The following is a 115343-nucleotide window of genomic DNA, read 5'->3' as shown; positions in this document are numbered from 1 at the left end:
CGCGAGTGCGTCGCGCAGCGGGTGCGCCCGGAACACGTACACGCCGGGGTTGATCTCCGTGACGGCTGCCTCCTCGGCCGTGGCGTCCTTCTCCTCGACGATGCGCTCGACCATGCCGTCGGCGCCGCGGAGGACGCGGCCGTACCCGCGCGGATCCGGCAGCTCGGCGCCGAGGAGTGTGGCGTCGGCCCCGCGGGCACGGTGCTCATCGAGCATGCTGCGGAACGTGGCGACCTCGATGAGTGGCACATCGCCCGAGAGGATCAGCACGTCGCCGTCGAAGTCAGCCGGCAGCGCCTCGAGACCGACCTGCGCGGCGCGCCCGGTTCCCGGGATGTCATCCTGATCGACCGGGAGCGCACCCGGGTAGTCGGCAAGAGCCTCGACGATCCGGTCGCGGTCGTGGCGCACGACGACGCGCACGAGTTCGGCGCCGAGAGACTCTGCGCTGCGCAGCACATGGCCGAGCAGGGGGCGACCTCCGAGACGGTGCAGAACCTTCGGGGTCGAAGATTTCATTCGCGTACCCTGTCCCGCCGCCAGGACCACGATCGCCAGACTCTGCTCTGTCACGCTCCGCCACCAGGATTCGAACCTAGACCTCACAGCTCCAAAGGCTGTCGTGCTGCCATTACACCATGGCGGACCCGCGACCCGGGGGCCGCTCATTCCATCTTGTCACGATGATCGGGGTGCCGCGTTCAGAGCCTCGCCGTGAACGAAACGTTCGAGCCGGGACGCCATCGCATCCGCATCCCAGGTGTGCCAGGCGCCGGCCAGCTCTTCATCCGCACCATTCGGCGCCGCCTCGGCGATCGCGGCCGCGGTCTCCGCCATCCCCGGGAAGGTCTCGGTGCCGATCAGGGCGAGCACCGGATCCGTCACGTCGCGCAGCGTCGCCGACAACCCGGCGCGCTCGATCTGCGCCAGCGCCATCCCGTCGGGAATCCAGCTGAGCACGAGGCGCGGATACGCCGGCGACTGCCGCAGCTCATCCAACCACTCCGGCGGCATGCCGACCATATACGCCGCGACGGCCTCCGGCAGCCGGTCCGCAGCCACGTGCGCGGCGACGGCGTCCCACCAGGCCGGTGCTCCCCCGTCGAACTGACCGATCGGCGCCTCCCACAGCACCAGGCCCGCGCACGAAGGGATACGGGAGGCAGCGAGCATCGCGATCGCGCATCCGGACGAGTGACCGGTGAGCACAACCGGGCCGCCCAACTCCTGCGCCAGGGTCTCGATGGCAAACAACTCCCGCTCGAGATCGATCGGGCCGTCCGCCTCGGAGTCGCCGCGTCCGATCCTGTCGTGCACGCTCGCCTGGATACCGCGCTCGCCGAGCAGGTGCGCCGTGCGGGTCGTCGTCGGATCGTCGGCCCGGGTGGGGCCCGCACCACTGACGAAGAGGACACCCCGCGCGCCGGCGGGTCCGTATCGATCGAACGCGACATGGTCGCCCGCGGGCGTCGTCACAAAGCTCATGATGCCGCCTCGATGCTCACGCGGACGTCGTCCCCCACCTGCTTGCCGAGCCGCCTGCGTGTGGCGGCCTTGACCGGCCCCATGTGTCCGCCCCGGCCGGTCGGCATGAGCGTGATCGCGACGGGCACGTCGTCGATCTCGCCCACGACCTTCACGGTCCGTCCGGTACCGAACCAGGCGACCGAGTCCGGCACGTCGAACACCGTCCAGGACCCGACATCGGGTGCGTTCCGGAGCGTCACCTCGAAGGTGAGCCGCTTGTCATCTCCGGTCATCTCATCCTCATTCCTCGCCGATCGTGTCCACACACTTCGAGATTCGAGACTGACGAGTCTCGCAGAAAGAGATTAGACCGACGAGTATGATTTCTGCAAGCACACCGAGACGACGAGGAGAGCGGCGGAATGCTCCGACCGAGTTCGCGCGCGAAACGTGAGGCCATCCTGCTCGCCGCGGAGAGGCAGTTCCTTGCCGACGGCTACGACGCGGTCACAATGGATTCGATCGCGACCGAGTCCGGCGTCGCCAAGCAGACCCTCTACCGGCACTTCGGCAGTAAGCGCGCCCTGTTCCTGGCGCTCGTGACGACCCAGACGACAGCCGCCGGCGGGCGCGCACACGGTGAGCACCCGCAGATCGATGCAGACACCGACGTGCGCGCCACGTTGACGACGCGACTGGAGGCCCAGCTGGCCATCGTCCTCGCGCCGGAGCTCCTCAGCCTGCGGCGTCTCGTCATCGGCGAGCAGGGACGGTCCCCGGAACTGGCCGCCGCCCTCTACGAGCACGGACCGCGCCACGCGATGCGCGTCCTCGCGGACATGCTTCGCGAATTCGACGCCCACGGCCTGCTGGCCGTCCCCGATCCGGAATCGGCGGCGACGCAGTTGAACTGGCTCGTCATGGGAGAGCCGGTGAACGCCGCGATGCTGCTCGGCGACGACGCCGTCCCCTCCCCCGCGGAGCAGCGACATCACGTCGCTCGCGCCCTGGATCTCTTCCTCGCCGGCTTCGCCGCGACCGAACGCCCGACGAACGCGCGATAATCGTCAGATGCCGCATGAACAGGACGAGGTCGATCGAATCGTCGGCGCGTGGAGCGCGGAGCGCCCCGACCTCGACTTCTCCCCCATGGCGGTGCTCTCCCGCGTCGACCGGCTCTCGCACCACCTCGACCGAGCGCGACGTGAGGCCTTTCGGCGCACCGACATCGAACTCTGGGAGTGGGACGTGCTCTCGGCGCTGCGCCGCGCCGGCGAGCCGTACCGCCTGAGCCCGAAGCAACTGCTGCAGCAGACGCTCGTGTCGAGCGGCACGATGACCAACCGCATCGATCGGCTGCGTGAGCGCGGTCTCGTCAAGCGGTCGGCGGATCCGTCGGACCGGCGCGGCGCGCTCGTCACGCTGACGGACGAGGGCCGCACGCGCGTCGACGCGGCGATCACGCGCTTGATCGACGCCGAGGCCGACATGCTCTCGGGAATGTCCGCGGGCGACCAGAGCAAGCTCGGCACGCTCCTGCGCCACCTCCTCGTCTCCTTCGACTGATGCGGGGGCGTAGCCTGGAGGGGATATGGCACATCTCCTCGGGGCCGAGGCCCTGCACCTCGAGTATCCCACCCGCATCGTCTTCGACTCGGTGACCCTCGGCATCGATGAGGGCGATCGCATCGGCATCGTCGGACGGAACGGCGACGGCAAGTCGAGCCTGCTCGGGATGCTCTCCGGATCCATCGAGCCGCAGTCCGGCCGCGTCACGCGGCGTGGCGGCGTGCGGTTCGGCGTGCTCGCCCAGCGCGACGATCTGGATCCGTCGGCCACCGCCCTGCACGCCATCGTCGGCGACCGCGACGAGCACGAGTGGGCGGGTGATGCGCGGATCCGCGACGTCATGACCGGGCTCGCGAGCGACATCCCGTGGGAGGCGCGCATCGATGCACTGTCCGGTGGGCAGCGCCGCCGCGTCGCCCTGGCTGCGCTGCTGATCGAGGACTGGGATCTCATCGCGCTTGACGAGCCGACGAACCACCTCGACGTCGAGGGAATCGCGTGGCTTGCCGGACACCTCCGGACGCGGTGGGGCGCGAATGCCGGCGCGCTCGTCGTCATCACCCACGATCGCTGGTTCCTCGACGAGGTCTGCACGAAGACGTGGGAGGTGCACGACCGCGAGGTCGAACCGTTCGAGGGCGGCTATGCGGCGTACGTACTGCAGCGAGTCGAGCGCGACCGGATCCTGGCGGCGACCGAGGCGAAGCGGCAGAACATGATGCGCAAGGAGCTCGCGTGGCTCCGGCGCGGCGCCCCGGCCCGCACCGCGAAGCCGAAGTTCCGCATCGACGCCGCCAACGCCCTCATCGCCGATGTTCCGCCCGCGCGCGATCCGATCCAGTTGCAGCGGATGGCGGTCGCGCGACTCGGCAAGGACGTCGTCGACCTCCTCGACGTCGGCGTCTCGTTCGGCGACCGCGAGATCCTGAAGAAGATCACCTGGCGGATCGGGCCCGGCGAGCGCACCGGGATCCTCGGCGCGAACGGATCCGGGAAGTCGACGCTCCTGAACCTGATCACCGGAGCGCTCGAACCGACGACGGGGCGTGTCAAGCGCGGCAAGACGGTGCGGCTGGGCCTGCTCGATCAGCAGTTCTCGCAGCTCGCGGAGATCCGCTCCGACCGCGTGCGCGAGGTGCTCGCTCGCGAGAAGACGACCTTCGCGATCGACGGGAAGGACCACACTCCCGCGCAGCTGCTCGAGCGGCTCGGCTTCGCGCGCGAGCACCTCTCCGCGCGCGTCGACGACCTGTCCGGCGGCCAGAAGCGGCGCCTCCAGCTGCTCATGCTGCTGCTGAGCGAACCCAACGTGATTGCGCTCGACGAGCCCACCAACGACGTCGACAGCGACATGCTCGCCGCGATGGAGGACCTGCTCGACTCCTGGCCGGGCACCCTCCTCGTCGTCTCCCACGACCGCTATCTGCTCGAGCGCGTCACCGATCAGCAGTACGCGATCCTCGACGGAACGCTGCGCCACGTCCCCGGAGGGGTCGACGAGTATCTGCAACTGCGCGCGGCGCAGGATGCGCGCCCGTCGAAGGCGCAGTCCGCACCCGAGAAGCAGGGTCTCGGTGGATCCGAGAAGCGCGCCGCCGAGAAGGAGCTCTCCTCGATCGAGCGCCGGCTCGAGAAGGTCGCCGCGTCGGTGGCGCGAGTGCACGACAAGATGGCGGCGCACGACCAGGGGGACATCGACGGCCTCCGGCAGCTCAACGACGATCTGCGCGCGCTCACGGACGAGAACGACTCCCTCGAGGAGCGCTGGTTGGAACTCGGCGAGCAACTCGACTGACCTCGCTTCGCCGAGCGTCTCGAAATTCGGCGAGCATCTCGAGAAATCGCGCAGATTGCGGAGATCCCGGCGATTTTCCCGCCGCTCGGCGAACCCGCTATCCCTGCGTCGCGGCCCACTCGGCCACGCGCCGCGCGCTCTCTGCTTCCGACAGGTCCTCGACCCTGGTCATGACCGACCACCGCACGCCGAACGGATCCCGGATCGACGCGTACCTGTCGCCCGATACGAACGTCGCGACCGGCTCCCGTACCGTCGCCCCGGCATCCACGGCGCGTCGCACGACGTCATCGACGTCCGCGCAGTACAGGGCGATCGAGTAGCACGCGGCATCGCCCTCCGGCGCCGGGATAAGCCCGAACTCGGGGTTGGGCTCGCCCAACTGCAGCTTGCCGGTTCCGAAGTCGAGTTCTGCGTGGACGACGACGTCGCCGAACCGCGTCACGTCGACGACGCGGGCACCGAACACCGAATGGTAGAAGTCGACGGCCTCCCCGGCGCCTGGGACAGCGAGAAACGGTGTCACGCTCGTGGATCCGTGCGGCCGTCCGGCGGTCGTGTGTTCGCCGGTTATGCCGCGCACTGCTGCGCTGTTCTGTGTCATAGATTGACCGTAGGCTCCGCGCGGCGGCAGCCACTTGAAGATTCACGACAGATGCGGATCCGGTGATGGTCGACGTCGACGATGAGCGCGGCATCCTCTTCCCTCGTCGGCTGCCGACCTTCCATCGCGTGCCCGCGCCGTCTTCACTCGCGGCGGTCGTGCGGTGGTTCTGGATCCCGCGGTGGCGTCTCGCTCCCGGCGAAAGCTCGCGCCAGGAGATCCTGCCGTACCCCGCGTCAAACCTGGTCGTGCAGGGCGAGGGCGCCACACTGTCGGGGCCGACGACGCGCGCCTCGCAACGGGATCTCACGGGACACGGCTGGGCGGTCGGCATGCTGCTTCGGCCCGCTGGCGTCGCCGCCCTCCACGCGGATCCGCAGAGCCTTCGAGACGTCGAGGTGCCGTTCGACGCGCCCGACCTGGTCCGCGACGTCTCGACGGCCATGGCCGGCGAGGAACCGGACGCTGCGCGACACGACGCCGTCGCCGTCTGCGGGACGTGGCTCGCGGGCCGTGTGGGTCGTCCCGACCCGAATGCAATGCTCGCGAACGCGATGGAGGAGAAGATCGAGGCGGATCCGGACATCGTCCGCGTCGACGACCTCGCGCAGGCTCTCCACGTGTCGTCTCGCACCGTGCAGCGACTCGCACGCCGATACGTCGGGTTGCCGCCTCTCGCCGTCATCCGTCGTTATCGCCTCCAGGAATCGGCTCAGCGGCTGCGCGAGGATCCTTCGCTCACGGTCGCGCAGACCGCGGCCGACCTCGGATACGCCGACCATGCGCACTTGACGAGAGACTTTCGCCGTGTGCTCGGCATGACGCCGCACGCGTATCGACACGCGCAGCGCTGAGGCGCGAGCAGACAGTTTCCGTCGACAGGAGCGTTCCGCTCGCGCATGTGCCGCAGCACCATCCCGCACCGAGTCAGAGATTGCGCTTGAGGCCCTCGTGGCTCGTGCTGTACCCCACCGTGCGGTAGAAGCGCAGCGCGTCGGCGCGGGTCCTGTCCGTCGTCAGCTGGGCCAGCGTGGCGCCGCGCTCTCGACCGTACTCGTGCGCCCATTCGATCATCGCCGTGCCCAGGCCGGAACCACGCGCGGAAGCCGCGATGCGGACCGCTTCGATCTGAAGCCGACAGGCCCCGCCTCGCGACAGTCCCGGAATCAGCGTCAACTGCATCGTGCCGACCAGTCCCCCACCCACCGCCTCGATCACGGCGAGGAACTGATTCGGATCACGGGCGATGTCCGCGAACGCAGCCTCGTATCGCGGCCAATCGGTCGACTCCCGGGTGGCGCCGAGCCGGTCGTCCCGCAGCAGTTCCACGATCCCGCGGATGTCCGCACGGCTCGCGCGACGAAGGACGTAGGAGGAATCGCCGAGAACGAAGCGCGAAGGAATCATGTCCTCAGTCTCTCCTCTGGCACGATGCCGGCAGCGCATCGGCAGGCTCGAAGCGAGACGGATCCGACTCTCGAAAGCGAAGCCGGGATCCGGGCGGCAGCTGAGCGATGACGGGCAGGTCGCTGGCGAGAACGACGGCGATGACCGGGTACCCGCCCGTGACGGGGTGGTCAGCGCCGAACACGACGGGCTCGCCGGACGGCGGCACCTGGATCCCGCCGGCGACCATCCCCTCACTCGGCAGGTCCGCGTCGCGCACCGCCAACGGGGCGGATCCGTCGGCGGGCGCGAGCCTCACGCCGACGCGATCCGACTGCGGACCGACGATCCACGTCGTTGAGAGGAGACGTCGGCGCTCGGCCGCGTCGAAGCGGTCCTCCCGGGGCCCGAAGCGGACGCGGACCTCGATGCTCGCGGGCGCGGGAGTCTCGGCGGGAACGGGCGCGGAGACGGCCGCGACGGCGGCGGATCCCGCCGGAACGAGGTCGCCCGCGGCCAGCGGTTCGGGACCGATTCCGCTCAGCCGGTCCGTGCTGCGACTGCCCAGGACGCTCGGCACGTCGACGCCGCCGCGGACGGCGAGGTAGGTGCGCAGCCCCGTCGCCGGGTGTCCGAGTGACAGGGTCTCGCCGTCACGGAGCAGCCGGGCTCGCCCAGGGGCTACGGGTTCCTCGTCGCCGTCGCGCGTGAGGACCGCGCCGGTGTCCGCCCCGGTGAGCGCCACGACCTGATGGCCCTCCGCCCGCACGTGGAGCCCGCCGAGCAACACCTCCACGACCGCCGCGGAGCGCGCGTTGCCGACGACCCGGTTCGCCAGGCGCGCCGACCGCGGATCCGCGGCGCCCGACTGCGTCACCCCGATGCCGGCGCGGCCCGGCCGGCCGAGGTCCTCGACGAGAGCGAGGAGGCCGGGCTGGAGGACCCGCAGGCCGCCGCGGGGCGCGGGCGGATCGGCGCTGCGCGGCGCGGCGGGCGCCGGTGCGGCGCGCGCCGCGGCCACCTCGCGCACGGCGCGGAAACGCACGACGTCCCCCGGCTGGATCAGAGCGGGCTGGTCGCGCTGCGGATCCCACAGCGGAGCGTCGGAGCGGCCGAGGAGGCGCCACCCGCCCGGAGAGCGACGCGGATAGACCGCCGAGAACCCGCCGGCGAGCGCCACCGACCCGGCAGGAACCGCCGGACGCGCCGCCTCGCGCCGTGGCACGTCGAGGCGCGGATCATCGCCCGTCAGGTACGCGAAGCCGGGGGCGAAGCCGCCGAACGCCGCGATCCACGGGACATCCGCGTGCGCCGAGATCACGGCGTCACGCGAGAGACCGATGAGCGTCGCGACCTCGTCGAGGTCCTCCCCGTCGTAGACGACGTCGATCCCGATCTCTGTGCCCGCTTCGACGGCCACCGGCGACAGCTCGACGTCACGGATGCGCGTCGCGGCCCGGCGCGCGCGGGCGGCCGTCTCGAAGGTGAGCAGCACCGTCCGCGCGGCGGGCACCTGATCCCGCTGTCCGACGGGATCCGCCCGCAGCCGAGCGTCGAACGCCATCACCTCCTCGAGCGTCGAGAGCTCGACGAGGAACGCCCTCTCTCCCGCCCAGCGCACCGCCTCGATCACGCGAAGCTCCGAAGCGAGACCCCCGCCTCGGTCAGGGCTCCGCGGACTGCGGCCGCGATCGCCACCGCTCCCGGCGTGTCACTGTGCAGACAGATGGTCTCCGCCTCGACGCGGACCTCGGCTCCATCAATCGCCGTGAGCACGCCGTCTCGCGCGAATCTCGTCATGCGCTGGGCGACAAGATCGGCGTCGTGCAGCACCGCTCCCGCTGTGCCGCGCGGGACGAGGTAACCCTCCGGCGTGTACGCGCGGTCGGCGAACGCCTCGCCGACGACGCGGAGGCCGGCTCCCTCGGCGATCGTCGCCGCGACGCTGCCGGGCAGCAGCACGAGCGGCAGCGACGGATCCACCGACCGGATCGCATCGACGAGGGCGCGCGCGTGGGCTTCGTGCGTCACAATCGCGTTGTAGAGGGCGCCGTGCGGTTTGACGTAGCGGACGTCGCCGCCCGCGCGGCGGGCGAGCCCCTGGAGCGCTCCGAGCTGGTAGACGACGTCGTCGGCGAGCTCCGTCTCGGAACAGTCGAGGAAACGCCGGCCGAAGCCCGCGAGGTCGCGGTATCCGACGTGCGCCCCGATGGTCACACTCGCGTCGACCGCATCACGGCATGTCCGGGCGATGCCCGTGGGGTCGCCCGCGTGGAATCCGCACGCGACGTTCGCGCTCGTGACGTGCGTGAACATCGCGCGGTCGTCTCCCATGGGCCACGATCCGAACGATTCGCCGACGTCGCTGTTGAGGTCCATCACACGATCCGCGCTCCGTGAACCGGCCCCGAGACATTCAACGCCTCATGGCCCGCGCTCTCGAGCGCCTGCTGCAACGCGCGCGCCTCGGCCTTCGACTCGGCCAGGAAGGCGAGCGTCGGCCCGGACCCCGAGACGAGACTCGCGAGCGCCCCTGCGGCCTCGCCGCGTTCGAGGACCTCGCCCAGGTCGGGACGCAGGCGCAGCGCGGCGGCCTGGAGGTCGTTGTGGATCACGTCCGCGAGCATGCGCGGATCCCCCGCGCGCAGCGCGTGCAGGACGCTCGCCGGTACCGACGGCGTCTCGTGCACGGCGGGGATCTTTCCGGCATGCTCCTCGCGCAGGCGATCGATCTCGTCGTAGGTCGCCGGCGTCGACATCCCGATCTGGTTCGTGACGATGACCCATTCGAACCGGCCCCGTGCGAGGGCCGGGTTCAGCACGTCGCCGCGGCCCGTGCCGATCGCTGTGCCGCCCATCAGCGCAAACGGTACATCGGCGCCGAGCTGCGCGGCGAGATCGTGCAGTTCGCGCGAAGACAGGCCCGTGCCCCACAGGGCGTCGCAGGCGACGAGCGCGGCCGCCGCGTCGGCGGATCCGCCTCCCATGCCCCCCGCGACGGGGACCTCCTTGCGGATGTCGAGGTGCACCCCTCCGCTGTACCCGGACGCTCGTTGCAGCAGCCGAGCGGCACGCAGCGCGAGATTCGACTCGTCGACGGGGACGCCGATGAGGTCGACGGTACCGGTGAGCGCGAGCGAGAACTCGTCGGAGTGGGTCGCGACCACGTCCTCGAATAGGTTGATCGCCTGATACGCGGTGGCGAGATCGTGGTAGCCATCGTCCTTGCGCGGCCCGATCTCGAGGTAGACGTTGATCTTCCCGGGCGCGCGGACGCGCACTCCCGGGAACTCCTCGACCAGCGTCACGACATCAGCCTCGGTCCGCGGCCCACACGTTCGCGCTGTCGAGCGCCGAGGAGACCTCGTCGATAATCTCGAGCTCTTCGGCGGCGAATGCCGCGCCATCGAGGGCGCGGAGGTTCTCGTCGAGCTGCGCCGTGGTGCTCGCGCCGATGAGAGCGGAGGCCACCACGTCGTTCCGCAGCACCCACTGCAGGGCGAGCTGCGCGAGCGTCTGGCCACGCTCCGAGGCGACGGCGTCGAGCCGCCGCAGCTGCGCGCGTGCCTCGGGCGTCACGCGACGCCCGCCGAGCGAGGAGCGCTGCTGCGAGCGATCGGCGTCGCCCTCACCGAGATACTTGTTCGTCAACAGCCCCTGCGCGAGCGGCACGAACGCGATCGCGCCGAGCTCTTCCTGAGCGAGAGCGTCGGTCAGGCCGTCTTCGATCCCGCGCTCGAGGATCGAGTACGCGGGCTGGTGGATCACCAGGGGTGTGCCGAGCGAGCGAGCGACAGCCTTCGCCTCGATCGTCTGCGACGCCGAGTACGAGGAGATGCCCGCGTAGAGCGCCTTGCCCTGCCGCACGAGGGTGTCGAGCGCCCCGATCGTCTCCTCGATCGGGGTGACGGGGTCGGGGCGATGAGAGTAGAAGACGTCGACGTAGTCGAGGTTCATGCTCTGCAGCGAACGCTCCGCGCTCGCCAGGAGGTACTTCCGCGAGCCCCAGTCTCCGTATGGCCCCCGCCACATATCGAAGCCGGCCTTCGACGAGATGATGAGCTCATCGCGATAGGGAGCGAGATCCTCGCGGTAGATACGGCCGAAGTTCTTCTCGGCGGATCCGTACGGCGGGCCGTAATTGTTCGCGAGGTCGAAGTGCGTGATCCCCTTGTCGAACGCGTAGCGCAGCAGCTCACGTTGACGATCGAGCGCGACATTGTCTCCGAAGTTCCACCACAACCCGAGCGAGAGGGCGGGCAAGAAGAGTCCGGATGAGCCGACCTGCCGGAACGCGAACGACGCGTAACGGTCGTCCGCCGCGACGTAGGGACGGTGGAGGTCCGGGACGTCGCGACGGTGGAAGTGCGGGGAATCGGTCACCACTTCAGGTTACCGGCGAGCGTCGGCCGCGCGCGCGATCCGTCGGAAGGCATGGACGTCGAGCGCCTCGCCGCGCGCGGTCGGGTCGACGTCAGCCGCTTCCAGCACGGCGCTCGCGGCCGCGGATCCGCCGAACCGGGCCGACAGCGCCTGCCGCAGCATCTTGCGGCGCTGCTGGAAGGCGAGATCGATGATCTGGAAGGTCTGGAGGCGCTCTTCTTCGCTCCCCAGCGGCTCTGGGCTCCGCTCGAAGCCGACAAGCACGCTGTCGACGTTCGGGACCGGCCAGAAGACTCGGCGCGAAACCGTACCCACGAGCGCCCAGGAGCCGTACCACGCCGCTTTCGCGCTCGGGGCGCCGTAGATCTTTCCGCCGGGGGCGGCCGCGAGGCGCTCGCCGACCTCGGACTGCACCATGACGACGCCGCGCCGCAGTGTCGGGAACGTGGCCATGAAGTGCAGCAGCACCGGGACGGAGACGTTGTACGGCAGGTTCGCCACGAGGACGCCGGGTTCGCCGGGCAGGTCCGCGATCGTCATCGCGTCGTGCTCCACCACCGTCAGCAGTTCGTCCGGGACGCCCTGCTCCGCCGCCGTCTGCGCGAGGCGGGACGCGAGGCGGGAGTCGATCTCGACCGCCGTGACGCGCGCGCCCGTCTCCAAGATCGCCAGCGTGAGAGACCCCAGGCCGGGCCCGACCTCGACCACCCGGTCCTCGTCCGTCACCTGCGCCTTGCGCACGATCCCGCGGACGGTGTTGGCGTCCACGACGAAGTTCTGACCGAGCCGCTTCGTCGGCGTGACGTCGAGCTCGGCCGCGAGCCGGCGGATGTCGGCTGCGCCGAGCAGCCGGATCGTCATCGCCAGTCTCCGTAGACCGCGACCGTGTTGGCGGCGACCTGGGCGCAGAGCTCATCGAGGTCGGTGCCGAGATGCTCGGCGATGAATCGCATCGTCAGCGGCACGAGATACGGGGCGTTGGGGCGACCCCGGTACGGCATGGGAGTGAGGAACGGAGCGTCGGTCTCGACGAGGATCTTCTCCCGCGGCGTGACGTCGAGCGCGTCCCGGAGATTCTGCGCGTTCCGGAAGGTCACGTTGCCGGCGAAGGAGATCCAGCAGCCGGCCTCGACCGCCTCGCGCGCGACCGCAGCGTCGCCCGAGAAGCAGTGGAAGACCGTGCGATCCGGCGCACCGACGCGATGCAGGGTGTCGAGCACCTCGCGGTGTGCATCGCGATCGTGGATCTGCATCGCGATGCCGTGCTTCTTCGCGAGCTCGATGTGCGCCTCGAACGACGCGTACTGCGCCGGCCACCCCTCCTCGCCGGTGCGGAAGAAGTCGAGACCGGTCTCGCCGATGGCACGCACACGCGGGTGCGCCGCGAGCTCGTCGATCTCGGCGATCGCTTGCTCGAGCGCGCCGTCGGCAGCGTACACGGGCGCGTCGTTCGGGTGGATCGCGACCGACGCGAGCACGCGCGGATCCTGTTCGGCCGCCCGCACCGCCCATCGTGACGACGCGAGATCCCCCGAGGACTGCACGACACCCGCGACGCCTACGCGCTCGGCACGGGTGAGCTGCTCCGTCAGCGAAAGCGGGTCGTCGCCGTCGTCGATGTCGAGGTGGCAGTGATTGTCGTAGACCGGCACGGCCAGCGGCTCGGGCGGCTCAGGATGCGAGAGGTCCTTCCGGCCCTTCCTAGAGCGCTCCTGGACGTAGGTCTCGGCCATCCGGCGTCACTCGTCCTCGACGCGCGGGAACAGCGGGGCGAGCTTCGCCACCGCGGATCCCGGCGCGAGCTGCCCCCACCGGCCCGCCTCGCGGATCGGCTGATCGGCGAGCGCCCCAGCGGCGCCGAGCGCGGACCACAGCTTCTCGGTCGAGGACGGCATAATCGGGGCGAGCAGCACGGCGAGCGCGCGCAGACCCTCGAGGCACGTGTACAGCACCGTCGCGAGGCGCGGGCGCAGATTCTCGTCCTTCGCGAGCACCCACGGCTCGGTCGTGGTGATGTAGCCGTTGAGCGCGTCGACGATCTGCCAGATCTCGTCGATCGCCTGGTCGATGCGGAACCGCTCGATGGCGTGGTCGGCCTTCTCCGCGGCCTGAGTGACAAGGCGCTGCACGGCGAGGTCAGCCTCAAGGTATTCGGCCGGCTCCGGCACGACGCCATCGAAGTACTTGGTCGTCATCGCGACGGAGCGCGAGGCGAGGTTGCCGAAGCCGTTCGCGAGCTCGGCGTGGTAGCGCGCGAGCATGTCCTCCCACGAGAAGGATCCGTCCTGGCCGAAAGCGATCGCGGAGAGGAAGTAGTAGCGGAACGCGTCGCTGCCGAACGTGTCGACGAGCGTCTGCGGCGCGATGCCGGTCGCCTTGGACTTCGACATCTTCTCGCCGCCCACGAGCAGCCATCCGTGCGCGAAGACTCCCCGGGGCACGTCGAGCCCGGCGGCCATCAGCATCGCCGGCCAGATGACAGCGTGGAAGCGCAGGATGTCCTTGCCCACGACGTGGTACCCGGGCCAGCGGCGCGCGAACTCGTCGTCGTCAGCGGAGTACCCGACGCCTGTGACGTAATTCAGTAGCGCGTCGATCCAGACATACAGCACGTGGGAGTCGTCCCACGGGATCGGGATCCCCCAGTCGAAGGCGCTGCGGGAGACCGACAGGTCCTTCAGCCCCTGCTGCACGAACGCGACGACCTCGTTGCGCGCCGACTCCGGCTGCACGAAGTCGAGCTGGGTGCGGTACAGCTCGAGCAGCGGCTCGGCGAACTCACTGAGCTTGAAGAAGTAGTTCTTCTCGTGGAGGAGCTCGAGGGGCTTGGAGTGGATCGCGCAGACCTGGAGTCCCTCGAAGGCGCCCGTGCCCTCGACGATCTCATTGTCGGGCTTGAACTCCTCGCAGCCGACGCAGTACAGCGCCTCGTACTCGCCCGCGTAGATGTAGCCGCGATCGTAGATGGACTGCCAAAACTTCTGCGCGCGCGTGCCGTGCCGTTCCTGCGTCGTGCGGATGAAGTCGTCGTTGGCGACGTCGAGCGTCTCGAGCAGCGGCAGCCACGCTTCGGAGACGAGCCGGTCGACCCACTCCTGCGGGCTGACGCCGTTCGCTGCGGCCGCGCGCATCATCTTCTGGCCGTGCTCGTCGGTTCCGGTCAGCATCCACGTGTCGTCACCGGCCTGACGGTGCCACCGGGCGAGCGCGTCAACCGCCACCGTCGTGTACCCGTGGCCGATGTGCGGCACATCGCTCGGGTAGTAGATGGGTGTGGTGATGTAAAAGGAACCGCCAGAAGTCACGCGCTCCAGTCTATTGGTGCACGACCGGAAGTTTCATGCGCGCGCTTCCGAGCCGTCCGCGGAGGCCGTTTCGTCACATTCGGCCGAGGAAGTCGGCCATGATGGGGCCCGCTGTGTCGGATCCGGAAGGCCCGTCGGCCACGAATACCGCGACGGCGAGGTCGCCCTGCACCGCGATCATCCACGCGTGCGTGCTGAGGTCGCCGTCGGCGTCGGGCTCGCCGAACTCGGCGGTACCGGTCTTGGCCGCCACGGCCGGTTCGAGCGCCTTCAGCTCCGACGCGGATCCGTCCACCACGACCGACCGCATCAGCGCTCGGAGGGTGGCCGCCTCATCATGCGTGAGCGGGTCGGCGCTCGAGGGCGACGTCTCCTCGGGCGCGCCGGATTCGGTCGGTGCGGGAGACGCGGCCGAACCGGCCTCCTCCGGCTCGGCGAGCACGGTCGGCGTCACCGTCTGACCGGCGGCGACGGAGGCGGCGACGGTCGCCATCGCGAGCGGGCTGGTGAGGACGGTGCCCTGTCCGATGAGGCTCGCCGCATGGGCGGTCGCGCCATCGGTCTCGGGGACGTCGCCGAGGAAGGCCGGGATCCCGAGGTCGGCCTCGGCCCCGAGCCCGAGCGAGGCGGCCGCGTCCCGCACCGCGGCCTGGTCGAGATCGGCGTACTGCGCGATCATCGCCGTATTGCACGAGTGGGCGATCGCGTCGCGCAGCGTGATGTCGCCCGTCTTGTCCGCCGGGTAGTCCGGGAAGTTATGGAACTCGAAGCCGTCGACCGTGAGGGTCTCGGAGCAGCTCACGGTGTCGTCGGGCGTCAGCCCCTGTCGCAGCAGCGCGAGGGCGGTCACGATCTTGAAGGTGGATCCCGGAGCGTACTGCCCGACCGTCGCGGCGGCGTGGACCTCGGTCTCCGGCCCGTTCGCGGCGGCGAGGACCTCGCCCGTCGAAGGGCGGATCGCGACGAGCGACGAGCCGCCGGGCACGTCCGCGAGCACGGCGTCGGCGCGCTGCTGGGTCTTCACGTCGAGCGTCGTGGCGAGCGGCTCCGCTTCGACCGCGTCCCATTCGACGAGCGTGCGGCGCTCGGCATCGTCGCCCTCGCCGCTCGCTGCACTGACGGTCACGGCGGGAATGCCGCGGAGCGCCTCATCATGTGCCGCCTGCAGACCGGACAGCCCGACGACGTCGCCTGCGCGGAGAGCGCCCTCGGATTCCTCGATCATCTCGGCGGTCGCCTCGCCGACGGTGCCGAGGATGTCTCGTGCGAACTCCCGTGTCGGTGCGAGGAACATCGTGTCGTCGACCGCGTTAGCGCCGGGGATGTCGCTGTAGTCGGCGGGCACCCGCTCCTTCGCGTCGTCGGGCCGCAGCACGATGGCTTCGACGAACGCCTGGTCTCCCGTCTGGGCCGCGCGTGACGCGAGCTCGTCGGGGTCGACGCCGAGCGCCCGCGCGATGCGGCGGGCGCTGCGCTCGGTCTGGCCCGGGTCGATCCAGCTCTTGTCGAGGCCGTAGCGGATGACGGGCCGCTCCGTGACGATCGCCTCGCCGCCGGCGCCAGCGATGTCGGCGCGCGCCGGGTACTCCCGCGTGAGCTCGATCACCTCGCCCTCCTCGAGGCCATCGGCGATGAGCTGCGGCGTCACGTCGACAGACCATTCCTCCTCGCTCAGCCCGAGCGTGACGGGCAGTTCGTAGCTCCACTCGTTGCCGTCGATGTCCCACGTCACCGCGAGGTCGACGGTCGCGGCGTCCCCGTCCCGCACAGGCTCCTCCGCCATCGCCTCCACCGGATACTCGGCCAGCGCCTCCGCCGCCTCGTCGAACCCGCGGACCTCGTGGTCCTCGATCGATGCCACGAGGTTCTCGATGGCCTGATCGAGCCCGTCATCGCCCGTGCACGCGGTCAGGCCGAGGAGCGGAACGAGGAGAGAGCAGGCGACGAGACGAGAGGTACGGCGCGAGGAGGTCGGTGTCACGCGTTCCAGTCTGCCTGAGTGACCGCCCGCACGATCAGCCCCGTGCCGAGAGTGATCACGCCGTCCGATTCGCCCGCGATGATCCTCCCGACCATCCCGACCATCTCCTCGCTCATCCGCCTCACGGCTGATGCATCGTCGTCAGCCGCGGCCGGCGCTGGCCCGGAGCCGTCGTGCTTCCGCGAGCTCCGCGGCGTCCTGCTCAGCCCGCTTCTCGATCATCTTCGTGTCGCGCGGCGGCAGCTGGATGTGCTGCTCGGCCGGCATGCCTGCCTGGAGCTGACGACCGCGCTCCAGCTCCGCGTCGAACTCCGCGCCGAACAGCAGCGCCATGTTCGCAATCCAGACCCACAGCAGGAAGATGATCACGCCGGCGAGCGAGCCGTAGGTGCGCTCGTAGTTCGAGAAGTTGGCGACGTAGAGACCGAAGCCGGCCGACGCGACCGCCAGCACGATGATCGCGACCAGGGCGCCCGCGCTGACCCAGCGGAACTTCGGCTGCTTCGCGTTGGGCGTGGCGAAGTACAGCAGTGCCACGATCAGCACCACGACGAAGGCCAGCACGGGCCACTTCGCGATCCCCCACACCATCAGCGCGACGTCTCCCACGCCGACTGCTGCACCGACAGCGGCGGCCACCGGGCCCGATACGATCAGCAGCACGAGAGCGACGACCACGAGCAGGACCGCGGCAAGCGTCACCGCGAGCTGCACGGGCCGAAGTTTCCAGAACGGGCGCCCCTCGTCGATCTCCCACACGCGGTTCATCGCGCTGCTGAACGCGCGGACGTAGCCTGACGCCGTCCAGAGGGCGAGAACGAGACCGGTCACGAGCGCGAGTCCGGCCGCCTGCGAGTTCGCCAGCTCCTCGATCGGTCCGCGGAGCGTGTCCGCGGCTCCGCCGGGAGCGACGTCGTCGACAATGCCGAGCACCGCGTCCGCGGCCTGCCCGTCCTGACCGATCACGCCGAGCAGAGAGAACACGGCGATGAGGCCCGGGAACAGCGCGAGCACCGTGTAATAGGTCAGGCCCGCCGCGAGGTTCGTGCACTCGTCGTCGCCGAACTCGCGAACGGTCTTCTTCAGGACGTACTTCCACGACGGCTTCGTGATCTCGCCGAGCGAATCGGGTTTGCCGGCGGTGTCGGGGTGGGGAGTGCGCGCCTGCTCTCGTATCGAGGCGCGCGTGCGTTCCGCCGGGTGACCGGGATCGGCTGTCGATGCCGCCATCTCGTCACGGTTCTGCGTCATGGCTGCCCCTCCGGTTCGTCGAATGGTGACGTGGGACGTCCATCTAAACCGAGCATTCGTGGGCCGGCACCTGCCTTGACCGCGCTGACGCGGGCGTGCTAACGCGATCGGGCCGCATCAGTGCGCGAGCGGCAGGCGCGAGGCGATGTCCTGGAGGGTGACGTTCGCGGGCAGCAGCGCGCCGTAGAGGCGCTCAAACACGGGCAGCAGCTCGGCGTAGACGCCCGCGTCCTCCGTGACCGGACGGGTGACATCCGCGACCGGCACGAGATCGGCCGCGACCTCGATCGAGTCGATCATGCCGAGCGCCTCCATCCCGAGCAGCGCGGCACCGAAGCCGGATCCCTCCGAGCTCTCGGGGAATCCAATCGGTGCGTCGAACGCGCTCGCGAGCGTCTGGCGCCAGATGCGGTGCTTCATGACGCCGCCGGTCGCGCGGATCTCGTCGAGGGCGAGGTCGGCGTGCTGCATCGACTGCCGCACGAGCGCCAGCTGCAGCGCGACGCCCTCGACCGCCGCGCGCACGAGGTGGGCCCGACGGTGCGAACGCGTGAGCCCGACGTAGGCGCCGCGGGCGACGCCGCCCCAGCGCGGGGCGCGCTCGCCGAGCAGGTACGGCAGCATGAGCAGTCCGCCGCTTCCCGCGGGCACGGTCATCGCCTCGTCGAGCAGCTGCGCGGTCGACAGGCCCGCGTCGCCCGACGCGAGCTCGCCGCGCACCCAGTCGAGCACCACGCCGCCGTTGTTGATCGCGCCGCCGATGACCCAGCGGTCCTCGGTCAGCGCGTAGCAGAACACGCCGCCCATCGGATCGACGCTCGGGCGGTCGACCGCGACGCGCAGAGCTCCGCTCGTGCCGACCGAGCAGGCGGCGACGCCGGGGCGGACGGCACCGACCCCGAGGTTCGCGAGCGGACCGTCTCCCGCGCCGACGACAATAGGAGTGTCGGGCCGGAGCCCGGTCGCGGCAATGGCCTCATCTCCGAGCCCGTCGATCACGTGGGTCGTGGGAACGAGGTCCGGCAGCTGATCGGCCGAGATCCCCGCGATGTCGAGCGCCTCGTCATCCCACGCCAGGCGGTGGATGTCCATGAGGCCGGACGCGGAGGCGAGCGAGTGATCGGTGACAAGACGGCCGGTCATGCGCCACAGGATCCAGTCCTTGCTGCCCGCCCACGTCGCCACGCGGGCGAACAGCTCCGGCTCGTGGGCGCGGAACCAGGCGAGCTTCGTCAGCGGCGACATCGGGTGCACGGGCGTCCCGGTCCGGCGATGCAGGGCGAGGCCGGACCCGCTGTCCCGGAGACGAGCGGCCACCTCGGCGGCACGAGTGTCCGCCCAGGTGATGACCGAGGTGAGGGGCGATCCGTCCGACGCGAGCGCGAGCACGGAGTGCATCGCGGTCGAGAAGCTCAGCCCGGCGACGCGATCCGCGCCGACGCGCTCGGTCACCTCGCGGATCCCGCGATAGACGGCGTCGAGGATGAGGTGCGGATCCTGCTCGGCGTAGTCCGGCTCGGGCTCGTCGAGGGGGTAGCCGTGCGAGGCGTCGGCGACGGCCGCGCCGTCCGAGCGATAGGCGACGACCTTGGTCGCTGTGGTGCCCATGTCGATCCCGATGAGCACGTCCGGCGACGTCATCCGGTCCCCTTCTGGTCGGTGAGCGATACAACCACCTTGCCGGACCGGGCGCCGTCGCGTGCGAGGTCGAACGCAGAGCTGACCTCGGCGACGTCGATCACGTGGGTCACGACGCCCGCGATCTCCTCTCCCGCGGCCAACACCTCGATGGCGCGGTCGATCTCGTCGCGGAACCGGAAGGCGCCGCGCAGATCCACCTCCTTCGAGATCAGCGGCGCCAGTCCGATGGCGCGCGCCTCGTTCGGGACCATCCCGACCTGCACGATCACGCCGCGCCGGCGTGCGGCCGTCGTCGCCGTGGAGATCGCGACGGCGGCACCCGAGCACTCGAATACGACGTCGAACGCCTCGGCGGGGACGTCGTCGACGCCGACCCGCAGCACGGCATCGGCGCCGAGCGCCCGCGCGCGCTCCAGCGGCTCGGCGAGCACGTCGCTCACCGTGATGTGCGCGGCGCCCTCGGCGCGCGCGGCCACGATCGCAAGGAGTCCGATCGGTCCGGCGCCGGAGACAAGCACCCGCCGCCCCTCGACGCCGTCCGAGCGGGATACGGCGTGCAGTGCGACAGCGAGGGGTTCGGCGAGCACGGCACGCGCGAGCGGGAGGCCATCGGGCAGCACGCGGATCATGCGGGATTCGACGACGAGGAACTCCGCCATCGCGCCCTGCGTGTGCGGCCACGTGGCCGCACTGCCGAGATACGAGCCACCGGGCCGCAGGTGCGGTTCCTGCGCGATCTCCGGCGTCACGCTCCCGAAGCGCGCGGGATGCACCGTAACGGGCGTGCCGGGCTCGAGGCGGCCGGACGGGTCCGCGTCGACCACAGCGGCGAGCTCGTGGCCCGGGATGAGCGGCTCGCGCACCGCGTGCTCGCCATTGGCGCCGTCGAAGAAGTAATGCAGATCGCTGCCGCAGATCCCGACGTGGGTGACGCGGATCCGCACCTCGTCGTCGCCCGGGACCGGCATCGCCGTCTCGCGCACGGCGATCCGGTCCTTGGCGTCGATGAACACCGCCCTCATACGACGGCCGTCATTCCGCCATCGACCACGAGGTTGTGGCCCGAGACGAAGCTCGAGGCGTCCGAGGCGAGGAACAGGAGCGCGCCGCGCAGCTCGTCGACGCGCCCCCAGCGTCCGGCCGGCGTGCGCTGGGTGAGCCAGGCGTCGAAGGACGGATCCTCGACGAGCGCACGATTCATGTCGGTTGCGAAATAGCCGGGAGACAGAGCGTTGACCTGCACGTTGTGACGTGCGAGATCGGCCGCCATCCCCTGCGTGAGGGCGGCGATGCCACCCTTCGACGCGGAGTACGGCGCGATCGTCTGACGCGCAAGCTTCGACTGGACCGACGCGATGTTGATGACCTTGCCGCTGCCCCGTTCGACCATGCCGGGCGTGATCGCCCGCGCGACGTAGAAGGCGCTCGAGAGATTGCTCGCGATGACGGCGTCCCAGTCGTCGGCGTCGAACTCGTGGATCGGCGCGCGCCGCTGCAGTCCGGCGTTGTTGACGAGGATGTCCGGGACGCCGTGCTCGGCGACGAGAGCGCCGACGACCTCACGGACCTCCGCGGAGCGCGTCACGTCGAAGCGGACGGCGCTCGGCCGCTCCCCCGCCATACGCTCGATCGCGTCCGCCGTCTCGGCGAGCGCCGTCTCGTCGCGGCCGTGCAGGATCACCCGCGCACCGGCCTCGGCCAGCGCGATCGCGAGGCTGCGGCCGAGACCGCGCGAGGACCCGGTCACGAGCGCGAGGCGCCCCGTCACATCGAACAGGTCGATCGTCATCGCCAGCCCTCCTCCTTAGAAGATCGCGTACACGACGAGAACGAGCGCGAAACCGACGACCGATTCGATCGCCTGCTGCACGGTCCACGTCTTGAGGGTCGTCTTCACGTCCATGTTCATCAGACGTCCGACCAGCCAGAAGCCGGAGTCGTTCACGTGGCCGGCGAACACGCTGCCCGCCGCGGTGGCGAGCGTGATCGCGGCGATGTCGATGGCGCCGAAGCCGCCGGCGGCGACCGCCGGAGCCATCAGCCCCGCGCTCGTGACGAGAGCGACCGTCGCCGAACCCTGCGCGAGGCGCAGCACGACCGCGATGATATACGCCGCGACGATGACGGGCAGGCCGAGGTCGCCGAGGCTGTCGGCCAGTGCGTCGCCGATGCCCGAGGCCCGCAGGACGCCGCCGAACATGCCGCCGGCGCCGGTGATGAGGATGACGGAGGCGACGGGGCCGAACGTGCCCTCGACGAGCTTCTCGAGCGCCGATCCCTTCTCGCCGCGGAACTTGCCGAGCACGAGCAGAGCGATCACGACCGAGATCAGCAACGCGACAGGGGCGGTCCCGATGAGGGAGAGCACCTGGACCCAGGTCGCCTCGGGGTCCACCGTGCCGACGGAGCCGAGCGCGTCGAGCCCAGTGTTGAGGAAGATCAGGACGATCGGGATGAGGAGGATCGCGATCACGGTCCCCGCCGACGGCGGGTTCGCGGGCTGGTCGTCGTCAGAGGTGCCGAAGAGCGCGGGAACCGCCATCGGGATGCGCTTGTTCACGAAGCGACCCCAGAGCAGACCCGAGAGGTACCACGTCGGGAACGCGATGATCATGCCGACGAGCAGCACGAGGCCGAGGTTCGCGCCGTATGCCTCGGTCGCGGTGACGGGACCGGGGTGCGGTGGCAGGAACACGTGCATGACGGAGAACGCGGCCGCCCCCGAAATGCCGTACAGCAGCAGGTTCTTACCGCCGATGCGGCGGGCGACGGCGAAGATGATCGGCAGCATCACGATGAGACCGGCGTCGAAGAAGATCGGGAAGCCGAGGAGCAGCGAGGTGATGCCGAGTGCCATCGCGGCGCGTTGCTCGCCGAAGACGGCCACCATCTTGTCGGCGACGACCTTCGCACCGCCCGAGGACTCGATGAGTTTTCCGAGGATCGCGCCGAGCCCGATCAGCAGCGCGACCGATCCGAGGGTGCCGCCGAAATCGGCGACGAGCTGATCGACGATGGCGCCGATCGGGAGCCCGGTGGCGATCGCCGTGAGCAGCGAGACCACGATCAGTGTCAGAAACGCGTGCAGTCGGACCGTGATCACCAGGAAGAGGATGAGGGCGATCGCGACAGCCGCGATCGCCAGGAGCGGACCGGCTCCGAGAGTCTGTGTCCATTCTTCGGTCATGGGATTCTCCATCGAATGCGATGCGGCGGGGCGACGTCGTTGGCGGCCACCTCGAAAGGTAGTACTTATTAACGAGATAACATAGCACCATTGGAGCGGGCGCGACACCCGCGGCGGGAAGGAGCACCCGATGGCGGGCGGCATGCACTCAGACGTGACCTCAGATCTCGGCGAGCGCATCGCCGCGGGCGAGATCGCGCCCGGCGCCGTGCTCACTCTCGCGCAGCTCGAGGCCGACTACGACGCGTCCCGCACCGTCGTGCGTGAGGCCGTGCGCGTGCTCGAGAGCATCGGTCTCGTGGCCAGCAGGCGCCGTGTCGGCATCACCGTGCAGCCACGTGAGGCCTGGGACGCCTACTCACCGCGCCTGATCGCGTGGAACCTGTCCGGTCCCTTCCGCCAGCAACAGCTCGAGGCGCTCATGGAGGTGCGCGTCGCGGTCGAACCGACCGCCGCGATGCTCGCGGCCCGGCGCGCGACCCCAGCGCAGCGCGCGGAGCTTCGGCGCCTCGCCGCACGGCTGCGCGCGCTCGGCGACGAGGCCGGCGGCGCCTCCGATGAGTTCCTCGAGGCCGACGTCGCGTTCCACGACCTGCTGCTGCAGGCGTCAGGCAACCCCCAGCTCGTCGCGCTGCGCGGGCCGATCCGCGAGGTGCTCACGGGGCGTTCACGCCTCGGGATGACACCCGCGACGCCCGCCGCCGGGACGCTCGAAGAGCACGAACAGGTCGCCGCGGCCGTGATGGCGGGCGACGGTGCGGCCGCCGAGCGCCATTCACGGACGCATATGCGCGTCGTCTGGGCGGAGATCCTCGCCGACGGCTCGCTCTCCTGACATCCACAAGTCTCCGACAAGTCCGCAATTCTCCGACAAGTCCGCTGCGAACAGCGCCGGACTTGTCGGAGACTTGTGGACTCAGCGAGCGGCGAGAGCGGCGTCGTACAGCTCGCGCGCCGACAGGTCCGACCTCGCGGCGACCTGACGCGTCGCGTCCTTCAGCCGCGCCCCGTCCGTGACGAGCCCGCGCACCCGCTCGAGCGCCTCCTCGCGCGTCAGCACCACCGGATCCGCTCCCCCGACGACGAGCACGACCTCGCCGCGCACACCGCCCGCTGCCCAGCTGGCGAGCTCGTCGAGCGTGCCGCGCACAACCTGCTCGTGCAGCTTCGTCAGCTCTCGAGCCACCGCCGCGCGCCGGTCGGCGCCGAAGGCCGTCGCCATGTCGCGCAGCGTCTGCTCCGTGCGCGTCGGCGCCTCGAAGAACACCAGGGTGCGCGGATCCTCGCGCACGGCTGCGAACACGCGCGCTCGATCCCCCGCCTTGCGCGGCACGAACCCCTCGAACGCGAACCGGTCGGTCGGCAGTCCCGAGATCGCCAGCGCCGTCACGACGGCACTGGGACCCGGGATCGCGGTCACCTCCACGCCGGCCGCCGCGGCCGCCGCGACGAGCCCGTAGCCCGGATCACTCACCGTCGGCATCCCGGCGTCGCTGAGCACGACGAGATCCTCCTCGCGCGCCAGCTCCACGAGTTCGGACGCGACGCGCTTCTCGTTGTGGTCATGGAGGGGCACGAGCCGCGGCCGATTCTCGATCGCCAGTGCACGGAGGAGCTTCTGCGTGGTCCGCGTATCCTCCGCGGCGATGGTGCGCGCCTCGCTCAGCACCTCGACGAGGCGGCGGGACGCGTCGCCGAGATTGCCGATCGGGGTGGCCGCCAGGATGATCATGCTTCTCACCCTAGGCTTGTCGCGTGACCGACCGTACGCCCGGAACACGCGCCGTCCGCGTGGCGAGCTGGGCCGTGCCCGTGGGCGTCACGGCGCTCGCGGCGCTGACGCGCTTCACGGGGCTCGGCGGGCCGGACGAGCTGATCTTCGACGAGACCTACTACGTCAAGGACGCGTGGACGCTCTGGCAGCTCGGCTACGAGGGCACGTGGGGCGGCGATCAGAACGCCGCGTTCGAAGCCGGCGAGCGAACGGGGTTCTCCGAGGAGGGCTCCTTCGTCGCCCACCCGCCGCTCGGCAAGTGGATCATCGGCCTCGGCATGGCGCTCGCGGGCTCTGACCCGTTCGGGTGGCGCGCGGCGACAGCCGCCGTCGGCACGCTCCTCGTCGCTCTCGTCTACATCGTCGCGCGACGCATGACGGGATCCGTCGCCCTCGCGGGCGTCGCGGGCACCCTGATGGCGATCGACCCGCTCGCGGTGTCGATGAGTCGCGTCGCGCTCCTCGACACCCAGCTGTCGTTCCTCGTCCTGCTCGCGTTCTGGTTCTCGCTGCTCGATCGGCGCCGGACCGTCGCCGCGATTCATGCCGGCACCGCTCGCGACCCGGTCGCGGGCCCCGTGATCTGGCGCCGCCCGTGGATCATCGCGGCGGGCCTGACTCTCGGCCTCGCCTCCGCGGTGAAGTGGTCAGGGCTCTACGCGCTCGCGGTGCTCGGCATCACCATCGTCATCGCCGACGCGATCGACCGACGCCGCGCGGGCGTCGACCGCTGGGCCGAGTCCGCGATCGGCCGCCAGGGCCCGGCGTCGTTCCTCCTGCTCGTCCCCCCGGCGCTCGTGACCTACCTCGTCAGCTGGACAGGCTGGCTCGTCACCTCCGGCGGCTACGACCGCCAGTCGGCCGCGAACCCGTTCGTCGCGCTGTGGAACTACCACGAGGGCGTGTTCGCGTACCACCGGAGCGTCACGAGCGGGCACACGTACGCCAGCCCGGCGCTCGAGTGGATCCCAATGCTCAATCCGACCCTGATGTACCGCGAGGCCGGCGAGGGCGGATCCGTCGGGCTGATGGCCGCGCTGCCCAACCCGCTGCTGTGGTGGGTCGGCATGATCGCGCTCGCGGCGCTCGCGGTGCGCATCGTACTGGCCGCGCTCGGGCGAGCGCGGGTAACGGGATCCGAGTGCCTCGTGGGCGCGGGAATCCTCGCGACATACGCGCCGTGGCTGCTGCTGCCCGGACGGACGATGTTCACGTTCTACGCGGTCACCGCGCTGCCGTTCGTGATTCTCGCGGTCGTACTTACCGCGCAGCGCATCGCGCGCACGCCCGCACCCACCCTGCTCGCGGACCCGTCGCTCGACGAAGTTCGCGCCGAGCAGGAGCGCGTGCGGGGCATCGGCGCCGTGCGCCGCACGGCCGTGCGCGTGACGATCTGCCTCATCGCGGCCGTCGGAATCTTCTTCCTGCCGTTCGGAACGGGCTGGCTGGAGCCGGACGCCCTCTACCGGGCGCACCTCTGGTTGCCGAGCTGGTTCCTGTAACGCGCCCGCCCGCTCAGTTCAGCTCGAGGGGGTGCGCACCGACGCGCCCGGATCCGTCACCCGGGTCGGTCGCCGAGATCGCGGCGACCTGGTCATCGTCGAGCTGGAAGTCGAAGACGTCGAAGTTCTGCTCGATGCGCTCGCGGTGAACCGACTTCGGGAACACGATGAAGCCGCGCTCCAGGTGCCAGCGGATCACGACCTGCGCGGGCGTCTTCTCGTGCGCCTCGGCGGCCGCGATCACCGCGGGGTTGTCGAACAGCGGGTACTTGCCCTGGCCGAGCGGGCCCCACGACTCGATCGCCATTCCGTTCGCTGCGGCCCACTCGGTCACGTCGGACTGCTGATGGGCGGGGTGCAGCTCGATCTGGTCGACGGCGGGCACGACACCCGTGTCCTTCACGATGCGATCGAGGTGCTCGGGGAGGTGGTTGGAGACGCCGATAGACGTCGACAGCCCCGCGTCGCGGATCTCGATGAGCTTCTGCCACGCGTGAGAGTAGGTGTCCTTCTCCGGCGCCGGCCAGTGCGTCAGATACAGGTCGACGTGGTCGAGGCGCAGCTTGTCGAGGCTCGCGCGGATGGCGTCGTGCGGTTTCTCATCTGCCTGGTGGTCATTCCACAGCTTGGTGGTGATGAAGAGGTCCTCGCGCGGAATGCCGCTCTTGGTGATCGCGGCGCCGACGCCCTCCTCGTTCTTGTAGATCGCGGCGGTGTCGATGTGTCGGTACCCGACTTCGAGCGCCTCCGAGACGGCCTTCTCCGCCTCCTGCGGCGGGACGAGAAACACCCCGAAGCCGAGCTGCGGGATCCCGTGACCGGAGTTGAGCTTCACAGTGGGAACAGTCATGGCCCCATCGTAGGGGCGCGGCCACCCGCGCCGCAGCGGCCGCTTAGACTGAAACGTCATGTCCGCGTCTGCCCCCGTGATCTCCTACCCCGACGACCTGCCGGTCAGTCGCGCGCGCGGTGAGATCGCTGAGGCGATCCGCGCGCACCAGGTCATCATCGTCGCGGGGGCGACCGGATCCGGCAAGACGACGCAACTGCCGAAGATCGCCCTCGAGCTGGGACGAACGGCGATCGCACACACGCAGCCGCGGCGCCTGGCGGCGCGCACGATCGCCGAACGCGTGGCCCAGGAGATGCAGGTCGAGCTCGGCTCGACGGTGGGCTACAAGGTGCGGTTCACCGATCAGGTGTCGAAAGCCACGCAGATCGCGCTCATGACGGATGGGATCCTGCTGAACGAGATCCACCGCGATCGGCTGCTCACCCGCTACGACACGATCATCATCGACGAAGCGCACGAGCGCTCGCTCAACGTCGACTTCCTCCTCGGCTACCTGAAGCGGATCCTCCCGGAGCGGCCGGACCTGAAGATCATCATCACGTCGGCGACGATCGATCCCGCCTCGTTCGCGGCTCATTTCGCGGACGCAGGCGGCCGCCCTGCGCCGGTGATCGAGGTCTCCGGCCGCACCTTCCCCGTGGAGATCCGGTACCGCCCGTTCGCGAGCGACGACACAGGTACGGCAGGTTCCGCCGATTCGGATCGCGCCGCAGGCGAATCGGTCGTCGCCGCCGTAGACGGCCCTCGCCCTGCCGAGGAGGCGGTCGACGAGCGGATCTATCGCGCCGACGATGAGGTCTCGGCGATCGTCGAGGCGCTGCGGGAGCTGGACCGCGAGCCGGCGGGCGACGTGCTCGTCTTCCTCCCCGGGGAGGCGGAGATCCGCGATGCCGCAGACGCCGTACGCGGGGCGTTTCAGAACCCGGCGGCGCCGACCGAGGTGCTGCCGCTGTACGGACGGCTGAGCGCCGCAGAGCAGCACCGCGTCTTCGAACCGAGTCGCATCAACGGCCTCCGGCGCCGCGTGGTCCTCGCCACCAACGTCGCGGAGACCTCGCTCACTGTTCCCGGCATCAAGTACGTCATCGACGCGGGCACCGCACGGATCTCGCGTTACGCCACCCGTGCGAAGGTACAGCGCCTGCCGATCGAACCGGTCTCCCAGGCGTCCGCGCAGCAGCGGTCCGGCCGCGCGGGACGCACGAGCGACGGCATCGCGATCCGGCTGTACGCGCACGACGACTTCACGCGCCGCCCGGAGTTCACGGATCCCGAGGTCCTGCGCACCTCGCTGGCGTCGGTCGTGCTGCAGATGCTCGCCCTCGGCTTCGGCCGCATCGACGAGTTCCCCTTCCTCACCCCGCCGGACTCGCGCGGCGTGAAGGCGGCATTCGACCTGCTCACCGAGCTCGGCGCCGTGTCGACATCGCGCGGCGAGGCGCGCCTGACGAAGATCGGCCGCCAGATCGCGCGTCTGCCGATCGACCCCCGCTTCGCGCGCATGCTCGTGGAGGCGAGCCGTTCCGGTGTCACCGACGACGTCCTCGCGATCGTCTCCGGCCTGTCGATCCAGGACGTCCGCGAACGTCCCGAGGAGCAGCGCGAGAAGGCCGACCAGTCGCACGCGCGATTCACGGATCCGTCGAGCGACTTCCTCAGCCTGCTGAACCTCTGGAACTACCTGCGCGCGCAGCAGCGCGAGCTCGGATCGAGCGCGTTCCGGCGTCGAGTGCGCTCCGAGTTCCTCAACTATGTGCGCGTGCGCGAGTGGTTCGATGTGCACCGCCAGTTGCGCTCGCTCACGCGGGACCTCGGCGCGCGGAAGCGCGACGACGCGAGCGGCCAGAGCGCGCGCGAGACGCCCGCGCCGGTGCGGCAGCGCGCAGGCGCGGAGCCCGAGGGACATCCGCGCGGCGACGCGATCCATCGGGCGCTGTTGGCGGGCCTGCTCAGTCAGATCGGGGTGCTCGACGAGCGCGATGCGCGCCGACAGAAGGGGTCCCGCCGTCCCGGGCCGGGGAGCTACCGTGGCGCGCGGAACGTCTCGTTCCAGATCTTTCCCGGCTCCGGACTGAAGAAGGCCAGGCCGCAGGCCGTCATGGCGGCCGAGCTCGTGGAGACGTCGCGCCTGTTCGCCCGGACCGTCGCGGCGATCGACGTCGCGTGGGCGGAGAGTCTGGCGGGCGATCTCGCCAAACGCCAGATCTCTGAGCCGCACTGGTCGAAGGACGCCGGCGCCGCCGTCGCCCACGAGAAGGTCACGCTGTTCGGCGTCGAGATCGTCTCCCGGCGGCGGATCCAGTTCGCGCGCGTCGACCGCGCGGCCGCCCGGGAGCTGTTCGTCCGTCACGCGCTTGTCGAGGGCGAGTGGGATCCCACCCGCCTCGCCAAGCCCGTGACGCGCTTCCTGCGGCAGAACGCCGACCTGCGCCGCCGCCTCGAGAAGCTCGAGGAGCGCGAGCGACGACGCGACATCCTCGCGGGAGACGAGGCGGTGTTCTCGTTCTACGACGCGCGGATCCCCGCCGAGGTCTTCGACGTGCGCAGCTTCGAGGCCTGGTGGCGGCGCGAGCTCGAGAGCGCGCCAGACCACCTGACGATGGCCGAGGGCGACCTGATCGACGGCGAGGCCACGGCCGACGCGAAGGACTTCCCCACGAGGTGGACGCAGGGCGACCAGACGCTCGATCTCGCGTATCGGTTCGAGCCGGGCGCCGACGACGACGGCGTCACGGTCGTGATCCCGCTCGCGCTGCTCGCCGCAATCGATTCCCGTGGGTTCGACTGGCAGGTCCCGGGCCTGAGGGCCGCCCTCATCGCCGCGATGCTCAAGTCGCTCCCCAAGGTGCTGCGTCGCCACGTCGTGCCCGCAGCGGACTGGTCGGAGAAGTTCGCGGTGGAGCTCGCGGGCGAGGGCCCCGAAGACCACGCGGGCCGTCCCCCCGCGAGCCTGGCCGAACGCCTCGCACGGCTCGTGCAGGTGCAGGCGAATCAGCGGGTCTCCCCCGAGGACTTCGACGTCGAGCGCGTGCCGTCGCACCTCACGATGTCCTTCCGCGCCGTCGATCCGCGCGGGCGCACCGCCGGATCCGGACGCGATCTCGGCGAGCTGCAGCGGAGCCTCTCCGGGCGCGCCCGCGACTCGGTCGCGCGTCAACTCGCGCGACCCGCCACGCGCGGCGGTCGGACGGCGGATGCAGCCGCCCGCGTGGCCGCTCCGGCAATCGAGCGCTCGGGACTGACGGACTGGTCATTCGGCGACCTTCCCGCGCAGGTCGACACCCGCGTCGCGGGCGGTATCGTGCGCGGCTATCCGGCCCTCGTCGACGAGAAGACCTCGGTGGCCATCCGCGTCGAAGCGACCGCCGAGGAGGCTGCCTTCCAGACGCGCGCCGGACTCCGCCGCCTCCTGCTGCTGACCGTCCCCTCCCCTGTCGGTTACGTGCAGGAGCACCTCTCGGCGCAGGAGAAGCTCGCCCTCGCCGCCTCACCCTATGCGTCGCCGAAGGCCGTGATCGAAGACTGCCGTGCCGCACTGGCTGACCAGGCCATCGCGCGCCATGGCGCGGTGCGCACGCGCGCCGCGTTCGACGCGCTCAAGCAGGAGGTCACCGCCGGATCCGTCGACGACGTGTTCGGCGCCGTCTCGCTCACGGCGGAGATCCTCACCGCGTGGCGCGAGGTCGAGCGCGCGATGAAGACCGCGAACTCGATGGCGCTACTCGGTGCGCTGAACGACGTGCGCGGGCAGCTCGATGGCCTCGTCCACAACGGCTTCGTGCACGAGGCGGGCCTCGGCCGGCTGCGCCACCTCACGCGCTATCTCGCGGGGGTCAAGATCCGCCTCGAGCAGCTGCCCGACCACCCGGGACGCGACCGCGCGTGGATGACGGAGTTCGAGCGGGCGCAGCGCGCGTTCGACGACGCGGGCGGCGAGATCCCGCTGTCGCCGCGAGCCGACGAGCGGATCGTGCGCGCCCGCTGGCTGCTGGAGGAGCTGCGCGTGGGCCTGTTCGCGCAGCGCCTCGGCACCGCCGAGACGGTGTCGGTGCAGCGGGTAGTGAAGGCGCTCGCCGGCTGATGACGCCCACGAGTGCTCTCACGCCCCCGCGAGCGCCGAAATCGGCGCGGCCGCACTCGCGAACGCGGGGCCGTGGCGCCGAACGTCGAGCCCGCGGAATCTAGACTCATCGGGATGCAGCCCCACGCACCCACGCGCCAGCGCCGCGACATCCAGGGTCTCCGCGCCCTCGCGGTGCTCGCCGTCATCGCCGCGCACATGACGGGCGCGCCCGCGGGCGGCTTCGTCGGCGTCGACGTGTTCTTCGTCATCTCGGGCTTCCTCATCACGGGGTTGCTGCTGCGCGAGATCGACCGCACCGGCACGATCTCGTTCCGTCGCTTCTACGAACGGCGCGCGAAGCGCATCCTCCCCGCCGCCCTCGTCGTGATCGCCGCCACGGTAGCCGGATCGTTCGTGCTGCTCGGCGAGCGGAGCCGCGACATCGCCGTCGACGGCATCTTCAGTGCGCTGTTCGCAGGCAATTGGCGCTTCGCGTTCGACGGCATCGATTACTTCGCGCAGGGGACCCCGCCGTCACCGCTGCAGCATTACTGGTCGCTCGGCGTCGAGGAGCAGTTCTATCTCGTGTGGCCGTGGGTCATGCTCGCGATCGTCTCGCTCGCCGCGACGCGGCGAATGCGCCGCACGCGCATCGCGATCGTCGCGCTCACCACCGCCTCCTTCGCCTGGGCGCTGTACGAGACGATCGCGAACCCCGCGTTCGCCTACTTCTCGACGTTCTCGCGCGCCTGGGAGCTCGGCATCGGTGCGATCCTCGCGTTCCTCCCGCACCTGCGCTTGTCACACGCGTGGCGGCATGTGCTCGCATGGACAGGGATCGCGAGCATCGCCGCGTCGCTCGTCGTCATCACCCCGACGTCCGTGGGATGGCCGGCACCGCTCGGGCTGCTGCCCGTCGTCGGATCCGCGCTCGTCATCATCGCCGGCACCGACGAGACCGTCCGCCCCCCGCGGATCCTCACGAACCGCGTCGCGACCTACCTCGGCGACATCTCCTACAGCCTCTATCTCTGGCACTTCCCCGTCGCGATGCTGCTGGTCGCGATCATTCCGACAGGGACCGTCGCGTACGTCCTCCTCGCCCTCGCCCTCACGCTCATCCTGTCGGCGCTGTCGTATCACCTGGTCGAGAATCCCGCCCGGCGCGCGAGGTGGTTCGCGTGGCGAGGCGGCCGGATCCGCGGCCTCACGCGCGCATGGATCCCGACAGCCGCGTCGCTCGCGATCGTCGCCATCGCCGGCACGGCCGCGTCCGCCATCGTGATGCCGCTGCAGGCGGACAGCGGAAGAATCGACGCGATCGAGACCGTGTCGCCCGACGGCGAATCCGCGGGCGAGGTCGACTGCACGGGCGCCGGATCCGCCGTTCACCGCGACGCGTGCGCGGAGGAGACATTCGACGGCCTGATCCCGGCTCCCGACGCGCTCGAGGCCGACACGGGCGACGCGTACGCCTGCTACATGGGCGAGAACGCGTCGCTGCTGTCGTGCTCGCACGGACCCGAGGCGGACGACGCGACGCGGGTCGCGCTCGTGGGCGACAGCCACGCGGCCGCGCTGCTGCCCGCGCTCGAACCGCAGCTCGCCTCGCTCGGCTGGAGGCTCGACACGTACGTCGGGCGGGGCTGCGCGCTCATGGCTCCGCCGGAGCAGACGAGCGACTGCGACGTCGCGCGTCCCGACATCAACGCTCAGCTCGTCTCCGGCGATTACGACATCGTCCTCGCGACCTCGACGCGGCGTTTCGCGACTCCCGCGGACAGCCACGCGGCGATCCTGACGGAGATCGCGGCGGCCGGCACCCGGGTCGTCGTGATCGAGGACAACCCGATGCCGGACGAGGAGTCGATCGCGTGCACGACGCGCCTCGGCGCGGGCGCCGACAGCGGCTGCGGCACGAGCGCCGACGTCGCGCTCGCCTCGCCCCACGTGCTCGCCGACGTCGCGCGCGAGAAGGGCGTCCCGGTCGTCGACATGACCGATCTGTACTGCGTGGACGGATTCTGCGACGGCATCGTCGGCGGCGTGATCGTCTACCGCGATGCCCACGGCCACCTCACGCAGTCGTGGGCGCAGACGATGAGCGCACCGCTGACCAGGCGGATCCTGTCGGCCGTCGACGCCCCCTGATCTGCAATACGCAGGCGGCTCCGGTATCTTGATGTCGAGAAATTCGTCTCTTCCTCGACCCCCGAGATTTCTGGAGCGCACTCACGCATGTCCAAGATCATCTACACGCATACTGACGAGGCGCCGCTCCTCGCGACCTATTCGTTCCTTCCCATCGTGAAGGCGTTCGCCGACAAGGCGGAGATCGCATTCGAGACGCGCGACATCTCGCTCGCCGGTCGCGTGCTCGCGCAGTTCCCCGAGCGACTGACCGCCGAGCAGCGCATCGGCGACGCGCTCGCCGAGCTCGGCGAGCTCGCGGAAGACGCGGCGGCGAACATCATCAAGCTCCCGAACATCTCGGCCTCGATCCCCCAGCTGAAGGGCGCGATCGCCGAGCTGCAGGCACAGGGCTACGACGTTCCCGATTACCCCGAGGACCCGCGCACCGACGACGAGAAGGACATCGCCGCGCGCTACGACAAGGTCAAGGGCTCCGCGGTCAACCCGGTGCTGCGCCAGGGCAACAGCGACCGCCGCGCTCCCGGCGCGGTGAAGGCGTACGCGAAGGCGCACCCGCACCGCATGGGCGCCTGGTCGAGCGACAGCCGCACGCGCGTGGCGACGATGGGCGAGAACGACTTCCGGACGAACGAGAAGTCGTGGGTCGCGCCCTCCGATGACACGCTGCGCATCGAGCTCGTCGAGCGCGGCGGCGAGGTCACGGTGCTGAAGCAGTCGCTGCCCGTCCTCGCCGGCGAGGTCGTTGACGGCACGTTCCTGAGCGCGAAGGCGCTCGACGCGTTCCTCGCCGAGCAGGTCGCGGCGGCGAAGCAGGAGGGCGTGCTGTTCTCCGCGCACCTCAAGGCGACGATGATGAAGGTCAGCGACCCGATCATCTTCGGCCACGTCGTGCGCGCGTTCTTCGCACCGGTGTTCGCGCAGTACGGATCCGACCTCGCGGCGGCTGGGCTGTCGGCGAACGACGGTCTCGGCGCCATCTACGCAGGACTCGAGAAGCTGCCGAACGGCGAGGAGATCCGCCGCGCGTTCGACGACGCGATCGCGGCCGGTCCCGACCTCGCAATGGTCAACAGCGACAAGGGCATCACGGGCCTCCACGTGCCGAGCGACGTCATCATCGACGCGTCGATGCCCGCGATGATCCGCGGCGGCGGCAAGATGTGGGGCCCGGACGGAGCCGAGCACGACACCCTCGCTGTCATTCCCGACTCGTCGTATGCGGGCGTGTACGCGGCCGCGATCGAGGATTGCCGCGTCAACGGCGCCCTCGACCCGGCGACGATGGGCACCGTGCCCAACGTGGGCCTCATGGCGCAGAAGGCCGAGGAGTACGGCTCGCACGACAAGACCTTTGAGATCCCCGCGGACGGCACCGTGCGCGTCGTGACGAGCGCCGGCGACGCGGTCATCTCCCACGACGTCGAGGCCGGCGACATCTGGCGTGCGTGCCAGACCAAGGACGCCCCGATCCGCGACTGGGTCAAGCTCGCGGTCACCCGCGCACGACTGTCCGACACTCCCGCGGTGTTCTGGCTCGACGAGACGCGCGCGCACGACGTGAACCTCATCGCGAAGGTGAACGCCTACCTGCCCGAGCACGACACGAGCGGCCTGGACATCCGGATCCTCGCCCCGTCGGAGGCGACGCGCCTGTCGTTCGAGCGGATGCGCCAGGGACTCGACACGATCTCGGTGACCGGCAACGTGCTGCGTGACTACAACACCGATCTGTTCCCGATCCTCGAGGTCGGCACGTCCGCGAAGATGCTCTCGATCGTCCCGCTGATGGCGGGCGGCGGACTGTTCGAGACGGGTGCGGGCGGATCCGCGCCGAAGCACGTGCAGCAGCTGGTCGAGGAGAACTACCTGCGCTGGGACTCGCTCGGCGAGTTCTTCGCGCTGGCGGCCTCGTTCGAGCACCTCGCGCTGCACACGGACAACCCCCGCGCGCGCGTCCTCGCCGAGACCCTCGATGCGGCCACGGCGTCGTTCCTGGAGCACGACCGCTCCCCCGGCCGCAAGCTCGGCACGATCGACAACCGCGGTTCGCACTTCTACCTCGCGCTGTACTGGGCCACCGAGCTGGCGGCCTCTGCCGACGCGGCACTCGCGACGGCATTCGCGCCGCTGGCCGAGACGCTCACGGCCAACGAGCAGAAGATCGTCGACGAGCTGATTGCGGTGCAGGGCAGTCCGGCAGACATCGGCGGCTACTACCGCTCCGATGACGAGAAGACCAAGCGCGTCATGCGCCCGTCGTCGACGCTCAACGAGGCGATCGACAGCTTCTGACCGCACGGCAGGGCGGGTCGGTTCCCAGGGATCCGGCCCGCCCTGCCGCGTATTCGGCGCGCCGGGTGGAGTGCGCGCGACCGATATGCTCGGGGAATGGCACTCGGTTGGGGAATCCTCGCGACAGGCGGGATCGCACACGCATTCACGAAGGATCTGCTGGTGGCGGGGCTGACGGTGGCCGCCGTCGGCTCGCGCACACAGGAGTCTGCGGAGCGGTTCGCGCGACCGTACGGCATTCCGAACGCGCACGGCTCCTACGAGGCTCTCGTCGCGGATCCATCGGTCGACATCGTGTACGTCGCGACGCCGCACCCGCAGCATGCCGCGGCCGCGACGCTCGCGCTCGAGGCTGGTAAGCACGTTCTCGTCGAGAAGCCGTTCACGCTGAATGCGCCCGAGGCGCAAGCCGTGCGCGACCTGGCGGCGGCTCGCGGTCTCCTCGTCATGGAGGCCATGTGGACGCGGTATCTGCCCCACATGGTGCGGATCCGCGAGATTCTCCGCGAGGGCACGCTCGGCGAGCTGCGCATGGTCACGGCCACGCACGCGCAGTCGGCGCCGACAGACCCGACGCACCGCCTCAACGACCTCGCGCTCGGCGGGGGCGCGCTCCTCGACCTCGGCGTGTATCCGGTCTCGTTCGCGTGGGACATCTGTGGGCGGCCGGAGGCGATCTCCGCGACCGCACGGCTCGGCGAGACCGGTGCCGACACCGACGTCGTCGCCGTCATGACGCACGCGGGCGGCCTCATCTCGACGAGCATCTCGAGCTCGCGCGGCATGGGACTGAACTCGGGCCACATCCTCGGCACCGCGGCACGGATCGACATCGACAACTTCTGGCTCGCGCCGACGACGTTCCGGGTCACCGCGACGGACGGCACCGAACTCGAGCGGTTCCACACCGAGATCGAGGGTCGGGGGATGCAGTTGCAGGCGCTCGCCGCCGAGCGCGTCATCGCGGAGGGCACGGGCGCTCCCGAGGAACTGCCGGTCGACGAGAGCGTCGAGATCATGGCCACGCTCGACGAGATCCGCCGCCAGATCGGGCTCGCCTACCCAGGGGACGCGTGACGCCAGACGCGTAGGCTCTCGATATGACCTCTCCTCATGACGACGGCCGTGTCGCCGTCTACCTCGACTTCGACAACATCGTCATGAGCTGGTATGACCGCGTGCACGGCCGCAACGCATATTCTCGCGACCGGCAGCGCATCGCCGAGGATCCGACCGAGCCCGAGATCGCGGAGCGCCTCGCGGCGGCCACGATCGACGTCGGCGCGATCATCGACTTCGCCTCGAGCTACGGCACCCTCGTCCTCACGCGCGCGTACGCGGACTGGTCGTCGCCCGTGAACGCTATCTACCGTCGACAGCTCGTGGCGCGAGCCGTGGATCTCGTCCAGCTCTTCCCCGCCGCGGCGTATGCGAAGAACGGCGCCGACATCCGCCTCGCGGTCGACACCGTCGAGGACATGTTCCGCCTCCCCGACCTCACGCACGTGGCGATCGTCGGCGGTGACAGCGACTACGTGCCGCTTGCGCAGCGGTGCCGGCGACTCGGTCGGTACGTCATCGGCGTCGGAGTCGCGGGATCGACCGCGAAATCGTTGGCCGCCGCCTGCGACGAGTTCGAGCCCTACGACACGCTGCCGGGCGTCCCGGCCCTGGAGAAGCGGCAGAGCTCCGAGTCGAAGAAGCGCGCACCGCGCGAGGCGACCGAGACCGCCGAGCAGAAGCCGACGAGGCGACGCCGGACCGCCGCTCCCGTCGAATCACCGGAGGAGGCCGCCGAACCGGACGTCGCTGTCACGACCTTCGACGAGACGCCTCCCGAGGATCTCCATGCCGTCGCGACGAGCCTCCTCGAACGGGCGCTCCGCGTCGGACAGAACAAGGCTGACGACCAGGGATTCCTCTACGCTTCGGCGGTCAAGCAGCACATCCGCCGCATGGACCCGTCCTTCAGCGAGAAGGCGCTCGGCTACCGGTCGTTCAACGACTTCCTGACCTCGCGCGACACCCTCACCGAGGTGCGCGAAGAGGGCCACGAGCGCCTCGTGCGCCTCCGGGAGTAGCGGCCCCGGCATGCGCTTCCGTTGAGGCCCGCCGTCAGCGAGCGGCGAGCAGCGGATCCGCGACCACGCGCTCGAACACGCGCTCGGCCGCGCCGATCAGCAGGCGCGCGTCGGCAAGCGCGGCGGACCGGATGGCGAGCTGTTCGGCCGGGGCGGCGAGCATCTGCGAGCGCACCTGCGCGTCGAACGACTCCGGATCCGTCGCGCGCAGCGCCGCGAGGAAGCCGCCCAGCACGATCATCGACGGGTTGAGCGTGTTGGCCGCGTTGGCCAGTGAGGCCGCGAGGATCCGCCGCTGACGGCCGACCTCGGCGGTCGCGGTCGACGCGAGCGCGTCTGCGAGCCGATCGTCGTCGCTGACGCCCAGCGCCGCGAACAGTCGCGCGCGATTGACCTCGTCCTCGAGCACGCCGCCGGGAACGCGACGATCGACCGCGTCGGAGATGCTCGGGCTGTTCTGTCCCCATTCCCCGGCGTAGCCGCCGGCGCCGCCGATGCTGTGACCGCCGAGGATCACGCCGCCGCCGATGCCACTGGCACCCCCGTTGAGGTACACGATATCGGAGTGGCCGTGTGCCGCACCGAACAGCCATTCGGCGAGCGCGCCGAGGGAGGCGTCGTTGCCGATAGAGGTGTGCAGGCCCGTCCGCTGCGCGATCGGCGACGCGAGGTCGACATCCTGCCACTTCAGGTGCGGTGCATTGCGGACGATCCCGTCGGCGTCGCGCACGAGGCCGGGCACGGCGACACCGACGCCCGCGATGCGACATTCGGCGAGCGCGTCCGCGGTCCAGCCCGCGACGACGGCGGCCACGCGCTCGGCCGTCTCGTCGGGCGAAAGCAGGTGCCCGATCTCCTGTCGCGTGCGCACGCGCACGGAGCCTCCGAGCTCGACCGCTCCGATCTCGAGCGCGTCGACCTCGGGATTCACCGCGATCGCGACGACATCGCGCGATGGCACGACGGTCGGCGATGGACGGCCGACGCGGCGCGTCGGGTCCGGCTCGCGTTCGTGGACAAGCCCGTGCTCTGCGAGCGCGACGACGAGGCCACCCACCGTCGAGCGGTTCAGGCCCGTGCGCTGCGTGAGCGCCGCGCGCGAGAGCGGCCCGGCGTGATGCACGAGCTGCAGGATCGTGCCGAGGTTCTGTCGCCTGACGCCCTCGACGTTCGATCCGCTGCCCATGTTGCTCCTGACGTTATGGCCAAAATCCTATCGGCCGGGAGCTGCCGGGCCGCGCACCTCAGGCGATGCGCACACCCACGATCCGCGGGTCGGCAGGCGTGACCTCGTGCACGGGTCCCGTGAGCTCGACGCGCGTCCGCGCCGTCGCCGCGCCGGGAACGACGGGGGCGGCCTGTGCGGCGTCGGCCGCGGCGGGGCCACCAGCTGCGGCATGCGCCCCCACCCACACGTCGACCGCGCCCGGCTCGACGACTCGCACCATCCGCCGGTCCGAGAACGCGAAGCGCGTGGCGGGCACGTCGAACTCGACACGCGCGCTCTGCCCCGGCGCGAGCTCCACGCGGGCGTAGGCGATCAGCTGCACGACGGGGCGCGTGACGCTGGCCACCACGTCCCGGCCGTAGAGCTGCACGACGTCAGTGCCCGCCACGTCGGAGGTGTTCGTCACGGTCACGGCCGCAGTGAACGCGCCGCTGGTCTCCGCCGCGGTCGCACACGCGAAGTCGTCGTACGCGAACGTCGCGTACCCGAGTCCGAACCCGAACGGGCGCACGGGCGTCGGATCCGTCGAGGTCACGCTCGAGGCACCGCCGAGCGGCGGGTGCAGGTACGTGAACGGCTGCGCGCCGGCCGCGCGCGGCAGGCTCACCGGCAGACGACCCGAGGGCGAGACCGTGCCCGAGAGGATCTGGGCGATCGCGGGACCGCCCTCCTCGCCCGGGAAGAACGCCTGCAGCACGGCGCGCGGACGCGGCTCCGCGCCGTCGAGCGCCCAGCCGATTGCGTAGGGGCGTCCGGTGAGCATCACCATCACGACGGGCGTGCCCGTGGCGGCGACGCGCGAGACGAGCTCGCGCTGCACCCCGGGAAGCTCGAGCGATTCGGTGTCGTTGCCCTCGCCGACGGATCCCCGGCCGAAGAGGCCGGCCTGGTCGCCGACCACGATGATCGCGACGTCGGCGTCGGCCGCCTGCGCGACGGCGTCGTCGATTCCGGCAGTGTCGAACCCCTCGACCTCGCAGCCGCGGGTGACAGTCAGCTCGGCGTCCGGGAACTCGGAGCGCAGCGCCTCGGCCACGGTCGGGATCTCGAGCCCGATGTCGTGCCCAGGGTGGTGCGCGAGCACGTGGTTGGCGAACGAGTAGCATCCCTGCAGCGCCTCGGGCCGGTCGGCGTTGGGGCCGATGACGGCGATTCGCCGCGCATCCGCCGTCACCGGGAGCGCGCCGTCGTTCGAGAGCAGCACGACCGATTCAGCCGCCAGGCGCCGCGCGATGTCGCGGTGGCGCGGCGTGTCGAGATCAATCACTGACGGAGCGTCGTCGTCGAAGGCGTTCGGCTCGAGCAGCCCGAGCTCCTCCTTCTCGGCGAGCACGCGCAGCACGGCGCGATCGATGAACCGCTCGTCGATGTGACCCGAGCGGACCCGCTCGATGAGGGGCTCGAGATACGCGTCTCCCGAGGGAAGCTCGACGTCGATGCCGGCCTCCAGCGCCCACTGCGCCGCTTCTCCGCGGTCGGCCGCGAGACCATGCATGATCTCGAGGAACGCCACCGAGAAGTAGTCGGCGACGACCGTGCCCGTGAATCCGAGTTCCTCGCGCAGTAGGCGCGTGAGCAGCTGCGGCTGTGAGGCGACCGGCACGCCGTCGATCTCGGTGTAGCTGTTCATGACGCTCTTCGCTCCGCCGTCGCGGATCGCCATCTCGAACGGTGGCAGGTAGACGTCCGCGAGCTCGCGCGGCCCGGCGTGCACGGGCGCGTGGTTGCGCCCCGCCTGCGACCCGGAATACGACAAGAAGTGCTTCAGTGTCGCGTGGATGCCGGCCTGCTGCAGTCCGCGGACGAACGCGGTACCGACGGTGCCGACGAGGTACGGATCCTCGGAGATGCACTCGTCGACGCGCCCCCAGCGCGGATCGCGCACGACGTCGAGCACCGGGGCGAGGCCCTGGTGGACGCCGAGCTGCGCCATCGATTCCCCGATCGCCGAGGCCATCTCGGCCACGAGATCGGGGTCGAAGGACGCGCCCCAGGCGAGCGGAGTCGGGAACGTCGCGGCCTTCCATGCCGCGAGCCCCGTCAGACACTCCTCGTGCACGAGAGCCGGGATCCCGAGTCGCGTCTCGCGCACCAGTCGGCGCTGCTCGTCACGGAGCCAGGCGGCGCGCTGGGCCGGATCCACCGGACGCGTCCCGTACACGCGCGTGTAGTGTCCGATCCCGTGCCGCGTGATGTCCGCGAGCGTGCGGGAACCGTCGCTCGTCGTCATCTCGTCGGCCATCGGGGCAACGACCTCGCCGCCCTGGTCGAGCCAGTATCCGACGATCTGCGCGGCCTTCTCCTCGAGCCTCATCGAGGCAAGAAGCGCGCGGACGCGTTCTGACACCTCGGGCATCGCGGCGATCGCGTCCTGCTGCATGGTCACCTGGGGCGTTCCTTCCATCGACGATGAGCTGGTCATCCCTTGACTGCTCCGGTGAGGCCGCCGACGATCCGCTTCTCGAACAGGCTGAAGAAGATCAGCGCGGGGACCATCGACAGCGATGTGTACGCGAGCACTCTGGCCGTGTCGACCGAGTACTGCGAGGCGAAGTTCTGCACGCCGAGCGGCAGTGTGAACAGCCCCGGATCACTCAGGATGAACAGCGGCAGAATGTATCCGTTCCACGTCGTGACGAACGCGAGGATCCCGACGGTGATGACACCGGGCAAGCTCAGCGGGATCACCATCCGCCAGAAGAACCCGAGCCGTCCCGTGCCATCGATCGACGCGGCCTCCTCCAGCTCGCGCGGAATCGCACGGAGGAACGGTACGAGGATGATGATCGTCGTCGGGAGCGCGAACGCGATCTGCGGCAGGATGATGCCCCAGAGGCTGTTCACGAGCCCGAGGTTGCGGATCAGCAGGTAGAGCGGCGTGATCGCGACGGTCGCCGGGAACATCAGCCCCGCGGCGAACAGCGAGTACATCGCACCCTTGCCGAAGAAGTCGTACCGCGCGATGACATAGCTCGCCATCACGCCGAGCGTGACCGCTCCGACCGTGGTCGCCACCGCCGAGATCGTCGAGTTGCCCATGGCAACCCAGAACTCGCTGCTGACGAGCACGCCGCCGTAGTTCTCGAACACCCACGGGGTGGGGAACCCGGACGGATCGAGCGTGATCTGCGCGTTCGTGCGGAACCCGCCGATGATGACGTAGAGGACAGGGCCGATGCACACGGCGACGAGGATCGTCGCCATCAGGTACACCCAGCCGCTCGCTCCGCCCGTGCGGGCACGCGACGAGCGACGCCGACGGGTGCCGACCGCGCCGATGGCGACCGATGTCGAGGTCATGACTTCTTCCTTCCGCTGTCGCCGGTGACGGCGCCCGCGGTGTCACGGCGCAGCGCGATGCGCTGGTACGTGAGCGCGATGATCAAGGAGATGAGGAACAGCAGCACGGCGACCGCGTTACCGAAGCCGTAGTTCCCCGCGAGGTGACCGTTCTGGTACATGTACGTCGCCATCGTCGAGGTCCCCGCCGTGGCGGCGATGTACTGACCCCAGATGATATTGACGAGGTCGAAGAGCTGCAGTGAGCCGATCATCGACAGGAACGCCCAGATGCGGATCGTCGGGCCGAGCAGCGGAAGCGTGATGTGCCACTGCGACTGCCAGAAGGTCGCGCCGTCGATCGCGGCGGCCTCGTACAGCTCCTCCGGGATCGACTGGAGCCCGGCGAGCATGAGGATGACGGCGAAGCCGATGTACTTCCAGCTGATGATGAACATCAGCGTGCCCATCGCGATGCCCGGTTCGGAGATCCACGACTGCTGCCAGGCGCCGAGCCCGACCTTCTCGAGGAACGAGTTGACGGCGCCGACGTCCTGCAGCATGAGCGACCAGCCGGTGCCGACGACCACCTCGGAGATCACGTACGGCACGAAGATGAGCACGCGAATCAGGCCGCGTCCGCGCATCTTCTGGTTCATCAGCAGCGCGAAGAGGATCGCGAGGGGGCCCTGCAGGATGAGCGAGGCCACGACGATGAACATGTTGTGCATCACGGCCTCGCGGAACGTCGGATCCTGCAGGATCATGACGTAGTTGTCGAGCCCGACGAAGTCCTCGGGGAACCCGAAGCCCTTCCAGCGGAAGAAGCCGTAGAACGCCGCCATCAGCACGGGGAAGATGACGAAGGTCACGAAGATGAGGATGCCGGGACCGGCGAGAAGCGCGATCTCGCCGCGCTTTCGCCAGTCCGCACGCGCCTTGCGAGGCGCCGGGGACGGCGCGTTCGCGCCGCCCCCGGTGCCCCGCTCCCCGGCCGTGCGCGCCGCGTACGTTGCGGGGGAGGTCATACGGAGCCCTCTCAGCCGCGCGCGGCGGCGTTGGTTGCGGTCTCGACGAGCGACTCGGGAGTGCCACCGCCGGCCAGCATGTCGACGACCGCGGTGTTGAGCGCGTTGCCGACGTTCTGTCCGAGCAGCGTGTCAAGCCACAGGACGATGTACTCGGCGTCGTTGTACGCCGCCATCATCTCGGTGAGGACCGGGTCCTCAACAGCGCCCTGCGCGTCGAGCGATGCGGGGATCGCATCGAATGCATCGGCGTACTTCTCCTGCCACTCGGCCTGCGCGATGAAGTTCAGGAACTCCTCGCAGGCGTCAGGCGAGTCGACGGAGCATGCGTAGCCATCGACGCCGCCCATCATGGCGGTGGGGGCACCCTCGCCGCCGGACGTCGCGGGAAGCGGGAACCAGCCGAGGTCCGCCAACGGCTCGCCGTCCGGCGTCAGCGACCCGATCACTCCCGCGTTCCAGCCGCCCATGAGCTCCATGGCGGCCTGGTGGTTGGCGACGAGACCGGCAGACGATCCCGCGCCCTCCTGTGCGTCGGTCGTCAGGAAGCCCTTGTTGAACGGCTCGGTCGCCGCGAACTCCTCAAGGTCCTCAGCCGCGGACAGCCAGCAGCCGGAGCTGAAGTCGAGGGTCGAGGCGATGTCCTGGATCGTCTCCTCCGAGCAGGCACGCAGCGCGAACGCGTAGTACCAATGCGCGGCCGGCCATGCCGCCTTTGCGCCCAGCGCGATCGGCTCGACGTCCGTGTCCTTAAGAGCCGAGATGGCGTCGCCCAGCTCGTCGAACGTCGTGGGCGGCTCGGAGATGCCCGCATCCGCGAAGAGGTCCTCACTGTAGAACATGCCCTGGGGAAGAACCGCGACCGGCATGCCGTAGATCGCGTCGTCGACCGTGAACGGCGCGAACGGCGTCTCGCCGTAAGCCTCGTTCGTCTCGTCGTCGATGAGGCCCGTGATGTCCTTCACGACGCCCGCGGCCACGATGTCGGCGAGCTTGCCGCCGCCGCGCGCCATGAACAGGTCCGGCATGTCACCGGAGTTCGTCGCGGTCTGGAGCTTGCCGTCCATGTCCTCGTTCTGAATCGAGGTCATCTTGACGGAGACGCCGGTCTCCTCCTCGAACGCGGCCGCGACCTCGTCCCAGTATTCCTTGCCATCGCCCGTCGTGGAGTTGTGCCACATCTCCATCGACGTGCCGTCCTCGTCGCCGCCTCCGGAACCTCCGGCGCAACCGGCCAGGGCGAGGCTCGCCGTGGCGACGGTCGCCGCTGCGACGACCCACTTCTTTCGCACGTTCATGCTCTTCTCCTCGTTGAGTGCTGTCGTCCTCGCACCGAGCAGGGTACGCACCCGGTGCGGAAACGACTCTGACAGGATCTCTCGACATTGTCAATCGATATCGATAACGTTTTCTCTCGGGGCGGCTCGACACTTCCCGCATCGCGGGATGCCCGGCGAGAGGGCACTTCGGGCCTAACGTAGGAGGATCATGACCACCAGCAGGATTCGTCCACGTACTCGCACGACGATCACCGACGTCGCGCGCGCCGCCGGCGTGTCGGTCGCGACCGTCTCGAAAGTGATCAACGGCAGAGACGGCGTCGCCGCGGCGACGAGCGAGCGTGTCCTGAAGATCGTCTCCGACCTCGGGTACGCCAGCTCCCTCGTCGCGACGTCCATGCGCCGGAGTCGCACGCACGTCCTCGGCGTGCTCGTGGCCGAGTTCGAGCCATTCGCACTGCGCCTGCTCAACGGCGTCTCGAGCGCGCTCAGCGACACCGACTACGACGTGCTCGCCTACGCCGGTGCGGTCTCGTCCGGATCTCACCACGGGTGGGAGAGCCGCTCGCTGTCACGACTCGGCGGCACGCTCATCGACGGAGCGATCGTGGTCACCCCGACCGTGCGGCCGCCCGAGACGGCCGTCCCCGTCGTGTCGGTCGATCCGCATACGGGCCCCGCCGGATCCGCGAGCGTCGACACCGACAACCTGCGGGGCGCGCGCCTCGCGACCGAGCATCTGATCTCGCTCGGCCACACGCGCATCGGGCACCTGCGCGGCCGGAGCGACCTCGAATCCGCACGCCTGAGGGAGCGCGGATACGCCGAGGCGCTGTCAGCCGCTGGGATCGCCCACGACGCAGCGCTCGTCGCCGAGGGCGGATACCGCGCCGCCGAGGCGTCCGCGGGCGCGGCTGTGCTGCTTGATCTCGAACAACCGCCGACGGCCATCTTCGCCGCGAACGACATCTCCGCGATGGAGCTCATCCGCGTCGCGAACGCCCGCGGCGTGCGGGTGCCGGAGGATCTGTCCGTTGTCGGCTTCGACGACATCCCCGAAGCGATCGCGATGACCCCGTCCCTGACGACGATCCGTCAGCCGCTGGAGGACATGGGCCGCGCGGCCGTCGACCTGCTCGTTCGCATGATGGACGACGATGCGGCGCCGACGCATATCCGCCTCGACTCCGACCTCGTCGTGCGCGAGTCGACCGCCGCGCCCGACTCTCAGACGCGGTAGGGATCCCAGTCGGCCGGGATCGGCTCGGGCCGGTCGGCGCGACTCGTCACCTCGACGGTCTGCCGCGTCGCGACGGACTGCTCGATGGCGATCATCGTGTCGAGCACGTGGAGACCGATCTCGGCGGAGGCCCGGTGCGGCTGACCCGAGTGGATCGCTCGCACCATGTCGATGACGCCGAGCCCGCGACCGCCCACAACGCCGTCGGACGGGAGTTCCTCCCACGCCTGTTCGCGCGTCTCGCGGTTCGGGACGCGCATCACCCGGAGCGGCCCCTCGAACATATTCGGGTCGGGAATCGCGAGGGTGCCCTCGGTGCCCGTCACCTCGAAGAAGCCCATCCGCACGAGCGGTGAGTCCCAGCTGTAGACGCTCGTGCTGGTCCCACCCGCTTCGAACTCGAGGTTCGCATGCACGTGGGTCGGCACGCGCACGGGGAAGGTCTCCCCCGTGCGCGGCCCCGCCATGACGCGCCGCTCCTGCTGCGGCGTCAGCCCGAAGGCGGACGCGCGGGTGACGGATCCGAACACGTTCACGAGCGTCGTCAGGTAGTACGGCCCCATATCGAAGATCGGGCCGGCGCCGGGCTGGAAGAAGAAGTCGGGATTCTGGTGCCACTGGTCGGGGCCCGGGCCCTGCATGGTGGTCGTTGCGGCCAATGGCTGACCGATGTCGCCGCGGGCGATCGCGCGCAGCGCGCTCTGCACGCCGCGCCCGAGCACGGTGTCGGGCGCGATGCCGACGCGCAGCCCCTTCTCGGCGGCGCGCTGCACGAGCTGCCGCCCGGACTCGCGGTCGACGGAGATCGGCTTCTCGCTCCACACGTGCTTGCCCGCGTCGATCGCGGCGAGCGAGATCTCGGCGTGCACGGCCGGGATTGTCAGGTTCACCACGAGCTCGACGTCCGGGTGGGCGAGGATGTCGGCCGGGCGGCCGGAGTCGCGCACGCCGTGTTTCTCGGCCTGCGCGGACGCGCGGTCGGTGTCGATGTCTCCGATCGCGATGACCTCCACCTCGGGGAACTGCGCGAGGTGCTCCAGGTAGGTGTCGCTGATCATCCCTGCGCCGATGAATCCGACGCCCAGAGGCTGACTGGTCATGCGTTCTCTCCTTCGATGAGCGTGCGAATGCCCGCGAGTCCCTGGGCGACGCCGTCGTAGATGTCTCCGCGATACTCGTCGAACTCGACGACGAGCAGCTCCGCGGCGGGCGCCGCGGCGAGGATCGGATCCCACCGGATCGCGCCCTGGCCGGCGGGGAGCTGGTCCTCTCGGTCGGTGCTGAGGGCACCGCCCGCGAGCGGCGCGTCCTTGATGTGCAGCTGTCGCACGCGCGATCCGAGACGCGTGAGCACCGCGGCCACGTCGGCCCCGCCGACTGCCGCCCAGTACGCGTCGACCTCGAGCCCGATGTCGTCCGGAAGCTCGGCAGCCAGCACCTCAAGCGCGGTCTCGTCGCCGAAGACGTTCTCGACCTCCCACGCGTGGTTGTGGTACCCGAACTCCAGGCCGAACTTCTTCGCGAGCTCGCCGTGTTCGGCGAGCTGCTCGGCGTTGCGCTTGACGTCGTCGCGCGTCGTCCAGCGCTCCGCGGCGATCATCGGGTCGATGAGCGTGCGCACACCGAGCGATGCGGCGGCGTCGAATGCCTCCTCGACGTCCGCGCCGGACAGTCGCGCGTGCGCCGTCGGCGCCGTCAAGCCGTTCGCGGCAAGCCCCCGGGCGAGTTCGTCGCGCCACCCCACGATGTTGTAGAGCTCGATCTGCGCGAACCCGATCTCCGCGGCCCTCGCGAGGGTCGCGTCGGGATCGGCGTTCATGCGATCTCGGAGCGTATACAGCTGAAGGGCGATCGATCGATCAGCGGGCATGCGTGAGATCACTTCCGTCGATGGTGAGAGAAACAGTGTCCATGCTACGACCGGTCACCGTCGGATCGTGACGGTCCCGTCGGCCGTGTGATGCGGCTCGCCGTTCGCAATCGCCGCGGAGAACGCCGCGACGTCGGCCGACGTGATCCGCACGTGGTCCGCCGTCTGTTCGACGCGGAAGGTCGCCGTCCGGTCGCCCGAGACGATCGTCGCTGCTCGCTCTCCGTCCGCCCCGGGGAAGACGATGAGCCGCGGCGCGTCGAAGACGTCGTAATCCGCTCCCCGCGATCCGTCGCCGGTGACGAGCGTGGCGCCCGCGCGCACGTACAGCGGGAGGCTGTCGAATTCGTGTCGCTCCCGACGCCAGGATCCACCCTCGACGCTCTCTCCGGTCAGGAGTGAGGTCCACTGCCCGGCCGGCAGGAAGAACTCGACGTCGCCGTCGGCGGAGAAGACGGGGGCGACGAGCAGATCCGCCCCGAGCATGTACTGCCGATCGAGATAGGCCATCGCCGGATCGTCCGGGAACGCGAGTGCCATGGGACGCATGAGCGGCAGACCGGTCTCGCGTGCCTCGCGACCGATTCGCACGAGATACGGCGTGAGCGAGGCCTTGAGCTGCGCGAAGCGTCGGGTCACGCTGACCGCGCTCTGCGGATCCGACTCGTCGCGACCCTCTGCTTCGTCAAAGAGCCACGGCACGCGGTAGGACTCGGATCCGTGCAGGCGACTGTGGCTCGAGAGCAGCCCGAACGCGAGCCAGCGCTTGAATACCGCGGGATCGGGCCTGCCCTCGAACCCGCCGATGTCATGGCTCCAGTACGCGAAACCGCTCATCGCGAGTGATAGCCCGCCGCGCAGCGATTCCGCCATCGATTCGAACGAGGAGGTATTGTCGCCGCCCCAGTGCACCGGCATCTGCTGGCCGCCGGCGGTCGCCGACCGCGCGAACACCACCGCCTCACCGCGGCCGCGCTGCTCCTCGAGCACCTCGAAGACGGCCTCGTTGTACAGGTGCGTGTAGCGATTGTGCATGTCGTGGGGGTCGGATCCATCGAAGTAGACGACGTCGAGCGGGATGCGCTCGCCGAAGTCGGTCTTGAACGTGTCGACCCCCTGACGCAGGAGGCGTCGCAGATGCTCCTGGTACCACCGTCGCGCGTCGGGGTTCGTGAAGTCGACGAGCCCCATCCCCGCCTGCCACATGTCCCATTGCCACACGGATCCGTCGGCTCGCCGGACCAGGTACCCCTTCTCTGCCGCCTCCCGGAACAGCCGCGAGCGCTGGCCGAGATACGGGTTCGTCCAGACGCTCACGCGCAGACCGCGGTCGTGCAGCCGCGCGAGCATCCCCTCGGGATCCGGGAAGACCCGCGGATCCCATTCGAAATCGCACCACGTGAACTCGCGCATCCAGAAGCAGTCGAAGTGGAAGACATCGAGCGGGATGTCGCGCTCCGTCATCCCGTCGATGAAGCTGTTCACGGTCTGCTCGTCGTAGTCGGTCGTGAAGCTGGTCGAGAGCCAGAGCCCGTACGACCAGGCGGGCACCTCCGGCGCGCGTCCGGTGAGCGCTGTGTAACGGTCCAGGACCGCGGCGGGGGTCGGCCCCGCGAACACGAAGTACTCGAGGTGCTCCCCCGCGACTGAGAACTGCACCCGCTCGACGGCCTCCGAACCGATCTCGTACGAGACGTGGCGCGCGTCGTTGACGAGCACGCCGTAACCGCGATTGGTCAGATAGAACGGGACGTTCTTGTAGGCCTGCTCGCTCGACGTCCCGCCGTCCGCGTTCCAGATGTCGACGGACTGGCCGTTCTTGACGAAGGGCCCGAATCGTTCGCCGAGGCCATAGACGACCTCTCCGACGCCCAGCGACAGCTGCTCGTGGAGGTAGGCCTGACCCTGCTCCGAACGGAGGGTCGCGCGCGCGTCGCCGACGATCCCGGGGTCGATCTGGGCGTCGGGGGTTGTCCGCATGTAGCCCAGGGCCTTCTCGCCGCTCGACGTCAGCAGCCGCCCCGTCTCGGTGTCACGGAACTCCAGTCGCCACGGCGCCCCCAACCGCACGACCGCCGTGATTGCGCCGCTCACGAGCCGAGCCTCGTGTCCGTCTCGCACCACCTCGCCGCATTCTGACGCTCCGACGAGCTCGAACCCCCGCGGTCGTCGCGCGCCGGTGTGGTGCGCGACGCGCACGCCGATGACGCCCTCGTGAGGCGAATGCAGCGTGACCGTCAGGGTCGGCCGGTTGAGGGTGTCGCCCCGCGTCTCGATGACTTTCGTGGGCACGATCGCGACGATCGTGGATCCGTCGACCTCGAGGTCGTACGCCTCGCGACCGTAAAGCGCCTCAACGCCGGGACGCAGCTGCCAGAAACCGTCGGTGAACTTCATTTACTTGACTGCTCCTGCTGTGATGCCACGCGACAGCGTGCGCTGGAAGATGAGGAAGAAGATGAGCGTCGGAAGGAGGCCCAGGAGCGCGGATGCGCTCGTGGTGGTGACGTCCATCAGCCGGTCGCCCTGCAGCACGCTGATCGCGACGGGAACGGTCTGATTCGCGTTGCTGATGAGGAACGTCAGCGGGATGAGGAACTCGTTCCACGTCCAGATGAAGAAGAACACCATGAGCACGCCGAGCGTCGGGCGACTCACGGGCACGATGACACGCCACAGGGTGAGCCAGCGCCCGGCGCCGTCAAGTGCCGCGGCCTCGATGATCTCCTTCGGGAAGGTCCCGAAGACGCTGGCGAGCAGGTAGGTGCCGAACGCGCTCTGGATCACCACGAACGTGATGATCACCGACCACACGTTGTCGTAGAGGCCGATCGTGCGGAAGATCGTGTAGAGCGGGTAGAGGAGCACCTCCTGCGGCAGCATGTTCGCGAGAAGGAATACGAGAATCAGCGGCACGCGGCCACGCACGCGTCCGATCCCGATCGCGTACGCATTCAGCACCGAGACGACAACCGCGAGCACGGCGACGACACCGCTGATGAACAGGCTGTTCCACAGCTTTCCCGTGAAGTCGACCCGCTCCCAGAACGCTGCGATCCCGTCGAAGTGCAGCGCCGTCGGCAACTGCAGCGGTCCGCCCGTCGCATAGTCGGAGGGCGACTTGAACGCGTTGATGAGGATCAACAGGAACGGGAATACGACGACGAGTGCCGTGATGACGATGACGGCGAGGACGATCCAGTCGCCGACGGTGCGACGCCGACGGTTCCGGTGCCCGGTCTCCCCCGTGACGAGAAGGCTGGTGGCGCTCATCGTTCGCGCTCCTTTCGCTCGGCGCGATTCTGCGCCCACACGAACACGATCGAGACGAGCATGATGACGACCGTCAGCGCGGTCGCGATCGTCGCGCCGTATCCGACCTGCTGATTCTGGAAGAACTGGCTGTAGGAGTAGTAGCTCGGCACGATCGTGGCGAAGTTGGGTCCGCCGCCCGTGAGGGCATAGACGGGGCCGAACACCTTCAGCGCCGCAATCGTGCACGTCAGGGCGACGACGAACATCTCGGGCCGGATCATCGGCATTGTGATGGCCGCGAACCTCCGGAGCCAGCCTGCGCCGTCGATCTCCGCGGCCTCGTACAACTCGGGGTCGACGCGTTCGAGCGCCGCCATGAAGATGACGACGGGGTATCCGACCTGGATCCATACGAGCACGACCATGAGGCTCACGAGCGCGGTGTCGGGCGCCCCGAGCCAATTGCTGGCGAACTGGCCGAGGCCTACTGCCTGCAGGATCGTGTTGAGGGCTCCGTTCTCGGGCCGCAGGATCCAGCCGATCACGATTGCGGCGATCACGGAGGGCAGAATCTGCGGCAGGTAGTACGTCGCACGCAGGAAGGCCGCGAGCTTCGCGCCGAACTTGCGGCCGATCACGTCGAACAGCGCGGCCGCGACGAGCAGCCCGATGACGGTCGGGGCGATGACCATCGCAAGGATCATCGCGACGCTGTTGCGGAACGACAGCCAGAAGCGCTCGTCGTGGAAGAGTGTCACCCAATTGTCGAGACCGCTCCACTGCGGCGCAATGATGCCGCGATAGTCGGTGAAGCTCAGGTAGATGTTCCACACGAGCGGCACGAGAATGATGAGCGTCAGGAGCGCGAAGCCAGGAAGCAGGTACCACCAGTAGCTCCGGCCCGAGAGGAACGGGACGAGGGAGTCGCCCCTCCCCCGTCGGCGCCCCGTCGGCGGGGCGACCGCGGGGCGCGTCGCGTCCGCGCGGGATTCGATGAGTGTCATGTCAGAAGTCCTCCGGGAGGGGCGAGGTCATCGCCCCTCCCCTCGGTTCACGGGGTGGACGATCCGGCGCTCGCCGGCAGGCCGGCTTCGTAGTCGGATCCGATCTGCTCGTTCATCTGCTGCGGTGACAGGGAGCCGTTGAGCAGCCCCTGCAGACCGGCGTTGAGCTCGTCGTAGAACGTCGGCGTGGGCCAGTCGGGGTAGAAGGCCAGGCCGTCCTGGTCGAGCAGCGTGTTGAAGTTCTCGATCAGCTCGACGCTCGAGTCGTTCGTCAGGTCGTCTGGGCTCGCGGCGACGGGGACGCCGCCGTTGTCGCCCATGATCGCCTGGATCTCCGGGCGCAGGGTGATGTCGATGAACTCCTGGGCGAGCTCGGGATCGCCCGACGTGGTCGGGATGACCCACAGGTTGCCCGACGAGCCCGGCGACATCTCTGTCTCGGGGAAGAGGAACGTCGACCAGTCGTGCTGGGCCTCGTCGAGGAAGCGTCCGTACCACCAACTGCCGGAGAAGAACATCGGGTAGGTGCCGTTGATGAAGCCGGTGCCGGCGTCCTCGGCCGCGAGGCCGGTGGCGTCGCTGGAGATGTAACCGCTCTCGACCCAGTCCGCGACAGTGTCGGTGGCGTACGTCACCTCTGTGCCGGCGAAGTCGACCGGGTTGTCGTAGACCTGGTAATCGTCGACCCACTGGCGGTCGGCCTGCGTCAGAGCGAGCTGATACCAGAGCTGGCCGAGCGGGTACTCGGCCGCCGCTTCGGCCAACGGGGTGATGCCCTCGTCGACGAACGCCTGCATCGCGTCTTCGAGCTCATCGAGCGTGGTCGGCACCTCGACGCCGTACTCATCGAACATCTCGGCGTTGTAATAGAACTGCACGTATTCGCCATAGGTCGGAACCCCGTACCAGCTGCCGCTTCCCATGACACCGTCCTCGTCGTAGCGGGCGGTTGTCTGCAGCGACGAGGCGAGCGTCTCGTCCCATCCGTACTCCGCAACGGCGTCGTCGAGCGGCGCGAGCAGCCCCTGACTGGCGAGGAGACCGGCGGTCGCGTTGCCCTTGTTGTACTCGAGCAGATCGGGTGCCTCGTCGGAGTTGAGCACCTGGCTCGCGGTCTGGCGGATCTGCTCGAAGCTGCGTTCCTCGAACGCGACCGTCGCGCCCGTCTCCTCCTCGAAGATCTCGATTGCGCGGTTCCAGGCGATTCCCATCGCGGAGTTCTCGCCCTCGTAATGCCAGAGCGTGAGCACGCCATCGGATTCCTGTTCCGCCGGTCCGCATCCTGCGAGAGCGGCGATACCGAGTGCGGCGATTCCCGTCGTGGCGATGAGCCGACGAGCGTTCATGTTCTACCTCCTTGTAGGGGACGGATGTCCCGTGCTGCGAATGCCGCAGATGCGGCGGTGTGTTGCTGCCGGACGGAATCGGTCACGTCGTGATCGAAGCGTTTCGACAATGGGCAAACGAATAAGCGATGCGCCGTCACACGACGGCCGCTACCGACCCCCGATCGACGAGCGCGGGGGCGAGGATCCGCGTCGTCGCCTGCGCGACGCCGTCGCGCAGGCCGAGCGCGGCTTCGACCGCGCTCGTGCACATCTCCTCCATGGGCAGGGTGATCCCGCTGAGCGGGATCTCGAGGCGACCGGGGTCGTAGCTCGCCGCGGCGGCGAACAGCGACAGGTCCTGCGGAACCGCGAGACCGCGTTCGCGGACGCGTCGCTCCGCCTCCTCGACCGCCGGTTCGTTGCAATGGAAGATGATCGCCGTGGGCGGCTCCGCGGCATCCAGGAGTGCGTCGGCGGCACGCGCGCCCGCCCCGCGTGAGACCTCGGCCCATTCGTGGACGATGCGCACGCCGGCCTCCGCAGCCGCCGCGGCAAGACCATCCTCGAAGCGCGCCATGAACGTCTGCTGCCGATCGACATAGCCGTGCGGGTGCCCGATCACGCCGATCGTGCGGTGACCGTCCGCGACAAGGCGCTCGACGGCCATCCGCGCCGCTTCGGCGAAGTCGAGGTCGACGCAGGCGATGCCGCCGCTGTCGCCGGGGACGCCGATGAACGCCGCCGCGACCCCCAACGACCGAACGAGGGCCACGCGCTCGTCACGCTCGGTCACACCCATCGCCACGACGCCGTCGACGAGCGAGGTGCTCGCGACCCGCCGAATCCCCGTCACCTCATCGTCGCGAGCGAGCAGCAGGACGTCGTAGTCACGCTCTCGAGCGGCGCGCACGACCTCTGTCACGAATCGCATGTGCGTCGGAAGGTGGCCGTCGGCATGGAGCGGCGCGCTGAGCGCGAGGATGTTCGTCCGCGCACCAGCCAGCATCCTGGCGCCGGCGTTCGGGGTGTAGCCGAGCTCGCGGATCGCACGATCGATGCGCTCGCGGGTCGCGCGCGAGATCGACCGCTTCCCGGACAGCGCGTACGAGACCGTGCTGATCGAGACGCCCGCCGCTTTCGCGACCTCGTTGATCGTGACCACTGCGCTCTCCCGGGCTCTCCCTGCGCAACATAGGCGAAGCGCTTCGACTGAGCGATGACTTTACGCACTCCTGCCCGCTGGGCACAAGCCCCATCCGTTGAAAACGGCACCTCCGCGTGATACGTTTTGACCAACAACAATTCATCAACGACGCTGGAAGGCGGCTCATCATGACCCTCACCCCCACCAAGGACGACAAGTTCTCCTTCGGCCTGTGGACCATCGGCTACAACGGCGGCGACCCATTCGGCGGCCCGACCCGTCCGGCGCTCGACGTCGTCCACGGCGTCGAGAAGCTCGCTGAGCTCGGCGCCTACGGCCTCACGTTCCACGACGACGACCTGTTCGCATTCGGCTCGAGCGACGCCGAGCGCCAGACGCAGATCGACCGGCTCAAGGGCGCGCTCGCCGACACCGGCATCGTCGTGCCGATGGTGACGACGAACCTCTTCAGCGCGCCCGTCTTCAAGGACGGCGGCTTCACCTCGAACGACCGCGACGTGCGCCGCTTCGCCATCCGCAAGGTGATGCGCAACGTCGACCTCGCCGCCGAACTCGGCGCGAAGACCTACGTGATGTGGGGCGGACGCGAGGGCGCCGAGTACGACTCGGCCAAGGACATCCAGGCCGCACTGTCGCGTTACCGCGAGGCCGTCAACCTGCTCGGCGATTACGTCACCGACAAGGGCTACGACATCCGCTTCGCGATCGAGCCGAAGCCGAACGAGCCCCGCGGTGACATCCTGCTGCCGACGCTCGGTCACGCGCTCGCCTTCATCGAGACGCTCGAGCGCCCCGAGCTGGTCGGCCTCAACCCGGAGACGGGCCACGAGCAGATGGCGGGCCTCAACTTCACCGCCGGCATCGCGCAGGCGCTGTACCACGGAAAGCTCTTCCACATCGACCTCAACGGCCAGCGCGGCATCAAGTACGACCAGGACCTCGTGTTCGGGCACGGCGACCTGCACAACGCGTTCTCGCTGGTCGACCTGCTCGAGCACGGCGCCCCGGGCGGCGGCCAGGCCTACACCGGCCCGCGCCACTTCGACTACAAGCCGAGCCGCACCGAGGACGAGACGGGCGTGTGGGACTCCGCCGCGGCGAACATGCGCACCTACCTGCTCCTCAAGGAGCGCGCGCAGGCGTTCCGTGCGGATCCCGAGGTCCAGGAGGCGCTCGCGGCCGCCAAGGTCGACGAGCTGGCGACGCCAACGCTCAACGAGGGCGAGAGCTACGACGACCTGCTCGCGGACCGCTCCGCGTTCGAGGACTTCGACGCGAACGCGTACTTCGGAGGCAAGGGCTTCGGGTTCGTTCGCCTGCAGCAGCTCGCTACCGAGCACCTGCTCGGCGCGCGAGGCTGAGATAATCGCGGTATGCCCCATTTGATCGCCGGCGTCGACTCATCGACGCAGAGCTGCAAGGTCATCATCCGTGACGCCGATTCGGGCGCCGTCGTGCGCTCGGGTCGCGCGTCGCACCCCGACGGCACCGAGGTCGATCCCGCCCACTGGTGGCGGGCTCTCCAAGGGGCCATCGCGGAGGCCGGCGGCCTCGACGATGTCGCTGCCTGGTCGATCGCCGGTCAGCAGCACGGCCTCGTCGCGCTCGACGCCGACGGACGGGTCATCCGCGACTCTCTGCTCTGGAACGACACCCGCTCCGCCGAGGCCGCCGTGGATCTCACGGCGGCCATCGGTGCGGACGCGTACGCGGAGCGCACCGGCGTCGTTCCGGTGGCATCGTTCACGGCGACCAAGGTCCGGTGGCTCGCTGACGCGGAACCGGAACGCGCTGCGCGCATCGCCGCCATCGCGCTGCCGCACGACTGGCTGACGTGGCGCCTGCGCGGATTCGGGCCGGCGGACGAGGCCGCGCTCGGCCCGCAGCTCGACGAGCTCATCACCGACCGATCGGATGCGAGCGGCACCGCGTACTTCAACTCATCGACGAACGAGTACGACCGAGACCTGCTCTCGCTCGCGCTGCGGCGAGAGGCCGCCGAGGTCATCCTCCCCCGAGTGTTGGGCCCGAGCGAATCGGTCACGGATCACGCGGGACGCACCGTCGCCCCGGGCGCCGGTGACAACGCGGGCGCCGCGCTCGGCATGGGCGCGCGCGGCGGCGACATCGGCGTCTCGATCGGTACGAGCGGAACGGTCTTCGCCGTGACGGACCAGCCGACACGCGACGAGACGGGAACGGTCGCCGGCTTCGCCGACGCCGCGGGCGGCTTCCTGCCGATCGTGACGACGCTGAACGCCGCACGCGTGATCGATACCGCTGCCGCACTCCTCGCTGTCGACCATGCGGCGCTGTCCGACCTCGCCCTCGCTGCGGAACCCGGATCCGGCGGGCTCGTGCTGCAGCCGTGGTTCGAAGGCGAACGCACCCCGAATCGACCGGACGCCACCGCGACGCTGTTCGGCATGACGCTCGCGTCGGCGACGCGCGAGAACTTCGCGCGCGCCACCATCGAGGGCGTCCTCTGCGGCCTCGCGGAGGGACTCGACGCGATGCGCGCGCTCGGCGTCGAGGCGAAGCGCGTACTGCTCACCGGCGGCGCCGCGCAGAGCCCGGCCGTGCGGCAGATCGCTTCCGAGGTGTTCGGCGTCACCGTCGTCGTGCCGGACCCCGGCGAGTACGTCGCGCTCGGCGCCGCCACCCAGGCGGCGTGGGCGCTGACGGGCGAGCGCCCCAACTGGAAGCCGACGACCCTCGCCGAGCTGCCGCCGTCGACCTCGCCGGCGCGCGACGCCTACCGCGCTCACCTCTGACCCGGCGCCGGCCCCGCGGGCGCGGTAGCGTGGGGGCATGGCGAAGGTAGTGCAGTTCACACAGGTGGGCGGTCCCGAAGTCCTCACGGTCGTCGAGGTCGACGACCCGGCGCCCGGACCGGGCCAGCTGGCGGTCCGCGTGGAGGCCGCGGGCGTCAACCCGCTCGACATCAAGCTGCGATCGGGCGGTCGTCCGCTCGCGGGCGACGGGCCGTGGCGTTCCGGATCCGACGGCGCGGGCACCGTGACGGCGGTCGGCGAGGGCGTGGACGGGTTCCGCGTGGACGATCCGGTCGCGTTCTTCGGGGCGGCCGGCGCGTACGCGACGGACGTCGTCATCGACGCGGCGAACGCCTTCGCGCGTCCCGCCGGCGTCTCGGCGGCACAGGGCGCCGCACTCGGGATCCCCGCCGGAACCGCATATCAGGTGCTCAAGTCGCTCAGCGTCGGCGAAGATGACACGCTCCTCGTCCACGGCGCATCCGGATCCGTCGGCCAGGCGATCACCCAATTCGCCGTCCTCTTCGGCGCGCGCGTGATCGGCACGACGAGCGACCGGCGGGCCGACCGCGTCCGCGACCTCGGGGCCGACCCGATCCGCTACGGCGACGGGCTGACCGGGCGCGTGCTCGAGGCGGCGCCCGATGGCGTCGACGCGATCATCGACTGCGCGGGCGCCGACGGTGTGCTCGAGGCGTCGCTGGAACTGCTCGACGACACCTCGCGGATCACGTCGATCGTCCTCGGCGCGAAGGCGGAGGAGCTCGGCATGCGCACGTTCCTCGGCGGCGCCTCGACGCCGATGACCCCGCAGCAGCTCGCGTGGCGCGCCGAAGCCGTTCCCGTCGCGCTCGCGCTGATGGCGGCCGGATACTTCGACGTCGAACTCGGCGGCACGTTCCCACTCGATCGCGCGGGCGAGGCCCAGACGGCGAACCAGGAGGGCGAGCCGGGCAAGCAGCTCCTCGTGCCCTGACACATAGCGTCACTGTCCTTGGCGCCGCGGGCGCCATCGGGTGTGATTGACGACATGACCTCCGCAGGCCACTCGTACTCCCCCGCGACGCTCCAGCTGCACGCGGGGTACACCCCCGGCACGCCGCATAATTCCGTGGCCACGCCGATCTACCAGACGTCGGCGTATCAGTTCGCATCCCTCGAGGACGCACGTGAGATGTTCGCGCTGCGCAAGGCCGGCAACATCTACAGCCGCAACGGGACGCCGACACAGGCGATCTTCGAGAAGCGTCTCGCGGCGCTGGAGGGCGGCGGCTCCGCGGCGGCGGTCGGATCCGGGCAGGCGGCGACGACCGTCGCCAGCCTCGCGCTCGCCGGCCGCGGTGGCCACATCGTCGCGTCGAGCTCGCTCTATGGCGGCACCGTCGATCTGTTCGACGACACGTTCCGCGACCTCGGCATCGACGTCACGTTCGTCGATCCGGACGATCTCGCGGCCTGGCGTGACGCCGTGCGCCCCACGACCCGCCTGCTGTTCGCCGAGACGGTCGCCAATCCGATCGCTCAGGTTCTCGACATCCGCGCGGTGGCCGACATCGCCCACGACGCGGGTGTCCCCCTCGTCGTCGACAACACGGTCGGGACCCCGGCGCTCATCCGGGTGAAGGATCACGGCGCCGACATCGTCGTGCATTCGGCGACGAAGTTCATCGGCGGTCACGGCACGTCCCTCGGCGGCGCCGTCATCGATCTCGGCACGTTCGACTTCGCGGCGGAACCGGAGCGCTGGCCGGGGCTGTTCGAGCCCCATTGGCGCTTTGGCGACGTGCCGCTGTGGGAGGCGTTCGGACGCGAAGGCGCATTCACGACCCTGCTGAAGTCGAAGTACATCGCGGATCTCGGGCCGGCGCTGAGTCCGTTCAACGCATTTCAGCTGCTGGAGGGTCTCGAGACGCTCGACCTGCGCATGGCGCGCCACACCGCCTCGGCGCTGCAGGTGGCGACGTTCCTCGACGAGCATCCCGGCGTGCGCGTAGTCCATCACCCCGGGCTGGCGACGAACAGATATCACGCATCGGCCCAGCGCCAGTATCCGAAGGGGATCCCGTCGGTGTTCGCCTTCGAGCTCGCCCAGCCCGACGACGCCGACGCCGAGGAGTCCTTCGCCCACGCCGCACGTTTCATCGACCGGCTCGACGTCGTGAAACTGGTCGCCAACATCGGCGACGCCCGCACGCTCGTCTGTCACCCCGCTTCGATGACGCACAATCACATGACGCCCGCGCAGCTGGCGGCCGCGGGCATCACGTGGGCGACGCTTCGACTGTCGGTCGGCCTCGAAGATCCGGACGACCTCGTCGCCGACCTCGCGCGCGCTCTCGACGAGACCGGGGCCGGATAGCCTGAGGGCGTGACCCTCCCCGAGCTGGCCCCGATCGCCTGGGCAGCCCTCGCGTTCGCGGCGATGACGGTCGGCGCCTCGAAGACGGGTCTCCCCGGCGCGAACACGCTCGGCATCGCGCTGTTCGCCGCGGTGATGCCGGCGCGCGAGTCGACCGGCGCGATGCTCCTGCTGCTGCTCGTCGGCGACGTATTCGCCCTCGCCCTCTACCGACGCCACGCCGACCTGCGCTCGCTCGTCCGGCTCGCACCATCGGTGATCATCGGCCTCATCGTCGGAGCGGCCTTCCTCGCGTTCGTCGACGACGTCTGGGTCAAGCGCTCCATCGGGGTGGTCCTGCTCGCGCTCATCGCGCTGACGATGTGGCGACGCCGCATCGAACAGGAGCAGCGCCGGGTGCCGGGCGGGCGCGGCGCCGTGATCGGCTACGGATCCCTCGGCGGGTTCACGACGATGGTCGCGAACGCCGGCGGCCCCGTCATGTCAATGTACTTCCTCGCCTCACGGTTCGAGATGAAGGCGTTCCTCGGCACCGCGGCGTGGTTCTTCGCGATCGTCAACGTCGCGAAGCTGCCCTTCTCGATCGGCCTCGGCCTCATCACGGTTGAGACCGTCTGGCTCGATCTCGTGCTGCTGCTCCCCCTCGTCATCGGCGCCGCGATCGGACGCCTCGTGATCCGGCGCGTCTCCCAGGCGGTGTTCGAGCGGATCGTCGTGATCCTCACCGTCGTGGGCGCGATCTACCTGCTGTTCTGAGGCGCGCCGACGGCGACCCGTCCGCTTGATGCCAGAGGGGTCGCCATCGATCGTTGGTCGCTTGGCTATACCGGGACCACCTGGTCCGCGCGCACGGCGAGCGCGCCGTCCGCAACGTCGACGACGACGGATCCGCCTTCGTCGAGCGCCCCCGACACGAACAGGTCGGCGATCCGATCGTCGATCTCCCGCTGGATCACGCGACGCAGCGGACGCGCCCCGTACTCGGGCTGATATCCCTCCGCGGCGAGCCATTCGAGCGCTGCATCGGTGACCGAGATCGCCACGGACTGCGCATCGAGACGACGCCGCGTGGCGCCGAGCACGAGCTCCACGATCTCGCGGAGCTGGTCGCGCTCGAGCTTCCGGAACAGCACGATCTCGTCGATCCGGTTGAGGAACTCCGGCCGCATGTTTTCCCGCAGGCGTCCCATCACGCGGTCACGCAGGTCCTTCTCGTCGAACTCGCGCCCCGAAGCCGAGAAGCCGATCGCTCCCGAACGCGATGCGAGGAACTCGCTGCCGAGGTTCGAGGTCATGATGATCACCGTGTGGCGGAAGTCGACAGTGCGCCCCTGCCCATCGGTCAGGCGGCCGTCGTCGAGCACCTGCAGCAGCAGGTTGAACACGTCCGGGTGTGCCTTCTCGATCTCGTCGAACAGCACGACCGAATACGGGTTGCGCCGCACACGCTCCGTGAGCTGCCCGGCCTCGTCGTAGCCGACGTATCCGGGAGGGGCCCCGACGAGCCGGCTGACGGTGTGCCGCTCGCCGTACTCGCTCATGTCGAAGCGGACCACCTGGTTCTCGTCGTCGAACAGGCTCGACGCGAGGGCCTTGGCGAGCTCGGTCTTGCCCACGCCGGTCGGCCCCAGGAAGAGGAAGGATCCGACCGGACGGCGCGCGTCCGCCATGCCCGTCCGGCTGCGCCGCACGGCCTTCGACACCGCCGCGACCGCGTCTTCCTGGCCGATGACGCGCGCGTGGAGCTCCTGCTCGAGCAGGGCGAGACGTTCGCGCTCGCCCGAGGTCATGCGGTTCGCGGGGATGCCCGTCGCGCGGCTCACGACGGCCGCGATCTGCTCCTCGTCGACCACGGCGGCGCTGTCGGCGGCCCCGCGGTCGATCCGTTCGGTCACGCGGACGATCTCATCGCGGATCCGCGACGCCTCCTCGTAGTCCTCGGCGGCGACGGCCTCGGTCTTCTCGCGCTCGAGTTCGGCGCGCTGCGCGTCGAGGTCTTCTCGCGAGGTCCTCTCCCCGAGCCGCAGGCGCAGCCGGGCGCCGGCCTGGTCGATCAGGTCGATCGCCTTGTCGGGCAGTACGCGGTCTGACAGGTACCGGTCGCTGAGCGTGACGGCGGCTTCGAGCGCATCCTCGGTGTACGTCACGGCATGGTGCGTCTCGTACGCCTCGCGCAGGCCGTGCAGGATCTGCACGGCGTCGGCGACGCTCGGCTCGCCGACGCGCACGGGCTGGAAACGGCGGGCGAGCGCCGCATCCTTCTCGATCCGGCGGAACTCGTCGAGCGTCGTCGCGCCCACGAGGTGCAGCTCGCCACGGGCGAGGCGCGGCTTGAGGATGTTCCCCGCGTCCATGGCGCCGCTCTCGCCGCTTCCGCCCGCACCGACGATCGTGTGCAGCTCGTCGATGAACAGGATGATCTCGTCCTTCTGCGCCGCCACCTCCTCGAGCGTCTTCGTCAGGCGCTCCTCGAAGTCGCCTCGGTAGCGGGCGCCCGAGAGCATGCCGGCCATATCGACGCTCACGACGCGCTTGCCGGAGAGCTGTTGCGGAATGGATCCGGCGACGATCGCGCGGGCGAGGCCCTCCGCGATCGCGGTCTTGCCGACGCCCGCCTCGCCGACGAGAACCGGGTTGTTCTTCGTTCGGCGCGAGAGGATCTCGACGGTCTGCTCGATCTCATCGGCGCGGCCGATCACGGGATCGAGTTCGCCAGCCTCAGCGAGCGCCGTCAGATCGGTGCCGTACGTCTCCAGCATCGTCGCGCTCGTCTCCGCTTCCTGCTGCGGCCCCTGTGCGCTGACGTCGTGGCGCTCGCGTGCGGCGCCCAGCAGGGCATCCGGCGTGACACCGTGCGCCGCCAGGATCCGGCCCGCGGGGGTCTCCTGCGACAGCACGATCGAGAAGAACAGGTGTTCCGGATCGACGTAGGTGGCACCGGACGAGCGGGCGACCTGCACGGCCTGGTACAGCACACGTCGGCATGCGGCCGTCATCTCGGCGGCGGGGACGTCGACGGCAGTGGCCGGCTGGGGCAGCGCGGCCTCGGCGGCCTGCGCGATCTGCTCGGCGTCCGCCCCGGCGGCGCGGAGCGCTGCGGCGACGGATTCGTCATCCGGCAGAACGCGCAGGAGGTGCAGTGCGTCGACTTCGCGCTGCCCGCGCTCGAGCGCGAACGCGCCCGCACGCTGGATGATCTCGTGCGATCGGGCGCTCAACAGCTCACGGAGATCGACCGAACGCGCCTGACGCGCACGCTGACCCTGGAGGTAGCGCGCGAGGAACTCGTCGAATGATCCGCCGGGAAAATCCATCTCGGGCATGTATCCACTCCTCGTGAAACGTGATGCGATACGACTCAACTTTGCAATCTTGAGTCGCGTCTTGTCAAGTTCAACGCTTTGCGATGAAGAGTATTCCCGCCAATGACAAAGCGCCCGGTACCCCGGGCGCTCAGACCGACGCGGCGATCAGTCGCGCGGTGCCTCGTCGGCGCGACGCGCCGATCCGATCAGCGCCGCGAAGGTGGCGATCGCCGGCAGCGCGAGCGCGGCGGCGATCCCCCAGTGTGCGTCGGCGCCCTGCACAGCACCCACGGCGACGGCGAAGATCAGCACCTGTGCCACGATCCCGCCCGAACGCCCCCAGGCGCGACCCGTGTGGACCGCGAAGGCGAATGCCGCGAGCGCGCTCGTCGCGAGGAGAGACATCACGAGGAGTGCGAGCGATGTCGCGAGGGAGGAGAGATCCCCGCGCACCAAGGAGATGACCTCCCACACGGTGAGGGCGGCGAGCCCGATCGCCTCGACTGCGAGCAGCGAAACGGCGGCGCGCTGCATGAAAATCCTGGACATTTGCCAAAACCCTTGATCGTGGGCAACACCTGTACGACAATTGTTCACGGTGTGTTTCCCACAGTGTGGTGGGGTGCGGGGCCACGGGCCCGTCACACATCCAGCGTAGTCGATCACCCGACCACCGCTGAACCACTATTACCCCACCACCCACTCAAGGAGCACCTCAGCATGGACTGGCGTGACAAGGCGGCCTGCCTTACGGTCGACCCGGAACTCTTCTTCCCCGTCGGCAACACGGGACCCGCGGTCGATCAGATCGAGAAGGCGAAGTCGGTGTGTGCGCGCTGCACGGTCACCGAGGTCTGCCTGCAGTACGCGCTCGAGACGAGCCAAGACTCCGGCGTCTGGGGTGGCCTCAGCGAAGACGAGCGCCGCGCCCTGAAGCGCCGCGCCGCACGCGCCCGCCGCGCCGGCTGACGCCGCCTTCCGTCAGAGCACGCCCTCGCCTTCGGCGGGGCGCGTGCTCTCGGCGCTCTTCGTCCAGCGCAGGGGGATATCGATCGCGACCTCGGTGCCGCCTTCGAAGTCACTGTCCGACCCGCGAATGGTCCGCCACTCGATCGTCCCGCTCAGCTCGCCCTGCACGAGGGTACGGACGATCTGCGTCCCGAGACCGTGACCGACGCGCCCCTCGGGGAGGCCTGCTCCGGTGTCGCGAACGCGGACGCGAAGCTCGTCCTCATCGCGATCGGCGGTGATTTCGACGTGCCCCTCGCGCCCGGCAAGGCCATGCTCGACGGAGTTCGTGACGACCTCCGTCAGCGCAAGCGCGAGCGGGTTCGCGTACTCGCTCGACAGCGTGCCGAAGGAACCCATCTTCCGCGTATGCGCGACCGTGTTCTGCGCCGCCGCGACCTCCGCAACGAGGCGCAGCACGCGACTGAACACCTCGTCGAAGTCGACCTTCTGGCTGAGGCCCTCGGAGAGCGTGTCGTGCACGACCGCAATTGCCGAGACGCGCTGCATCGCCTGTAGGAGGGATTCCTTCGCCTCGTCGCTCGCCGTGCGACGCGCCTGGATCCGCAGGAGCGACGCGACCGTCTGCAAGTTGTTCTTCACGCGGTGATGGATCTCGCGGATCGTCGCGTCCTTGGTGAGGATCTCCTGCTCCTGGTTACGCAGCTCGCTGACGTCGCGGCAGAGCACGATGGCGCCGATGCGCTCGCCGCGATCGCGCAGCGGGATAATCCGCAGCGCGACGGTCACGCCGCGCGCCTGGATGTCGCTGCGCCACGGCGTGCGCCCGGTCAGCAGAACCGGAAGCGAGGCCTCATCGGCCGATGCGTCACGCGCCGGCGGCATGATCTGGCGCGCGACGTCAGAGAGCGTCTCCCCTTCCAGCTCGTCGACGAAGCCGATGCGGTTGAAGGCGCTGAGCCCGTTCGGACTCGCGAAGGTGACGACGCCATCGACGTCGAGGCGGATCATCCCGTCGGCCGCGCGCGGTGCACCGCGACGCGGACCCATCGGCGCCGTCATGTCGGGGTAGTCACCCGTCGAGATCATCCCGAAGACCGCGTTCGCGCACTCGTCGAAGGTGCGCTGTTGCCGTGACGGCGCTCGCACCTCGCTCAGGTTGGTATGCCGGGTGATGACGCCGATCACGGCCGTACCGTCGCCGTCGCGGCGCACGATCGGAACGGCCTTGACGCGCGTGGGCGTCTCCTCGAACCACTCCGGGCTCGACGAATCGACGATGCTGCCGGTGCGGAACGCCTCGCGCACCTGGCTCTGCCACTGCGGCCGTACCTTCTCACCCACGATGTCGCGATAGAACAGCGTCGCTGCGCCGCTCGGACGCACATGTCCGACGGCGCGGAAGGAGCCGTCAGGACTCTCGCCCCAGATGACGATGTCCGCCGAGGCGAGGTCAGCCAGCAGCTGCCCGTCACCATGCACGCGATGGACCCACTCGATGTCCTTCTCGCTCAGTTGATTGAGTTTTGTGAGTTGATCGCTGAGAGTCGACACCCTCACAGCGTAGCGGCGAGGCGGCCGACCGCGTGTGCGAGCCCGGGCCGTCGCCTCGGGAGCACCGGGCGCGCCCCGAGGAGCGCCCGCTCGGCCGCACGCGGATCGTCCGGCAGCAGCCAGACGTCGTCGATGTCGCCGTACTGCGCGAGCGCTCGCCGCACCTGCCCAGCCGCGTCCACTCCGACCGCCCCTCCGGAGACGCGGTTGACCACGGTTGTCCTCTCGGCGGCCGCGGCGACTTCGTCCAGGCGGGCGAGACCGCGGATCAGCCGTGACATGCCGACCGGATCCCCGAGCCCGAGCGCGATCACTGAGTCGGCGGCACCCAGCGCGGCGAGCGCGGCCTGGTTGCGCCGCGGGGCGTCGATATCGCTCGCGATCTCTTCGTCAGCGTCGAGACTTGCGCCGACGTCGACGAGGACGTGATCCGCCCACGACCGCGCCACGTCGAGCGCGCAGACGACCCGCCCCGGCGACAACTCGGGCCACCGAGCCGGACGGTTGATCCCGGTGAGCACCTCGATCGGTTGCCGTCCCAGATCGACGGGCGCGCTCAGGCGCGTCAACTCAGCGTCGTCGAGCACGCCGTAGTCCGTCTGTCGACAGGCGGCGGGAAAACCCGGCGCCTCGTCGGGAAGGTCGAGACGTTGGGCGACGGACGGCGCGTGGGTATCGGCGTCGACGATCGCCACCCTGCGGTCGTCGAGCGCGAGCGCGGCGGCGAGGGCAAGCACGAGGGTGGTGCGGCCGGGCGCGCCGTGCGGTCCCCACACCACAGTGACGGATCCCCGGCTCGCCTCGCCGGGAGCTTCCGCGGGGAACGAGCGCGTCGCGATCGCGTCGCGCAGTTCGCGCCCGGAGGCCACCACCGGCAACGCCGGCGGCAGACCGAAAGCTGCGACGGTGCGGCGCTCGGCCGCACGGTCGCCGAGCGCGACGATCCGCGCACCGCTGCGATCGCACATCGCGACGACCTCGGGCACGAGCACCGCCCGCGTGGCGTGGATCACGACGGTATCGGCGACGCGCAGTGCGTCCCAGATCCGCGAGGCCTGGTCGCCGACGGCACGCACGAGCTCGTCCGGCGCGACGGTGAGCACCACGTCGACATCTTCGTCGGCGAGCGCCGACGCGATCCGCGACCCGTGCGGCTCCGCCGCCGCGACGATCACACTCACTGGTCGCTCTCCGGAGCATCACCGGCGGCTTCGTCGCCGTCGCCCGCGTCGGTGCCGTCCCCGGCGTGCTCGTTATCGGTCTCCGCGTTCTCGTCATCCGACGGATCCGCGGCGTTTGCTTCGCGTGCGAGGCTCGCGGGCACGACGGACAGCGCGGATCCGCCGGACACGTGCCGCAGCACCTCGCCGACGACGTCGCGCGAGACGACGAGTTCGACCACCGCGCCTTCCTGGCGCATGACGCCGTCGTCGGTCACGAGATTCGCGACGGTCGCGCTGGTGACGATCACCCGCGGCTCGCCGTGTTGCCCCGGTTCCTCCGCGGGCGATGCCCACAGCTCGACCGTGGTGCCGACGTCGACGTTCGCGGGGACGTCGAGCGTGCTGCGGACCACGACCGTTGTGACGTCCACGGCGTCGGCCTCCGCGACCGCGGCCACGGGAACGAGGTCTCCGGCGGCGATGGCGGCGGTCGCAACGAGCCCGTCCTCCAGATCGGCCGGGGTCAGGTATCCGTCGGCGGCGGCGCCGAGCTGCACGTCGATCTCGACGACATCGGCCGCCGTGATCGACTGGCCCGGCACGACGGGGTGCTCGACGGCGAGCGCGGGTGCGGTCTGGCGCGCAGCGTGGATGACGCCCCAGACGCCCGCGACGGAGGCGGCGACGAGGACGATCCCGATGAGAAAGCGGGCGTCGAGCCACGCGGGTCGGGCTCGACGTGTGTCGCGAGTGAATGGCGGCATGTTCGGCATGGTGGCAGAAATCGCGGACGTGCCTCGAAAGTTATCCACAGGCGAGCCCGTGACCTTGTACACGGCCGCATAATGGAGGCATGTCGACCGATCAGGGTGCGCTCTTCCTTACGCCAGCCGAGGTGGCGGAGCTGCTCACGATCACGCCCGACGAGGTCGTGACGCTCGTGATGGACGGCCGACTGCGCGGTGCGCGGGTCGGTCACCCGGAGGCCTGGCGCATCGAGCGCGACAGCGTCCGCGACTATCTCGACGACCAGACCGAGCTGAGCCGGCGCCACGCGCTGTGGCACGAGTCGAACATCGCGAGCATTCCCGAGCTGTGGGGCCCGCAGACGCGCCTCTGAGCATGCCGGGGTCACCCGAGGCCGAGGTCTCGGCGCGCGCCGACGCGCACCCACGTGATCGCGGCGAACGCGAGCGTGCGCACCTCGCGCACCGCCGCGGAACGGGGTGCGTCGCCGGGATCGTGCACTGCGAGGTCGACGTGATCGGCCCCGACGAGCGCGGGGGTACCGGTCAGGCGTCCACCGCGCACGAGCCCGACCGTGACCGCGGCGCGGCGACGTGCGAGCCCGCGCACGAGGAAGCCGACGTCCATGCGCTCCAGAAGCGGATCAGCGTCCTGCGGTGCGTCGGCTGCGCGGTCGGGCATCCGCACGGCGTCGATCGCGTCGAGACGCAGAACGAGGATCCCCGTGCTCTCCGTCATCGTGCCGGCGACCCAGTTCGCGCCGACGGCGTCGACGCGGAGGCGATGGACCTCTCCCGCCGTGTCGTCGACGACGATGTCGGCTCCGGCCGGCACCGCTGCGAGTCGCTGGCGGAGGGTGAGCCGACCGACCCACACACGGTCACGCTCCGCCTCGAGGACGGCACCCGCCGCGTCGCGTTCCGCGGCGAACTGGAGCTCGAGATCCTCGAAGAGACTCTCCCAGCGATCGGACGGCATGGCTGCGAGCGTAGCGGCTCGGGCGGGCCGTTCCGCGTGGATCCACAGGCATATAATCGGCTGGCTCCGCCGCGCCGGCACTGGTTGTGTGAGTCGATATCGAACGAGAAGAGCGCTCCCACAATCGCAGAGCAGAGAGAATCATGCCGCCCGCCATACGTCGATACCGCACGAATCAGATCCATGACATGTTCGCTCCGCAGCGCACCGCGACGAAGAGCCTTCCTGATGCGGAGCCGCTTCTCGCGACGCTCGCCGGAGGGGCTGTCGAGGTCATCGCGGGCGTGCGTGACGTCGACCAACTCTCCCGATGGCTCGCGGAAGAGCCATACCGCAACCTCGTCCTGCGCGCCAACCTCGCCGCGCGCGCCCGCAGCGCCCGGTCGCAGTCGGCGCGCCAGCCCGTCTATCGCATCCAGCGGGTGCTCAGCACGTCGCCGACCGACGGCGTCGTCGAGGCGACCGTGATCGTGGCCACGATGGCGCGCACACGAGCGATCGCGATCCGCCTCGAGGGTTACGATCGACGCTGGCGCGCCACGTCGCTCGCCGTGCTCTGACGCACTACTGCTTGTAAGAGGCGAGGAAGTTCCCGAGCCGTTCGATCGCCTCGCTGAGCACGCGCGGCTCCGGGAGGTTCACGAGACGCAGGTGGTCGGGCGTCGGCCAGTTGAAGCCGGTCCCCTCGACCATGAGGATGTGCTCCGCGACGAGCAGGTCGTAGATGAGCTGCCGGTCGTCGTGGATCTCGTGCACCTCGGGATCGAGGCGCGGAAACGCATACAGTGCCCCGGTGGGCTTCACGCAGCTGACGCCGGGGATCGCATTGAGGCCTTCGTACGCGATGTCGCGCTGTTCGTGGAGGCGCCCGGTTGGCGCGATCAGCGCGTCGATCGACTGCGTACCCGTCAGCGCCGCGAGCACCGCGTGCTGGCCGGGCGCGTTCGGACTCAGTCGCGTCGAGGCGAGCAGCTGGATTCCCTCGAGGAAGCCCTCCGCGTGGTCGCGCGGGCCCGTGATCACGAGCCATCCGGAACGGTAGCCTGCGACGCGGTACGTCTTCGACAGACCGTTGAACGTCAGGCACAGCAGGTCGGGCGCGAGCGTCGCGAGCGAGACGTGCTGCGCGTCGTCGTACAGGATCCGATCGTAGATCTCGTCGGCGAGGAGGAGCAGTGAGTTCTCGCGCGCGATCTGCACAATCCCCTCGAGCACCTCGCGGGAGTAGACCGCGCCCGTCGGATTGTTCGGATTGATCACGACGATCGCCTTGGTCTTCGGCGTGATCTTCGCCCGGATGTCGTCCAAGTCCGGCTGCCACCCGGCGTGCTCGTCGGCCAGATAGTGTACCGGGGTCCCGCCCGACAGACTCGTCATCGCGGTCCAGAGCGGATAATCGGGAGCCGGGATCAGCACTTCGTCGCCCTCGTCGAGGAGGGCCTGCATCGTCATCGTGATCAGTTCGGAGACGCCGTTTCCGAGGTAGACGTCGTCGACGTCGAATACCGGGAAATCGGGCACGTTCTCGTACCGACTGACGATCGCGCGCCGGGCCTCGACGATGCCGCGCGCGTCGGTGTAGCCGTGCGCGGTGGGCACGGCGTGCAGCATGTCGCGCACGATCTGATACGGCGCCTCGAAGCCGAACACGGCGGGATTGCCCGTGTTGAGCTTGAGGATCGTGTGCCCGTCCTGTTCGAGTCGATCGGCCTCGGCCAGCGCGGCGCCGCGGATCTCGTACAGGACGTTGCGGAGCTTCGCGGACTGATCGAGGTGGCGCAGGGGGCTCATCCTGTCATTCTACGGGCCGAGCCCCCCTGCCGCTTCGCGACGCTACTTCTTCTTCGCCTGCCGGCGCCGTTCCTCGCGGTTCATCGGGCGACTTCCGGAGGTCGCCGTGCGCTCGCGGTCCGGGCGGCTGGTCTTCACCTGGCCGTTCGCGCCGCGGACCTCGACGTCGCCGTCCTCATCCGGGGCCGAGTAGGCGAGCTTCTGCTGGTCGGTGGCCGGTGCATCGGTCAGCCCCTTCGCCTCGACCTGCTGCGCGGATCCGTCGGATGCGGCGTTCACCTTCACTTCGAGGTTGAACAGGTACCCGACGGTCTCTTCCTTGATCTGCGCCATCATCGACTCGTACATCGTGTGGCCCTCGCGCTGATACTCGATCAGCGGGTCGCGCTGCGCCATCGCGCGCAGCCCGATGCCGTCCTTGAGGTAGTCCATCTCGTAGAGGTGGTCGCGCCAGCGGCGGTCGAGCACCTGCAGGACGACGCGGCGCTCGAGCTCGCGCATCGCCTCGTGACCGAGGGTCTCCTCGCGCTTGTCGTAGGCGATCTCCGCGTCGCTCAGCAGCTCGCGTGTCAGGCCGACCTGGTCGATGCCGCCCTTGCGGCTGCGCGCCTCCGCGGCAACCTCTTCGATCGTGACATCGATCGGGTAGAGCGACTTCAGCTCGGTCCAGAGTGCGTCGAAGTCCCAGCTCTCGTTGTGACCGACAGAGGTGTGATCCTTGATCACCTGGGTGATCGCGTCCTCCATGAAGTGGTGCACCCGCTCACGGATGTCGTCCCCTTCCAGGATCACGCGGCGGTCGGAGTAGATCGCGAGACGCTGGCGGTTCAGCACGTCGTCGTACTTGAGGACGTTCTTGCGCGAATCCGCGTTGCGCGCCTCGATCTGGGCCTGCGCGTTCTTGATGAGCCCCGTGATGGCGCGGCCGGTGATGACCTGCGAGTCATCGAAGTCGGTGCGCGCAAGCATCGCGTCCGCGAGCGGCGAGCGGAAGCGCTGCATCAGTTCGTCTTCGAGCGAGAGGTAGAAGCGACTCTCGCCGGGATCTCCCTGACGACCGGAGCGACCGCGCAGCTGGTTGTCGATGCGACGAGACTCGTGGCGCTCGGTACCGAGGACGTAGAGCCCGCCGACCTCGCGGACCTTGTCTCCCTCCTCTTCGACGCGCTTCTTGGCCTCGTCGAAGACCTCGTCCCAGGCCGCCTCGTACTCCTCAGGGTTCTCCTCAGGATCCAGCCCGCGCGACTTCATCTCGGAGACCGCGAGGAACTCGGAGTTCCCACCGAGCATGATGTCCGTTCCGCGGCCCGCCATGTTCGTCGCCACCGTGACGGCGCCGAGCCGGCCGGCCACCGCGACGACCTCGGCCTCACGCGCGTGGTTCTTTGCGTTGAGGACCTCGTGGCGGATGCCGCGCTTCGCCAGCAGAGTGGAGAGCTTCTCGCTCTTCTCGACGCTCACGGTGCCGACGAGGACCGGCTGGCCCTTCTCATGGCGCTCGACGATGTCGTCGACGACCTTCTGGAACTTGCCGTCCTCAGTGCGGTAGATCAGATCCGACTCGTCCTTGCGAATCATCGGACGGTTCGTCGGGATCGGGAACACGCCGAGCTGGTAGGTCGACATGAACTCGGCGGCCTCGGTCTCGGCCGTACCCGTCATTCCCGCGAGCTTGTCGTAGAGGCGGAAGTAGTTCTGGAGCGTCACGGTCGCGAGGGTCTGGTTCTCGGCCTTGACCGGAACGCCTTCCTTCGCCTCGATCGCCTGGTGCATCCCCTCGCTGTAGCGACGGCCGGCGAGAACGCGGCCCGTGTGCTCGTCGACGATCTGCACCTCGTCGCCGATGACGACGTAGTCACGGTCACGCTGGAACAGCGCGATCGCCTTGATCGAGTTGTTCAGGAACGAGATGAGTGGCGTGTTCGCTGACTCGTAGAGGTTGTCGACGCCGAGGTGGTCTTCGACCTTCTCGATACCCGGCTCGAGCACGCCGACCGTGCGCTTCTTGACGTCGACTTCGTAGTCGACGTCTTCTTCGAGGGCTCGTGCGACCTTGGCGAACTCGGAGAACCAGCGGTTGGCCTCCCCCGCCGATGGCCCCGAGATGATCAGCGGCGTGCGCGCCTCGTCGATCAGGATGGAGTCGACCTCGTCGACGAGCGCGAAGTGGTGATCGCGCTGCACGAGGTCGTCCTTGCGCCACGCCATGTTGTCGCGCAGGTAGTCGAAGCCGAACTCGTTGTTCGTGCCGTAGGTGATGTCGCACGCGTACTGCTCACGACGCACAGCGGGCGTCTGACCGGAGACGATCGTGCCGGTCGTCATGCCGAGGGCGCGGTAGATGCGACCCATGAGCTCGGCCTGATAGGAAGCGAGGTAGTCGTTCGTCGTGATGAAGTGCACGCCCTTGCCCGCGAGGGCGTTGAGGTACAGCGGGAACGTGGCGACGAGAGTCTTGCCCTCACCCGTCTTCATCTCGGCGATGTTGCCGTGGTGCAGCGCCGCGCCGCCCATGACCTGCACGTCGTAGGCCCGCAGGCCGAGCGTGCGCTTGGCCGCTTCGCGGACGGCCGCGAAGGCCTCGGGCATGATGTCGTCGAGACTCTCGCCCTTTTCGTGGCGCTCTCGGAAGCCCTCGGTTTCGCCCCGCAGGTCGTCGTCGGTGAGCTTCGCGTAGCTTTCTTCGAGGTCGTTCACGGCGTTCACGACGCGCTGGAGTCTGCGCCTCAGGCGTCCTTCGCCTGCGCGGAGCAGCTTCTCGAACGGATTTGCCACGTGTCACTCCCAAATCGAATGCGGCGGGTGCGTCGGCAACTCGCCGGATGCGTCCGCCGGCGGCGGAAGACATGCCCGCCCATGCTATCGGCCCGAGGCTATGGTGACGCTCAGTCGTTAAGGATCTGGTTCCTCCTCCGGCGGGAGCGACCACACCTCGATGGTCTCGACTTCGGCTTCGTAGACGAAACGCAGCACGGTCCCTGGCTCGTACCCGTCGACGGCGATGCGACTTCCCGGCCCGGGGTCGGTCTCGGCGACGATCACATCGAACCGCACGTCGGCGCGCGTGGATCCGCACGCGCCCGTCCCCCACGTCGACGTACCGTCAGCGTCGTCCTGCGCGACGCGGAACAGTTGCACACAGGCCTGATCGGACGCGCTCTCAACCTCGGATCCCCATGCCCCGGTGGTCACCGTGATGTGGGTGCCGTCCCCGAATTCGCCGAAGTACGCGGTCTCGTTCGATGCCTCTCCCGTCCGCGCGTCGACGAGCATCTGCGTCCACGGCTGGTCGGCGGTGGCGTCGGGAACCGCCTGCGCCTCGTGCATCCCTTCGAACTGCCAACCCTCTGCGTCCGGCGCCGCGGCCCCGGCCCAGCCCGCGACGAATCCGCCCGCCCACCCGACGCCACCGGCCGCGAGCATGACGATGATCGCGGCGAGCCCGCACGTCACCACGAGCGCCGGGGAGAACCAGCGAGATCGCACGCGCGCACCGTCCCGCCCCATCTCATCTCCGCCGCCACGGGCCTGCGCCGATCCGCGCCCCGATGGCTGTTCGGAGACTCGCGGATATTCGCCCGCGGCGCCGTCCGCAGGATCCTCGCGCGCACTGCCTGGCGCGTCACGCTCGGCCATCGCCCGAGGATCCTCGACGACCGGCCGCTGAGCATCCTCGAGTTCCACGAGTCGCGCCATTGCCGCCGGATCGCCCGCGAGATCCGCCCCGCGCCCGTACGCTCGGCGCCGCAGCTCGGCAAGCTCCGCCTCGTCGTGTGCCATCTCATGACACTATCGACCGCTCCACATGACACGAATGCACCGTCCCGACGCCCCGGAAGGTGCATTCGTGTCATGTGGGGCGGGTGCCGGCGTACGGCGATCGTCCGATCGGCACCAGTAGACTCGATCCATGGTGTTCTGGGGCAAGAGGAAGCGCGCGGAGACCGAAAAACAGGACGCCGCTGACAAGGATCTCGCCGTGCGCGCCCAGACCGCCCTCGTCGCGACAGACGAGCGGATCCGCACGACACTCGACGAACTCGAGTTCGCGTCCGCGGAGCTGGGCGCGAACGCGACGAAGGACCTCCGCGACGGACTTGACGCCGTCAAGCAGCACATGCGCGAGGCCTTCGAGCTGCACCAGCTCAATCACGATCACATCCCGGACACTCCCGAAGAGCTGCGGACGCGCAATGCCCGCATCGTGCAGCTGTGCGACTGGGCCGAGAACGTCCTTGATGAGCGCACCGAGGTGCTGCGCGAACGCATCGAGAAGATCCGCGAGGCGCCGTCCGTCAGAGAGCAGACGGCACGCGAGGCCGAGCGGATCGCGGGGCTGCTGCCCGGCGCCGAGCAGACCATCGAGCGGCTGCGGCACCGCTATTCCGCCGAGGCGCTGCAGCGGATCGGCGCGAACCCCACCGAGGGCCACCAGCTGATCGAGTTCGCGCGCCACTCCATCGACGTGGCGCGCCGCCGCCGCGAGGCGGGGCGACGCGACGACGCGCTCGTCGCGCTCGAGGCCGCCATCGAGGCCGTCCGGCGCGCGCAGCGGATCCTCGACGCCGTCGACGATTTCGAGATCGAAGCGATCCGCGCGCAGAACACGCTCGCCGACGTCGTCGCCGATTCGCGCTCCGACATCGCCGAGGCGCGTCTCGAGCGCCAGACGACGGGCGTGACGACGGCGATCGCTGCGCTCGAGGACGCGCTCGGAGCCCTCACTCCGCCCGGGGTGTCCGGGGACCCCTTCTCGGAGCTCGCGCGAGTGAGCGAGCTCAACGCGGCGCTCGACCAGGCTCGCGAACACGCCCAGCGACACATCCCCTCGCTCGAGCACGTGAGCCACGACGTCGACGCCTCCGACCGCGCCATCACGTCGGCGCGCAGCTTCATCGACAGTCACCGGGGCGCGATCGGCGCCGACGCGCGCACGCGGCTGGCGGAAGCCGAGCGGATCCGCATCGACGCGGGCACGCTCGTCGCCGACGAGGACACCCGGGAGCGCGCGCAGCAGCTTGCCCGCCGCAGCGCCTCCCTCGCCCACGAGGCGATGCAGATCGCGCAGCGCGACATCGACCGGGCCCGCCAGGACAACTGGGGCGGCCCCGGCATGGGCATGGGGATGGGCGGCGGCTACGGTCGGCGCGGCGGCATGGGCGGCGGTGACATGCTGGGCGGCCTCATCGGCGGTGCGATCCTCGGCGGGCTCATCGGCGATATCTTTGACTGACGACAGGCCCCACGTCGGCGCTGAGGCGGACGAGGGTCGGAGCAAAGGGATCCGGATGCGCACGAGCAGAATCGCTGGCATCGGCGTCGGACTCATCGCGGCGCTCACGCTCGCGGCGTGCGCCCCGTCGACACCGGATCCGCCGTCGGGTGGCCCCGAGCAGCCCCCCGAGGGCACCGAGGTCGATCCGATGGCGCCCGTGCACATCGGCTCGCTCCGCGCCCCCGAGAGCCTCGACATCGCGGCGGACGACGAGTCGGGCGCCATCGAGGCGCTGATCGGCAACGTCTACGAGACACTCTTCGTCGTGACCGACTCCGGCGCCGTCCAGCCGCTGCTCGCCGCCGGCCACGAGCGCAGCGAGGACGGACTCACCCATACCTTCGCACTGCGTCCCGATGTCGCGTTCCATAGCGGGGATCCGCTTGTCGCCGACGACGTGGTCGACTCGATTGAACGCGCGCGCGGCACGACCCCGGCCTCACCCGGCGGGGCGGGCCTGCAGGCCGTCGATTCGGTCGTCGCGCTCGACGATGACACCGTCGAGATCCACCTCGTGCGTCCGTCGATCTCGCTGGCGGCAGATCTCGCCCGTGTGCCGATCGCCAACGATCGTCTCGACGGCGACCGCACCACGACGGCTGACGGCACGGGGCCGTACACGCTCGTCCCGTGGGAGCCTGGATCCGAGATCACGCTCGAGCGCAACGACGAGTACTGGGGAGACGCGGCGGAGAACGAGCGCGTCGTGTTCGAGCACTTCGCCGACGCCACCGCCCTCGGCAACGCCCTGTTGGCCGGTGATATCGACATCGCGACGGGAGTGGCCACGCCCGGTGCCGCCGCGATGTTCGAAGCGGACGACTCTCTCGTCGTGAGCGACGGCACCTCCACCAACGAGGTCGTGCTCGCCTTCAACAATCGCGTGGCACCGTTCGACGACGTGCGCGTGCGACGCGCCGTCTCGGCGGCGATCGACGACGAAGCCGTGCGCGAGGCCGCCTGGGGCGATCGCGGCGAGGTCATCGGATCCATGGTCCCGCCGACCGACGCCTGGTACGAAGACCTGTCCGGGATCGACGTCTACGACCCCGACCAGGCGCGCGATCTGCTCGCCGAGGCCGGATACCCGGACGGGCTCACGTTCACGCTTCCTCTGCCAACCGGCTCCGACCACATGACAGATGCCGAGCTCATCCGCGACCAGCTCGCGGAGGCCGGCATCACGGCCGAGGTCGAGGAGGTCGCTCCCGACGAGTGGCATCGGCTCGTCGTCGAGGACGGCGAGTACGGCGCGACACTCGTGAACCGCCCGGGCGTGCGCGATCTGCTCACCTATGGGGATCCGGAGGCGATCTGGGGCTACGACAACCCGGAAGTCGCGGAGTGGATCGAGCAGTCGGAGCTCGTCACCACCGGTGCCGAGCAGACCGAACTGCTCAAACTCGTCGCGCGCACGATCGCCGAGGATGCCGCAAGCGAGTGGCTCTACGTGACCCCCACGCTCGTCGTCGCGGCAGACACGGTGTCGGGCTATCCGATCAACGGGCTCGGCGCGCAATTCTTCGCGTTCCACATCCGCAAGTCCACGTGAATCGCACACGACGAAGGCGGTGAGCGGGTTGCGCCCACCGCCTTCTGATCGGATGTCAACTGGCGATCTGCTGCGCCGGCGGTGCCTCGGTCTCGAGCTCGATCACGCCGTAGTCCCAACCGATGCGGCGGTACACAACGCTCGGACGGTCGGTCTTCGCATCGATGAAGAGGAAGAAGTCGTGGCCGACGAGTTCCATCCTGTCGACGGCGTCCTCGACCGTCATCCACTCGGGCTCGAACGTCTTGGTGCGAATGACGACGGGTGAGTAGGCCTCTTCGGTCTCCTCCTGCGACGTCGGGATCGTTCCGGTCGCGACCGCGTGCAGCGTCTCGGCGTCGACGGGGGTGATGTCGATGCCTTCGAGGGACCCGGTGTCCTTCTTGAGGTGCGCGCCGTGCGGCCGTTGGCGGTCGCTCACGCGCTTCTCCTTCACGCGGCGCAGCTGATTGGTCAGCTTGTCGAGGGCGACCTCGAGCGCCTGGAACTTGTCCTCCGCCCGCGCCTCGGCCCGGGCGACCTTGCCCTTGCCCGTCACGGTCAGTTCGACTTTGGCCTCTTCGACCCGTCCGCGATGGTGTGCCGACTGCGTGACCTTCACATCAAGCGCCGCGGCACGAGGCGCGAGGGTCTCGACGCGAGAGAGTTTCTCATCCACAACGGTTCGGAACCTGTCGGTGATGCTGACGCCCACCCCGACGATGCTCGTGTCCATCTTGTGCCTCCCATTCCGGTTCGCCCGGAGTGAGCGAACCACGTCGCTTCTGGCCTCCCACCGTATTGCCACATTCGACCCCTGTCACTCTTTTCGCGAGATCCGATTCACGGGCGTGTCATCCGTCGTTCATCTCGGCGCGCAGCGGCGTGCGTGCGAGCGCGGCCGCGCCGACGACGTGCGCGCCGGCCGCACGCAGCGCACGACGGGCCTCGAGGATCGTCGCGCCGGTCGTGACGACGTCGTCGACGATGACGACCCGAGCATCCGCTCCCATGCGACGCGCCGTCAGTGCGCCGCGGAGGTTGCGTTCCCGCGCGTCTCGCCCCAGCCCGCGCTGATCCGCCGCCCGCCGCGCCCACGCCAGCCCGCGTGTCGGTCGCGCCCCCGCGGCTCGGACGAGTCGCTCGACGACGCGATATCCGCGGTGGCGCGTGGCGTCCCGTCCCGACGGCACTGCCACGGCGAGCAGGTCCTCCTCTCCGTCCGCCGCGTGCGCGAGCGCCGCGCGCAACGCGCGTCCGAGCGGGCGAGCAAGGTCGGTGCGCCCGTCTTGTTTGAGCGCGCGCACGACACGGGCCGCGCCGCCCTGCAGTGACAACGACGCGCACACGGCCAGCGGGTCCTCCCGCGGCCCGACGAAACTGGCTCGCGGGCGCGGCGCGAGCTCGGCTCGGCATCCGTCGCACAGCGCGACACCTGGATTCGCACACGCGGCGCACGAGACCGGCAGCAGCAGCGCCAGGGCATCGGCCGCCACGCGCGCGAGGGAAGCCATCTCCTCATCGTCCGTCGCACGCGGGCGCTGTGCCCCGGCTGTGGAGAACCGGCCGCAGCCGTCCGGTCTGTGGACGCGCCTACGGCGTGGTGTCGGTCATGGGCGGCGCGCCCGTCTGTGTCGCGAGCACGAGCACGTCGCCGCCGGCCTGCTGCCAGCTCGTCGTGTTGCGGATGTACAGCGAGCCGTCGTCCGCCAGCAGGCGTTCACTCGACTCGGGGTTTCCATAGGTGATGTCTTCCGCGACGAATGACGGCGTCAGCCGCGTCCCGCGCGCACCGACCTGCTGCTCTCGGATGACGGTCCGGCCATCCGAGACGACCATCGCCGCGACGGCGGTGTCGGAGACCCACGCCACCGCCTGGGCGTCGCCGGGAAGCGGATACACATCCTGCGGTGCCGACAGCCCGACGGGCCGCGCATCGCTGTCCCGGCGCACGCCGGCGACGATCAGCACCGGCTGATTGTCGGCGCGTCCCGTCACGGCGATGCGCGCACCGTCGCGAGAGACCTGAATCGCCGAAACCTCGGTCAGCTGCGACAGCCCGTTCAGCTCGCGCGGATCGCGCTCGTCGTTCCACGTCTGGAACAGTCCTGCCTCGTCGAGGTGCGCCGACCAGACGTAGCCGAACGCGTCGAGCGAAGGCGACGTCCATTCCTTCTCGTAGTTGAAGACGTCGTACGAACCGTCCTCGGCGTCGACCCACCACATCCGGCCCGATTCGGTTCGGACGATCGCGGTCATCAGGTCGGGCGAGACGACGATCGACGTCGCGGGATCATCGGCTGCCCCGTCCGGCGCGAACTGCTCCACGATGACGTCGCTGAGCCCAGGAATCGGTGTGATCTCGCCGTTCGTGAAGTATCCGAAGGCGACGCCGTCGTCCGTCTCCGCGAGCGCCATCGCACGCGGATCCGGTTCGGTCGACACGATGCGGTCGTCCGGTGCCGTGATCCGGCTGCCGTCGACGGTCATGCGCACGTCGACGATGTTGAGCGTCCGGGAGAGCTGCGTCTGCATCCGCGCACGTTGCTCGGGGCTCGCCTCGGCCGCCGCTCTCGACAGCTCGACGGTCGCAGAGGTCTCGCTAACCGTCACCTTCTCGACGTCGATGCCGTCGAACGCGGTGAAGGCGGCATTCTCGAGCCACGGCGACGGCCCCGTCTCGACAAGCTGAGTCACGATGCGTTCGACGCGCGTCGGCGAATCCGCGAACCAGCGGACGTCGGGAACCAGGCGATCATCGAAGGAGGAGAAGTACAGTGCCTGCGGTGCGAAGATGCTGGTGAAGCTGCCGCTCTGGACCACCACGCCGTCGGGCGCTGACGAGATCCGCCACTCGCCGTCGACCTGCTCGAGCTCGAAGTCGAGGGAGCGCACGCTGTCGCCGGCGAGTCGGTAGGCGCCTCTCTCGTCGACCGTGGCCGTCGGCGTGACGCGCGCCGTGATGGTGCCGCCGTCGCCGTCAGATTCCGCTTCGAACTCGCCCACGGCGCGGTCGTTGACGCTGTCGACCGTGATCCGCTCATTCGGATCCCACGTGGTCTGCGCCGCGGGGGTCAGAAACTCGCGCGCCACCTTCCAGTCGTCGAGCGGGCTCTCCCCCGCGTCGAGGAACCCCAGCACGATCGCCGCGGGCTCCGCGCCCGTTGCCGGCCCGTCGGGGCTGAACTGCCAGCGCGCCTCCCTGGAGCGTTCCTCGGTCGACAGTCCCGGTTGGAAACTCCCCTCGGTCGGCAGTCCCGAGCAGGCGGTGAGGCACAGCGCGAGCACGGCGACGACGGCCGCACCGATCCTCCGTGTGCGTCGCATGGTCATGCGTCCTCCTGGTCCGGTGAGTTCCGCACCACGATCGTCTCAGTGTCGCCGGCTGCCGCGCGCCGGCCGTCGCCACGCGGAAGCGCGTCGCGCGGCTCGGTCGGGATCGGCGACGAGAGGAGCCCCATGTCCGCGTTCCGCGGAAGCGTCACGACGAACTGCGTGCCCTGACCGAGCTGAGACCACACGTCGATTGTTCCGCCGTGCAGACGCGCGTCGCCCAACGCAATCGACAGGCCCAGCCCCGTACCGCCGAGCGTCCGCTGCCGGGAAGGATCCGCACGCCAGAAGCGGTCGAAGACACGCTCGACGTGCTCCGGCTTCATGCCCAGCCCGTGGTCGCGCACAGAGACGGCGACGGATGTGTCGTCCTGCGCCACGGTGAGCTCGACGGGCTCGTGCTCGCCATGCTCGATCGCGTTGCCGACGAGGTTCCGAAGGATCCGTCGGACGCGACGCGGGTCCATCTCGACGACGTCGTCGCCGTCGGCTCCGCGGAATCGCAGCTCCGTATCGTTCTGCCACGCCACCTGGCGCATCGACTCGGCCACCTGCTCGACGATCTCGCTCAGGCTCGCGTCCTCGCGTGTGAGTTCGACGGATCCCGCGTCGTAGCGGCTGATCTCGAGGAGGTCGGTCAGCAGCTGTCCGAACCGCGCGACCTGATCATGCAGCAGCTCGGCCGACCGCGCTGTCGCCGGATCGAACTCGTCGCGGGAGGCGTGGATGACCTCGCTCGCCAGCTGGATCGTCGTCAGCGGCGTGCGCAGTTCGTGCGAGACATCGGACACGAAGCGCTGTTGCACGAGGGAGAGCTCGGCGAGCTCGCGAATCTGATGCTCGATGCTGTCCGCCATCTGGTTGAACGACTTCGCGAGCGTCGCGAGCTCATCGGATCCGGACTCCGCGAGCCGCGCGGAGAGGTCGCCGTCGGCGAAGCGCGCGCTCGCCCGCGAGACGTCCACGACGGGCGCGGCGACCGAACGCATCACGAGCCACACGACGACGCCGACGATGACGACGAGCGCGACGCCCGTGACGAGGAGGACGCCCTGCACGTAGGCGAGCGTCTGCGCGACGTCGCTGAGCGGGTAGGCGAAGTACACCTCGTACACTCCCACCTCGGGCAGCGTGAGCTGCTGGCCGACGACCACGGCGGGCACCTCAGTGCCGTCGCCCAGCGGCAGGCCGAGCGGCTGATACCACTGCTGCTCGGGCAGCAGCCGCACCTGTTCGCGGAAGCCGTCCGAGAGCAGCGACTCATCGAACACGTCGTTCGGCCGTGTGAAGCCGGACGGCATGTCGGGCCCCGACTTCTCGGCGATCGGGAACCCGACGATGAGGTCGGTCGACGATGCGGTCGCGAGGTTGTCGAGCATCCTGCCGCGTAGCGCCTGAATCGCCGCGAGGTCGGTCGCGGGTGGCTCCTCGTTCACGAAATGCTGGGTGAAATCGATCGCGCGCGCCGTATCGACCTGGGAGCGCTCGATCCGCGCGTCGTAGAGATCCGCTTGGATCGCGAGCGCGGCCCACACCGTTGCCACGACGATCGCGACGGTCGTCGCGCCCGCGGAGATGAGAACGGTGCGGAACAGCAGCGAGTTGCGCCATGCCGCGGCCGGGCGGCGGATCAACGCCAATAGCCGGCCGCCGAGCGTCCCCGTCAAGGCGTCGGACATCGGCTCGCTACGTGGTGGCGCCGGCGCGGTAGCCGACGCCGCGCACCGTCATGACGACCTTGGGATTGTCCGGGTCGCGCTCCACCTTCGAGCGCAGGCGCTGCACGTGAACGTTCACGAGTCGCGTGTCGGCCTTGTACTGGTAACCCCACACCTGCTCGAGCAGCTGTTCGCGTGTGAAGACCTGGTTCGGTTTCGAGGCCAGCGCGACGAGCAACTCGAACTCGAGAGGCGTGAGCGACAGCAGTTCGTCGCCGCGCTGGACCTCATGCGCAGAGACGTCGATCGTGAGGTCGCCGATGCGCAGCGATCGTCCGTCATCCGGAAGCACGGGACGCAGTCGGGTGCGGATCCGTGCGACGAGCTCCTTCGGATTGAAGGGCTTGACGACGTAGTCGTCGGCGCCGGCCTCGAGCCCGGCGACGACATCGGTCGTGTCGGAACGCGCCGTCAGCATGATGATCGGAACGCCAGACTCCGCGCGAATCTCGCGGCAGATCTCGATCCCGTCCTTACCGGGCAGCATCAGGTCGAGCAGCACCAGATCGGGTTTCGACTCGCGCCACATGTCGAACGCCTGCATGCCGTCGGAGCAGAACGTGGCGTCGTAGCCGTCGCTCTTCAACACGATGCCGATCATCTCGGCGAGCGCAGTGTCGTCGTCGACGACGAGAATGCGACCAGTCATGCTGACAGCCTAATCGCGCGCGACGCGCGACGGCTGAGGCGCGCCAGGTGTGAAACCATGGCGGTGGGAGGAACAGAAATGACACAGAACACCCAGGCGACCTGGGCGCCCGCGCCCCGACCCGGGCTCGTGCCGCTCTACCCCTACGGATTCGGAACGATCCTCGGCAAGGCCTTCGCCGTGCTGAAGGGCAACCCGAAGGTCCTTCTGCTGTTCGTCGTCGGCGTTCAGACGCTCTCGATGGCACTGTCGACCGTCGTCATCTTCGTGGTGACCTTCCTCGCCATGGGGCGGCTGGACACCGTCTCGCCCATGTCTCCGGAGTTCGGGGACATCGTCGCGGGATCCGTGCTGATCATCCTGCTCGCGACCGTGGCGGTCTCCCTCGCGCTCACCGGGGTCAGTGTCATCGCGCACGGCTTCATCGTCGCGGAAGTGGCTCACGCTTCGCTCGCCGAGAAAGCTCGGCTCGGCACGCTGTGGCAACGCGTCCGCCCGGCTTTCTGGCGCCTCATCGGGCTCTCGCTCCTCATCAGCGTTGGCGTGATGCTCGCGCTCGCGCTCGTCGCGGTTCCGTTCGTCCTCCTCGCTCTCGCCGACACCACGGCATCGTGGATCGCGTTCGGCGTCGGCCTCCTGTTCGCCGGCCTCGGGTTCCTGGTACTGGCGGCGTGGATCGGCACGAAGCTGTACCTCAGCACGTCGGCGATCGTCCTCGAGGGCGCTGGGCCGATCCGCGCCATCGGACGCTCATGGAGGCTGACGCGCGGCCGCTTCTGGTCAACCTTCGGCGTCGTGGTTCTGCTCACGCTCATCACGCAGTTCGTCGCCGGGATCATCTCCGGCGTCGTGTCGATGTTCGCGCCGCTGATCGGCACCATCCTGGTGCCGATCTCGGCGTCGGCTGGCGACTTCACCGCGGCGTCCGTCATCGGCTCTCTGGTCTTCATCCTCTCGATGGTGCTGTCGTTCGCCATTGCGGCCATCATGACGATCGTGACGGGTGCCGGCGGCACGCTGGCGTACATCGACGCCCGCATGCGCGACGAGGGAATCGACCTGCGCATGCGCCACTACGTTGAGGCCGGCGGCGCTGCCGAAGACCCCTACACGTTCGTGCCGGACGCTCAGCCGTCGCCGTACGCCGCGCCGCAGCAGCCTCCCTCGCCCCAGAGCGGACCGTACGGATACCCGAATCAGCCGCAGGGATACCCGCAGGCGTATCCCCAGGCATATCCCCAGCAGCAGCAGCCCTACCCGCCCCAGCAGCAGCCCCAGACCTACCCGCCGCAGCAGCAGCCACAGCCGTACTCGCCCCAGCAACAGCAGCCGCAGACCTACCCGCCGCAGCAGCCCTCGCCGCCGGCTCCGGACGGCGACCAGCAGCCGCCCTTCGCGCCGCCGTCATGATGCTCCGTCTCGCCGCAGATCTGCCCGATCGTGACGAGGCACGCGAGTGGGCCGAACGCGAGCTCGAAAAGGCGGTCTATCGCGAGTCGGAGCCGACGCTGTTCGATCGCGTCGCGCGGGCGATCGGTGATTTCCTCGCCTCCCTGTTCAACCCACAGATCGGGGGCGCCACGTGGAGTCCTATCTGGACCATCGTGATCGTCGCGATCCTGGTCGCCCTGATCGTGGTCGCCTTCATCATCTGGGGCGCTCCGCGCGGCGATCACCGCACCCATCGTGCCCCGTCGTCGACCGTGTTCGACGACGATGAGCGCTCCGCATCCGAGCTGCGCGCTGCTGCAGACGCGATGATGAGGGACGGTCGCTGGGACGACACCGTCGTCCTGCGCTTCCGCGCGATCGCCCGCTCGGCCGACGAGCGCGGCGTCCTCATGGCGCCTCCGGGCATGACGGCGCAGGCCTTCGCCGGCGCCGCGGCCTCGCCGTTCCCCGATCACCGCGAGGAGCTCCGCGCCGCCGCCGGGACGTTCGACGACGTGCGCTACCTGCGGCGCCCCGCGTCCGAGGAAGCCGCCGAGCGCATCGCGTCGCTTGACCGAGCGATCGCGGGCACGCGCCCGGCGAGGACCCCGGAGGCCGCGTTCTCATGAGCCTCGTGCACACCGCAGACCGGGCGGATCAGGCGCCGCGAGCGTCGCGCGCAAAACGCGCCTGGTCGTGGGTCGGAATCATCGCCCTCATCGTCGTCGTCGGCGGCGCCTTCGCCGTCTTCGATCGCGAATGGGAGGCGCCAGAACCCCTCGCCGCCGACAGTCCCCGCTACGACGGGGCGCTCGCCGTCACGACGCTGCTCAGGGAGCGTGGCGTCGACGTCGTCGAGGTCGACCGTCTCGCCGCCGCGCGCGACGAGCTGACCGGTGACGCCACGCTCGTCGTCACCGACCCCGCCGTCCTCGACGCCGACGATCTGCGCGACCTCGCCACGGACGCATCCGACCTCGTCGTGCTCGGCGGCGACGCCGTCGCGCTGGAGGCGGTGATCGAGGGAACCGGGTTCGCCGCGTACGGCGGATCCGACCCCGTTTCCCCCGCCTGCGACCTGCCTGTCGCGGTGAACGCCGGCGCGATCATTCCCGGCACCGCATACGACCTCGGATCGGACGCCACCGGGTGCTACCCCGTCGACGACGGCTACGCTCTGCTCACCGCCGATATCGACCCGGACTCGACCGTCACCGTGCTCGACGGCGCGGCCGTGCTCGTCAACGAGCACCTCGCGAGCGAGGGTCACGCCGCGCTCGCCCTCGGCCTCCTGGGCGGCCACGACCGCCTGATCTGGTACATGCCGTCATACGACGACGCATCCGCCGACGGGATCCCCGCGCTCGGCGACTTCGTGCCGACGTGGGTGACGCCCGTCCTCGTGCTCGCGACGCTGGTGGGCATCGCCGCCGCGGTCTGGCGCGGACGACGGTTCGGTCCGCTGGTCGCCGAGACGCTCCCGGTCACAGTCCGCGCGAGCGAAACGCTCGACGGACGCGCGCGTCTCTACCGCGCCGCCGACGACCCCGCGCACGCCCTCGCGGCGCTGCGGCGCGGCGCCGCAGCGCGCCTCGCCCGGCGCCTCGGGCTGTCCTCCGACGGATCCGCCGAAGAGCTCGCGCACGCCATCGCCGCCGCGCTCGGTCGCGATCCGCGCGCCGTGCTGCAGACCTGGACGGCGCAGCCCCACAACGAGGCCGAGTTCGCCGAGCTCGCCGAACACCTCCGTGACCTCGAGCACGCGCTCGAGAGAATCGACCCCTGGGAAGGACGCGCACGATGACCGATTCGACGCCGCACCCGCCGGTGCCGCCGCAGGATCCCCGACCGCCGCAGAGCGCACAGCGCCTACCGGACGAGGCCGAGCGCCTCCGTCAGGCGATGCAGCGCGTCCGCACCGAGGTCGCAAAGGCCGTGGTTGGCCAGGACGGCGCGGTCACGGGTCTGCTCATCGCCCTCCTCGCGGGCGGCCACGTGCTGCTCGAAGGTGTGCCCGGTGTCGCCAAGACGTTGCTCGTGCGCACCTTCTCGCGCGCGCTCGGTCTCGACACGAAGCGCGTGCAGTTCACGCCGGACCTCATGCCGGGCGACGTGTCCGGATCCCTCGTCTACGACGCGAAGACGGGCGAGTTCGAGTTCCGCGAGGGTCCCGTGTTCACGAATGTGCTGCTCGCGGACGAGATCAACCGCACGCCCCCGAAGACGCAGTCGGCGCTGCTGGAGGCGATGGAGGAACGTCAGGTGTCGAGCGACGGCGTCACGCGGCCCGTGCCCGAGCCGTTCCTCGTCGCCGCGACCCAGAACCCCATCGAGCAGGAGGGCACCTACACGCTGCCCGAGGCGCAGCTGGACCGCTTCCTGCTCAAGCTGCAGATCCGCGTTCCCGACCGTGAATCCGAGATCGGCGTCCTCCAACGACACGCCGCCGGTTTCACGCCGCGCGATCTCGACGCGGTCTCGCGCGCGGTTACGCGCGACGAGATCCTCGCGGCTCAGCAGGCGGCCGCGAGCGTCACCGCGACCGACGAGGTGCTCGCCTACATCGTCGATCTCGCCCGCGCGACGCGCGAGGCGGCGTCGGTCGAGGTCGGTGCGAGCCCCCGTGCCGCGACGGCGCTGCTCGCCGCGTCCAAGGCGTGGGCCTGGCTCGGCGGATACCCGGCCATCACGCCGGACCACGTGCAGGCGATGATCACCCCCGTGTGGCGGCACCGCGTGCAGCTGCGGGCCGATGCCGAGATCGAGGGCGTCACGGTCGATGCCGTCCTGACCTCCGTGCAGCGCCAGACCCCCGTGCCCCGCTAGGAGAGACCGTGTTCCTGACCGGTCGCTTCCCGCTGCTCGTCGCTCTCGGCGCCGTGCCGATCGTCGCGCTGAGCGCCGCCGGCTTCGACGCGTGGCTCGTGCTCGTCGGGTGGGTCCTCCTCGTCGCGCTCGTCTGCACGTTCGACGTCTTGGCGGCGCCCGCCCCTGACGCGCTGCGGTTCTCCCGCGCCGTGCCGCAGCGCGTCCGGCTCGGCGACGACGCCGTCACGCGGCTGCAGGTCATCAACGACAGCGATCGCACGGTGCGCGCGCGGATCCGTGACGGATGGCAGCCCACCGCGGGCGCCGACGGCAGCCGGCCGCGCCTGACCATTCCGCCACGCGAGTCGCGCACGGTGCGCATCGACCTCCAGCCACGCCGCCGCGGGGAGCTGCGCAGCGAGTTCATCGCCGTGCGCACGCTCGGACCGCTCGGCTTCGCCGGCCGCTCCCGCGCACTCGAGACGTCCACCGCGATCCGCGTACTGCCGCCTTTCCGGGCCCGGCGGCACCTCGCCAGCCGCGTCCAGCGCCTCCGCGAGCTCGACGGCGCGACGTCGCTGCAGGTGCGTGGTCAGGGCACGGAGTTCGATTCGCTGCGCGAGTACGTACGTGGGGACGATGTGCGGTCGATCGACTGGCGTGCCACGGCGCGAGCGTCGACGACGATGCTGCGCACGTGGCGACCGGAGCGGGACCGTCACGTCGTCATCATCATCGACACCGGTCGCACCGCGGCGGCGCGGGTGGGCGACGAGACGCGACTCGACGCGACATTCGAAGCGGCACTTCTGCTCGCCGCGCTCGCGACCCGGGCAGGAGACCACGTCCACGTCGTCGCGTACGACCGTCTCGTCCGTGCACGGGTCACGGGCGTCGACGGGGCGCGCCTGCTCCCCGCGATGGTCGATGCCCTCGCCCCCGTCGAAGCTCAGATGATCGACACCGACTGGGACGGAGCGCTCGCGGAGGCGCGGCGCCTCGCCCGGAGACCGAGTCTCGTGGTGATCCTCACCGCGCAGGAGGCGCTCTCGTCCTCGCGCGACTTCCTGGCGCGACTGACGAGGATCCCGGATGCCGCGACGACCGTGCTCGTCGGCACCGTGACCGACGCAGGACTCGCGGAGGCGGCGCGCGCCGGCGGATCCATCACGGACTACTACCGCGCGGCCGCCGCCGAGGCGACGCGTCACGACGCGGAGCTCGTGGCGTCAGCGATCTCGCGCGCGGGAGCCGAGGCGATCGCCGACACCCCGGAGGATCTCCCCCCGCGGATCGCCGACCGCTACCTCGCGCTCAAGAAGGCGGGCCGGCTGTGAACCTCCTCCCCGTCCCGGTTACACCAAGACCCGAATCGTTCAGAACAAGATAGAATCGGCGAATGACCTCGATCGACCCCTCCCCGCGCGCCGCGGCGCGCGCTGAGGTCGTCGACGCACCGACCATGCTCCGCGCGGCCGGCCTGCGCGTGACGACGCAGAGATCCGCCGTGCTCGACGTGCTGCGACAGAGCGCGCATGTCGCGGTCGACGAACTGCACGAGCGCGTTCACGAGCAGATCCCCGGCATCGCCCTGCAGACCGTGCACGGCATCGTCAACGACATCACCGCGGCGGGCATCGCGCAGCGCGTGAGTCTGCCAGGGGCATCGAGTTCGCTCTACGAGCTCGCCCGCGGCGATAACCACCACCACGTGCAGTGCGTCGTCTGCGGACGGGTCGAGGACGTGGACTGCGTCGTCGGCGAGGCACCGTGTCTGGCTCCGAACCACAACCACGACATGCGGATCCTCGAAGCGAGCGTCACCTTCCGCGGAATCTGCGCCGACTGCGAGTAGCGCCCCCGAGGGCGTCCCCGTCGCCGCCCGTGTCGTTCGCGAGTGCGACCACGCCCTGAGCGGCGACGAGAAGGGCACGTCGGCACTCGCGAAGTGCGGTGCGCGGGCGGCGTAGGCTGGATCCGATGAACATCGACGCCTTGATCGACGAGCGCCGCGGCGAGTGGGACAGGCTCGACGAGCTCGCGCGCCGCCGCCGGCTGACCGGTGCCGAGACTGACGAGTTCGTGCACCTGTACCGCGCGGCGTCCGCGGACCTCGCCGATATCAAGACCTCGATCGGGCGTTCTGCCGCGGGCGACTATCTCTCGAACATCCTCGCGCGTGCGCGCCTGATGCTGACCGGCGCACCCGACAACGTGATGCGGCAGGTGCCCCGGTTCTTCGCGCGACAGCTGCCCGCCGCGCTGTACCGGATCCGGTGGGATTCCCTCATCGTCGCGATGTCCTTCATCGGCATCGTCGCACTGGTCGGCTGGTGGGCGCAGCAGGATCCCGCGTACATGGCTGCGATGGGCGACGAGGCCCAGCTGAAGAAGTACGCCGAGGAGGACTTCGTCGCGTACTACAGCGAGCACTCCGAGGGCGTGTTCACCGGCATGGTCTGGACGAACAACGCCTGGATCGCCGCGCAGGCGATCATGTTCGGGATCACGGGGGTCTACCCGGTCTTCGTCCTGATGCAGAACGCCGTCGGGCTCGGCACCTCGGCGGCCGTCATGAACTGGTACGGGCGCGGCGACGATTTCCTGCTGTTCATCCTCCCCCACGGCCTGCTCGAGATGACGTGCATCTTCGTCGCGGGAGCGGCCGGCATGCGCATCTTCTGGGCATGGGTCGCGCCAGGCACCCGCACGCGCGCCACCGCGCTCGCGGCGGAGGGCCGCGCCCTCGCCACCGTCGTGGTCGGCCTCGTGATCGCTCTCGGGCTGTCGGGCCTCGTCGAAGGCTTCATCACGCGCCAGGAGTGGCCGCACGCCATCAAGATCGGTATCGGTGCGATCGCGCTCGGCGTCTTCCTCGCCTACATGCTGATCGTCGGTCGCCGCGCCGTGAGGGCGGGCGAGACGGGGGATCTCACAGAGTACGAGGCCGGCACCTCGCGCCTCGTCGCCGGCTGATCGCCTGCGCCGACGGCTATGCCGTCGGCGTCGCGAGGAGTCGCCGCTCGAGATCAGCCGCCGCGAGGTCGCCGTGGACGGCGGCGCCCGCCATGAGGCCGCTCGCCATGGCGCCGGTGACCATCGCCATCGGCTGGGAGGAGTTCCCCGCCGCCCAGACACCGGGAATTCTCGTCATGCCCCGCTCATCGACGGGGAGCTGCTGGCCGAACGCCGTCGCTTCCGCCTGGCCGCCCAACGCCTCGTACAGCTCCGTCCTGGTGTGGAAACGCGGCGCGACCACCACCGCGTCGACCTCCTGCCGTTCCCCTCCGGCGAGGCGCAACGCGCGCACGCGGGTGCCGTCGACCTCGATCCTCTCGACGCGCGCCGCCACCACCGGAACCCCGAGCGCTGCGAGGCGCCGCCGGCCATCATCGTCGAGCCCGCCCTCCTCGTGACGGATGAACGTCACGCGGTCGCTCAGCTGTCGGAACAGCATCGCCTGATGGACCGCGTTCTGGTCGCGCGCGAGGATCGCGATGCGCGCGTCCCGCACCTCCCAACCGTGGCAGAACGGGCAGTGCAGGACGGTGTTCCCCCACGCCTCCGCGATGCCCGGCACATCGGGAAGCTCATCGACGAGCCCGGTGGCGAGCACGACGCGGCGGGCGCGGATCCGATGTGCACCGTCGTCGACCTCGATCGTGAAGTCGTCGAGGTTTCCCGAGGCATCGGTCGCCCGCCCCGCGAGGATCCGCGCGCCGTAGGACTCGGCTTCCTTGCGGCCCCGGGAAAGCAGCTCCTGAGGCGGGATCCCCTCGTTTCCGAGGACGTTGTGCGCGCCGTCCGCGGTCGCGTTGCGCGGTTCTCCGGCGTCGATCACCACGACGTCCCGTCGCGATCGCGCCAGAGCGACCGCCGCGGCGAGCCCGCTCGCGCCACCTCCGATCACGGCGACGTCGACGGTGGTCTGGCCCGAGTTCTCGTGTGTCATGTCGTGGACGCTACTCGCGCATTGCATAGACCGGGTACGCTCTTGCGTATTATGCAAGATTCTACGGAAGACGTTGTTCGACTGCGCGTCCGCGGGCTGCGACGCGCGCGCGGTTGGACGCTGGACGACCTCGCCGGTCGTAGCTTTCTCTCGGCGTCGACGCTGAGCCGAATCGAGACGGGTCATCAGCGCATCGCCCTGGAACAGCTTGTCGCGATCGCGTCGGCGCTCGGCACCTCCCTCGACCAGCTCGTCGAGCCGCCCGGCGACGACGACGTCGTCATCCGCCCCGAGCCCGAAACGATGCATGGCGCGACCGTCTGGATCCTCTCCCGCGAGCGCGACCGCCGCGGCGTGACGATCGCAAAGATGCGCCTCGTGAATACGGACGCCCCCGAGCCGCGCGTGCACCCCGGCTACGAATGGTTCACGGTCCTCGACGGCGTCGTGCGGCTGCGGCTCGGCACGCGCACGATCCTGGTGCGGCCCGGGCAGGCCGCCGAGTTCTCCACCATGACTCCGCACGCGATCTCGGCCCACGACAGCCCCGCCGAGATCCTGACGATCTTCGACCACGACGGCGAGAGCGCGCACCTCCCCGGGCGCACGCGAGCACGCGACGGCCAGTAACCTGGGAGCATGTCTCAGGTCGCCGGCCCCCGCCCTCTCGTCGCGGACGACGAGGTTCTCACGGGTGAGGCGGTCGCGCTCGACTTGCAGCCCGTCGGCCTCGGTCTGCGCGTGCTCGGCGGCCTCATCGACGCCGTGCTGGCCTGGGCGCTCTACCTCGTGATCACGATCTGGGGCGTCGGCTCGCTCGTCGCTGCGGGGGTCCTCACGCAGGCCACCTCGCGGATCTTCGCGATCGTGCTGCTCGTGATCTGCTTCGCGGCCCTACCGATCACGGTCGAGACGCTCGCGCGCGGCCGCAGCCTCGGCAAGCTCGCCGCGGGCGGGCGGATCGTGCGCACGGACGGCGGGGCGATTGGGTTCCGCCACGCGTTCATCCGTGGGCTCGTCGGCGTGCTCGAGGTGTATATGACCTTCGGCGGCCTGGCGTTGATCGTGGGCGTGTTCACGCCGCGTGCGCAGCGGCTCGGCGACCTCGTCGCGGGAACCTACAGCGAACGCGCCCGGAAGCCGTCACTGCCGGAGCCGGCCGGGGGGATCCCCGAGCCGCTCGCGGGTTGGGCAGAGGTTGCGGACGTCGCTCGCCTCCCCGCCCGCCTCGACGCGCAGGTGACGCGTTTTTCCGCCGGCGCGCACGCGATGAACCCCGCGGCGCGGGCGCGGGTCGCGGCCGATCTCGCGGCGGCCGTGGCGCCGTTCGTCACGCCGGTCCCCGACGTGCATCCCGAGCTCTTCCTCGTCGGCGTCGCGGCCGTGCGTCGCGAGCGCGAGCGCGCGATCCTCCGGGCCGAGTCGTCCCGCACCAAGCGGCTCAGCGGCATCGATCCCTTCACCGGCGCCCCCGCGGCATAACGCTCGAAGCCGCTGGGCGCACTCTGCGTGCGTCGACCGCCGACAACACCGCGAGACGTACGCACCCCAGCGACGCCACGAGCGTGCGCCTCGCAAGGCGGAGAAGGGAGGCGCACCCCGCGTGCGTCGACTGCCGACAACACCGCGAGGCGTGCGCTCGTGGCGTCGCTATTCCTTGAAGGTGTCGTGGCGGAGCACGGTCCACCCGACGGGCACGGAGAGCCGGTCGGTGTGCTGCGCGCAGAGGTCGTGGGCGTGCGGATCGTTCCCGGCACCGAGCGGGCCGAGCGCGGCCATCTGGTCTTCGTAGTCGAACGTCAGGGTCGCGACCGCCTCGCGATTGCACGCGACCTTCGAGCAGATTCGTTCACCCACGTCCTGAAGCCTATGCTGATCGCATGAAGTGGTTCGACCGCGCGCGCCGCGAGGCGGAGGATCCGCCGTTCCCCCGTCCCGCTCGGCACGGGCGGCACGGGCGTCTCGGGCGCAGTCCGATCACGAAGCCCCCGCTGCCCGGCGTCGGGTCGCGCTACGACATCTTCAGCATGGTCGTGACGTCGACGGCGGACTTCCTGCGGGCGACGTGGCCGGAACTGCGCGAGGTCCACTTCGACGTCGGCTCGATGCCGACGCACGAGGATGATCGAGCGGTCCCCCGCTGGACCATCGATCGCGACCGCAACCTGATCGTCGTGCACCGGGTCCCCGTCGAGCGACTCGACCGCGCGCACGGGCTGCCGATGTACCGCGCCGACGACTTTCACAAGCGGATCCTCGTGGAGAGCGCGGTCTTCGGCGCGGCCGCCGAGTATCTCGGGCACGAGCCGTGGGAGCTCGGCGCGGATCCGTTTCACTGAGACCGCGCGGTCGTGCCCTACGGGGCGACGGTGATCGTATCGGGCTCTGCGGCGTCCGGCGCGAGCGGGAAGGCTGCGATCGCACCGTCCTCGGCCACGCCCGCGGATCCGGTCACGCGCCCACTCTCGACCGTGACGCGGTAGGCACGCCAGTCGCGCACGTCGATCGTCTCTGACCCGCCGGCCTCGAGCTCGAGCGTCCAGGAGTTGTCTCCGGCGAGCCGCTCGACGTGCACCGTCGCGCCCTCGTCTCCGACGGCGGCGAAGCTGAGGCCGAACCGCCCGGTCGGGCTCTCGGGGAGCGCGACGAGGCTCGTGCCGGTGAGCGGCTCCTCGGGAGCGAGCCAGGTGTAGTCACCGCCCGACGCCTGGCGCACGGCCGAGACGAACGGCACGTCGCCGCTGAGGCGCACGGCATAGGTCCCGGCCTCGAGCCCTTCGAAGCCGACCGTGACGGGGACCTCCGGGGTGAGGTCCGCGGTCGTCGAGAACGCTGTCTCGCCGGACTCCTCGTCCACGACCTCGACCTCGACGGTCCCGGACCGACCGCTCGTGCCGAGCAGGCGCACCTGCGTCGGGTCGTCGTCGCCGGCCGCGGCCTCCGTGACGTGGATCCCCGGCACGACCGACTCCGTCGCGGGCGACGTTCCCGATTGGAGATCCAACCCGGCCGGATCGAGTGTCTCGACGCGGCTCGACTGGAGCGTCGCCCGCACGGGCGCGCCGCGCGACGTCACGCGGATCACCGGGCTCTGCTCCTCGCCGGCGATGCTTGCGACCGGCACAGCCCGCTGCGACTTCGGAGACAGCGCGATCTCGCCGCCGGCTGGATCCTGGCGGCCGTCGATGCCGTAGACCGACAGCGAGACGGTCGCGACCACATCGGACGGGTTGGCGATCAGCAGCACGTCGGTCACGCCGGTCTGCACGGTGGCACCGGCGATCCAGGTCTCGGGGATGGCCGGGCGGCAGGCCGAGGCGACGACGCCCGAGAGATCCGGCTCGTCGATGATGGCCGATCCGGCCGCGGCGACGGGCACGGACTCACCGTCGACCGGCAGCTGCGAGACCGAGAGCGAAGCGCCGACGCCTTCGAGCTCGAGCTCCTGATCGGACGCCGGATCCTTCTGCAGGCCGTTTCGGGAGTTCACGTCGAGATCCCGCACGTGCGAGAGACCGGCGGCGTCGGAGGCATCGCGTCCGAGCGCGACGAGGGGCCCGTCGCACGCGAGCACGGCCTCTGCCGCGATCGGCGTCACGTCGACGCCAGGCGTGCCGGTCGCCTGCCCCGGCCCGGTCTGGCCGATCGTCGGCCAGGGCGCGAGAGCCGCCAGCACGGCGCCGGCAGCGAGCACCACCCCGGCCGAGACCGTGGCCGAAGCGCGGATCACCATGCGGCGCGTCACGTGCTCTCCTCCCGTCGGCGTCCGACGATGCGCGGCTCCATGCGCGTGAATTCGCGCGTGCGGGTCGTCGGAATGGCGAGCAGCAGCGCGATCGTCCCCGCCGCGATCTGACCGGCGGAGATGAGCCACGCGGTCGTGGCTTCGCCGCCCGTCAGACCTTCGCGCTCGGAGATGTCCCCGTCGACGCGCCAGAGGACGCCGCGCGGCGTCTCGCCGACGCGGACGAAGCCCGCGCGCTGATCCATCGATGCGTGCGCGGTGAGGGTCATGACGCGCTGTTCGGCGTTCTGCGGCGCCGCCGTCTCGCGCGTCAGCACGAAGGACACTCCTATGTCGGACAGGGGCTGGGTGACCGACGTCGCGCTGCCGGAGATGACGTTCGCGGCGACGTCGGCGAGCTCCTGGTCCTCCCGGGTCGCGGACGGCGCGGTCGCGGCGAAGGTCGAGGCGCCACCGAGGGTCTCGCTGATGCCCCACACGACCTCGGCGCGGACGGATCCGTCGGATACGGGCGTGAGTACCAGCGTGCCGACAGCGCGATCCGCGCGGGCCTCCGCCGAGACGTATGCCGGCAGAGTCGATGTCTCACCGGCGTGCAGCTGGGTGTCGCCGCGGTGCAGCGCGGTCAGCTGCGGGAGGATCGCGACGCCGACGCAGACGACGGCGACCGCCGTGGCCGTCGCCCGCTGACGCGGCAGGTGCTCGATCGTGATCGCGGCCGCGGTGGCCAGTCCGAGCCATCCGAGACTCACGGCCGTGCCGGGCCAGACAGCGACCGCCGCGCCGTCGAACGTGACCAGGCGCAGCGCAAGATCGGCGACGGCGGTGATGCTCCCGAGCGCCGCCGCGAACAGCGCCACGAGTGCCGCACCCGGTCGTCGGGTCGTGGGGGCGGCGAGCGCGAGCAGGGCAAGCGGGACGGTCGCGAGCGGCACCCAGGGCGCGAGGTCGAGGTCGATGCCGAATCCGGCGAGCGCGCGCGTCCACGCATCGGGGTCGAGCATTCCGGCGGCCGCCGCCCACGTCGGGCCGTGGCCGAAGGGTGCGACGGCGCCGGGATCCGCGAAGAGCGCCCACGGCGTGCCGCGCACGATCTGCTCGACCGCGAGAGGTGCGAACATCGCAAGCGTCGGGAACACGAGCCAGACGATGCGGGCGATACCGCGCCGGGCGCGCACGATCGCGACGACGAGCGCCGTGATCCACAGCAGACCGAGGGCGGGAGCCAGCGACGGCGCGCACGCGACGACGCCGGCGAGCAGCAGCGAGGCGGCGCCGGCGGTGGTCCAGGAGCGGTGCGCGGCCGCGCCGGCGAACAGGAGCCACGGCAGCAGCAGGTGCGCGATGACGGCGGCGGGACGGCCTCCGGCCAGGGCATCCCAGAGAGGCGGCGCGGCGCCCCACGCGAGGGCGAGCGCAAGGCGCGCCACGGGCCGCACCGCGACGCGCGTTGCGGCAAACCACGCGCCGAGCACCGCGAGGGGCAGCGCCAGCAGCCACAACAGCACGAGCGCGTACGTCGGTGCGGCCGGCCACAGGGATCCGACGAGTGCGATGACCGTCCCGAATGGATCCGCAGCGCCGACGTGCGCGGCGCCCTCCGGGCGCAGTCCGTAGGCGGCATCGGCCCAGAGCCCTGCGACGGTGCTCCGCAGCGGCAACAGCGCGCCGCCGCCGACGGCCGGCCAGGTGAGTAGCGCGATGAACGCGGCGACGCTCACGACGAACGCGGCCAGGGTCGCCCACGCTCCCCCGCCGGAGAAGAAGTGCAGCGGCGAGCGCACGGCGTCGCGGCGCTCGTCGGTCGCCTGCTGGTGTTCGCGCACCTCGGTGCGCGTCAGGCGCAGCGGATCGATCTGGCTCCATCCACCCGTGCGGAACCGCCGCACGCGTCGCCACGAACGCGCGATCGAGACGATGCGGACCATGACGGTCAGAGTCGCCATCCATTCGGGTGCAACCCGGGCGGGCCGCTTCGCGAGCAGCGCGAGCACGGTCGCCCACACGGCGAACGGCAGCAGCAGGATCCAGTGGACGGGGACGAGGAGCGCGGGCGCGTACGCGAGACGGCGGTGCAGCTGCGCGACGCGCGTGCGGTACGCCTGGGCGATCGAGGACGTTCCGACCGGCCAGACGGCGACGCGCGCGGCCGGCGCCAGCGTGACCCTTCTCCCGCCGAGGCGGGCGCGCACGCCGAGATCGAGCCCCTCGTCCGCGCCGAGCAGCGCCCGATCGGGAACGAGATCGCGCGCGACGTCCGACCGGACGAGCATGCCGCGGATGTCGGCGCCGAGCTGGTCGTCGGCGTGGTCGTGCTGACCCTGGTCGTACTCGCCTCGCGCCAGCTCGATCGATCGTCCGAGCGTCGTCATCGTCACGCCGAACGATTCGATCCGGCGCCGGTCGCCCGCGCGCACGAGCTTTGGTGCGGCGATGGCCACCGAGGGCTGACGCTCGAGCGCCGCCGTCAAGCGCGCGAGGGCATCGGGCTCGGGCACGGCGGCGTCGTCGAGCAGCCAGATGTGGCATCCCTCGGGGGTGCGCGGGAGTGCGGTCTCGACCGCGCCCGCGAAGGAGACGCGCTCGGGGGCATGCACCGCGACGTCGGCGCCCGAGGCGTCGACGGCCGCGCGCAACGGCTCGGTATCGCCGCAGACGACGACCGTCAGCCCGGCGATGGACATCGTCTGGGCGCGCAGCGCGGCGAGTGCGCGTTCGAACCGACTGGCGGCCGCGGGCGAGGATCGCGTGACGAGCACGACTTGGACAGGGGCGGGCATGACCCGCTCAGCCTAAGCGCTCGCCTGCCTGGACCCCGTCACAGACACACCGGGCGAAGCTCTCACTCAGTTCCGGCGTGCGCGGGACGGTCAGGACGCCTGTTGCTGTTGCTGCGCCTTCTTGAGACGGCGACGCTCCCGCTCGGACAGGCCACCCCAGATGCCGAAGCGCTCGTCGTTCTGCAGCGCGTATTCGAGGCACTGTGAACGCACCTCGCACGACTCGCAGATGCGCTTCGCGTCGCGCGTCGAGCCGCCCTTCTCCGGGAAGAACGCCTCAGGGTCGGTCTGCGAACACAGTGCGTCGCTCTGCCACGACAGGGCGCCATCGTCCGTGGCCTCGAGCGCGTGGAGCGTTCCCGGAACGCCACGCTCAGCGGGGTCGACGAACCAGTCGGCCGGTGCCTCGGAACGGTAATACGGTGCGCTCATGTTCTCTCCCCCTCGGTCAGTCCCAGCGTCGGGTGCCTTCCCTCGATAATTACACCTGTGTAATTAGCGAATATCAAGTCGCTGATCGTAGAGGGTTCATCCGCAGATTGAAGGTTTGAGGCGCGACGGCGTGTCACAATCGCGCGTTAAGCACCCGGCTGCGCGACGAACACCTCGCCATCTCCGCTCACCTCGACGAGAGCCTCCCCTGTCGTCACCAGCACGGCACGACCGGCATCGAGCGTCTCCGCCGCCTCACCCGCGGCGACCGAAACACGCCCCGCCGTGCACAGCACGATCGCCGTTCCCGACGGCTCAAGGCGCGCCGTGTCGGATCCCGACACCCGTGCAGCGAGAAGCCGGAAGTCGGGCGCGTCGGATGGGTACTCGACGAAGCCGGGCGCCTCCGCAGCCTCCTGCGCGCGCACGACGGGAACGGATCCGGAGCGCCGTTCGAGCACCGTCATGAGCTCACCGGCGTCGATGTGTTTCGGTGTGAGTCCGCCGCGCATGACGTTGTCGCTCGCGGCCATGATCTCGATGCCGATGCCCCACTGGTAGGCGTGCAGCTGGCCGGCCCGCAGGAAGAGAGCCTCGCCACGCGCCAGCGTCACGATGTTCATCAGGAGCCCCACGACGACGCCGGGGTCGCCCGGGAACTGCGCCGCGTTTCGCCGGGCATTGGCGAGGTCGGGAGCGAACTCGACCGAGCGTGCGGCGTCGAGCGCGGCGATGATCGCATCGACGACGGGCTGCGCGTCCCCCGACAGCAGCCACGCGATCGCGTCGGCGAGCGAGGCGTCGTCGCGGATCCGCGCGGCCAACGGCGCGGCGGCGTCGCCGAGTTGCGCGAGCAGGCGCGCGGTGGCCTCGATGTCACGCAAGCCGCAGAGCGCGACGAAGCCGTCGCGCAGGGCCACGATCATCTCGGGCTTGTGATTGTCGTCGGTGTAGTTGCGCGGCGCAGAGTCAGGCAGATCGCGCTCCGCGGCGAAGCCCTCTTCCGCCTGTCGCTTCGTCGGATGAGCCTGAATCGACAGCGACTTCTCGGCCGCGAGGATCTTGAGCAAGTACGGCAGTCGGCCGTCGGGACCCACCTCGACGCCCTCCTGGCGGATCCATTCGTCGAGCGTGCGACCACTCCCGTCACGAACGTCCGCGGCGTCGGCGGCGTGGTCGCCGAACCATACCTCGGCCTCGGGCTGCGCAGCCTCCGGCCGTCCCTCGAGCTGCGCGATGAGCGTCGTCGACCCCCAGTCGAACGGACGCGGATCGTTGCCAAGTGGTACGAGCATGCTCCCACCCTATGATCACACCGGTCGCGTCCCCGCGCGCCGTAGGCTTGAGGCATGGCGAAGCTGTCGGCGCACCCGGTGTCCCCACCGCACCGCGCACCGGCGCGGGAGGCGACGGGGCACCTCGCCCTGCGCGCATACGCGACGTTCGTGCTGTTCAGCGCGCTGGCGTACTCGTGGTGGTACAACCTTCTCGGGATGATCGGTGCGCTCGCCCTCGTCGCCGTCGCCGTCCTCGCCACGCTCGCCATCTGGATCCCCAGCCTCACGCGCCGCCGCGGACCGCGGGCGCTCGCATGGCGCCGCTTGCCGTGGGCCGCATTCGCCTACGTCGCCCTCGCGTTCGTCTCGGTGGCGTGGTCGGCCTGGCCCGGCTCCACGATCGCGACCGCGCTCGTGCTCGCGGCGTTCACCCTGCAGGGGGTGTTCCTGGCCGACATGCTGACGTGGGGCGAGATCGTGCGCGGCCTCGAGGTCGCCCTGCGCTGGGTCGTCGCCCTGTCGATCCTGTTCGAGGCGTGGGTCGCGCTCATCCTCGACCACCCGATCCTGCCGAACTTCTTCCCGATCGACGGCGAGGCGGATCCGCACTGGTACTGGGTGCGCGGCAACCTCTTCGACGCGTGGCTCGTCGGCGACAGGATCCAGGGCATCGTGGGCAACTCGAACCTGCTTGGCATGCTGATGGTCGTCGCGCTGATCGTGTTCGGCGTGCGACTGCGCGTCGCGTTCCTCGGGCGGCTCCCGGTAGAGCGGATCATCATGCGCGCCGTGTGGCTCCTGCTCGCGGCATGGCTGCTCGCGCGGGCCGGATCCGCCACGAGCCTCGTCGCGGGCGCCGTCGTGCTGGCCGTCCTGGCGATCGCGCTCGTCATGCGCTGGCAGACGACGCCGCGTGGACGCACGACCGTCTACGCGACGGCGAGCGCCGCGACGGTCGGCGTCGTCGCGATCGGCCTGCTCGCGTACGATCGCGTCGCCGCCGCGCTCGGACGCGACGGGGGGCTCACCGGCCGCGACGACATCTGGGAGACGGTGCTCGACCGCGCGGTGCAGCATCCGGTGATCGGCAACGGCTTCGCGTCACCGTGGGTGCCCACCGATCCGGCGTTCGATGGCTGGATCGTCGACCACGGCATCTCGGTCTTCGAGGCGCACAACATGTGGCTCGACGCGTTCTTCCAGCTCGGCGCGCTCGGCGTCGCGGTGGTGGCTGCCGTCTACGCATCCGCCGTCTGGCGCGCGTGGTTCTTCGCCGTCGACCGCCCCCGCTGGGACCGTCACGCAAGCCGGCGCTACTCGCCGCTGACGCTGATCCCCCTCCTGGTGCTGTGGGCGCTGCTCGTACAGGGGCTGACCGAGTCGAACCCGATCATGCTGTGGGGGTGGATGCTCGTCGTCCTCTTCTCGGCGAAGATCAAGGTCACTCCTGCGCTCAGCCACCCCTCGCGCGACGCGGGAATCGGCGCGCCCGCATGACATCGGCGCGCGGTGCCGCCTTGACGGCTCTGGCCGATCTGCTCCGGTCGGCGGCCTTCGCCCGCGCGTACACGCTGACGGCGCTCACGGCGGCGTTCCTGACGACCGCGATCCACAGCGTGAACGGACCCGTCACTCTCGCGACGATCGTCGCGGGACTCGCCGTGCTCGGCGTCGGGATCCTCGTCGCCCGTCGTGACGAGCTGTCGCTGATCGGGTTCGCCCCCACGAGTCTCGTCCTGTATCTCGTGTGGGCGATCGTCAGCCTGGCCTGGGCGCTCGACGGTACCTACGGTCGCACCGTGATGGCGTGGTGCGCACTCATCGGATGGTCGATCGTCGCCGTCACGATCGCGCACGTGCGCGACACGCTCCAGATCGCCCGTGCCGTCGGCGACGTGCTGCGGTGGCTCCTCACGGCGTCCCTCGCGCTCGAGGTGCTGTCGGGAATCATCTTCGACGCACCATTCGTCGCGCTCGGGATCGAGGGGCTGATTGCGAACGGCGGTCCGATCCAGGGCCTGTTCGGCTCGCGCAACCTGCTCGCCTTCGTCGCGGTCATCGGCCTCATCACCTTCACGATCGAGTGGCGCGCGCGAGCGATCGCCCGACATGTCGCGACATACTCGCTCATCCTCGCCTCGCTGCTGCTCGTGCTGTCCGGCTCCCCGACCGCCGTCGTCCTCGTCAGCGCGCTCGTCGCGGCGGAGCTCGCGCTCGCCGTCGCCCGTCGGTCGCGCCGCACCGCCCGTCGTCGCGCTCACCTCGTCACGGCCGTGATCGCGGCGCTCGTCGTCGTATCGATCCTTGTGCTGTACCGCCCGATCGCGGCGTTCTTCTCCGCGCGGTCAGGGTTCGCCGCGCGCGCCGAGCTGTGGAGCGAGATCAGCGTCTGGATCGGCCAGCGCCCCGTCACCGGGTGGAGCCTCTTCGGCACGTGGGAGCAAGAGCCGTTCCCCACGAACGTGATCGACCTCTCGCTCGGCTGGGTCAACGCCTCCGCCCTCAACGTGTACGTCGACATCGTGCTGCAGCTCGGCTGGGTGGGGCTGCTGTTGTTCGCGACGTTCAGCGTGCTCGCGCTCGCGCGGGCCTGGCTCGCGGCCGCGGATCGTCGATCCGTCGTGTACGCGTGGCTGCCGCTGATGCTCGTCGCCCTGCTCGTCGAGTCGCTCTTCGAGAGCTACGCGCTCGGCGACCTCGGCTGGCTGCTGCTCGTCGTGTGCGCAGTCCGCGCCGGTCAGGAGCGATCCTGGCGCGTCGTGCTGGATCCGACCGCGCCGCTCCCGGCGCCGCCGATTCAGCCGTCTGGGGGATCGGCCCGGTAGTCTCAACGTCTATGCCGTTCGTTCTGCAGAACGTGGTCTTCCCGACCGACCGCGACCCGGACCTCCTGCCGCTGTATCTTGACGCGGACACCTGGTCGACGATCGACGACACCCCCGTTCGCGTGACGAACGACGCCCACATCGGCGACGTGCTCTCGCGCGAGAGCGTGCGGGTGCATCCGGGCAGTCGCACGTCATTCGCGAGCTACTTCAATGCCTTCCCTGCCTCATACTGGCAGCACTGGACGAGCGTACGCCGCGTCACTCTCACCGTGCGCACGTCGGGGTCGGCGACGGTCCTCGTGTATCGCTCCAACGGATCCGCCGTGCAGCAGCGCATCGAGACCGCGGAGGTGTCGGGCGAGAGCGAGACGCACTTCGACATCGCGCTGACGCAGTTCTCCGACGGCGGCTGGGTCTGGTTCGACATCGTCGCGGATCGCGAGCCCGTCGTGCTCGAGGGCGCCACGTGGACGACCGACCACGAGCCGGTGCGCGAGGGCAAGGCGTCGCTCGGCATCACGACCTATAACAAGCCCTCGTACTGCCTCGACACCCTCACCGCGCTCGCCGAGAGCGCGGGCGTGCTCGAGGTCGTCGACCGCGTCTTCCTCATCGACCAGGGCACAGACCGGGTCGACGCGCAGGACGGGTTCGCCGAGGTCGCCAGCGCTCTCGGCGACACCCTGCAGGTGATCACGCAGCCGAACCTCGGCGGATCCGGCGGGTTCGCCCGCGCGATGCACGAGACGATGCAGCGCGACGAGAGCGACTTCGTGCAGCTGCTCGACGACGACGTCAAGATCGAGCCGGAGTCGATCCGCCGCTCGATTGTGTTCGGCCGTTACGCGACGAAGCCGGTCATCGTCGGCGCACACATGTTCGATCTGCTGGACCGACCGCGATTGCACGCCTGGGCCGAGGTCGTCGACGAGATGCCGTTCATGTGGCGCACCCTCTATCAGGAGCAGCTGCCGCACGACTTCCGCGAGCAGAACCTGCGCCAGGCCCCGCTTCTGCACATGCGCATGGACGCCGACTACAACGGTTGGTGGATGTGTCTGATCCCGAAGGCGGTCATCGCCGAGATCGGGCTGCCGCTTCCCGCGTTCATCAAGTGGGACGACGCCGAGTACTCGCTGCGCGCCCGCGCGGCGGGTATCCCGACCGTGACGCTCCCCGGTGCGGCGCTCTGGCACGTGTCGTGGGTCGGCAAGGACGACGCGATCGACTGGCAGGCGTACTTCCACGCGCGCAACCGCATCGTGTCGGGGTTGCTGCACTCGACGATCCCCCATGGCGGGACGCTGCTGCGCCACAGCCGCCGCATGGACCTCAAGCACCTCATGATGATGCAGTACTACCCGACGGCGCTGCGCAATCGCGCGCTGCGCGACGTGTTGAGCGGCCCGGATCACATGCGACGCACGCTGCGCACGCGCATGCCGGAGGCGCGTGAAATCGCGAAGAAGTACCCCGAGACGGTCGTGCACCGCGACCCCGAACGCGTCCTCCACTCGCGCAAGGGCCGCCGGGTGTTCGAGTTGCGGCCCCGCCGCGCGGGGCTCGACAATCCGACCGGTCTGCGCCTGCGCGTCTTCACGGCGCGCACCCTGCTCGACCACCTGTTGCGCCGCCCGGCCCCGGAGAACGTGCAGACGCCCGAGGTGGAGTTCGGCAAGGACGACGCCGAGTGGTGGCGCGTGCCGGCGTTCGACTCGGCGCTCGTGTCGGCTGCCGACGGATCCGGAAAGCAGATCTACACGCGCAATCGAGGAACGTTCCGCGGCATGTTGCGCGACTCGATCCGCCTGCACCGCCGTCTGAAGAAGGAATGGCCGCGCCTCGCTCGCGAGTACCGGGCCGCCCTCCCCCGCCTCGTGGCGGAGGACGAATGGATCCGCAGTTTCGAGGACGACGCATGACCGACGCATTCGACCCCCGGACCGCCGCGATCGTCATCGTGACGTTCAATCGCGCACAGTTGCTGGCGCGCGCTCTCGAGTCGGTCGGCCGCATGGATCCGAAGCCGGGTCGCGTCGTCGTCGTCGACAACGCCTCGAGTGACGACACGGCAAGCGTCGTCGAGCGCTTCCAGAGCGAACTCGACACAGAGCTCGTCTCTCGCCGCCTCGATGAGAACACGGGCGGCGCGGGCGGCTTCAGCGAGGGGATGAAGACCGCGTACGCGCTGGGATCCGAGTGGATCTGGCTCATGGACGACGACGTCGAGGTGCTGCCAGACGGCCTCGCCCGCATGGGTGTGTGGGCGCCGCGCTTCCGCCACGTGCAGGGGCGTCGCTACGACTACGACGGATCCGAGTTCTACTGGCAGTACCGGGTCTCGACGGCGCTCGGCATCCCGATCCCGTTTGCGCCGGCCGGCTTCGATGAGTCCGGGTACCGCGAGATGAACTCGGGCTGCTTCGAGGGCATGTTCATCCATCGCTCGCTCGTGAAGCGGATCGGTCTGCCGGATCCGCGATTCTTCATCTATTGGGATGACACGATCTACGGCTACCTCGCCTCACGCTACGAGCCGTGCGTGATCGTCGATGAGTTCGTGCTGCAGCGCACGCGGTCGATCAAGCAGTGGGATATGGGCACGCGGCACTTGAATGCCTCGAGCGACATGTACCGGTACTACATCATGCGCAACCGCGGGATCATGTCGCATTACTACCGCGCACACGGCGACTATCGCCCGCTCGCCTTCGCGCTCGGCACGGCGGCGACGTTCGCGAAGGAGCTGATCCGCCTCGGTTTCGTCGAGCGCAAGATCACACGCCGCGGCTGGAGCAACCTCTGGACGGGCATGCGTGACGGACTCGCGCTCTCGCGCGATCGGTCGTTCGAGATCATGGCGCCGCTGGAAGACTGACGCCATGCTCGAGATCGGCGACGACACGCGCATCGCGAAGCAGGTGCAGTTCAACCAGGGCGAGCACACCACGCTTCGCGTGGGCGACCGGACCCAGATCTACCGGGGCGGTGAGTTCACGGGCGACATCACAATCGGCAAGGATGTGTTCATCAACCGCGACTGCTACGTGCGGCCGCACGTGACGATCGGCGACCGCGTGAACATCGGACCGTTCGTGCGCCTCATCACGGACACACACGACATCGGCCCGCATGAGCGTCGAGCGGGCGCGGTGCGGCACGACCCGATCGTCGTGGGCGCCGGATCGTGGATCGGGGCATCGTCGACGGTGCTCGCGGGCGTCACGATCGGAGCGGGCGCGATCGTCGCGGCCGGCTCGATCGTCACAGAAGACGTGCCGGACGACGTGCTCGTGGCCGGCGTGCCCGCGCGCGTCGTCAAGCGCCTGAAGGGCTAAGCGGCGCGATGACGCCAGCGGGCGCCTCGCGAGTGCGTTCGCGCCCTTTTCGGCGCGCAACAGGGCGACGGGGCACTCGCGGAGCGGGGCACGCTCAGGCGCGGATCCGCACGGCGTCGGCGGCCGCGAGCGCTCTGAGGTGACGTGCGATGCTCGCGCGGAGCGCGTCGTGCCGCGCATCGAGGGCGGTCGCGGGGTCGCGCCAGTTCGCAGGATCGTAGAGCCACACCGGACGGCGCACGAGCTCCGGCGCCTCCCACTCGTAACGCGGCCAAATATGGGCGTGCACGAAGGCGTCGTGGTTGCCGAGGACGTCGATGTTGGTGCGCCGAAAGCGCGGATCCGCCTCACGGCACGCGCGTTCGACGGCCGCGGCGAGCAGATCGGCGTCGGCGAGGAACTGCACGCGATCGGCGCGCGGCATCTCCGCGAGCGCCGTCGCGTGCGGATCCTTGCCGAGGAGCACGCAGTAGCCGGGCAGGAACTGGACGTCGCCGATGACGGCGTAGCCGCCGCGAAGCTCGGCGAGCACCGTGGGGTTCTCCCCGCGCACGGCGGATCCGATACGGTCGTCGCGCCAGGTCATGCCCTCGACGGTAGCGGATGACGGGCGCTGGTCGCCGCGCGCCGCTCGAGCGCGCGCTCCTCAAGGCGCGTGGCGAACGCAAGGGAGGTCGTTACGAGAGCATCGCGCAGAATGCGCGGCGCACTTCGGCGACGTAGTCGCCCGGCACCTCCAGCATGGGGAAATGACCGCCGCGCGGCGCGTAACTCCACACGCGCAGGTCGCGGAACCGCCGCTCGACCCATGCGCGAGGCAGGCGCTCGATCTCCCGAGCGAACACCGTCACCGCCGACGGCACCTCAATGGGGGCGCGGTTGTCGGGTGGGAAGTTCTCCCAGTAGAACCGTGCCGACGATCCCGCCGACGCGGTGAACCAGTAGAGCGACACCGTGTCAAGGATACGGTCGCGTGCCACGATGTCCTCGGGGCGGCCGTCGTTGTCGGTCCACCCGTGGAACTTCTCGACGATCCAGGCGAGCTGGCCGATCGGGGAATCGGTCAGCGCGTACGCGAGCGTCTGCGGACGCGTCGATTGCTCGAGAGAGTATCCCCCGCCCCGCTGCCAGAACGCCCGAGTTTCCGCCAGATTGGCGGCTTCGCGCTCGTCGAGATCACCGTCCTCGGGCGGCACCTCGACGTAGGGGGTGAAGGAGTGGATCGCCGCGACGCGATCGGGGTGGCGCACGGCCAGCGCAGCCGTCACCCGACCGCCCCAGTCCCCACCCGCGGCGACGAACCGTTCGTAGCCGAGCCGCGACATCAGCACGGACCACGCATCGGCGGTCCGATCGACTGACCACCCCGTCTCCACGGGCTTTCCGCTCGGACCGAAACCCGGTAACGCGGGCGCGACGACGTGGAACGCCGGCGCCTCAGGGTCGTTGGGTTCAGCGAACGCACGCGCGACCTCCAGCGGCTCGATCACCGAACTCGGCCAGCCATGGGTGAGCACGAGCGGCACGGCATCGGCGTGCGATGAGCGGACGTGGAGGAAGACGATGTCCACGCCGTCGATGCGCGTGACGGCCGGGTCATGAGCGTTGAACTCGTCCTCGAGTCTTCGCCAGTCGTACTGCGTCGCCCAGTACTCGGCGAGTTCCGTCAGGTAGGCGCGCGGGACGCCCTGACTCCAGTCGGCATCCGAGGAAGCGTCGCCGACGCTGACCGTCTCGCGCTCCGGAAGACGCGCCCGGGCGAGCCGGTCGCGCAGATCCGCGACCCGCGCCTCGTCGACCTTCAGCTCGAACGGGCGGATCGCGTCGTCGATGGTCATGTCGTCCTCCTGTCGTCCGAGCGGCGGCGAACCGGCCGCGCTCGACGATCATCCCGCAATGCGCGCCGCGCGTCTCTCCCGTTGCACGATCGGATCCGGCACCGGAGCGGCCGCGAGGAGACGGCGCGTGTAATCGTCCTCGGGATCCCGCAGCACGCGCTCGCGCGTGCCCGTCTCCACCACGCGTCCAAAGTGCAGCACGGAGACGTCGTCGCACAGCTCGTCGATCACCGCGAGGTCATGGCTGATGAACAGGCAGGCGAACCCCAGTCGCTCCTGCAAGTCGCGGAACACCTCGAGAACCTGCGCCTGCACGGACACGTCCAGCGCGCTCGTCGGCTCGTCGGCGATCAGCAGAGCCGGATCCAGCGCGACCGCCCGCGCGATCGCCACGCGCTGCTTCTGGCCGCCGGACAGCTGATGCGGATAGTGACGCCGCTGGCTCTCGAGGCCGACCGAGCAGTTCGTCGACTCCTACCCCCGGATGCACGACGCGCTCTGTGACGGGCGAATCTCCGTGCGGCACGCACGTGCTGTCGTCGACGCGGGCGGGCCGCTCACGCCGGACGCGCGCGCGTCCCTCGATCAGGCGGCGGTCCCGTTCGCGGAGCAGAGCACACCGGGGGATCTGAAGCGCATCGTGAAGAAACAGGCCGCCGAGCTCGCGCCGCTCTCACTACGTCAGCGTCACGAGCGGGAGCGCGCACGTCGTTTCGTCACGCTGACCGAGCGCGACGACGGCATGAGCGACCTGGTCATCTATCTCCCCACCTTCGAGGGGCGCGCCCTGTACGACCGCGCCACCGAGATGGCGAAGATCGTGACGGCCGACCGACGACGCGCGCGACGTGCGCACGACCGCGAAGGCGGGCACGCGGTCGACGACGCGGCGCCTGCTGCTGCGACCGACCTGCGCACGCTGGATCAGCTGCGCGTCGACATCCTCACGGACATCCTTCTGTCGGCGGAGCCGACGGGCCACGACCTTCACGCCTCGGGCACGGGCGCCACGCTCGCGGATGTGCAGGCGACGGTGCAGGTGACGATTCCGGTCGACCAGATGATCGATCCCGACGACGGCACGAGCTGGATCGATGAGGGCGGTCTCGTCTCACCCAACACCGCTCGGATCGTCGCGGGCAGCGCGGCTGGTTGGGAACGGCTGTTCTATCGCCCCGACTCGGGCACCATTGAACGCGTCGACCATTACCGACCATCCGCGGCGCAACGGCGCGCGCTGATCGGACGGGATATGACCTGCAGGTTCCCGGGGTGCACTGTGCCCGCGCGCAAGAGCGACATCGATCACTCGCACGACTATGCGCGCGGTGGTCAGACGGCGCAATCGAACCTCGCGGCGCTCTGCGAGGGACACCACATGATGAAGCACGGCTCGGGGTGGACCCTACGCCAACTCGCCGACGGCGTCATCGAATGGACGAGCCCGGCCGGCCGCACGCATCGCGACGAACCGGCGAGCCGCGTGTTCTTTCAGCCGGCACCGTCACCGACAAGAGACGACGACCGCCCCGAATGGGCACGAGACGGCGACCCACCAGAGAATCGGGGTGACTTCCGCGCACACGTCGAGTCGCTGGAGGCGAAGCGCCGTGCCGACGAGCGGTCCGCGCACGAACGACGCATCGTCCAGGACCGCGACGCCCGCAACGACGCGGTTGCCCGCGCGCGGGCAGCCGAGCGCGCGGACGACAATTCGGACCGGAAGGAAGGGTGGTGATGCGGCCCGACGACCGTCGCACGCCGTCACGCTCTGACCATCGGACTCCTGCTGAGGTCGATCATCGACCGCGCCCGCCCGCGCCGCGCTCGCTGCGCGCGCCTGGCGCTCATACCGTTCACCCGCCGAGGGCGTACACGTTCTCCGAAATCGCGGTCGCCTCGTGGGGCGCGGGAAGGTTGTCCGGCACCACCGTGAAACGACCGAGGGCGCCGCTCGTCGTCAGTCCGGCGCCCGAGCCGCAGGCCATGGTCCACTCGGAATCGTCACTGGCGGCGACCAAGCACACAGGCGAGTCTGCGCGCCCTTCGACGAGCCACAGCGATGTCCCCTTGTATTCGCCGACGTATCGGCTGGTCTGAGCGTCGACGGACGCGAGCGCGACCTCGTCGAGCGCCGGAAGCTCGTCCTGCGCCTCGCGATCCGCGTCGAGGTCGCTGAAGCCGCCCATCGACCCCGCGCAGCCCGCGAGCGTCAGCGCGCCGAGCCCGAGTACGGCGAGGGCCACCGCTCCGCGAATCCGCTGCATGGCGTCCAGTATGTCGCGCGTGAGCGTTGGGCGCACCCCTGACCGCGCCCCGCACAGAGCTGCTGCGGGATCCGCCTGCTCAGTACCCCACTTCGGGTGAGCGCCACCCGCGCCACTGCTCGAAGGAGCCCTGCACGAGCTGCGAGGCGGTGCGCTCCCACGTGTGCTTCGACGCGTGCCGGATGTACATGTAGCCGAGGCTCTGCGTACGGTAACCGACCCCGCCCTGCGTCTCCACCCGGATCAGCACCGAGCGGTCCGTCGAGTTGGGCGTCGGGCGCCATCCGCCGAGCGCGTCGAACGCCGCCCGCGACATCAGCATCGCCCCGCCCGCGAGCTGGTCGTGATAGCGCTCCGTGGCGAAGGTGCGGTGCACCGTCTGACCGACCTCTTCGAAGAAGAGATACTCCGTCGTCTTTCCAACGATGTCCGCACGCGAATACAGGTGGGCGAGCACGAGGTCCGAGACGTGATGCTCGCTGTACCAGTCGTCGTCGTCGAGCTTCGTGATGAGGTCTCCCGACGACCGTCGCACGCCCTCCGCCAGTGCTCCGCCGAACAGCACCGTCGCCGGAACCTCCACGAGCGTGTAGTCGAGCCCCGTCAGGTCGACACCGTCGAGCGACGGCGCCGGCACACCGTGCAGCACGACGATGACCTCGACGTGCGCGTACGTCTGCCTGGCCATCATCTCGAGCACACCGGGAACGAGCTCGCTGCGCATCGTCGACAGGATCACGCTGACGCGCGGCGAGTAGCGCGTGCCCGTGAGCTGCTCCACGCTCGATGCGAGCCGAAAGAAGCCGCCGTGCTCGTGCATGGCGATCCGCCGCGCCTCGACCTGACGCAGCTCGCGCTCCAGCCCCATCTGCTGTCGGTACGGCCGCCGGATCACGTTCGTCAGGGCTGGAGCGAGCGCCTCCGCAGGAACGTCCACCGCGGCCGGCAGTGAGTGCAGGATCGTGTCGGTCGCCGCGATCTCCGCGAACCGCGCGGCGAGACCCTCGGGCAGGTCGCGCAGCCCCGACAGGTCGATGCTCTCCACGCGGCGTAGTTCGCGGACGATCGCCGCGTCCAGCGGGCGGCGCACGTCGAACTCGATCGGCGCACCCATCCCCACCTCGACGGCCGCGATGATTCCGCGATTGCCGGTCACGGTCATCCGCCGCTCCGGCCGCGACGGCTTGAACAACAGCTCGCGCCCGATCGGGTTGTGCACCGCCAGATCGATCGCAGGCAGTTCGGTGCGCGGCTGGCCGTATGTCGCGTCCGACGTCGACACGTGGTGTGCCGCCAGCTCATCCGCCAACCGCACCGCCCCGCCGATCAGCACATCCGCGCGCTTGAGGCCGACGCCCTGCAGGCGGTCGACCATCGGCTCGACCGGCGGCACGGATCGCGTCGGGAGGAGCGGCAGCGCCGCGTCGCCCGCCCCGGCGGCGAGCGCGACCAGCGGGAAGCCCGCACCCGCGAAGGGCGTGTCGGGCAGGAAGACCGGAATCAGCGCGTTCGCGATCTCGTGCACGGGCGTCGGCTCACTCACCCGCACCGTCGCCGTCGCCCCGCCGCGCGGCGTGCCGATTTCGAGGTCATACCCGGTGAGGCCGCGCACCTGCCCGAGCCGGCCGCGCCAGCGCGGAACCGGCGCCTCCCAGTGGTCGAATCGCACCCGCAGCTCGAAGGTCTTCTGCGCCGGATCCCGCGGCAGTGCGACGTGACGCAGCAGGTGGGCGTCCGGGAGGTCGAGCGCGAGGCGCGGCAGCGGATCCGTCTCGATGCCGATCGCGCGAGCGACGTCTTCGGGTCCGTCCAGTCGCCTCGCCACGTCGTTCACGTCGGCGTCACGGCGGATTCGTCGCATCCGATTCCCTCTCGAGTTCCTTCATCGGGCGTGGACAGGCTACCCGGCCACGTTGTGATGTTCAGGAAAGCCGCTCGACGAGGTCGGCGTACGCCTCCGCCATCGCTCGAGGCGGCCGTGCATCCGCGAATGCACGCGCCGCAGCTCGCGCCTCCTCCTGATGGAACCAGCCATCCGCGAGGAGCTCCGCGATCGACTCCGCCGGCCTCTCGTGGTCGAAGAATCGGATCCACGCCTCCTCGCCGAACTCCGCGACGAGGTGCGGCGCATCGGGAAGGATGATCGGCAGCCCGTAGGTCGCCGCGAGGAACATGTTCCCCGAGTTCAGGATCGCCCGGTACGGCAGCACGAGCACGTCGGCCGCCGTGAACCATGTCGGGACGTCCTCGTCCGCGACGCGCTGCAGGTGGGTCGTGACGCGCACAGGTCCCGCTTCGAGGTCCGCGAGGATCCCGTCCACCGCGCCCTGCGGGCGTCCCGCGAGCAGGACCTCGATCTCGGCCCCCTGCCCTACGGCGATCTCCGCCGCCCGCGCGAGGTGCTCGAGTCCCTTGTACGGCCGGATCCACCCGAAGAACATCGCCGCCGTGCCGTCCGGTCGCGCGCCGATCGCCTCGCGCGCCGCCGCGCGATCCGTCGGCGCATCACCGTACACGCCGTCGTAGCTGCAGTGCGGGATGCCGACGACCTTCTCGGGCGGGAGCGCATAGTGCGCAGATGCGAGCTCCACCGTTCCCGGAGAGATCACGTGGATGGCGTCCGCGAGCTCGGCGAGCCGCTCGTGCAGCATCAGTGCCGTCTTCGGATACACCACGTCGTGAGGCAGCACGTTGTGCAACGTCCAGAGGATGCGCCGGCCCCATTGCTTCGCGCTGTAGAGCGCGTCGAGGAAGAGATCGGCGCGTCGCCGCGCGTCCTTCGCATCGACCGCCCATTCCGTGACGGGGCTCGTCCACTGCACGTGGATGACACCGCGGCGTTCCGGCGAGGTGAGCTCCCTCAGCGCCTCGTCGAAGTCGGGGCGTCCGGCCAGTTCGTAGCCGCGCTCGACGGCCTCCTCCTGCAGCAGTTGGACATAAGCGTTATCCCGCCAACCGGGGAAGTTGAAGATGCGCCGCTTCTCGGGTGCGAGCGCAGGTGACACAGGGCCCATCACCCGAGTCTATGGGGTGCCTCATCGCTCGCCGCAAGCGCGTGAGCCGGCGCCCGATCGCCCGCAGCCGGCCCAGCCAAGTCGACCCGCTCCACTGGAGTTCCGCGATGACGACGAACGTCTGCCGCTCCGGCATGTCGGCAGACGTTACGCATGCCTTCAGGAACGCACAAGCCCACCCCTTAGACTCATCGCGTGACTCGAGAAGCTGAGCGTGCAGGCGCGCCCACCGTCGTTTCCCGCAACCGGTGGCGCGACGTTTTCGACGGAACCCTCCCCGAGGACTGGGAGCCGACCATGTCGGTGTCCGTCATCATCCCGGCCTACAAGTCGAAGACCCTCGAGTTCACGCTCGCCTCTCTGGCCGCACAGGACTACCCCGAGGATCTTCTCGAGGTCGTCGTCCTCGACGACGGTGGCGGCGAGGAGCCGGTCGAGCTCGGCGAGTTCGTCCCCAAGAACACCCGCGTCATCCGCATCCATGAGGTGAGTGACGGCTGGGGCCGCTCGAACGCCACCGACATCGGCATCGCGTCCACCACCGGCGACATCATCTACTGGTGCGACTCGGACATGATCCTCTTCCGCGACAACGTGCGCCAGCACGCCAAGTGGGGGCACTTCATCCCCGAAGCCGCCACGATCGGTGAAAAGGGCTTCATCGAGGAGTGGACCTACACGCCCGAAGAGGTCTACGAGAAGGTCAAGGCCGGAACAATCGGCGACGACTACGACCGCTCGCAGCTCCACGAGCACTGGTCGAAGGAGATCTACCGCAAGACGGACGACCTCAACGACTCCGACGGCCGCAACTACTCCACCCACATGGGCGCGTGCGCGACCGTCACCCGCGCCGTCTACGACCGCACGTTCGGCCAGGACACCCGCCTGCACCTCGGGGAGGACACCGAGATCGCCTACCAGCTGTGGCAGGCCGGTGCCGTGTTCATCCCGGCGCACGACGCCGTCGGCTGGCACATGGGTCGCGGCACGATCCAGGACCACGCGGCCAAGGTCGCCTGGCACAACGACGTCCACTTCGCACAGCGTATGGCGATCCCCCGGTACCGTCGCAAGGCAGACAACAGGATTTGGGAAGTGCCGCTCCTCAAGGTCGTCACCGAGGTGACACCCGAGACGGCGGTCTACGCGCGCCCCGCGATCGACCGGATCCTCAACAACACGCAGACCGACGTGCATGTCGTGCTCGTCGGGCCCTGGTCGAAGCTCCACGAGGGGCGTCGCGGCATGCTCGCCGACCCCATGAACGAGCTGTACCTCGTCCGCGAGTGGTTCCGCACCGACAACCGCGTCATCTTCGCCGAAGAGCGCCCGCAGAGCGTCTTCCCCGCGCCCTTCCGCATCGACGTGCCCATCACCGCAGAGCTCTCGAGCGAGAGCCTGCAGGAGATGTACCGCCTGATGGACAAGCCGTGGATCGGCGCCATGCGATTCTTCACGCCGGGTCACGATAACGACGAGGCGGTGACGATCTGGAACTCGGCCGTCGTCGAGCGCGCCCGCCCCTACGTGACCGCTGAGCAGAGCCTCGAGGACCTCGTGGCGAAGATCGCGGGCTTCGAGTGGCAGTCGAGCGACGCCGCACAGCTCGCGGACCTGCGCGAGAACGAGCACCTCGAAGAGCGCGTCGTGCGCGTGGATCCCCGCATCGCGCGCCTCGAGAACGAGCTGCAGCACATGCGGATCCGCGCCGAGCAGGCCGAGGGCACTATCTCGACGGCGCGCCTCGTCGCGCGCGGCCTCAACGCGAAGACGGGCGGCCGCGCGGGTCGCGCGGCACGCGGCGTGAACCGGCTGCTCGGTGGGTTCCCCGCGCGCGCCGTCCGTGCGTTGCGCCGCGGTCGCTGACGTCGGCACAGGCGCTGACGTGAGGGCTCCGCGTGCTCGCGCGAGCCCCGCAAGGGAGTGCGCTGCCGCTCGCCTCTCGTCCGGCCGCGCTCGCTCGCCTCAGTCGAGGATCCGCGCAAGCTCTCGATCGAGGTAGGGCGCGAGCGTTCCCGCATACGTCGACGTGAGATGCGCTCCGTCCCGCGTGACGACGACGCCGCCGACGACCATGTCGCAGCGGTCGAGACCGCATTGCAGGTCGCTCAAGTCGATCGTGTGCGCGTTCTCGGTGCGCGCGACGGCGTCGTCGTACCCCGTGTGGAGAAGCGCGTCGGCGCGCGGCCGCGAGCAGTCGCCCGCCTCTCGCGCCGACCGGTTCGCGATGCAGTCGAGCGACTCCTCGGGGAAGATCGGGTTGTCGCGGAGGAAGAGGATCGGCGTATCTGACGACGGCCGGGCCTGCCACGCCTCAAGGATCATCTCCGTGTGGAACTCCTCGTCGGAGACTCCCGGGTCCTCGGACGTGAAGCGCGACTTCGACGACGCGGTCGTGAGGATCGCGTCGTACTCGCCGGACGCCGCCCGTTCGCTGATCGCCGTGCGCCATTCAGCGCATCCCTCCTGCCCTTCCGCGTTCTGGCCGTATACCGGAGCGTCCGGTGAAACCCACTGGCACCCCGCGCGTCCCGCCGCGTCGATGCGCCAGCCACGCGCCTCGGCGATCTGCTCGTAGACGTCGATCCAGACATTGTTGTGCGAGTCGCCGACGGCGAGGATCCGCTGTTCGTAGTTCTCTTCCTCGCCGAGCGCGCAGATGGCGACGTCGCGCGTGTCGACTCGCGACCAGCACTCGGCTCGGTTGGCATCGTCTCCGCGCAGCGCGTCGAGCGCCGGCACCGGATCCTCGCCCTCCCCCGCATCGGCGCACTCGGGCCGCGTCGGATCGAGCGACGCGGCGCCCGCGCACTCGTCCACGGCGACCACGCTGGACGAGGCCGATGAGCTGGAGGCATAGAGGACGCCGGCCGGCGTCACGGCCACGATCACGGCGACCAGGAAGAACACCAGCGGGCGCCGCCCACCTCCCGACGTCGCCCATGCGGTCGGAGCATTGAGCAGGAAGCGCGTGAGCAACGTCACCGCGACCGATACGGCGAGCACGACACTCGCACCGCGCCATCCGATCGCGTCGCGCTGTTTGATCGTGAGGAAGACGATGAGGATCGGCCAGTGCCACAGATACAGCCCGTATGACAGCCGGTCAAGGGTGACGAGCGGGCGGCTCGTGAGGAGCGGCGACGCCGACCCTTTTCCGCCCGCGGTCGAGAGCACGACGAGGATGGCGCCGCCGACGGGAAGGAGCGCCGCCGGTCCCGGATAGCTCAGGCCGCCGTCGAAGATGAAGCCGCTGCTGATGACCATCGCCAGGCCCACCCACCCCGCGACGACCTTGAGCGCGGCCGGGATCGACCAACCGGCCAGCACCAGCCCGGCGAGGAGACCGCCGATGCCCAGCTCCCAGAAGCGGGCGCCCGTGTCGAAGTACGCGGCCAGCGGATCCGCGAGGTTCGCGCGCCACGCGTAAATGAACGAGGCCAGCGTGGCGACCACGAGGAGGGTCCAGAAGGCGACGACGCGGGCACGCCGACCGCGGATGATGAGCGTGAGGATGCC

The 115343-nt window shown here is 69.8% G+C and carries 97 protein-coding genes, 1 tRNA gene and 1 pseudogene (2 of these 99 running past the window's edge); 39 read left to right on the top strand and 60 right to left on the bottom strand.

The genetic code is table 11. The features are described from left to right. The 4 genes from glmU to IEW87_RS07885 all read right to left on the bottom strand — a co-directional run. Positions 1 to 573 carry the 5' portion of a bifunctional UDP-N-acetylglucosamine diphosphorylase/glucosamine-1-phosphate N-acetyltransferase GlmU gene (gene glmU / locus IEW87_RS07900; protein ID WP_188711720.1) on the bottom strand. Its footprint begins 873 nt before the window's first position, so 573 of the gene's 1446 nt are visible here — the first part of the coding sequence; the start codon lies at positions 571 to 573; the stop codon falls past the left edge of the window. A 1-nt stretch (position 574) separates the two neighbouring features. Next, a tRNA-Gln gene (locus tag IEW87_RS07895) sits at positions 575 to 646 on the bottom strand. 32 nt (positions 647 to 678) lie between these two features. After that, entirely contained in the window at positions 679 to 1485 is an 807-nt protein-coding gene (locus IEW87_RS07890; RefSeq protein ID WP_188711719.1) for an alpha/beta hydrolase, read from the bottom strand. Next, positions 1482 to 1760 carry a DUF1905 domain-containing protein gene (locus IEW87_RS07885; protein ID WP_188711718.1) on the bottom strand — a complete coding sequence of 93 codons (279 nt, stop codon included), beginning with the start codon at positions 1758 to 1760 and terminating at the stop codon, positions 1482 to 1484. The genes IEW87_RS07890 and IEW87_RS07885 overlap by 4 nt, the downstream gene beginning before the upstream one ends. Positions 1761 to 1889: 129 nt before the next feature. On the opposite strand from IEW87_RS07885, the gene IEW87_RS07880 reads away from it, so the two are divergent. The 3 genes from IEW87_RS07880 to IEW87_RS07870 are packed head-to-tail and all read left to right on the top strand — an operon-like array spanning position 1890 to position 4831. After that, positions 1890 to 2531, top strand: coding sequence for a TetR/AcrR family transcriptional regulator (locus IEW87_RS07880; RefSeq protein ID WP_188711717.1), 642 nt, complete (start codon positions 1890 to 1892; stop codon positions 2529 to 2531). 7 nt (positions 2532 to 2538) lie between these two features. Further along, positions 2539 to 3033 carry a MarR family winged helix-turn-helix transcriptional regulator gene (locus tag IEW87_RS07875; protein ID WP_188711716.1) on the top strand — a complete coding sequence of 165 codons (495 nt, stop codon included), beginning with the start codon at positions 2539 to 2541 and terminating at the stop codon, positions 3031 to 3033. 25 nt (positions 3034 to 3058) lie between these two features. Then, positions 3059 to 4831 (top strand): ABC-F family ATP-binding cassette domain-containing protein, encoded by a 1773-nt coding sequence (locus IEW87_RS07870; protein WP_188711715.1) that lies wholly within the window; start codon positions 3059 to 3061, stop codon positions 4829 to 4831. 97 nt (positions 4832 to 4928) lie between these two features. Here IEW87_RS07870 and IEW87_RS07865 read toward each other — a convergent pair whose 3' ends face one another. Further along, the gene (locus IEW87_RS07865) at positions 4929 to 5435 is read right to left on the bottom strand and encodes a VOC family protein (RefSeq protein WP_188711714.1); all 507 of its coding nucleotides are present in this window, start codon (positions 5433 to 5435) and stop codon (positions 4929 to 4931) included. A gap of 65 nt (positions 5436 to 5500) precedes the next feature. Here IEW87_RS07865 and IEW87_RS07860 point away from each other — a divergent pair, with 65 nt between their 5' ends. Beyond that, positions 5501 to 6289: a helix-turn-helix domain-containing protein gene (locus IEW87_RS07860; protein ID WP_188711713.1), complete on the top strand. Its 789-nt coding sequence runs from the start codon at positions 5501 to 5503 to the stop codon at positions 6287 to 6289. 73 nt (positions 6290 to 6362) lie between these two features. Here IEW87_RS07860 and IEW87_RS07855 read toward each other — a convergent pair whose 3' ends face one another. From IEW87_RS07855 to IEW87_RS07790, 14 genes are all read right to left on the bottom strand, one after another. Further along, the gene (locus IEW87_RS07855) at positions 6363 to 6842 is read right to left on the bottom strand and encodes a GNAT family N-acetyltransferase (RefSeq protein ID WP_188711712.1); all 480 of its coding nucleotides are present in this window, start codon (positions 6840 to 6842) and stop codon (positions 6363 to 6365) included. 4 nt (positions 6843 to 6846) lie between these two features. Next, positions 6847 to 8454, bottom strand: a complete 1608-nt coding sequence (locus IEW87_RS07850; protein ID WP_229731012.1) for a 5-oxoprolinase subunit B/C family protein — start codon at positions 8452 to 8454, stop codon at positions 6847 to 6849. Continuing rightward, entirely contained in the window at positions 8451 to 9200 is a 750-nt protein-coding gene (locus IEW87_RS07845; protein WP_188711711.1) for a LamB/YcsF family protein, read from the bottom strand. The genes IEW87_RS07850 and IEW87_RS07845 overlap by 4 nt, the downstream gene beginning before the upstream one ends. After that, entirely contained in the window at positions 9200 to 10129 is a 930-nt protein-coding gene (locus tag IEW87_RS07840; RefSeq protein ID WP_373285099.1) for a 4-(cytidine 5'-diphospho)-2-C-methyl-D-erythritol kinase, read from the bottom strand. The genes IEW87_RS07845 and IEW87_RS07840 overlap by 1 nt, the downstream gene beginning before the upstream one ends. 4 nt (positions 10130 to 10133) lie before the next feature. Next, a complete protein-coding gene (locus tag IEW87_RS07835; RefSeq protein ID WP_188711709.1) occupies positions 10134 to 11204 on the bottom strand; it encodes an aldo/keto reductase in 1071 nt (356 codons plus the stop codon). 9 nt (positions 11205 to 11213) lie between these two features. Further along, positions 11214 to 12065 carry a 16S rRNA (adenine(1518)-N(6)/adenine(1519)-N(6))-dimethyltransferase RsmA gene (gene rsmA / locus IEW87_RS07830; protein WP_188711708.1) on the bottom strand — a complete coding sequence of 284 codons (852 nt, stop codon included), beginning with the start codon at positions 12063 to 12065 and terminating at the stop codon, positions 11214 to 11216. Then, positions 12062 to 12937 (bottom strand): TatD family hydrolase, encoded by an 876-nt coding sequence (locus tag IEW87_RS07825; protein ID WP_188711707.1) that lies wholly within the window; start codon positions 12935 to 12937, stop codon positions 12062 to 12064. The genes rsmA and IEW87_RS07825 overlap by 4 nt, the downstream gene beginning before the upstream one ends. 6 nt (positions 12938 to 12943) lie before the next feature. Further along, positions 12944 to 14509 (bottom strand): methionine--tRNA ligase, encoded by a 1566-nt coding sequence (gene metG, locus IEW87_RS07820; RefSeq protein WP_188711706.1) that lies wholly within the window; start codon positions 14507 to 14509, stop codon positions 12944 to 12946. A 73-nt stretch (positions 14510 to 14582) separates the two neighbouring features. After that, complete coding sequence (locus IEW87_RS07815) at positions 14583 to 16490, bottom strand: penicillin-binding transpeptidase domain-containing protein (RefSeq protein WP_188711705.1); 1908 nt, start codon at positions 16488 to 16490, stop codon at positions 14583 to 14585. Positions 16491 to 16631: 141 nt separating this feature from the next. Continuing rightward, positions 16632 to 17741, bottom strand: a complete 1110-nt coding sequence (locus tag IEW87_RS07810) for a YihY/virulence factor BrkB family protein (RefSeq protein WP_229731011.1) — start codon at positions 17739 to 17741, stop codon at positions 16632 to 16634. 117 nt (positions 17742 to 17858) lie between these two features. Beyond that, positions 17859 to 19382 carry a gluconokinase gene (locus IEW87_RS07805; RefSeq protein ID WP_188711704.1) on the bottom strand — a complete coding sequence of 508 codons (1524 nt, stop codon included), beginning with the start codon at positions 19380 to 19382 and terminating at the stop codon, positions 17859 to 17861. Continuing rightward, on the bottom strand, positions 19379 to 20404 hold the full coding sequence (locus tag IEW87_RS07800; protein WP_188711703.1) for a zinc-binding dehydrogenase: 1026 nt from the start codon (positions 20402 to 20404) through the stop codon (positions 19379 to 19381). Before IEW87_RS07800 ends, IEW87_RS07805 begins: the two co-directional genes overlap by 4 nt. Next, positions 20401 to 21171, bottom strand: coding sequence for a glucose 1-dehydrogenase (locus tag IEW87_RS07795; protein ID WP_188711702.1), 771 nt, complete (start codon positions 21169 to 21171; stop codon positions 20401 to 20403). The genes IEW87_RS07800 and IEW87_RS07795 overlap by 4 nt, the downstream gene beginning before the upstream one ends. Positions 21172 to 21186: 15 nt before the next feature. Then, a complete protein-coding gene (locus IEW87_RS07790) occupies positions 21187 to 22569 on the bottom strand; it encodes a GntP family permease (RefSeq protein ID WP_188711701.1) in 1383 nt (460 codons plus the stop codon). Positions 22570 to 22723: 154 nt separating this feature from the next. Here IEW87_RS07790 and IEW87_RS07785 point away from each other — a divergent pair, with 154 nt between their 5' ends. Further along, positions 22724 to 23404: a FadR/GntR family transcriptional regulator gene (locus IEW87_RS07785; RefSeq protein ID WP_229731010.1), complete on the top strand. Its 681-nt coding sequence runs from the start codon at positions 22724 to 22726 to the stop codon at positions 23402 to 23404. Positions 23405 to 23485: 81 nt separating this feature from the next. Here IEW87_RS07785 and rsmI read toward each other — a convergent pair whose 3' ends face one another. Beyond that, on the bottom strand, positions 23486 to 24301 hold the full coding sequence (rsmI, locus tag IEW87_RS07780) for a 16S rRNA (cytidine(1402)-2'-O)-methyltransferase (protein WP_188711699.1): 816 nt from the start codon (positions 24299 to 24301) through the stop codon (positions 23486 to 23488). Between the two features lie 23 nt (positions 24302 to 24324). Here rsmI and IEW87_RS07775 point away from each other — a divergent pair, with 23 nt between their 5' ends. Continuing rightward, positions 24325 to 25845 (top strand): dolichyl-phosphate-mannose--protein mannosyltransferase, encoded by a 1521-nt coding sequence (locus tag IEW87_RS07775; RefSeq protein ID WP_188711698.1) that lies wholly within the window; start codon positions 24325 to 24327, stop codon positions 25843 to 25845. A 13-nt stretch (positions 25846 to 25858) separates the two neighbouring features. Here the strand turns inward: IEW87_RS07775 and IEW87_RS07770 are convergent, their stop codons facing one another. Beyond that, entirely contained in the window at positions 25859 to 26695 is an 837-nt protein-coding gene (locus tag IEW87_RS07770; protein ID WP_188711697.1) for an aldo/keto reductase, read from the bottom strand. 58 nt (positions 26696 to 26753) lie between these two features. On the opposite strand from IEW87_RS07770, the gene hrpA reads away from it, so the two are divergent. The 5 genes from hrpA to IEW87_RS07745 all read left to right on the top strand — a co-directional run bounded on the left by hrpA (position 26754) and on the right by IEW87_RS07745 (position 37288). Next, complete coding sequence (gene hrpA / locus IEW87_RS07765) at positions 26754 to 30779, top strand: ATP-dependent RNA helicase HrpA (protein ID WP_188711696.1); 4026 nt, start codon at positions 26754 to 26756, stop codon at positions 30777 to 30779. A gap of 114 nt (positions 30780 to 30893) precedes the next feature. Beyond that, positions 30894 to 32912 carry an acyltransferase family protein gene (locus IEW87_RS07760; RefSeq protein ID WP_188711695.1) on the top strand — a complete coding sequence of 673 codons (2019 nt, stop codon included), beginning with the start codon at positions 30894 to 30896 and terminating at the stop codon, positions 32910 to 32912. Positions 32913 to 32999: 87 nt separating this feature from the next. Further along, positions 33000 to 35207: an NADP-dependent isocitrate dehydrogenase gene (locus IEW87_RS07755; RefSeq protein WP_188711694.1), complete on the top strand. Its 2208-nt coding sequence runs from the start codon at positions 33000 to 33002 to the stop codon at positions 35205 to 35207. Between the two features lie 96 nt (positions 35208 to 35303). Then, the gene (locus IEW87_RS07750) at positions 35304 to 36284 is read left to right on the top strand and encodes a Gfo/Idh/MocA family protein (RefSeq protein WP_188711693.1); all 981 of its coding nucleotides are present in this window, start codon (positions 35304 to 35306) and stop codon (positions 36282 to 36284) included. A 23-nt stretch (positions 36285 to 36307) separates the two neighbouring features. Continuing rightward, positions 36308 to 37288, top strand: a complete 981-nt coding sequence (locus IEW87_RS07745) for an NYN domain-containing protein (protein WP_188711692.1) — start codon at positions 36308 to 36310, stop codon at positions 37286 to 37288. A 34-nt stretch (positions 37289 to 37322) separates the two neighbouring features. Here IEW87_RS07745 and IEW87_RS07740 read toward each other — a convergent pair whose 3' ends face one another. Genes IEW87_RS07740 through IEW87_RS07720 form a run of 5 tightly spaced genes read right to left on the bottom strand, consistent with a single transcriptional unit; the run spans position 37323 to position 44121 of the window. Next, positions 37323 to 38474 (bottom strand): ROK family transcriptional regulator, encoded by a 1152-nt coding sequence (locus IEW87_RS07740; protein WP_188711691.1) that lies wholly within the window; start codon positions 38472 to 38474, stop codon positions 37323 to 37325. 58 nt (positions 38475 to 38532) lie between these two features. Then, positions 38533 to 40896, bottom strand: a complete 2364-nt coding sequence (locus tag IEW87_RS07735) for a beta-xylosidase/alpha-l-arabinosidase (RefSeq protein WP_188712700.1) — start codon at positions 40894 to 40896, stop codon at positions 38533 to 38535. Positions 40897 to 40934: 38 nt separating this feature from the next. Continuing rightward, positions 40935 to 41816, bottom strand: coding sequence for a carbohydrate ABC transporter permease (locus tag IEW87_RS07730; RefSeq protein WP_188711690.1), 882 nt, complete (start codon positions 41814 to 41816; stop codon positions 40935 to 40937). After that, positions 41813 to 42823: a carbohydrate ABC transporter permease gene (locus IEW87_RS07725; protein ID WP_188711689.1), complete on the bottom strand. Its 1011-nt coding sequence runs from the start codon at positions 42821 to 42823 to the stop codon at positions 41813 to 41815. Before IEW87_RS07725 ends, IEW87_RS07730 begins: the two co-directional genes overlap by 4 nt. Positions 42824 to 42834: 11 nt before the next feature. Continuing rightward, positions 42835 to 44121 carry an ABC transporter substrate-binding protein gene (locus IEW87_RS07720; RefSeq protein WP_188711688.1) on the bottom strand — a complete coding sequence of 429 codons (1287 nt, stop codon included), beginning with the start codon at positions 44119 to 44121 and terminating at the stop codon, positions 42835 to 42837. A 190-nt stretch (positions 44122 to 44311) separates the two neighbouring features. On the opposite strand from IEW87_RS07720, the gene IEW87_RS07715 reads away from it, so the two are divergent. Beyond that, positions 44312 to 45343: a LacI family DNA-binding transcriptional regulator gene (locus tag IEW87_RS07715; protein WP_188711687.1), complete on the top strand. Its 1032-nt coding sequence runs from the start codon at positions 44312 to 44314 to the stop codon at positions 45341 to 45343. On the opposite strand, the gene IEW87_RS07710 is transcribed toward IEW87_RS07715, so the two are convergent. The 7 genes from IEW87_RS07710 to IEW87_RS07680 all read right to left on the bottom strand — a co-directional run bounded on the left by IEW87_RS07710 (position 45331) and on the right by IEW87_RS07680 (position 53962). Beyond that, positions 45331 to 46443 carry a Gfo/Idh/MocA family protein gene (locus tag IEW87_RS07710; protein ID WP_188711686.1) on the bottom strand — a complete coding sequence of 371 codons (1113 nt, stop codon included), beginning with the start codon at positions 46441 to 46443 and terminating at the stop codon, positions 45331 to 45333. The two genes, IEW87_RS07715 and IEW87_RS07710, sit on opposite strands and share 13 nt — an antisense overlap. Beyond that, the gene (locus IEW87_RS07705; RefSeq protein WP_229731008.1) at positions 46440 to 47162 is read right to left on the bottom strand and encodes a sugar phosphate isomerase/epimerase family protein; all 723 of its coding nucleotides are present in this window, start codon (positions 47160 to 47162) and stop codon (positions 46440 to 46442) included. Before IEW87_RS07705 ends, IEW87_RS07710 begins: the two co-directional genes overlap by 4 nt. Before the next feature lie 105 nt (positions 47163 to 47267). After that, a complete protein-coding gene (yicI, locus tag IEW87_RS07700) occupies positions 47268 to 49610 on the bottom strand; it encodes an alpha-xylosidase (protein WP_188711684.1) in 2343 nt (780 codons plus the stop codon). Further along, positions 49611 to 50486 (bottom strand): carbohydrate ABC transporter permease, encoded by an 876-nt coding sequence (locus IEW87_RS07695; RefSeq protein WP_188711683.1) that lies wholly within the window; start codon positions 50484 to 50486, stop codon positions 49611 to 49613. Beyond that, on the bottom strand, positions 50483 to 51472 hold the full coding sequence (locus IEW87_RS07690; protein ID WP_188711682.1) for a carbohydrate ABC transporter permease: 990 nt from the start codon (positions 51470 to 51472) through the stop codon (positions 50483 to 50485). Before IEW87_RS07690 ends, IEW87_RS07695 begins: the two co-directional genes overlap by 4 nt. Positions 51473 to 51519: 47 nt before the next feature. Continuing rightward, on the bottom strand, positions 51520 to 52818 hold the full coding sequence (locus tag IEW87_RS07685) for an ABC transporter substrate-binding protein (protein ID WP_188711681.1): 1299 nt from the start codon (positions 52816 to 52818) through the stop codon (positions 51520 to 51522). 136 nt (positions 52819 to 52954) lie between these two features. Continuing rightward, entirely contained in the window at positions 52955 to 53962 is a 1008-nt protein-coding gene (locus tag IEW87_RS07680) for a LacI family DNA-binding transcriptional regulator (RefSeq protein ID WP_188711680.1), read from the bottom strand. A 170-nt stretch (positions 53963 to 54132) separates the two neighbouring features. On the opposite strand from IEW87_RS07680, the gene xylA reads away from it, so the two are divergent. The 5 genes from xylA to IEW87_RS07655 all read left to right on the top strand — a co-directional run bounded on the left by xylA (position 54133) and on the right by IEW87_RS07655 (position 59854). Then, a complete protein-coding gene (gene xylA / locus IEW87_RS07675; RefSeq protein ID WP_188711679.1) occupies positions 54133 to 55326 on the top strand; it encodes a xylose isomerase in 1194 nt (397 codons plus the stop codon). A gap of 12 nt (positions 55327 to 55338) precedes the next feature. After that, a complete protein-coding gene (gene xylB, locus IEW87_RS07670) occupies positions 55339 to 56739 on the top strand; it encodes a xylulokinase (protein WP_188711678.1) in 1401 nt (466 codons plus the stop codon). A 37-nt stretch (positions 56740 to 56776) separates the two neighbouring features. Further along, positions 56777 to 57715 carry a quinone oxidoreductase family protein gene (locus IEW87_RS07665; protein WP_188711677.1) on the top strand — a complete coding sequence of 313 codons (939 nt, stop codon included), beginning with the start codon at positions 56777 to 56779 and terminating at the stop codon, positions 57713 to 57715. Between the two features lie 54 nt (positions 57716 to 57769). After that, entirely contained in the window at positions 57770 to 59098 is a 1329-nt protein-coding gene (locus IEW87_RS07660; RefSeq protein WP_188711676.1) for an O-acetylhomoserine aminocarboxypropyltransferase/cysteine synthase family protein, read from the top strand. A gap of 63 nt (positions 59099 to 59161) precedes the next feature. Further along, entirely contained in the window at positions 59162 to 59854 is a 693-nt protein-coding gene (locus tag IEW87_RS07655; RefSeq protein ID WP_188712699.1) for a sulfite exporter TauE/SafE family protein, read from the top strand. Positions 59855 to 59919: 65 nt separating this feature from the next. On the opposite strand, the gene IEW87_RS07650 is transcribed toward IEW87_RS07655, so the two are convergent. Beyond that, the gene (locus IEW87_RS07650; RefSeq protein WP_188711675.1) at positions 59920 to 62421 is read right to left on the bottom strand and encodes an ATP-dependent Clp protease ATP-binding subunit; all 2502 of its coding nucleotides are present in this window, start codon (positions 62419 to 62421) and stop codon (positions 59920 to 59922) included. A 147-nt stretch (positions 62422 to 62568) separates the two neighbouring features. Beyond that, positions 62569 to 62952: a histidine kinase gene (locus IEW87_RS07645; protein WP_188711674.1), complete on the bottom strand. Its 384-nt coding sequence runs from the start codon at positions 62950 to 62952 to the stop codon at positions 62569 to 62571. Positions 62953 to 63123: 171 nt separating this feature from the next. On the opposite strand from IEW87_RS07645, the gene IEW87_RS07640 reads away from it, so the two are divergent. After that, positions 63124 to 63372 (top strand): WhiB family transcriptional regulator, encoded by a 249-nt coding sequence (locus IEW87_RS07640; RefSeq protein ID WP_188711673.1) that lies wholly within the window; start codon positions 63124 to 63126, stop codon positions 63370 to 63372. Between the two features lie 12 nt (positions 63373 to 63384). On the opposite strand, the gene IEW87_RS07635 is transcribed toward IEW87_RS07640, so the two are convergent. From IEW87_RS07635 to IEW87_RS07625, 3 genes are read right to left on the bottom strand one after another with little or no spacing between them, the layout of a single operon-like run. Further along, on the bottom strand, positions 63385 to 64926 hold the full coding sequence (locus tag IEW87_RS07635) for a sensor histidine kinase (RefSeq protein WP_188711672.1): 1542 nt from the start codon (positions 64924 to 64926) through the stop codon (positions 63385 to 63387). Positions 64927 to 64928: 2 nt separating this feature from the next. Continuing rightward, positions 64929 to 66107, bottom strand: a complete 1179-nt coding sequence (locus IEW87_RS07630; RefSeq protein WP_188711671.1) for a nucleotide-binding protein — start codon at positions 66105 to 66107, stop codon at positions 64929 to 64931. Continuing rightward, positions 66104 to 66853 (bottom strand): CpaB family protein, encoded by a 750-nt coding sequence (locus IEW87_RS07625; RefSeq protein WP_188711670.1) that lies wholly within the window; start codon positions 66851 to 66853, stop codon positions 66104 to 66106. The genes IEW87_RS07630 and IEW87_RS07625 overlap by 4 nt, the downstream gene beginning before the upstream one ends. 89 nt (positions 66854 to 66942) lie before the next feature. Here IEW87_RS07625 and IEW87_RS07620 point away from each other — a divergent pair, with 89 nt between their 5' ends. After that, on the top strand, positions 66943 to 67209 hold the full coding sequence (locus IEW87_RS07620) for a helix-turn-helix domain-containing protein (protein ID WP_188711669.1): 267 nt from the start codon (positions 66943 to 66945) through the stop codon (positions 67207 to 67209). Between the two features lie 11 nt (positions 67210 to 67220). Here the strand turns inward: IEW87_RS07620 and IEW87_RS07615 are convergent, their stop codons facing one another. Continuing rightward, the gene (locus IEW87_RS07615; protein ID WP_188711668.1) at positions 67221 to 67814 is read right to left on the bottom strand and encodes a hypothetical protein; all 594 of its coding nucleotides are present in this window, start codon (positions 67812 to 67814) and stop codon (positions 67221 to 67223) included. 143 nt (positions 67815 to 67957) lie between these two features. Here IEW87_RS07615 and IEW87_RS07610 point away from each other — a divergent pair, with 143 nt between their 5' ends. Beyond that, positions 67958 to 68374 carry an Rv3235 family protein gene (locus tag IEW87_RS07610; protein ID WP_188711667.1) on the top strand — a complete coding sequence of 139 codons (417 nt, stop codon included), beginning with the start codon at positions 67958 to 67960 and terminating at the stop codon, positions 68372 to 68374. Between the two features lie 4 nt (positions 68375 to 68378). Here the strand turns inward: IEW87_RS07610 and IEW87_RS07605 are convergent, their stop codons facing one another. From IEW87_RS07605 to IEW87_RS07595, 3 genes are all read right to left on the bottom strand, one after another. Beyond that, positions 68379 to 69605, bottom strand: coding sequence for a pyridoxal phosphate-dependent aminotransferase (locus tag IEW87_RS07605; RefSeq protein ID WP_188711666.1), 1227 nt, complete (start codon positions 69603 to 69605; stop codon positions 68379 to 68381). A 42-nt stretch (positions 69606 to 69647) separates the two neighbouring features. After that, positions 69648 to 72380, bottom strand: coding sequence for a preprotein translocase subunit SecA (gene secA, locus IEW87_RS07600; RefSeq protein ID WP_188711665.1), 2733 nt, complete (start codon positions 72378 to 72380; stop codon positions 69648 to 69650). Positions 72381 to 72497: 117 nt separating this feature from the next. Then, positions 72498 to 73385 carry a hypothetical protein gene (locus tag IEW87_RS07595; RefSeq protein ID WP_188711664.1) on the bottom strand — a complete coding sequence of 296 codons (888 nt, stop codon included), beginning with the start codon at positions 73383 to 73385 and terminating at the stop codon, positions 72498 to 72500. Between the two features lie 130 nt (positions 73386 to 73515). On the opposite strand from IEW87_RS07595, the gene IEW87_RS07590 reads away from it, so the two are divergent. After that, positions 73516 to 74838, top strand: a complete 1323-nt coding sequence (locus tag IEW87_RS07590) for a coiled-coil domain-containing protein (RefSeq protein ID WP_188711663.1) — start codon at positions 73516 to 73518, stop codon at positions 74836 to 74838. 55 nt (positions 74839 to 74893) lie between these two features. After that, positions 74894 to 76432: an ABC transporter substrate-binding protein gene (locus tag IEW87_RS07585; protein WP_188711662.1), complete on the top strand. Its 1539-nt coding sequence runs from the start codon at positions 74894 to 74896 to the stop codon at positions 76430 to 76432. A 55-nt stretch (positions 76433 to 76487) separates the two neighbouring features. Here the strand turns inward: IEW87_RS07585 and hpf are convergent, their stop codons facing one another. The 5 genes from hpf to mtrA all read right to left on the bottom strand — a co-directional run bounded on the left by hpf (position 76488) and on the right by mtrA (position 82111). Further along, complete coding sequence (hpf, locus tag IEW87_RS07580; RefSeq protein ID WP_188711661.1) at positions 76488 to 77147, bottom strand: ribosome hibernation-promoting factor, HPF/YfiA family; 660 nt, start codon at positions 77145 to 77147, stop codon at positions 76488 to 76490. Positions 77148 to 77265: 118 nt separating this feature from the next. After that, positions 77266 to 77925 (bottom strand): phosphoribosyltransferase family protein, encoded by a 660-nt coding sequence (locus IEW87_RS07575; RefSeq protein WP_188711660.1) that lies wholly within the window; start codon positions 77923 to 77925, stop codon positions 77266 to 77268. Between the two features lie 79 nt (positions 77926 to 78004). After that, positions 78005 to 79744 carry an LpqB family beta-propeller domain-containing protein gene (locus IEW87_RS07570; RefSeq protein ID WP_188711659.1) on the bottom strand — a complete coding sequence of 580 codons (1740 nt, stop codon included), beginning with the start codon at positions 79742 to 79744 and terminating at the stop codon, positions 78005 to 78007. Further along, positions 79741 to 81423, bottom strand: a complete 1683-nt coding sequence (gene mtrB, locus IEW87_RS07565; protein WP_188711658.1) for an MtrAB system histidine kinase MtrB — start codon at positions 81421 to 81423, stop codon at positions 79741 to 79743. Before mtrB ends, IEW87_RS07570 begins: the two co-directional genes overlap by 4 nt. A 7-nt stretch (positions 81424 to 81430) precedes the next feature. After that, positions 81431 to 82111, bottom strand: a complete 681-nt coding sequence (mtrA, locus tag IEW87_RS07560) for an MtrAB system response regulator MtrA (RefSeq protein WP_188711657.1) — start codon at positions 82109 to 82111, stop codon at positions 81431 to 81433. 78 nt (positions 82112 to 82189) lie between these two features. On the opposite strand from mtrA, the gene IEW87_RS07555 reads away from it, so the two are divergent. From IEW87_RS07555 to IEW87_RS07525, 7 genes are all read left to right on the top strand, one after another. Further along, positions 82190 to 83521 (top strand): DUF7847 domain-containing protein, encoded by a 1332-nt coding sequence (locus tag IEW87_RS07555; protein WP_188711656.1) that lies wholly within the window; start codon positions 82190 to 82192, stop codon positions 83519 to 83521. Next, the gene (locus IEW87_RS07550) at positions 83518 to 84171 is read left to right on the top strand and encodes a DUF4129 domain-containing protein (RefSeq protein ID WP_188711655.1); all 654 of its coding nucleotides are present in this window, start codon (positions 83518 to 83520) and stop codon (positions 84169 to 84171) included. The genes IEW87_RS07555 and IEW87_RS07550 overlap by 4 nt, the downstream gene beginning before the upstream one ends. Then, a complete protein-coding gene (locus IEW87_RS07545) occupies positions 84168 to 85346 on the top strand; it encodes a DUF4350 domain-containing protein (protein ID WP_188711654.1) in 1179 nt (392 codons plus the stop codon). Before IEW87_RS07550 ends, IEW87_RS07545 begins: the two co-directional genes overlap by 4 nt. Continuing rightward, positions 85343 to 86368 (top strand): AAA family ATPase, encoded by a 1026-nt coding sequence (locus IEW87_RS07540; protein ID WP_188711653.1) that lies wholly within the window; start codon positions 85343 to 85345, stop codon positions 86366 to 86368. Before IEW87_RS07545 ends, IEW87_RS07540 begins: the two co-directional genes overlap by 4 nt. Positions 86369 to 86376: 8 nt before the next feature. Further along, positions 86377 to 87687: a DUF58 domain-containing protein gene (locus IEW87_RS07535; RefSeq protein ID WP_188711652.1), complete on the top strand. Its 1311-nt coding sequence runs from the start codon at positions 86377 to 86379 to the stop codon at positions 87685 to 87687. Between the two features lie 62 nt (positions 87688 to 87749). Continuing rightward, entirely contained in the window at positions 87750 to 88205 is a 456-nt protein-coding gene (locus IEW87_RS07530; RefSeq protein WP_188711651.1) for a Fur family transcriptional regulator, read from the top strand. 125 nt (positions 88206 to 88330) lie between these two features. Continuing rightward, the gene (locus IEW87_RS07525) at positions 88331 to 89326 is read left to right on the top strand and encodes a stage II sporulation protein M (protein WP_188711650.1); all 996 of its coding nucleotides are present in this window, start codon (positions 88331 to 88333) and stop codon (positions 89324 to 89326) included. A 16-nt stretch (positions 89327 to 89342) separates the two neighbouring features. Here IEW87_RS07525 and IEW87_RS07520 read toward each other — a convergent pair whose 3' ends face one another. Further along, positions 89343 to 90302 carry an NAD(P)/FAD-dependent oxidoreductase gene (locus IEW87_RS07520; protein WP_188711649.1) on the bottom strand — a complete coding sequence of 320 codons (960 nt, stop codon included), beginning with the start codon at positions 90300 to 90302 and terminating at the stop codon, positions 89343 to 89345. 51 nt (positions 90303 to 90353) lie between these two features. Here IEW87_RS07520 and IEW87_RS07515 point away from each other — a divergent pair, with 51 nt between their 5' ends. Both IEW87_RS07515 and IEW87_RS07510 read left to right on the top strand, forming a co-directional pair. Further along, complete coding sequence (locus IEW87_RS07515) at positions 90354 to 90932, top strand: helix-turn-helix domain-containing protein (protein ID WP_188711648.1); 579 nt, start codon at positions 90354 to 90356, stop codon at positions 90930 to 90932. 9 nt (positions 90933 to 90941) lie between these two features. Then, positions 90942 to 91784: an RDD family protein gene (locus tag IEW87_RS07510; RefSeq protein ID WP_188711647.1), complete on the top strand. Its 843-nt coding sequence runs from the start codon at positions 90942 to 90944 to the stop codon at positions 91782 to 91784. Positions 91785 to 91952: 168 nt separating this feature from the next. On the opposite strand, the gene IEW87_RS07505 is transcribed toward IEW87_RS07510, so the two are convergent. After that, positions 91953 to 92159 (bottom strand): DUF3499 family protein, encoded by a 207-nt coding sequence (locus tag IEW87_RS07505; RefSeq protein ID WP_188711646.1) that lies wholly within the window; start codon positions 92157 to 92159, stop codon positions 91953 to 91955. 23 nt (positions 92160 to 92182) lie between these two features. Here IEW87_RS07505 and IEW87_RS07500 point away from each other — a divergent pair, with 23 nt between their 5' ends. Next, positions 92183 to 92641 (top strand): hypothetical protein, encoded by a 459-nt coding sequence (locus IEW87_RS07500; protein ID WP_188711645.1) that lies wholly within the window; start codon positions 92183 to 92185, stop codon positions 92639 to 92641. A gap of 17 nt (positions 92642 to 92658) precedes the next feature. Here IEW87_RS07500 and IEW87_RS07495 read toward each other — a convergent pair whose 3' ends face one another. The 4 genes from IEW87_RS07495 to manA all read right to left on the bottom strand — a co-directional run bounded on the left by IEW87_RS07495 (position 92659) and on the right by manA (position 98554). Further along, on the bottom strand, positions 92659 to 94047 hold the full coding sequence (locus IEW87_RS07495) for a DUF5719 family protein (protein WP_188711644.1): 1389 nt from the start codon (positions 94045 to 94047) through the stop codon (positions 92659 to 92661). Continuing rightward, positions 94044 to 96827, bottom strand: a complete 2784-nt coding sequence (locus IEW87_RS07490) for a glycosyltransferase (RefSeq protein WP_188711643.1) — start codon at positions 96825 to 96827, stop codon at positions 94044 to 94046. The genes IEW87_RS07495 and IEW87_RS07490 overlap by 4 nt, the downstream gene beginning before the upstream one ends. A gap of 90 nt (positions 96828 to 96917) precedes the next feature. Further along, entirely contained in the window at positions 96918 to 97259 is a 342-nt protein-coding gene (locus IEW87_RS07485) for a WhiB family transcriptional regulator (protein WP_188711642.1), read from the bottom strand. 146 nt (positions 97260 to 97405) lie between these two features. Then, positions 97406 to 98554, bottom strand: a complete 1149-nt coding sequence (gene manA, locus IEW87_RS07480) for a mannose-6-phosphate isomerase, class I (RefSeq protein WP_188711641.1) — start codon at positions 98552 to 98554, stop codon at positions 97406 to 97408. A gap of 54 nt (positions 98555 to 98608) precedes the next feature. On the opposite strand from manA, the gene IEW87_RS07475 reads away from it, so the two are divergent. The 5 genes from IEW87_RS07475 to IEW87_RS07455 are packed head-to-tail and all read left to right on the top strand — an operon-like array spanning position 98609 to position 104702. Next, on the top strand, positions 98609 to 100033 hold the full coding sequence (locus IEW87_RS07475; protein WP_188711640.1) for an O-antigen ligase family protein: 1425 nt from the start codon (positions 98609 to 98611) through the stop codon (positions 100031 to 100033). Further along, on the top strand, positions 100030 to 101361 hold the full coding sequence (locus IEW87_RS07470) for an O-antigen ligase family protein (protein ID WP_188711639.1): 1332 nt from the start codon (positions 100030 to 100032) through the stop codon (positions 101359 to 101361). Before IEW87_RS07475 ends, IEW87_RS07470 begins: the two co-directional genes overlap by 4 nt. Before the next feature lie 11 nt (positions 101362 to 101372). Further along, a complete protein-coding gene (locus IEW87_RS07465; protein WP_188711638.1) occupies positions 101373 to 103286 on the top strand; it encodes a glycosyltransferase in 1914 nt (637 codons plus the stop codon). After that, the gene (locus IEW87_RS07460) at positions 103283 to 104242 is read left to right on the top strand and encodes a glycosyltransferase family 2 protein (RefSeq protein ID WP_188711637.1); all 960 of its coding nucleotides are present in this window, start codon (positions 103283 to 103285) and stop codon (positions 104240 to 104242) included. The genes IEW87_RS07465 and IEW87_RS07460 overlap by 4 nt, the downstream gene beginning before the upstream one ends. Before the next feature lie 4 nt (positions 104243 to 104246). Beyond that, on the top strand, positions 104247 to 104702 hold the full coding sequence (locus IEW87_RS07455) for a DapH/DapD/GlmU-related protein (RefSeq protein ID WP_188711636.1): 456 nt from the start codon (positions 104247 to 104249) through the stop codon (positions 104700 to 104702). Between the two features lie 94 nt (positions 104703 to 104796). On the opposite strand, the gene IEW87_RS07450 is transcribed toward IEW87_RS07455, so the two are convergent. From IEW87_RS07450 to IEW87_RS07440, 3 genes and pseudogenes are all read right to left on the bottom strand, one after another. Next, positions 104797 to 105288, bottom strand: coding sequence for an HIT family protein (locus tag IEW87_RS07450; RefSeq protein ID WP_188711635.1), 492 nt, complete (start codon positions 105286 to 105288; stop codon positions 104797 to 104799). 91 nt (positions 105289 to 105379) lie between these two features. Continuing rightward, positions 105380 to 106540 (bottom strand): epoxide hydrolase family protein, encoded by a 1161-nt coding sequence (locus IEW87_RS07445; protein ID WP_188711634.1) that lies wholly within the window; start codon positions 106538 to 106540, stop codon positions 105380 to 105382. Positions 106541 to 106588: 48 nt separating this feature from the next. Further along, positions 106589 to 106978 (bottom strand): annotated as a pseudogene (locus IEW87_RS07440) (ATP-binding cassette domain-containing protein); the annotation flags it as partial. A gap of 46 nt (positions 106979 to 107024) precedes the next feature. Here IEW87_RS07440 and IEW87_RS07435 point away from each other — a divergent pair. After that, positions 107025 to 108278 (top strand): HNH endonuclease signature motif containing protein, encoded by a 1254-nt coding sequence (locus IEW87_RS07435; RefSeq protein WP_373285097.1) that lies wholly within the window; start codon positions 107025 to 107027, stop codon positions 108276 to 108278. 118 nt (positions 108279 to 108396) lie between these two features. Here IEW87_RS07435 and IEW87_RS07430 read toward each other — a convergent pair whose 3' ends face one another. The 3 genes from IEW87_RS07430 to IEW87_RS07420 form a co-directional block, all read right to left on the bottom strand. After that, positions 108397 to 108807, bottom strand: a complete 411-nt coding sequence (locus IEW87_RS07430; protein WP_188711632.1) for a hypothetical protein — start codon at positions 108805 to 108807, stop codon at positions 108397 to 108399. Between the two features lie 79 nt (positions 108808 to 108886). Next, positions 108887 to 110668: a glycosyltransferase family A protein gene (locus IEW87_RS07425; protein WP_188711631.1), complete on the bottom strand. Its 1782-nt coding sequence runs from the start codon at positions 110666 to 110668 to the stop codon at positions 108887 to 108889. Positions 110669 to 110729: 61 nt separating this feature from the next. Continuing rightward, the gene (locus tag IEW87_RS07420) at positions 110730 to 111821 is read right to left on the bottom strand and encodes a glycosyltransferase (protein WP_188711630.1); all 1092 of its coding nucleotides are present in this window, start codon (positions 111819 to 111821) and stop codon (positions 110730 to 110732) included. A 195-nt stretch (positions 111822 to 112016) separates the two neighbouring features. Here IEW87_RS07420 and IEW87_RS07415 point away from each other — a divergent pair, with 195 nt between their 5' ends. After that, a complete protein-coding gene (locus IEW87_RS07415; protein ID WP_188711629.1) occupies positions 112017 to 113690 on the top strand; it encodes a glycosyltransferase family 2 protein in 1674 nt (557 codons plus the stop codon). A gap of 99 nt (positions 113691 to 113789) precedes the next feature. Here the strand turns inward: IEW87_RS07415 and IEW87_RS07410 are convergent, their stop codons facing one another. After that, a protein-coding gene (locus tag IEW87_RS07410; RefSeq protein ID WP_188711628.1) for an acyltransferase family protein crosses the window boundary here: on the bottom strand, positions 113790 to 115343 show its 3' portion. 501 nt of this gene lie beyond the right edge of the window; 1554 of the gene's 2055 nt are visible here — the last part of the coding sequence; its start codon lies beyond the right edge, outside the window; its stop codon occupies positions 113790 to 113792.

Origin of the sequence: Microbacterium faecale, assembly GCF_014640975.1 — a bacterium.
Classification (GTDB): domain Bacteria; phylum Actinomycetota; class Actinomycetes; order Actinomycetales; family Microbacteriaceae; genus Microbacterium; species Microbacterium faecale.
Note: the sequence above shows the minus strand (reverse complement) of the source record. Positions and strands in the feature narration are given on the sequence as shown.

Coding starts and splice junctions, on each gene's coding strand:
- IEW87_RS07890 (WP_188711719.1), bottom strand. CDS start 1,485: ATGAGCTTTGTGACGACGCCCGCGGGCGACCATGTCGCGTTCGATCGA.
- IEW87_RS07885 (WP_188711718.1), bottom strand. CDS start 1,760: ATGACCGGAGATGACAAGCGGCTCACCTTCGAGGTGACGCTCCGGAAC.
- IEW87_RS07880 (WP_188711717.1), top strand. CDS start 1,890: ATGCTCCGACCGAGTTCGCGCGCGAAACGTGAGGCCATCCTGCTCGCC.
- IEW87_RS07875 (WP_188711716.1), top strand. CDS start 2,539: ATGCCGCATGAACAGGACGAGGTCGATCGAATCGTCGGCGCGTGGAGC.
- IEW87_RS07870 (WP_188711715.1), top strand. CDS start 3,059: ATGGCACATCTCCTCGGGGCCGAGGCCCTGCACCTCGAGTATCCCACC.
- IEW87_RS07865 (WP_188711714.1), bottom strand. CDS start 5,435: ATGACACAGAACAGCGCAGCAGTGCGCGGCATAACCGGCGAACACACG.
- IEW87_RS07860 (WP_188711713.1), top strand. CDS start 5,501: ATGGTCGACGTCGACGATGAGCGCGGCATCCTCTTCCCTCGTCGGCTG.
- IEW87_RS07855 (WP_188711712.1), bottom strand. CDS start 6,842: ATGATTCCTTCGCGCTTCGTTCTCGGCGATTCCTCCTACGTCCTTCGT.
- IEW87_RS07845 (WP_188711711.1), bottom strand. CDS start 9,200: ATGGACCTCAACAGCGACGTCGGCGAATCGTTCGGATCGTGGCCCATG.
- rsmA (WP_188711708.1), bottom strand. CDS start 12,065: ATGACGATCCGGCTGCTCGGCGCAGCCGACATCCGCCGGCTCGCGGCC.
- IEW87_RS07825 (WP_188711707.1), bottom strand. CDS start 12,937: ATGGCCGAGACCTACGTCCAGGAGCGCTCTAGGAAGGGCCGGAAGGAC.
- IEW87_RS07810 (WP_229731011.1), bottom strand. CDS start 17,741: ATGACGCAGAACCGTGACGAGATGGCGGCATCGACAGCCGATCCCGGT.
- IEW87_RS07805 (WP_188711704.1), bottom strand. CDS start 19,382: ATGACGTCGCCGGACGTGCTCATCGGGATCGACATGGGCACCACAGCG.
- IEW87_RS07800 (WP_188711703.1), bottom strand. CDS start 20,404: ATGAGGGCGGTGTTCATCGACGCCAAGGACCGGATCGCCGTGCGCGAG.
- IEW87_RS07795 (WP_188711702.1), bottom strand. CDS start 21,171: ATGACGATCGACCTGTTCGATGTGACGGGGCGCCTCGCGCTCGTGACC.
- IEW87_RS07790 (WP_188711701.1), bottom strand. CDS start 22,569: ATGACCGAAGAATGGACACAGACTCTCGGAGCCGGTCCGCTCCTGGCG.
- rsmI (WP_188711699.1), bottom strand. CDS start 24,301: ATGATCATCCTGGCGGCCACCCCGATCGGCAATCTCGGCGACGCGTCC.
- IEW87_RS07770 (WP_188711697.1), bottom strand. CDS start 26,695: ATGACTGTTCCCACTGTGAAGCTCAACTCCGGTCACGGGATCCCGCAG.
- hrpA (WP_188711696.1), top strand. CDS start 26,754: ATGTCCGCGTCTGCCCCCGTGATCTCCTACCCCGACGACCTGCCGGTC.
- IEW87_RS07760 (WP_188711695.1), top strand. CDS start 30,894: ATGCAGCCCCACGCACCCACGCGCCAGCGCCGCGACATCCAGGGTCTC.
- IEW87_RS07755 (WP_188711694.1), top strand. CDS start 33,000: ATGTCCAAGATCATCTACACGCATACTGACGAGGCGCCGCTCCTCGCG.
- IEW87_RS07750 (WP_188711693.1), top strand. CDS start 35,304: ATGGCACTCGGTTGGGGAATCCTCGCGACAGGCGGGATCGCACACGCA.
- IEW87_RS07745 (WP_188711692.1), top strand. CDS start 36,308: ATGACCTCTCCTCATGACGACGGCCGTGTCGCCGTCTACCTCGACTTC.
- IEW87_RS07740 (WP_188711691.1), bottom strand. CDS start 38,474: ATGGGCAGCGGATCGAACGTCGAGGGCGTCAGGCGACAGAACCTCGGC.
- IEW87_RS07735 (WP_188712700.1), bottom strand. CDS start 40,896: ATGCAGCAGGACGCGATCGCCGCGATGCCCGAGGTGTCAGAACGCGTC.
- IEW87_RS07730 (WP_188711690.1), bottom strand. CDS start 41,816: ATGACCTCGACATCGGTCGCCATCGGCGCGGTCGGCACCCGTCGGCGT.
- IEW87_RS07725 (WP_188711689.1), bottom strand. CDS start 42,823: ATGACCTCCCCCGCAACGTACGCGGCGCGCACGGCCGGGGAGCGGGGC.
- IEW87_RS07720 (WP_188711688.1), bottom strand. CDS start 44,121: ATGAACGTGCGAAAGAAGTGGGTCGTCGCAGCGGCGACCGTCGCCACG.
- IEW87_RS07715 (WP_188711687.1), top strand. CDS start 44,312: ATGACCACCAGCAGGATTCGTCCACGTACTCGCACGACGATCACCGAC.
- IEW87_RS07710 (WP_188711686.1), bottom strand. CDS start 46,443: ATGACCAGTCAGCCTCTGGGCGTCGGATTCATCGGCGCAGGGATGATC.
- IEW87_RS07705 (WP_229731008.1), bottom strand. CDS start 47,162: ATGAACGCCGATCCCGACGCGACCCTCGCGAGGGCCGCGGAGATCGGG.
- yicI (WP_188711684.1), bottom strand. CDS start 49,610: ATGAAGTTCACCGACGGTTTCTGGCAGCTGCGTCCCGGCGTTGAGGCG.
- IEW87_RS07695 (WP_188711683.1), bottom strand. CDS start 50,486: ATGAGCGCCACCAGCCTTCTCGTCACGGGGGAGACCGGGCACCGGAAC.
- IEW87_RS07690 (WP_188711682.1), bottom strand. CDS start 51,472: ATGACACTCATCGAATCCCGCGCGGACGCGACGCGCCCCGCGGTCGCC.
- IEW87_RS07685 (WP_188711681.1), bottom strand. CDS start 52,818: ATGAACGCTCGTCGGCTCATCGCCACGACGGGAATCGCCGCACTCGGT.
- xylA (WP_188711679.1), top strand. CDS start 54,133: ATGACCCTCACCCCCACCAAGGACGACAAGTTCTCCTTCGGCCTGTGG.
- xylB (WP_188711678.1), top strand. CDS start 55,339: ATGCCCCATTTGATCGCCGGCGTCGACTCATCGACGCAGAGCTGCAAG.
- IEW87_RS07665 (WP_188711677.1), top strand. CDS start 56,777: ATGGCGAAGGTAGTGCAGTTCACACAGGTGGGCGGTCCCGAAGTCCTC.
- IEW87_RS07660 (WP_188711676.1), top strand. CDS start 57,770: ATGACCTCCGCAGGCCACTCGTACTCCCCCGCGACGCTCCAGCTGCAC.
- IEW87_RS07655 (WP_188712699.1), top strand. CDS start 59,162: ATGACGGTCGGCGCCTCGAAGACGGGTCTCCCCGGCGCGAACACGCTC.
- IEW87_RS07650 (WP_188711675.1), bottom strand. CDS start 62,421: ATGCCCGAGATGGATTTTCCCGGCGGATCATTCGACGAGTTCCTCGCG.
- IEW87_RS07645 (WP_188711674.1), bottom strand. CDS start 62,952: ATGTCCAGGATTTTCATGCAGCGCGCCGCCGTTTCGCTGCTCGCAGTC.
- IEW87_RS07640 (WP_188711673.1), top strand. CDS start 63,124: ATGGACTGGCGTGACAAGGCGGCCTGCCTTACGGTCGACCCGGAACTC.
- IEW87_RS07625 (WP_188711670.1), bottom strand. CDS start 66,853: ATGCCGCCATTCACTCGCGACACACGTCGAGCCCGACCCGCGTGGCTC.
- IEW87_RS07620 (WP_188711669.1), top strand. CDS start 66,943: ATGTCGACCGATCAGGGTGCGCTCTTCCTTACGCCAGCCGAGGTGGCG.
- IEW87_RS07615 (WP_188711668.1), bottom strand. CDS start 67,814: ATGCCGTCCGATCGCTGGGAGAGTCTCTTCGAGGATCTCGAGCTCCAG.
- IEW87_RS07610 (WP_188711667.1), top strand. CDS start 67,958: ATGCCGCCCGCCATACGTCGATACCGCACGAATCAGATCCATGACATG.
- IEW87_RS07605 (WP_188711666.1), bottom strand. CDS start 69,605: ATGAGCCCCCTGCGCCACCTCGATCAGTCCGCGAAGCTCCGCAACGTC.
- IEW87_RS07595 (WP_188711664.1), bottom strand. CDS start 73,385: ATGGCACACGACGAGGCGGAGCTTGCCGAGCTGCGGCGCCGAGCGTAC.
- IEW87_RS07590 (WP_188711663.1), top strand. CDS start 73,516: ATGGTGTTCTGGGGCAAGAGGAAGCGCGCGGAGACCGAAAAACAGGAC.
- IEW87_RS07585 (WP_188711662.1), top strand. CDS start 74,894: ATGCGCACGAGCAGAATCGCTGGCATCGGCGTCGGACTCATCGCGGCG.
- hpf (WP_188711661.1), bottom strand. CDS start 77,147: ATGGACACGAGCATCGTCGGGGTGGGCGTCAGCATCACCGACAGGTTC.
- IEW87_RS07575 (WP_188711660.1), bottom strand. CDS start 77,925: ATGGCTTCCCTCGCGCGCGTGGCGGCCGATGCCCTGGCGCTGCTGCTG.
- IEW87_RS07570 (WP_188711659.1), bottom strand. CDS start 79,744: ATGACCATGCGACGCACACGGAGGATCGGTGCGGCCGTCGTCGCCGTG.
- mtrB (WP_188711658.1), bottom strand. CDS start 81,423: ATGTCCGACGCCTTGACGGGGACGCTCGGCGGCCGGCTATTGGCGTTG.
- mtrA (WP_188711657.1), bottom strand. CDS start 82,111: ATGACTGGTCGCATTCTCGTCGTCGACGACGACACTGCGCTCGCCGAG.
- IEW87_RS07555 (WP_188711656.1), top strand. CDS start 82,190: ATGACACAGAACACCCAGGCGACCTGGGCGCCCGCGCCCCGACCCGGG.
- IEW87_RS07550 (WP_188711655.1), top strand. CDS start 83,518: ATGATGCTCCGTCTCGCCGCAGATCTGCCCGATCGTGACGAGGCACGC.
- IEW87_RS07545 (WP_188711654.1), top strand. CDS start 84,168: ATGAGCCTCGTGCACACCGCAGACCGGGCGGATCAGGCGCCGCGAGCG.
- IEW87_RS07540 (WP_188711653.1), top strand. CDS start 85,343: ATGACCGATTCGACGCCGCACCCGCCGGTGCCGCCGCAGGATCCCCGA.
- IEW87_RS07530 (WP_188711651.1), top strand. CDS start 87,750: ATGACCTCGATCGACCCCTCCCCGCGCGCCGCGGCGCGCGCTGAGGTC.
- IEW87_RS07525 (WP_188711650.1), top strand. CDS start 88,331: ATGAACATCGACGCCTTGATCGACGAGCGCCGCGGCGAGTGGGACAGG.
- IEW87_RS07520 (WP_188711649.1), bottom strand. CDS start 90,302: ATGACACACGAGAACTCGGGCCAGACCACCGTCGACGTCGCCGTGATC.
- IEW87_RS07515 (WP_188711648.1), top strand. CDS start 90,354: ATGCAAGATTCTACGGAAGACGTTGTTCGACTGCGCGTCCGCGGGCTG.
- IEW87_RS07510 (WP_188711647.1), top strand. CDS start 90,942: ATGTCTCAGGTCGCCGGCCCCCGCCCTCTCGTCGCGGACGACGAGGTT.
- IEW87_RS07500 (WP_188711645.1), top strand. CDS start 92,183: ATGAAGTGGTTCGACCGCGCGCGCCGCGAGGCGGAGGATCCGCCGTTC.
- IEW87_RS07490 (WP_188711643.1), bottom strand. CDS start 96,827: ATGCCCGCCCCTGTCCAAGTCGTGCTCGTCACGCGATCCTCGCCCGCG.
- IEW87_RS07485 (WP_188711642.1), bottom strand. CDS start 97,259: ATGAGCGCACCGTATTACCGTTCCGAGGCACCGGCCGACTGGTTCGTC.
- manA (WP_188711641.1), bottom strand. CDS start 98,554: ATGCTCGTACCACTTGGCAACGATCCGCGTCCGTTCGACTGGGGGTCG.
- IEW87_RS07475 (WP_188711640.1), top strand. CDS start 98,609: ATGGCGAAGCTGTCGGCGCACCCGGTGTCCCCACCGCACCGCGCACCG.
- IEW87_RS07470 (WP_188711639.1), top strand. CDS start 100,030: ATGACATCGGCGCGCGGTGCCGCCTTGACGGCTCTGGCCGATCTGCTC.
- IEW87_RS07465 (WP_188711638.1), top strand. CDS start 101,373: ATGCCGTTCGTTCTGCAGAACGTGGTCTTCCCGACCGACCGCGACCCG.
- IEW87_RS07460 (WP_188711637.1), top strand. CDS start 103,283: ATGACCGACGCATTCGACCCCCGGACCGCCGCGATCGTCATCGTGACG.
- IEW87_RS07455 (WP_188711636.1), top strand. CDS start 104,247: ATGCTCGAGATCGGCGACGACACGCGCATCGCGAAGCAGGTGCAGTTC.
- IEW87_RS07450 (WP_188711635.1), bottom strand. CDS start 105,288: ATGACCTGGCGCGACGACCGTATCGGATCCGCCGTGCGCGGGGAGAAC.
- IEW87_RS07445 (WP_188711634.1), bottom strand. CDS start 106,540: ATGACCATCGACGACGCGATCCGCCCGTTCGAGCTGAAGGTCGACGAG.
- IEW87_RS07435 (WP_373285097.1), top strand. CDS start 107,025: ATGCACGACGCGCTCTGTGACGGGCGAATCTCCGTGCGGCACGCACGT.
- IEW87_RS07430 (WP_188711632.1), bottom strand. CDS start 108,807: ATGCAGCGGATTCGCGGAGCGGTGGCCCTCGCCGTACTCGGGCTCGGC.
- IEW87_RS07425 (WP_188711631.1), bottom strand. CDS start 110,668: ATGCGACGAATCCGCCGTGACGCCGACGTGAACGACGTGGCGAGGCGA.
- IEW87_RS07420 (WP_188711630.1), bottom strand. CDS start 111,821: ATGGGCCCTGTGTCACCTGCGCTCGCACCCGAGAAGCGGCGCATCTTC.